The sequence below is a fragment of the Paraburkholderia sp. RL18-101-BIB-B genome (assembly GCF_046026985.1).
Classification (GTDB): Bacteria; Pseudomonadota; Gammaproteobacteria; order Burkholderiales; family Burkholderiaceae; genus Paraburkholderia.
On record NZ_JARESV010000012.1, the window covers coordinates 57,058 to 170,762 of the forward strand.

At 63.9% G+C, this 113,705-nt stretch carries 104 protein-coding genes (2 of these 104 only partly in view); 52 read left to right on the forward strand and 52 right to left on the reverse strand.

What is annotated here, in order from left to right; all coding sequences use genetic code 11:
* Window positions 1–1,267, reverse strand: the 5' portion of a protein-coding gene (locus P0D73_RS19105; RefSeq protein WP_408231388.1) for an acetolactate synthase 3 catalytic subunit. 497 nt of this gene lie to the left of the window's left edge; the window shows 1,267 of its 1,764 coding nt (coding positions 1–1,267); it begins with the start codon at window positions 1,265–1,267; its stop codon lies off the left edge, out of view.
* A 351-nt stretch (window positions 1,268–1,618) separates the two neighbouring features.
* On the opposite strand from P0D73_RS19105, the gene P0D73_RS19110 reads away from it, so the two are divergent.
* The 10 genes from P0D73_RS19110 (at window position 1,619) to P0D73_RS19155 (ending at window position 9,383) form a co-directional block, all read left to right on the forward strand.
* On the forward strand, window positions 1,619–2,182 hold the full coding sequence (locus P0D73_RS19110; protein WP_012432361.1) for an RNA polymerase sigma factor: 564 nt from the start codon (window positions 1,619–1,621) through the stop codon (window positions 2,180–2,182).
* A complete protein-coding gene (locus P0D73_RS19115; protein WP_132375269.1) occupies window positions 2,179–2,607 on the forward strand; it encodes a DUF3619 family protein in 429 nt (142 codons plus the stop codon). Before P0D73_RS19110 ends, P0D73_RS19115 begins: the two co-directional genes overlap by 4 nt.
* Window positions 2,608–2,623: 16 nt before the next feature.
* A complete protein-coding gene (locus P0D73_RS19120; RefSeq protein WP_408287193.1) occupies window positions 2,624–3,382 on the forward strand; it encodes a DUF3106 domain-containing protein in 759 nt (252 codons plus the stop codon).
* 13 nt (window positions 3,383–3,395) lie between these two features.
* Entirely contained in the window at window positions 3,396–3,917 is a 522-nt protein-coding gene (locus P0D73_RS19125; protein ID WP_408432502.1) for an RDD family protein, read from the forward strand.
* Between the two features lie 363 nt (window positions 3,918–4,280).
* Window positions 4,281–5,222, forward strand: a complete 942-nt coding sequence (locus tag P0D73_RS19130; RefSeq protein ID WP_408178037.1) for a UDP-2,3-diacylglucosamine diphosphatase — start codon at window positions 4,281–4,283, stop codon at window positions 5,220–5,222.
* Window positions 5,223–5,252: 30 nt separating this feature from the next.
* Window positions 5,253–6,284, forward strand: coding sequence for a glycosyltransferase family 4 protein (locus P0D73_RS19135; RefSeq protein WP_106306728.1), 1,032 nt, complete (start codon window positions 5,253–5,255; stop codon window positions 6,282–6,284).
* A gap of 20 nt (window positions 6,285–6,304) precedes the next feature.
* Complete coding sequence (locus P0D73_RS19140) at window positions 6,305–6,955, forward strand: diacylglycerol kinase (RefSeq protein ID WP_408432504.1); 651 nt, start codon at window positions 6,305–6,307, stop codon at window positions 6,953–6,955.
* 344 nt (window positions 6,956–7,299) lie between these two features.
* On the forward strand, window positions 7,300–8,025 hold the full coding sequence (locus tag P0D73_RS19145; RefSeq protein ID WP_132375276.1) for a TetR/AcrR family transcriptional regulator: 726 nt from the start codon (window positions 7,300–7,302) through the stop codon (window positions 8,023–8,025).
* Between the two features lie 2 nt (window positions 8,026–8,027).
* Window positions 8,028–8,612, forward strand: coding sequence for an LOG family protein (locus P0D73_RS19150; RefSeq protein WP_408178035.1), 585 nt, complete (start codon window positions 8,028–8,030; stop codon window positions 8,610–8,612).
* Window positions 8,613–8,636: 24 nt separating this feature from the next.
* On the forward strand, window positions 8,637–9,383 hold the full coding sequence (locus P0D73_RS19155; RefSeq protein ID WP_408432506.1) for an SDR family oxidoreductase: 747 nt from the start codon (window positions 8,637–8,639) through the stop codon (window positions 9,381–9,383).
* A 63-nt stretch (window positions 9,384–9,446) separates the two neighbouring features.
* Here P0D73_RS19155 and P0D73_RS19160 read toward each other — a convergent pair whose 3' ends face one another.
* The 15 genes from P0D73_RS19160 to P0D73_RS19230 all read right to left on the reverse strand — a co-directional run bounded on the left by P0D73_RS19160 (window position 9,447) and on the right by P0D73_RS19230 (window position 25,416).
* Window positions 9,447–10,088, reverse strand: a complete 642-nt coding sequence (locus P0D73_RS19160) for a DUF924 family protein (protein WP_408287207.1) — start codon at window positions 10,086–10,088, stop codon at window positions 9,447–9,449.
* On the reverse strand, window positions 10,081–10,494 hold the full coding sequence (locus P0D73_RS19165) for a group II truncated hemoglobin (RefSeq protein WP_310812467.1): 414 nt from the start codon (window positions 10,492–10,494) through the stop codon (window positions 10,081–10,083). The genes P0D73_RS19160 and P0D73_RS19165 overlap by 8 nt, the downstream gene beginning before the upstream one ends.
* 26 nt (window positions 10,495–10,520) lie before the next feature.
* Window positions 10,521–13,106, reverse strand: a complete 2,586-nt coding sequence (locus P0D73_RS19170; RefSeq protein WP_408178032.1) for an ABC transporter permease — start codon at window positions 13,104–13,106, stop codon at window positions 10,521–10,523.
* On the reverse strand, window positions 13,103–13,714 hold the full coding sequence (locus P0D73_RS19175; RefSeq protein ID WP_007175644.1) for a DUF4126 domain-containing protein: 612 nt from the start codon (window positions 13,712–13,714) through the stop codon (window positions 13,103–13,105). The genes P0D73_RS19170 and P0D73_RS19175 overlap by 4 nt, the downstream gene beginning before the upstream one ends.
* Before the next feature lie 256 nt (window positions 13,715–13,970).
* Window positions 13,971–14,291 (reverse strand): quaternary ammonium compound efflux SMR transporter SugE, encoded by a 321-nt coding sequence (gene sugE / locus P0D73_RS19180; protein ID WP_132375282.1) that lies wholly within the window; start codon window positions 14,289–14,291, stop codon window positions 13,971–13,973.
* A gap of 153 nt (window positions 14,292–14,444) precedes the next feature.
* Entirely contained in the window at window positions 14,445–15,143 is a 699-nt protein-coding gene (kdpE, locus tag P0D73_RS19185) for a two-component system response regulator KdpE (protein WP_132375283.1), read from the reverse strand.
* Window positions 15,136–17,970, reverse strand: a complete 2,835-nt coding sequence (locus P0D73_RS19190) for a DUF4118 domain-containing protein (RefSeq protein WP_408432509.1) — start codon at window positions 17,968–17,970, stop codon at window positions 15,136–15,138. Before P0D73_RS19190 ends, kdpE begins: the two co-directional genes overlap by 8 nt.
* Before the next feature lie 183 nt (window positions 17,971–18,153).
* Window positions 18,154–18,732 (reverse strand): potassium-transporting ATPase subunit KdpC, encoded by a 579-nt coding sequence (gene kdpC / locus P0D73_RS19195; RefSeq protein WP_132375285.1) that lies wholly within the window; start codon window positions 18,730–18,732, stop codon window positions 18,154–18,156.
* A 27-nt stretch (window positions 18,733–18,759) separates the two neighbouring features.
* Window positions 18,760–20,844 (reverse strand): potassium-transporting ATPase subunit KdpB, encoded by a 2,085-nt coding sequence (kdpB, locus tag P0D73_RS19200; RefSeq protein ID WP_132375286.1) that lies wholly within the window; start codon window positions 20,842–20,844, stop codon window positions 18,760–18,762.
* A 56-nt stretch (window positions 20,845–20,900) separates the two neighbouring features.
* Window positions 20,901–22,706, reverse strand: a complete 1,806-nt coding sequence (gene kdpA / locus P0D73_RS19205; protein ID WP_408432511.1) for a potassium-transporting ATPase subunit KdpA — start codon at window positions 22,704–22,706, stop codon at window positions 20,901–20,903.
* Window positions 22,703–22,795, reverse strand: coding sequence for a K(+)-transporting ATPase subunit F (kdpF, locus tag P0D73_RS19210; protein ID WP_011487462.1), 93 nt, complete (start codon window positions 22,793–22,795; stop codon window positions 22,703–22,705). The genes kdpA and kdpF overlap by 4 nt, the downstream gene beginning before the upstream one ends.
* Window positions 22,792–22,905: a potassium ABC transporter ATPase gene (locus tag P0D73_RS19215; protein ID WP_132375289.1), complete on the reverse strand. Its 114-nt coding sequence runs from the start codon at window positions 22,903–22,905 to the stop codon at window positions 22,792–22,794. Before P0D73_RS19215 ends, kdpF begins: the two co-directional genes overlap by 4 nt.
* Window positions 22,906–23,159: 254 nt before the next feature.
* Window positions 23,160–24,134, reverse strand: a complete 975-nt coding sequence (locus tag P0D73_RS19220; protein ID WP_408432604.1) for a quinone oxidoreductase family protein — start codon at window positions 24,132–24,134, stop codon at window positions 23,160–23,162.
* A 49-nt stretch (window positions 24,135–24,183) separates the two neighbouring features.
* Window positions 24,184–24,573: a methylglyoxal synthase gene (locus P0D73_RS19225; protein WP_408432513.1), complete on the reverse strand. Its 390-nt coding sequence runs from the start codon at window positions 24,571–24,573 to the stop codon at window positions 24,184–24,186.
* Between the two features lie 63 nt (window positions 24,574–24,636).
* On the reverse strand, window positions 24,637–25,416 hold the full coding sequence (locus tag P0D73_RS19230; protein WP_408432515.1) for an SDR family oxidoreductase: 780 nt from the start codon (window positions 25,414–25,416) through the stop codon (window positions 24,637–24,639).
* Between the two features lie 289 nt (window positions 25,417–25,705).
* Here P0D73_RS19230 and upp point away from each other — a divergent pair, with 289 nt between their 5' ends.
* The 12 genes from upp (at window position 25,706) to P0D73_RS19290 (ending at window position 36,969) form a co-directional block, all read left to right on the forward strand.
* Entirely contained in the window at window positions 25,706–26,356 is a 651-nt protein-coding gene (gene upp / locus P0D73_RS19235; RefSeq protein ID WP_011487457.1) for a uracil phosphoribosyltransferase, read from the forward strand.
* 464 nt (window positions 26,357–26,820) lie between these two features.
* Complete coding sequence (locus P0D73_RS19240; RefSeq protein ID WP_408178029.1) at window positions 26,821–27,549, forward strand: YebC/PmpR family DNA-binding transcriptional regulator; 729 nt, start codon at window positions 26,821–26,823, stop codon at window positions 27,547–27,549.
* Between the two features lie 236 nt (window positions 27,550–27,785).
* On the forward strand, window positions 27,786–29,084 hold the full coding sequence (purD, locus tag P0D73_RS19245; RefSeq protein WP_408432517.1) for a phosphoribosylamine--glycine ligase: 1,299 nt from the start codon (window positions 27,786–27,788) through the stop codon (window positions 29,082–29,084).
* A gap of 262 nt (window positions 29,085–29,346) precedes the next feature.
* On the forward strand, window positions 29,347–30,270 hold the full coding sequence (gene hemF / locus P0D73_RS19250) for an oxygen-dependent coproporphyrinogen oxidase (RefSeq protein ID WP_408432519.1): 924 nt from the start codon (window positions 29,347–29,349) through the stop codon (window positions 30,268–30,270).
* 16 nt (window positions 30,271–30,286) lie between these two features.
* Window positions 30,287–31,036, forward strand: a complete 750-nt coding sequence (locus P0D73_RS19255; RefSeq protein ID WP_408432606.1) for a nicotinate-nucleotide adenylyltransferase — start codon at window positions 30,287–30,289, stop codon at window positions 31,034–31,036.
* Window positions 31,037–31,040: 4 nt separating this feature from the next.
* Window positions 31,041–31,499 carry a ribosome silencing factor gene (gene rsfS, locus P0D73_RS19260; protein ID WP_132375298.1) on the forward strand — a complete coding sequence of 153 codons (459 nt, stop codon included), beginning with the start codon at window positions 31,041–31,043 and terminating at the stop codon, window positions 31,497–31,499.
* A gap of 46 nt (window positions 31,500–31,545) precedes the next feature.
* Window positions 31,546–32,016 carry a 23S rRNA (pseudouridine(1915)-N(3))-methyltransferase RlmH gene (gene rlmH / locus P0D73_RS19265; protein WP_091795971.1) on the forward strand — a complete coding sequence of 157 codons (471 nt, stop codon included), beginning with the start codon at window positions 31,546–31,548 and terminating at the stop codon, window positions 32,014–32,016.
* Between the two features lie 212 nt (window positions 32,017–32,228).
* Entirely contained in the window at window positions 32,229–32,858 is a 630-nt protein-coding gene (locus P0D73_RS19270) for a Maf family protein (protein WP_132375300.1), read from the forward strand.
* Between the two features lie 9 nt (window positions 32,859–32,867).
* Window positions 32,868–34,337, forward strand: a complete 1,470-nt coding sequence (gene rng / locus P0D73_RS19275; RefSeq protein ID WP_012432329.1) for a ribonuclease G — start codon at window positions 32,868–32,870, stop codon at window positions 34,335–34,337.
* Window positions 34,338–34,747: 410 nt separating this feature from the next.
* Window positions 34,748–35,122, forward strand: a complete 375-nt coding sequence (locus P0D73_RS19280) for a hypothetical protein (protein ID WP_408432521.1) — start codon at window positions 34,748–34,750, stop codon at window positions 35,120–35,122.
* A gap of 232 nt (window positions 35,123–35,354) precedes the next feature.
* Entirely contained in the window at window positions 35,355–35,780 is a 426-nt protein-coding gene (locus P0D73_RS19285; RefSeq protein ID WP_408178002.1) for a ribbon-helix-helix domain-containing protein, read from the forward strand.
* A gap of 88 nt (window positions 35,781–35,868) precedes the next feature.
* The gene (locus P0D73_RS19290) at window positions 35,869–36,969 is read left to right on the forward strand and encodes an extracellular catalytic domain type 1 short-chain-length polyhydroxyalkanoate depolymerase (protein WP_408432523.1); all 1,101 of its coding nucleotides are present in this window, start codon (window positions 35,869–35,871) and stop codon (window positions 36,967–36,969) included.
* A gap of 162 nt (window positions 36,970–37,131) precedes the next feature.
* Here P0D73_RS19290 and P0D73_RS19295 read toward each other — a convergent pair whose 3' ends face one another.
* Window positions 37,132–37,941 carry a mechanosensitive ion channel family protein gene (locus P0D73_RS19295; protein ID WP_408432525.1) on the reverse strand — a complete coding sequence of 270 codons (810 nt, stop codon included), beginning with the start codon at window positions 37,939–37,941 and terminating at the stop codon, window positions 37,132–37,134.
* A gap of 187 nt (window positions 37,942–38,128) precedes the next feature.
* Between P0D73_RS19295 and P0D73_RS19300 the strand changes: the two genes are divergently transcribed.
* On the forward strand, window positions 38,129–38,344 hold the full coding sequence (locus P0D73_RS19300; RefSeq protein ID WP_408432527.1) for a hypervirulence associated TUDOR domain-containing protein: 216 nt from the start codon (window positions 38,129–38,131) through the stop codon (window positions 38,342–38,344).
* Between the two features lie 57 nt (window positions 38,345–38,401).
* On the opposite strand, the gene P0D73_RS19305 is transcribed toward P0D73_RS19300, so the two are convergent.
* From P0D73_RS19305 to P0D73_RS19320, 4 genes are all read right to left on the reverse strand, one after another.
* Entirely contained in the window at window positions 38,402–40,111 is a 1,710-nt protein-coding gene (locus P0D73_RS19305; RefSeq protein WP_408432529.1) for a putative bifunctional diguanylate cyclase/phosphodiesterase, read from the reverse strand.
* Between the two features lie 379 nt (window positions 40,112–40,490).
* Entirely contained in the window at window positions 40,491–41,270 is a 780-nt protein-coding gene (locus P0D73_RS19310) for a Rieske 2Fe-2S domain-containing protein (protein WP_408432531.1), read from the reverse strand.
* A 122-nt stretch (window positions 41,271–41,392) separates the two neighbouring features.
* Window positions 41,393–41,893, reverse strand: coding sequence for a free L-methionine (R)-S-oxide reductase MsrC (gene msrC, locus P0D73_RS19315; protein ID WP_132375312.1), 501 nt, complete (start codon window positions 41,891–41,893; stop codon window positions 41,393–41,395).
* Between the two features lie 192 nt (window positions 41,894–42,085).
* The gene (locus tag P0D73_RS19320; protein ID WP_408177998.1) at window positions 42,086–42,511 is read right to left on the reverse strand and encodes a TOBE domain-containing protein; all 426 of its coding nucleotides are present in this window, start codon (window positions 42,509–42,511) and stop codon (window positions 42,086–42,088) included.
* A gap of 264 nt (window positions 42,512–42,775) precedes the next feature.
* Between P0D73_RS19320 and P0D73_RS19325 the strand changes: the two genes are divergently transcribed.
* The 4 genes from P0D73_RS19325 to P0D73_RS19340 all read left to right on the forward strand — a co-directional run bounded on the left by P0D73_RS19325 (window position 42,776) and on the right by P0D73_RS19340 (window position 46,875).
* Window positions 42,776–44,392, forward strand: a complete 1,617-nt coding sequence (locus P0D73_RS19325; RefSeq protein WP_408432533.1) for an SH3 domain-containing protein — start codon at window positions 42,776–42,778, stop codon at window positions 44,390–44,392.
* 153 nt (window positions 44,393–44,545) lie between these two features.
* Complete coding sequence (locus P0D73_RS19330; protein WP_132375317.1) at window positions 44,546–45,010, forward strand: VOC family protein; 465 nt, start codon at window positions 44,546–44,548, stop codon at window positions 45,008–45,010.
* Window positions 45,011–45,046: 36 nt separating this feature from the next.
* Window positions 45,047–45,520, forward strand: coding sequence for a VOC family protein (locus P0D73_RS19335; RefSeq protein WP_408177996.1), 474 nt, complete (start codon window positions 45,047–45,049; stop codon window positions 45,518–45,520).
* 146 nt (window positions 45,521–45,666) lie between these two features.
* Entirely contained in the window at window positions 45,667–46,875 is a 1,209-nt protein-coding gene (locus P0D73_RS19340) for an MFS transporter (RefSeq protein ID WP_408432535.1), read from the forward strand.
* A 90-nt stretch (window positions 46,876–46,965) separates the two neighbouring features.
* Here P0D73_RS19340 and P0D73_RS19345 read toward each other — a convergent pair whose 3' ends face one another.
* Entirely contained in the window at window positions 46,966–47,769 is an 804-nt protein-coding gene (locus tag P0D73_RS19345; RefSeq protein ID WP_408432537.1) for a transglutaminase-like domain-containing protein, read from the reverse strand.
* A gap of 143 nt (window positions 47,770–47,912) precedes the next feature.
* Window positions 47,913–48,836, reverse strand: coding sequence for a transglutaminase family protein (locus P0D73_RS19350; RefSeq protein WP_408432539.1), 924 nt, complete (start codon window positions 48,834–48,836; stop codon window positions 47,913–47,915).
* A 484-nt stretch (window positions 48,837–49,320) separates the two neighbouring features.
* Between P0D73_RS19350 and P0D73_RS19355 the strand changes: the two genes are divergently transcribed.
* The 3 genes from P0D73_RS19355 to P0D73_RS19365 are packed head-to-tail and all read left to right on the forward strand — an operon-like array spanning window position 49,321 to window position 50,490.
* Window positions 49,321–49,764, forward strand: coding sequence for a DUF2778 domain-containing protein (locus P0D73_RS19355; RefSeq protein ID WP_132375324.1), 444 nt, complete (start codon window positions 49,321–49,323; stop codon window positions 49,762–49,764).
* Window positions 49,761–50,033: a hypothetical protein gene (locus P0D73_RS19360; protein WP_132375326.1), complete on the forward strand. Its 273-nt coding sequence runs from the start codon at window positions 49,761–49,763 to the stop codon at window positions 50,031–50,033. The genes P0D73_RS19355 and P0D73_RS19360 overlap by 4 nt, the downstream gene beginning before the upstream one ends.
* Window positions 50,023–50,490, forward strand: coding sequence for an Hcp family type VI secretion system effector (locus tag P0D73_RS19365; RefSeq protein ID WP_408432542.1), 468 nt, complete (start codon window positions 50,023–50,025; stop codon window positions 50,488–50,490). The genes P0D73_RS19360 and P0D73_RS19365 overlap by 11 nt, the downstream gene beginning before the upstream one ends.
* 366 nt (window positions 50,491–50,856) lie before the next feature.
* Here P0D73_RS19365 and P0D73_RS19370 read toward each other — a convergent pair whose 3' ends face one another.
* Entirely contained in the window at window positions 50,857–52,266 is a 1,410-nt protein-coding gene (locus tag P0D73_RS19370; RefSeq protein WP_132375329.1) for an HdeD family acid-resistance protein, read from the reverse strand.
* Between the two features lie 242 nt (window positions 52,267–52,508).
* Complete coding sequence (locus tag P0D73_RS19375) at window positions 52,509–53,435, reverse strand: recombination-associated protein RdgC (protein WP_132375331.1); 927 nt, start codon at window positions 53,433–53,435, stop codon at window positions 52,509–52,511.
* Window positions 53,436–53,652: 217 nt separating this feature from the next.
* On the opposite strand from P0D73_RS19375, the gene P0D73_RS19380 reads away from it, so the two are divergent.
* Entirely contained in the window at window positions 53,653–54,201 is a 549-nt protein-coding gene (locus tag P0D73_RS19380; protein ID WP_408432544.1) for an ester cyclase, read from the forward strand.
* Window positions 54,202–54,286: 85 nt separating this feature from the next.
* Window positions 54,287–54,607, forward strand: coding sequence for a hypothetical protein (locus P0D73_RS19385; RefSeq protein WP_132375335.1), 321 nt, complete (start codon window positions 54,287–54,289; stop codon window positions 54,605–54,607).
* A gap of 26 nt (window positions 54,608–54,633) precedes the next feature.
* Here the strand turns inward: P0D73_RS19385 and P0D73_RS19390 are convergent, their stop codons facing one another.
* The 5 genes from P0D73_RS19390 to msbA form a co-directional block, all read right to left on the reverse strand.
* Window positions 54,634–55,893, reverse strand: a complete 1,260-nt coding sequence (locus P0D73_RS19390) for a glycosyltransferase (RefSeq protein WP_408432546.1) — start codon at window positions 55,891–55,893, stop codon at window positions 54,634–54,636.
* Window positions 55,894–55,898: 5 nt separating this feature from the next.
* On the reverse strand, window positions 55,899–57,242 hold the full coding sequence (locus P0D73_RS19395) for an O-antigen ligase family protein (RefSeq protein WP_408432548.1): 1,344 nt from the start codon (window positions 57,240–57,242) through the stop codon (window positions 55,899–55,901).
* Entirely contained in the window at window positions 57,242–58,369 is a 1,128-nt protein-coding gene (locus P0D73_RS19400) for a glycosyltransferase family 9 protein (protein WP_408178070.1), read from the reverse strand. Before P0D73_RS19400 ends, P0D73_RS19395 begins: the two co-directional genes overlap by 1 nt.
* A 346-nt stretch (window positions 58,370–58,715) precedes the next feature.
* Entirely contained in the window at window positions 58,716–59,792 is a 1,077-nt protein-coding gene (locus P0D73_RS19405) for a glycosyltransferase family 4 protein (protein WP_408432550.1), read from the reverse strand.
* Between the two features lie 111 nt (window positions 59,793–59,903).
* A complete protein-coding gene (gene msbA, locus P0D73_RS19410; protein ID WP_132375345.1) occupies window positions 59,904–61,697 on the reverse strand; it encodes a lipid A export permease/ATP-binding protein MsbA in 1,794 nt (597 codons plus the stop codon).
* Between the two features lie 200 nt (window positions 61,698–61,897).
* Between msbA and P0D73_RS19415 the strand changes: the two genes are divergently transcribed.
* Window positions 61,898–62,659 carry a glycosyltransferase family 2 protein gene (locus P0D73_RS19415; protein WP_408432552.1) on the forward strand — a complete coding sequence of 254 codons (762 nt, stop codon included), beginning with the start codon at window positions 61,898–61,900 and terminating at the stop codon, window positions 62,657–62,659.
* Window positions 62,660–62,832: 173 nt separating this feature from the next.
* On the opposite strand, the gene dnaE is transcribed toward P0D73_RS19415, so the two are convergent.
* Entirely contained in the window at window positions 62,833–66,414 is a 3,582-nt protein-coding gene (gene dnaE, locus P0D73_RS19420; RefSeq protein ID WP_408432554.1) for a DNA polymerase III subunit alpha, read from the reverse strand.
* Between the two features lie 332 nt (window positions 66,415–66,746).
* Here dnaE and P0D73_RS19425 point away from each other — a divergent pair, with 332 nt between their 5' ends.
* Together P0D73_RS19425 and gluQRS are read left to right on the forward strand one after the other, a co-directional pair.
* A complete protein-coding gene (locus P0D73_RS19425) occupies window positions 66,747–67,610 on the forward strand; it encodes a sulfurtransferase (protein ID WP_408432556.1) in 864 nt (287 codons plus the stop codon).
* A gap of 31 nt (window positions 67,611–67,641) precedes the next feature.
* Window positions 67,642–68,532, forward strand: a complete 891-nt coding sequence (gluQRS, locus tag P0D73_RS19430) for a tRNA glutamyl-Q(34) synthetase GluQRS (protein WP_408432558.1) — start codon at window positions 67,642–67,644, stop codon at window positions 68,530–68,532.
* A gap of 180 nt (window positions 68,533–68,712) precedes the next feature.
* Here gluQRS and P0D73_RS19435 read toward each other — a convergent pair whose 3' ends face one another.
* The 6 genes from P0D73_RS19435 to purT form a co-directional block, all read right to left on the reverse strand.
* Window positions 68,713–70,182, reverse strand: a complete 1,470-nt coding sequence (locus tag P0D73_RS19435) for a DEAD/DEAH box helicase (protein WP_408432560.1) — start codon at window positions 70,180–70,182, stop codon at window positions 68,713–68,715.
* A 445-nt stretch (window positions 70,183–70,627) separates the two neighbouring features.
* Window positions 70,628–72,064, reverse strand: a complete 1,437-nt coding sequence (locus P0D73_RS19440) for an aldehyde dehydrogenase family protein (protein WP_132375357.1) — start codon at window positions 72,062–72,064, stop codon at window positions 70,628–70,630.
* 32 nt (window positions 72,065–72,096) lie between these two features.
* Window positions 72,097–73,749: an acetolactate synthase large subunit gene (locus P0D73_RS19445; RefSeq protein ID WP_408315344.1), complete on the reverse strand. Its 1,653-nt coding sequence runs from the start codon at window positions 73,747–73,749 to the stop codon at window positions 72,097–72,099.
* Between the two features lie 258 nt (window positions 73,750–74,007).
* The gene (locus tag P0D73_RS19450) at window positions 74,008–74,376 is read right to left on the reverse strand and encodes an MliC family protein (protein WP_132375359.1); all 369 of its coding nucleotides are present in this window, start codon (window positions 74,374–74,376) and stop codon (window positions 74,008–74,010) included.
* A gap of 93 nt (window positions 74,377–74,469) precedes the next feature.
* A complete protein-coding gene (locus P0D73_RS19455; RefSeq protein ID WP_408432608.1) occupies window positions 74,470–74,682 on the reverse strand; it encodes a DUF6726 family protein in 213 nt (70 codons plus the stop codon).
* A gap of 130 nt (window positions 74,683–74,812) precedes the next feature.
* Complete coding sequence (gene purT, locus P0D73_RS19460) at window positions 74,813–76,027, reverse strand: formate-dependent phosphoribosylglycinamide formyltransferase (protein ID WP_408432562.1); 1,215 nt, start codon at window positions 76,025–76,027, stop codon at window positions 74,813–74,815.
* Window positions 76,028–76,279: 252 nt separating this feature from the next.
* Between purT and P0D73_RS19465 the strand changes: the two genes are divergently transcribed.
* Both P0D73_RS19465 and P0D73_RS19470 read left to right on the forward strand, forming a co-directional pair.
* Complete coding sequence (locus P0D73_RS19465; protein ID WP_132375365.1) at window positions 76,280–76,819, forward strand: META domain-containing protein; 540 nt, start codon at window positions 76,280–76,282, stop codon at window positions 76,817–76,819.
* A 263-nt stretch (window positions 76,820–77,082) separates the two neighbouring features.
* The gene (locus tag P0D73_RS19470; RefSeq protein WP_408432564.1) at window positions 77,083–81,387 is read left to right on the forward strand and encodes a DNA translocase FtsK; all 4,305 of its coding nucleotides are present in this window, start codon (window positions 77,083–77,085) and stop codon (window positions 81,385–81,387) included.
* 118 nt (window positions 81,388–81,505) lie between these two features.
* Here the strand turns inward: P0D73_RS19470 and P0D73_RS19475 are convergent, their stop codons facing one another.
* Window positions 81,506–82,801, reverse strand: coding sequence for a lactonase family protein (locus P0D73_RS19475; protein WP_408432566.1), 1,296 nt, complete (start codon window positions 82,799–82,801; stop codon window positions 81,506–81,508).
* 231 nt (window positions 82,802–83,032) lie between these two features.
* Here P0D73_RS19475 and P0D73_RS19480 point away from each other — a divergent pair, with 231 nt between their 5' ends.
* Window positions 83,033–83,185: a DUF3096 domain-containing protein gene (locus P0D73_RS19480; RefSeq protein WP_007175701.1), complete on the forward strand. Its 153-nt coding sequence runs from the start codon at window positions 83,033–83,035 to the stop codon at window positions 83,183–83,185.
* A gap of 243 nt (window positions 83,186–83,428) precedes the next feature.
* Here P0D73_RS19480 and P0D73_RS19485 read toward each other — a convergent pair whose 3' ends face one another.
* On the reverse strand, window positions 83,429–83,674 hold the full coding sequence (locus P0D73_RS19485) for a hypothetical protein (protein WP_132375371.1): 246 nt from the start codon (window positions 83,672–83,674) through the stop codon (window positions 83,429–83,431).
* Between the two features lie 241 nt (window positions 83,675–83,915).
* Here P0D73_RS19485 and P0D73_RS19490 point away from each other — a divergent pair, with 241 nt between their 5' ends.
* Together P0D73_RS19490 and P0D73_RS19495 are read left to right on the forward strand one after the other, a co-directional pair.
* A complete protein-coding gene (locus tag P0D73_RS19490; RefSeq protein WP_408432568.1) occupies window positions 83,916–85,796 on the forward strand; it encodes a glycoside hydrolase family 15 protein in 1,881 nt (626 codons plus the stop codon).
* A 180-nt stretch (window positions 85,797–85,976) separates the two neighbouring features.
* Window positions 85,977–87,254, forward strand: a complete 1,278-nt coding sequence (locus tag P0D73_RS19495; protein ID WP_408432570.1) for a polyhydroxyalkanoate depolymerase — start codon at window positions 85,977–85,979, stop codon at window positions 87,252–87,254.
* 94 nt (window positions 87,255–87,348) lie between these two features.
* On the opposite strand, the gene P0D73_RS19500 is transcribed toward P0D73_RS19495, so the two are convergent.
* Window positions 87,349–87,981, reverse strand: a complete 633-nt coding sequence (locus P0D73_RS19500; protein ID WP_012432273.1) for a TetR/AcrR family transcriptional regulator — start codon at window positions 87,979–87,981, stop codon at window positions 87,349–87,351.
* 231 nt (window positions 87,982–88,212) lie between these two features.
* On the opposite strand from P0D73_RS19500, the gene rsxB reads away from it, so the two are divergent.
* The 3 genes from rsxB to P0D73_RS19515 all read left to right on the forward strand — a co-directional run bounded on the left by rsxB (window position 88,213) and on the right by P0D73_RS19515 (window position 90,289).
* Entirely contained in the window at window positions 88,213–89,046 is an 834-nt protein-coding gene (gene rsxB / locus P0D73_RS19505) for an electron transport complex subunit RsxB (protein ID WP_408432572.1), read from the forward strand.
* A gap of 19 nt (window positions 89,047–89,065) precedes the next feature.
* Window positions 89,066–89,710 (forward strand): endonuclease III, encoded by a 645-nt coding sequence (gene nth / locus P0D73_RS19510; protein WP_408432574.1) that lies wholly within the window; start codon window positions 89,066–89,068, stop codon window positions 89,708–89,710.
* Window positions 89,711–89,854: 144 nt separating this feature from the next.
* Window positions 89,855–90,289, forward strand: coding sequence for a DUF1841 family protein (locus P0D73_RS19515; RefSeq protein ID WP_408432576.1), 435 nt, complete (start codon window positions 89,855–89,857; stop codon window positions 90,287–90,289).
* A gap of 105 nt (window positions 90,290–90,394) precedes the next feature.
* Here the strand turns inward: P0D73_RS19515 and P0D73_RS19520 are convergent, their stop codons facing one another.
* The gene (locus P0D73_RS19520; protein WP_132375377.1) at window positions 90,395–90,778 is read right to left on the reverse strand and encodes a c-type cytochrome; all 384 of its coding nucleotides are present in this window, start codon (window positions 90,776–90,778) and stop codon (window positions 90,395–90,397) included.
* A 56-nt stretch (window positions 90,779–90,834) separates the two neighbouring features.
* Entirely contained in the window at window positions 90,835–91,203 is a 369-nt protein-coding gene (locus tag P0D73_RS19525; RefSeq protein WP_132375378.1) for a c-type cytochrome, read from the reverse strand.
* 459 nt (window positions 91,204–91,662) lie between these two features.
* Here P0D73_RS19525 and P0D73_RS19530 point away from each other — a divergent pair, with 459 nt between their 5' ends.
* From P0D73_RS19530 to P0D73_RS19550, 5 genes are all read left to right on the forward strand, one after another.
* Window positions 91,663–92,505, forward strand: a complete 843-nt coding sequence (locus P0D73_RS19530; protein ID WP_132375379.1) for an AAA family ATPase — start codon at window positions 91,663–91,665, stop codon at window positions 92,503–92,505.
* A gap of 101 nt (window positions 92,506–92,606) precedes the next feature.
* Window positions 92,607–93,782 carry a vWA domain-containing protein gene (locus P0D73_RS19535; RefSeq protein ID WP_132375380.1) on the forward strand — a complete coding sequence of 392 codons (1,176 nt, stop codon included), beginning with the start codon at window positions 92,607–92,609 and terminating at the stop codon, window positions 93,780–93,782.
* A gap of 40 nt (window positions 93,783–93,822) precedes the next feature.
* Window positions 93,823–95,043: a benzoate/H(+) symporter BenE family transporter gene (locus P0D73_RS19540; protein WP_408432578.1), complete on the forward strand. Its 1,221-nt coding sequence runs from the start codon at window positions 93,823–93,825 to the stop codon at window positions 95,041–95,043.
* Window positions 95,044–95,331: 288 nt separating this feature from the next.
* Window positions 95,332–96,285 carry a transaldolase gene (gene tal / locus P0D73_RS19545; protein ID WP_408432580.1) on the forward strand — a complete coding sequence of 318 codons (954 nt, stop codon included), beginning with the start codon at window positions 95,332–95,334 and terminating at the stop codon, window positions 96,283–96,285.
* Window positions 96,286–96,766: 481 nt separating this feature from the next.
* A complete protein-coding gene (locus P0D73_RS19550) occupies window positions 96,767–97,180 on the forward strand; it encodes a VOC family protein (protein ID WP_132375383.1) in 414 nt (137 codons plus the stop codon).
* 22 nt (window positions 97,181–97,202) lie between these two features.
* Here P0D73_RS19550 and P0D73_RS19555 read toward each other — a convergent pair whose 3' ends face one another.
* The 6 genes from P0D73_RS19555 to P0D73_RS19580 all read right to left on the reverse strand — a co-directional run bounded on the left by P0D73_RS19555 (window position 97,203) and on the right by P0D73_RS19580 (window position 102,784).
* On the reverse strand, window positions 97,203–98,327 hold the full coding sequence (locus P0D73_RS19555) for an FUSC family protein (RefSeq protein WP_408315353.1): 1,125 nt from the start codon (window positions 98,325–98,327) through the stop codon (window positions 97,203–97,205).
* Window positions 98,328–98,491: 164 nt separating this feature from the next.
* Complete coding sequence (gene mctP, locus P0D73_RS19560; RefSeq protein WP_132375385.1) at window positions 98,492–100,042, reverse strand: monocarboxylate uptake permease MctP; 1,551 nt, start codon at window positions 100,040–100,042, stop codon at window positions 98,492–98,494.
* Window positions 100,042–100,281, reverse strand: a complete 240-nt coding sequence (locus P0D73_RS19565) for a DUF3311 domain-containing protein (RefSeq protein WP_132375386.1) — start codon at window positions 100,279–100,281, stop codon at window positions 100,042–100,044. Before P0D73_RS19565 ends, mctP begins: the two co-directional genes overlap by 1 nt.
* A gap of 408 nt (window positions 100,282–100,689) precedes the next feature.
* Entirely contained in the window at window positions 100,690–101,631 is a 942-nt protein-coding gene (locus P0D73_RS19570; protein ID WP_408177968.1) for a class I SAM-dependent methyltransferase, read from the reverse strand.
* The gene (locus P0D73_RS19575; RefSeq protein WP_132375388.1) at window positions 101,628–102,101 is read right to left on the reverse strand and encodes a DNA-deoxyinosine glycosylase; all 474 of its coding nucleotides are present in this window, start codon (window positions 102,099–102,101) and stop codon (window positions 101,628–101,630) included. The genes P0D73_RS19570 and P0D73_RS19575 overlap by 4 nt, the downstream gene beginning before the upstream one ends.
* Entirely contained in the window at window positions 102,101–102,784 is a 684-nt protein-coding gene (locus P0D73_RS19580; RefSeq protein WP_408432582.1) for a chorismate--pyruvate lyase family protein, read from the reverse strand. The genes P0D73_RS19575 and P0D73_RS19580 overlap by 1 nt, the downstream gene beginning before the upstream one ends.
* A gap of 240 nt (window positions 102,785–103,024) precedes the next feature.
* Here P0D73_RS19580 and P0D73_RS19585 point away from each other — a divergent pair, with 240 nt between their 5' ends.
* Entirely contained in the window at window positions 103,025–103,531 is a 507-nt protein-coding gene (locus P0D73_RS19585; protein ID WP_408432584.1) for an OmpA family protein, read from the forward strand.
* A gap of 63 nt (window positions 103,532–103,594) precedes the next feature.
* On the opposite strand, the gene P0D73_RS19590 is transcribed toward P0D73_RS19585, so the two are convergent.
* Together P0D73_RS19590 and P0D73_RS19595 are read right to left on the reverse strand one after the other, a co-directional pair.
* A complete protein-coding gene (locus P0D73_RS19590; RefSeq protein ID WP_408432586.1) occupies window positions 103,595–105,418 on the reverse strand; it encodes a tetratricopeptide repeat protein in 1,824 nt (607 codons plus the stop codon).
* Between the two features lie 44 nt (window positions 105,419–105,462).
* Window positions 105,463–107,271: a tetratricopeptide repeat protein gene (locus tag P0D73_RS19595; RefSeq protein WP_408432588.1), complete on the reverse strand. Its 1,809-nt coding sequence runs from the start codon at window positions 107,269–107,271 to the stop codon at window positions 105,463–105,465.
* Between the two features lie 261 nt (window positions 107,272–107,532).
* Here P0D73_RS19595 and P0D73_RS19600 point away from each other — a divergent pair, with 261 nt between their 5' ends.
* Window positions 107,533–107,814 carry a hypothetical protein gene (locus tag P0D73_RS19600; protein ID WP_408177963.1) on the forward strand — a complete coding sequence of 94 codons (282 nt, stop codon included), beginning with the start codon at window positions 107,533–107,535 and terminating at the stop codon, window positions 107,812–107,814.
* Window positions 107,815–107,959: 145 nt separating this feature from the next.
* Here P0D73_RS19600 and htpG read toward each other — a convergent pair whose 3' ends face one another.
* Both htpG and P0D73_RS19610 read right to left on the reverse strand, forming a co-directional pair.
* Entirely contained in the window at window positions 107,960–109,858 is a 1,899-nt protein-coding gene (gene htpG, locus P0D73_RS19605) for a molecular chaperone HtpG (protein ID WP_132375394.1), read from the reverse strand.
* A gap of 180 nt (window positions 109,859–110,038) precedes the next feature.
* Window positions 110,039–111,493 (reverse strand): aminotransferase-like domain-containing protein, encoded by a 1,455-nt coding sequence (locus P0D73_RS19610; protein WP_132375395.1) that lies wholly within the window; start codon window positions 111,491–111,493, stop codon window positions 110,039–110,041.
* A 262-nt stretch (window positions 111,494–111,755) separates the two neighbouring features.
* On the opposite strand from P0D73_RS19610, the gene P0D73_RS19615 reads away from it, so the two are divergent.
* On the forward strand, window positions 111,756–112,457 hold the full coding sequence (locus tag P0D73_RS19615; protein ID WP_408432590.1) for a VOC family protein: 702 nt from the start codon (window positions 111,756–111,758) through the stop codon (window positions 112,455–112,457).
* A 72-nt stretch (window positions 112,458–112,529) separates the two neighbouring features.
* Window positions 112,530–113,705 carry the 5' portion of an aminotransferase-like domain-containing protein gene (locus P0D73_RS19620; protein ID WP_132375397.1) on the forward strand. Its footprint extends 21 nt past the window's final position, so the window shows 1,176 of its 1,197 coding nt (coding positions 1–1,176); its start codon is at window positions 112,530–112,532; its stop codon lies off the right edge, out of view.

A 113,705-nucleotide genomic window follows, 5' to 3' on the forward strand; every position in this document is an offset into this window, starting at 1 on the left:
GATAGAACTGCGCCGCCCACATCTGGTGCTGGCCGACGTCGGAACACACGAAGGCATTGCCGTCGGTCAGTTCCCACGCCTTTTCCACCACGTACTGCGGCTTGATGATCTCGCTCTTGCGGTCGAACTTGAGGCAGTCTTTCGCGCGCCAGGCTTCGATGTCCTTCCACCAGTCGGCGAGCGCCGCGGTGTCCGGGCCATGTTCGGCCGTTTGCAGCTGCTCGATCAACTCCTTCAGCACTTCCTTCACGTCGCCGACGATCGGAATGTCGACCTTGACGCGCTTGGAGATGGAGGAAGGATCGATGTCGATATGGATGATCTTGCGCGGACGCGACGAGAAGTGCGCCGGGTCGCCGATCACACGGTCGTCGAAACGCGCGCCGATCGCGATCAGCACGTCGCAGTGCTGCATCGCCATGTTGGCTTCGTACGTGCCGTGCATGCCGAGCATGCCGAGGAATTTCTTGTCGCTCGCGCGGTAGCCGCCCAGACCCATCAACGTGTTGGTGACGGGATAGCCGAGCAGATCGGCGAACTGGTTCAGTTCACGCGAGGCGTCCGCGAGAATGATGCCGCCGCCGGTATAGATGTACGGACGCTTGGCCGACAACAGCAACGCCACGGCCTTGCGGATCTGGCCGGAGTGGCCCTTCGTGACCGGGTTGTACGAGCGCAGCGAAACAGTCTTGAGCGGTTCGTACTGGCAAGGCGCTTTCGACACGTCTTTCGGAATGTCGATCAGCACCGGGCCAGGACGGCCGGTACGGGCGATATAGAAGGCTTTCTTGACGGTGGCGGCGAGGTCGCGCACGTCCTTCACGAGGAAGTTGTGCTTCACGCAAGGACGCGTGATGCCGACCGTGTCGCACTCCTGGAACGCATCCTGGCCGATCGCGGCAGTCGGCACCTGGCCGCTGATCACCACCATCGGGATCGAATCCATGTAGGCGGTGGCGATGCCGGTCACCGCATTGGTGACGCCGGGGCCGGAGGTCACGAGGCACACACCGACCTTGCCGGTGGAACGCGAGTAAGCGTCGGCGGCGTGGACAGCGGCCTGCTCGTGGCGCACGAGGATATGCTGGAACTTGTCCTGCTTGTACAGCTCGTCGTAAATGTAGAGTACCGAGCCGCCGGGATAGCCCCACACAAACTCGACGTCTTCGTCGGCCAGTGCCTTCATGAGCACGGTGGCGCCGATAGAGTCAGCTTCGGGATGGGGAGTCGTATCCGACGTGGAGAATTCCGCGCTGGGCATATTCATTAATTCACCTTTCGAAATTTCGGCAAAAATTTGATCGGGTGCTCTCTGCCGGGCTTGTGGCTCGGGTTCAAGCGGCGCGTCCAGTTGACAGGTGAGCTTCTTGGGCCACACCTCAATTGAGACAAGTCACTTATGTTGCGAACCAGCGACGATATCTGCAGACGCCCGCGCGGTCAAGCAAATATTGCCTTGGCGCCTTCCGCCGAATCTCGAAAATGACCGAAAGCCTGTTATAGAGATGCAAGGTGAATCACGTTTCGCCCCAGCGGCGCAAAAGTTTGTTAGCATCCGCGAGTTTTACGACATTTTTCGACCGATTACGCGCACGCTCGCTGCGCCGACCCCCAACGGATGGCATCAGACAAGGAACTCGCCGATTTTCTGGCGGGCGTCGAAAGGCGCGCATTCAAGCAGACGGTCTACGCCGTGCGGGACGACGACGCCTCGCTGGATATCGTGCAGGACGCGATGATCAAGCTCGCCGAAAAATACGGCGACCGTCCGGCCGCCGAACTTCCGCTGCTGTTTCAGCGTATTCTGCAGAATGCGATGCACGACTATTTCCGTCGTGCGAAAGTGCGCAATACTTGGGTGAGTCTTTTTTCGTCGCTTGGCAACGCCGACGACGAGGATTTCGACCCCCTCGAAACCTTCGAGGCCCAGCAAGGCTCGGCGGGTTCCGAGAGCAACGAACAGAAACTCGAACGCGAACAGGTTCTGCAGTTAATCGACGACGAGATCCAAAAGTTACCGGCACGTCAACGGGAGGCGTTTCTCATGCGTTATTGGGAAGATATGGATGTCGCCGAGACTGCCGCCGCAATGGGCTGCTCCGAAGGCAGTGTGAAAACGCACTGCTCGCGGGCCACCCACACGCTGGCGCAAGCGCTCAAGGCCAAAGGAATCACGCTATGAGCTCCCTCGAAACTAAAGAACTCGAGTTCGCCCGCCAGGTGCGCCGCGCGCTCGACGAAAACGCCGCCAGCATTGCGCCCGCCACCGTCGATCGACTCGCCGCGGCGCGCCGTGCCGCGCTCGCCCGCAAGAAGCCCGAAACCGTGAGCGCGCCGGTGTTCGTGCCGGCCCTCGCCGGCGCGGGCATGGCCTCCGGCATGCCGCCGGTCGAACTGCCGCAGCGCCGCCGTTCGCCGCTGCGCCGCTTTGCGCTCGCGTGGCCGCTCGCCGCGCTGGTCGTCAGCCTCGTGGGCATTGCCTACTGGGAAGACCAGCAACGCACCGCCGAACTCGCCGATATCGATGCCGCCATGCTAAGCGACGACCTGCCGCTCAATGCCTATCTCGACCACGGTTTCAACGCGTACCTTTCACGCGCCCACTGAGCGGGAGATTCTTCGGGTGAGTTACAAGCGCGGCCTGGCCGTTGTCTTCGGATGCACGATCGCGGCCCTGGTGTCGTTTGCCGCGACTTATCCGCGCTTTTATCCGAGCCCGTCGCCCGTCAGCGCGCCTGTCGCGGGCGCCAACGCGACCGCCAAGGCGCCCGCGCCGACGCTCGCCGTCGAATTGCCCAGCCTGCCCGGCAGCAACAGTCCGATGGCATGGTCGCGCCTGACGTCGGCCGAGCATATCGCGCTCGCGCCGTTTGAAGCCCAATGGGATTCCTTCAGCGACGAACGTAAACGCAAATGGCTGAAGATCGCGTCACGTTACCCGAAGATGTCGGCCGATGCGCAAAAACGCCTGCATGAGCGCATGACTGAATGGACCCGTATGACGCCCGATCAGCGGCGCGTCGCGCGTGAAAATTACCAGGTGTCGAAGGAATTGCCGCGCGAAACCCGTCAGAACGCGTGGAAGGCGTATCAGCAGCTGCCCGAAGAACAGAAGGAACGGCTCGCCGCCAGCGAGCGTAAGCGGCGCCCCAGCGTGGTCAGCGCGCCGCCCTCGGGCCGCAGCGAAATCAAGGGGCTCGATCGCCTGGTCAATGCGCGTGAGCATGGCGCAAGCGGCGCTGCAGCGGCGAGCGCGGCAGCCGCGGCGTCGTTGCCGAGCCCGGTCGCCGCGCCGCCGATTCCCGCCGCCGGCAGTTTCGTGCCCGCTACGCCGCTGCCGGTTTCGCCGGCTGAAGCGCCGTCGATCTTCAACGGCTCCTGAGCCTAGCCGCGCCGTGTCCCAACCGCTCGAGTCCTCAGCATTGACCGCCGATACCAACGGCAACGCACCCACCGTCCGGCGGCGCCTCGCGGCGCTGCTCTATGAAGCGGTGATCCTGTTCGGCGTGGTGTTCATCGCCGGCTACCTGTTCAGCACGCTGACGCAGCAACGCAATGGTCTGACTCATCACAACCTGCTGGCAACCTGGATCGGCCTCGTGGTCGGCGTGTATTTCGTCTGGTTCTGGACCCACAGCGGCCAGACCCTGCCGATGAAAACCTGGCGTCTGCGCGTGGTCGCCGCAGACGGCAAGCCGCTCTCCACCGGCCGCGCGGTCGCCCGCTACGTGCTCGCGTGGCTATGGTTCCTGCCGCCGCTCGCGCTGCATCCGCTGCTCGGACTCAAGCTGCCGCAGACGCTGCTGATCGCCGGCATCTGGTTCGTGCTGTGGGCGGCCACCGGCCGCTTCGATCCGCAGCGTCAGTTCCTGCACGACCGCCTCGCGGGCACACGGATCGTCAGCGTCTCGCGCTGATCCGCCTCGAGCTACCCGGTCGATATTTCGCTTATCTGTTGGGCCGCTATTTCCCGGCGCGCCATGCCGAGCGCGACCGTGCCGGCCGGACAATTATTTCGCTCTCCTGTCGGGTCGTTGCCACACTACGCGAGCCACGCCAGTCGCCGCCGAGCTGACCAGTCCATGACTTCGCGCGCCCGTCGAGCCCACCGCGACGCCGCGCGAGCCGTGCCCATCACGGCCGTCTATATTCTGATCCTCCGCCCGTCACCTTCACCGCCCCACCTCCCCGCCGCGCAGTAATAAGAACTTCTCATGACTGTCACGGCACAGTCACGCACACTTGGCCCAATACGGGCACCGCAACTCGACGCGTGAGCCATGGACCCCAAAACGTCCGCGACTTCCCTGTTCCGCCAGACCGGCCCGAGCGTCGACCCTGTCGCGTTCCGCCCGGAACCCAACCATAGTCACGGCTTGCCGCTGCCCGTGCCGCCACTGCCGCTCGACGCCAACGCCAGTCATCACGACGACGATCACGCCGAGCCGCACCGTTACCGCACCATCTGGCTGTCCGACATCCATCTCGGTTCGAGCGGCTGCCAGGCGCCCTATCTGCTCGATTTTCTGCGCCACAACGAGTCGGAGTATCTGTACCTCGTGGGCGACATCATCGACGGCTGGCAGTTGAAGAAAGGTTGGTACTGGCCGCAGGCCCACAACGACGTCGTGCAGAAGGTGCTGCGCAAGGCGCGCAAAGGCACGCAAGTGATCTACGTGCCCGGCAATCACGACGAAGCCGCACGCCAGTTCTGCGACCTCGCGTTCGGCGACATCCACGTGCGCGGCGAGGCGTTTCACACCACGCTCGCCGGCAAGCGTCTGTGGATCGTGCACGGCGATCTGTTCGACGGTGTGATCCAGCACGCCAAGTGGCTCGCCTATCTCGGCGACACGCTCTACACCATGATCCTGATCCTGAACCGCTGGTTCAACCGGATCCGCAGCCGGCTCGGTTTTCCGTACTGGTCGCTGTCGCAGTACCTGAAGCATCAGGTGAAGAACGCGGTGAATTTCATCTCCTCGTTCGAACGCGTGATGACCGACGAAGCACGCCGCCGCGGCTGCGACGGCGTGGTCTGCGGGCACATCCACAAAGCCGAGATACGCGATATCGACGGCGTCCTGTATTGCAACGACGGCGACTGGGTGGAAAGCCTGTCGGCACTCGTCGAAACCTATGAAGGCGAACTGAAGGTGATCTACTGGACCGTGATGCGCTCCCCGGAAGTGGGCGTGCAAAAGGCCCGGGCGACCGCGTAGTCCCTCTTAACTTCTATTGGGCCAAAACCGATGAAGATCATGATCGTCACCGACGCATGGGAACCGCAGGTCAACGGCGTCGTGCGCACGCTGAAAAACACCACGCGCGAACTCAGCGCGCTCGGCCATCACGTCGATCTGCTGACGCCGCTCGAATTCAAAACGATCCCTTGCCCGACTTATCCTGAGATCCGCCTCTCGCTGCTGCCGCGCCGCAAGCTGCGCGAGCGTATCGATGCCTTCTCGCCCGACGCGTTGCACATCGCCACCGAAGGTCCGCTCGGCATGGCCGCGCGCGCCTACGCAATCCAGCACAAGCTGCCGTTCACCACCGCTTATCACACGCGTTTTCCGGAGTACGTGCAGGCGCGCTTCGGCATTCCGCTCGCCGCGACCTACAAGTTCCTGCACTGGTTTCACAAGCCGTCGCTGGCTGTGATGGCGCCCACGCCGGTCGTCAAGAGCGACCTCGAAAAATTCGGCTTCACCAACGTCGTGCTGTGGACGCGCGGCGTCGACCTGGACATCTTTCACCAGATGGACTCGAAGGTGCTCAACAGCGCACGGCCGATCTTTCTGTACGTGGGACGTGTGGCAGTCGAGAAGAACGTCGAGGCGTTTCTGAAGCTCGATCTGCCGGGTTCGAAGTGGGTTGCCGGTGAAGGTCCGGCGCTCGCCGAACTGAAGTCGCGCTATCCGCAAGCGAATTACCTGGGCGTGCTGACGCAGGCCGAGCTGGCGAAGGTCTATGCGGCGGCGGACGTCTTCGTGTTCCCGAGCCGCACCGATACGTTCGGGCTCGTGCTGCTCGAAGCGCTCGCATGCGGCACGCCGGTCGCGGCGTATCCCGTCACCGGTCCGATCGACGTCCTCGGCGACGGCGGCGCGGGTGCGATGCACGAAGACCTGCGTGAAGCCTGCCTCGAAGCGCTGAAGATCGATCGCAACCACGCGCGCGCGTGGGCCGAACGCTTTTCATGGGCGGCGGCCTCCGAGCAATTCGCCGCGCATCTGAAGCCGCTGCCGCGCGCTTCATATCGCGAGGAAAGCGCCGCCGCGTGACGCGGCGTGCCGAGTTGTCCATGCGAACCAGACCATCCACCGTGGGGCGCGCGCCGAACGGCGCGCTGCGTGCCGTCGATGCCGAGAACGACAACGCGAGCATCGAACCCTTCGACGACGTGAGCGAGCCAGGCACGCCGAATCATGCAGATCACGCGCATGGTTTGAACGGCATGAACGGAGCGAGTGCCGCGAACGGCACGCGACAGAACGGCACGCAATCCGACACGCAGAACGAACCGCTCAGTCCCGACGATCCACTCGCGCCGCTGCCTTTCAATCCCTACAAAGGCAATCGCGGCCTCACGCGCGCCTGGCACGCGATGAAAAATTCGCTCGCCGGGTTTCGCGTGGCGATTCGCGAGGAAAGCGCCTTTCGCCAGGAGCTCACGCTCGCCGCGATCCTGATTCCCTGCGGCGTGCTGGTGCCGGTCGAGCCGGTGTCGCGCGTATTGCTGCTCGGTTCCGTGCTGCTGGTGCTGATCGTCGAGTTGCTGAATTCGAGCGTGGAAGCGGCCATCGACCGGATTTCGCTCGAACGCCATGAACTCTCGCGCCGCGCGAAGGATCTCGGCAGCGCGGCCGTGATGGTCGCGCTCGGCATGTGCCTGATGACGTGGCTGCTGATCGTCGGGCCACTGGTCGTGCATTGGGTCAAGGCATGGCTGTGACGCCTGCCGTCACCGCGTTTTAACGCGCTCGCGCCGCCGCCGAACGGCGCGCGAAACCGCCTTGAGCAATGAAAATCCTGACTATCCGCTTGGTATAAGAACGCTCGGTTTATAATCGTCCGACAGTCTCACAGGAAAACGCTGGGCCGCCCCAAGTTTTCCGCTCCGCAGGAAGTCCCCGTTCCGAAGGAAGTCCCCTTTGGGGCTTGGGGAATTGCCCTCGCGGAGGCCTGTCGAACTGCGACAGGTTGGGGGCGCTCATATACCAACCGCGTCCGGGTGGATCACGCAAAGAGCGGCACGCCGCCGTGTGCCCCAGCCCGGCGTAACCAGGGCCGGACGACATGGAAGCCAAACCTCCCCGCCGCACGCGCGAACGGATTCTCGAACTGTCGTTGAAGCTGTTCAACGAAATCGGCGAGCCGAACGTCACGACGACGACGATCGCCGAGGAAATGGAAATCAGTCCAGGCAACCTGTACTACCACTTCCGCAACAAAGACGACATCATCAACAGCATCTTCAGCCAGTTCGAGCAGGAGATCGAAAAGCGTCTGCGTTTTCCCGACGACCATCGCGCGACCATCGACGAAATGTGGTCGTATCTGCAGTACATGGTCGATTTCACGTGGCGCTATCGTTTCCTGTATCGTGACCTGAACGATCTGCTGGCGCGCAATCGCACGCTCGAAACGCATTTCAAGCAGATCATCAGCCACAAGGTGCGGTTTGCGAGCCAGTTCTGCGAACAGCTCGTCGCCGACGGCGAAATGGTCGTCACGCCGGAAGAGCTGCACGTGATCGCCACCAACGTCGGCGTGATCGGCACGTACTGGCTCTCGTACCAGTTCGTGATGAACCCGCGCAAATACAACGAGCAGGAAGCGATGCGCGCGGAGCTGCATCAGGTGAGCGTGCAGATCGTGTCGCTGATGGCGCCTTATCTGCGCGGCCGCTCGCGGCAGATTTTCGACGACCTCGTGTCGGGCAAGCTGCCCAAGCGCGAGTTTTACGACTACCTGCCGCCCAAGGAAGGCGCCGCGCCCCGCAACGAACCGAAGGACGTTTGAGCATGAAGTCGGTGTGTGTGTATTGCGGCTCCTCCAACGGAGCCAAACCGTTGTATGCGGAAGCGGCGCGCGCCTTTGGCCGCGCGCTGGTGCAAGCCGATCTCGCACTGGTGTACGGCGGCGGCAAGGTCGGTCTGATGGGTGTGATCGCCGACACGGTGATGGCCGAAGGCGGCCGCGCGATCGGCGTGATTCCCGAGCTGCTGGTCAACAAGGAAGTCGGCCATAACGGCCTGACTGAACTGCATGTCGTGCCCGATATGCATCATCGCAAGAAGATGATGGCCGACCTGTCCGACGCGTTCGTCGCGATGCCTGGCGGCGCGGGCACGCTCGAAGAGCTGTTCGAGGTCTACACGTGGGCGCAACTCGGCTACCACCAGAAAGCGGTGGCGCTGCTGAATATCGACGGCTTCTACGATCCGTTGATCAATCTGCTTCAGCACACGGTCGACGAAGGCTTCATGCGCCAGACCTATTTCGACATCCTGCAGATCGACGCCGATCCCGCCGGGTTGATCGGCAAGCTGCAACGCTACCAGCCGCCCGTCAGCGACAAGTGGGCGATCAAGCGCGACGCGGTCTGAGTTTCCCCTAACGTTGAGGTTGCGATGACGAAAGCTGTTCTGATCACCGGTGGCAGCCGCGGCATTGGCCGCGCGACCGCGCGTTTGCTGGGTGCGCGCGGCTGGTCGGTCGGCGTGAATTACGCGCAAAATCTCGCCGCGGCACAGGACACCGCCGCCGAAGTCGAACGCGCCGGTGGCCGAGCGGTGACGATTGCGGGCGATGTTGCGAATGAAGCCGACGTGCTGGCGATGTTCGACGCGCTTCAACAGAAATTCGGCCGGCTCGATGCGCTCGTCAATAACGCCGGGATCGTCGCGCCGTCGAGCCAACTCGCCGACATGGACCTCGTGCGCCTGAAGCGCATGTTCGACGTGAACGTGCTGGGCGCGTATCTGTGCGCGCGCGAAGCCGCGCGGCGCATGTCGACCGATCGCGGCGGCGCGGGCGGCGTGATCGTCAACGTGTCGTCGGCGGCGTCGCGTCTTGGTTCGCCGAACGAATATGTCGACTACGCCGGCTCGAAAGGCGCCGTCGATACGATGACGCTCGGCCTCGCCAAGGAACTCGGCCCGCGAGGCGTGCGCGTGAACGCGGTGCGCCCTGGCTTGATCGACACCGAGATCCACGCGAGCGGCGGCAAGCCCGAGCGCGCCGCGCAACTCGGCGCGACCACACCGCTCGGCCGCCCCGGCACGGCCGACGAAGTGGCGGAAACGATCGTCTGGTTGTTGAGCGACGCTGCTTCGTATGTGACGGGTGCGCTGCTCGATGTATCCGGCGGGCGCTAGGTCTCGCTTTCCTGCTCGCTACGCGCCGCGTGCGCGTCAGCCGAGCGGCGAGTGCCTGTGGGCCTAGAACGATGAACCGGGTGTGCGCAGGAAGGCGCTTTCTTCCGCCGTCGATGGACGCCCGAGCGGCGCATTGCGATGCGGAAAGCGTCCGAAACGCTCGATGATTTCCGCGTGCCGCACCGCGGACCGGTAATACGACTTGCCGCCCCGCTCCGCGTTCAACTGCTTGAACAGACGCAGCGACTCGCGCTGACTTGCGAGCGTCTCGTCGTGCTCGAACGGCAGATAGGCGAACGCGCGATGATGCACCGTAGGCAGCCGGCGGTCGGCCCCACTGGCGATCATCTGCTGCGCGGTGAGCAAGGCTTTCTGGTCGGCGGCGAACGCGCGCGCCGTGTTACGGTGACAATTGCGCGAGAACTGATCCAGCACGACGACGAGCGCCAGCGCGCCGAGCGGTGTTTGCGTCCAGTTGTCGAGCGCGGACTCGCGGGCCGCATCGATCAGGGTACCGAAGCGTTCCCGCAGCATCGTGTCGAAAGCGGCATTGCGTGAAAACCAGATTTTGCGCTCCGTGCCGAACTCCGGCGCGCCCGGTACGCCGAACCAGCAGTCTAGGACTTCGCGTGCTTCCTGAGGCATGTCGGCGTAATCCGCAGTTGCCGCGCCGGGTGTCGAGCCCAACCCCAACCCGTTAGCCATTCCGGTTGCGCATCCAGTCAGCCGTTTCGAAGAACGAGCCGAGCAGGCGCTCCCTCAGCGGCTCGGCAAGACCGACGTCTTCCATCGCCCACGCCATGCACCTGAGCCACTGATCGCGCTCGCTGGAGGCGATCGCGAACGGCAAATGCCGCGCGCGCAAACGCGGATGACCGAAGCGGCTGATGTAGTGATCGGGGCCGCCCATCCAGCCGCACAAAAACCAGAAGAACTTGTCGCGTGAACCGTCGAGCGATTCCGGATGCAACGCGCGGATTCCGGCGAAATCCGCTTCGAGATCCATCAGGTCGTAAAAGCGGTCGACCAGTTCACGCACACGCGCTTCGCCGCCCACCAGTTCGAAGGCCGTCGGCTGCGCCGCGGACACTTCGTCGTTCAAATCACTCATACCTGCTCACTAACCGATAAGAAAAATCACGCGTCCCGCAGCGATTGCAACGCCGGCCGCGCCAGCACATGCCGCAAGCTCAGCCAGCCGCCCACGCCGGCACACGCGATGCCGGCGGCAATGCCTGCCGGCAACAACCAGGGATTGAAACTCAGATAGAACTCGAAGACGCGCGTCGCCAGCACGTAGCCGATGGCCTGCGCACCGGCCGCCGCCATCAGACCCGCCAGCGCGCCCACCGCGACGAACTCGGCGATCTGCACCGCCCGCACCTGTCGATGCGACGCGCCCAGCGCGCGCAGCAGCGCGGATTCCCGCATACGCTCATCGCGCGTGCCGGCAAGAGCCGCGTACAGCACGAGCACGCCCGCCGCGAGCGTGAACGCGAACAGGAACTGCACCGCGCCGATCACCTGCTGCAAGACGCGCTGCACCTGCGCGAGAATCGGCCCGGTGTCGATGGCGGTGAGGTTCGGATAAGTGGAGATCAGGCCGTCGATGGTCGACTGTTTCTCCTGCGGCAAATGGAAGCTCGTGATGAACGTCGCCGGGAAATCCTGCAAAGCCGCGGGCGGCATCAGCACGAAAAAGTTGACCTTGAACGAACCCCAGTCGAGCTTGCGCACACTCGTGACCGGCGCGTCGATTTGCAAGCCGGTCACGTCGAAACGCAGCATGTCGCCGGGTTTCACGTTGATCAGCTTGGCGAGCCCCTGCTCGATCGAAATCTGCGGCGTTTTCTTGTCGCCGTACCAGGTGCCGGCGGCGAGACGGTTGTCGTCGGGTAGCTCGGTCGTGTACGACAGATTGAATTCGCGATCCACGAGACGCTTGGCGTCGTCGCCCTTGAACGCGTCCGGATTGACCGGCTTACCGTTGATCGCGGTCAGCCGTCCGCGCACCATCGGCGCGAGCACCGTACCGGGCACGCCATGCGTGCTCAGATATTGCGTGACGGCGTCGCGCTGGTCGGGCTGAATGTCGATGATGAATTCGTTCGGCGCATCGGGCGGCGTCGATTTACGCCAGCCGGCCACGAGGTCGTTGCGCGTCATCGCGATCAGCAACAGACACATCAGGCCGATGCCGAGCGCGGTGATCTGCAATGCGCTCGCGCTGCTGCGCCGTTCGAGCGACGCCAGCGCATAACGCCAGCCGATGCTCGCATTCACGCGCTCGCTGCGCACGACGCGCGCCGCGCCCCATAGCGCGAGCCGCGCGATGCACGCGAACACCAGCATCCCGCCCGCGAAGCCGCCCGCGACGATCCCGCCGAGCTTCAACTCGCCCGCCGCGATGATCAGCAGCGCGGCGAACAGCGCGATGCCTAGCGCGTAGGCCGCCCACGCCGTGCGTCCCGCTTCGCCCCATTCGCGGCGCAGCACGCGCACCGGCGGCACGCGCGTGAGCGGCAACAGCGGCGGCAACGCGAAGCCCAGGAGCAGCACGAGACCGGCCGCGATGCCTTCGAGTGCCGGCCATACCGTCGGATACGGCAGCACCACGTCGATCAGACTGCCGAGCCACGTGAGCAGCGCGAGATGCCCGAGGTAACCGAGCGCCACGCCCAGCGCGCCGCCAATCAAACCGAGTCCGACGAATTCAAGCGTGAAGAGCGCACGCAGCGTCGACTGACTGACGCCGAGGCAACGCATCGCCGCGCAGCCGTCCAGATGCCGGCGCATATACCGATGCGCGGCCATTGCAATCGCCACGGCCGCCAGCAAGGCGGTGAGCAGCGAGACGAGCGTGAGGAAGTGACTCGCGCGGTCGAGCGTCTGGCGCACTTGCGGCTGCCCATCCTGCAGCGATTCGAGCGCGACGCCGCGCATCTTGCCGCCGTCCACCCGCTCATGCGCGAACTGCGCGAAACGCGCCACCGATTCGTCCGGGCCCGCAACCAGCAAGCGGTACGTCACACGGCTGCCGTAGGTGACGAGGCCGGTCGACGGCACGTCGTCGGCACGCAGCATCAGGCGCGGCGAGAAGTTGACGAACGAGAAACCGCGGTCGAGTTCGCGCGTGATCACCGCGCCGATCGTGAAGTTGCGACCGCCGACTTTCACCGCGTCGCCGACACGCACCTTCAACGCGTCGAGCAGCGCCTGATCGACCCACACGACGCCCGGCGGCGGAATCGATTGCGCCGGGTGGTCCGCCGCGCCCGGCGCCGACGCGATGCGCAACGCGCCGCGCAGCGGGTAACCGGGCGACACGGCTTTGATCGCGGCAAGCCGCGAGACCGGCTGTGCGCCGGTCGAATTGATCATGCTGGGAAAGATCGCCGTGCTGGCGGTATTCAGACCGAGCGCTTTGGCTTGCCCGGCGAATTGCGGATCGACCGGATGATCGGCCCGCACGATGAAGTCGGCGGCAATCATGCGCCGCGCGTCGCGTTCGAGCCCCTGGTGCAGACGGTCAGCCAGAAAGCCGACACTCGACAAAGCCGCCACGGCCAGCACCAGCGCCAGCAGCAGCATCGTCAGCTCGCCCGCGCGCCAGTCGCGCGCCGTCATGCGAATGGACTGGCGCACCAGATCCATGCCACCGAACCGGCGCGTCGTCGTCGGTAAAGCCCTGCGCGCCGTAGAACCCCGTACCGTATCGCTCAATCGTGCCTGCTCCTGGCAAAGCGCGACACCATGTGCGTCGCCATGCCGCGAAAACCGCCCTGCACCCCACGCCAGAGCCGCGGCAATGCCCAGCCGGCCAGCATCAGGAAGCCCACCATCAACACCAGAAAGACGAGCGGCACGAACAGCGCGAGCAGCATGCCGCCGAACACGAGTCCGTCTTCAGCGGTCGAGGTCACCACATTCGACACCGGTTCCGGCGACAGATTGATCAACGCGCGCGTGCCCGCTTTAGCAAGGTGCGCCGTGCCCGCCAGCGTGCCGCCCGCGAGCGCGGCCACGGTCAACAGCGCCGGATCGGCATGGCCGAGCGCGCCGGCTGCCAGCACGGCGCCCGCCGGAATGCGGATGAAGGTATGGACCGCGTCCCACAGCGAATCGAACGCGGGGATCTTGTCGGCGAGGAATTCGGTGACGGTCAGCACGCCCGCCACACCGATGACCCACGGCGAGGACAACGCGGACAGCGTATCGGGAAGATGGACGAGGCCGAGACGGGCGAATACGCCGGCCAGCAGGACCGTCAGATAGAGGCGCAGACCGCTGCCCCATGAGAGGCCCGCAGCGAGCGAAAGTGATTCAAGCATGGCCGCCTCCGGGCGCGCTGTGCGTGCCGGGCGCTTCGACGGGCCACGAAAGGGGAGCCGCACTGAAGTCGTCAGACCCGCGCCAAGCCGGCCGCGCCAAATGGGCCGCGGACAATTTCAGGTTGGATTCGATCTCATTATAGCCACGTTAATTCGCAGAACGCAGAGCGGAGAATAAATGGCGAGACTGATTGGGCGCCGGCCGGACATCGGCGGACTCGGCGAATGGGCCCGGCAGCGGCATGCAATGCGGGGCTCAATGCCCGGAAGATAGCTTCAATCCGATCAGTCCGACCACGATCAGCGCCGCGCTGGCGACCCGCGCGACGGTCAAGGCCTCGCCCATCATCACGATCCCGAAGATGAACGCGCCGACCGCGCCGATCCCGGTCCACACCGCGTACGCCGTGCCGAGCGGCAATTGGCGCATGGCCATGGCGAGCAGCACAAAGCTGCCAAGCGCAGTCACCACCGTGAACACGGACGGCCAGAGCCGGGTAAAACCTTCGGAGGTTTTGAGACCGGCCGCCCACGCGACTTCGAGCAAACCGGCAATCAACAGAAGAATCCAGGACATGAGACAGCTCCATGATCAGATGGGGCCGTCCCCGTTTGTGAAACCGCAAGGTCGTCCTTACGAACTGTAATTATACCAAAGCCGTTCAGGCGCCGCCGGCAGCGGGCCGCCGCAAGCAAGCGCACCGCGCCGTCGCAAATTAGCCACACGGCCTCAAACCGCGCCCACCAGCCGGTATCCGACACCCGTTTCCGTAATGATGTGCTCCGGCTGCGCCGGGTCGCGCTCCAGCTTGCCGCGCAGATGCGCCATATAGATGCGCAGGTAGTGATGGCTCTCGACATGCGACGGCCCCCACACGTCGCGCAGCAACTGGCGGTGCGTCAGCACGCGACCGGCATGGCGCACCAGCGTGGCGAGCAGCCGGTATTCGATCGGCGTCAAATGAACGACAGCGCCGTCGCGGCTCACCTGCCGCAGGGCCAGATCCACTGTCACCGTGCCGAAGCGCACCTGTGGCGATTCGTTGGCGCCGCCTTGATTGCGCCGCCGCATATGCGCGCGGATCCGCGCCAGCAGTTCGGACACGCCGAACGGCTTGGTGAGGTAGTCGTCCGCGCCGGCATCGAGCGCGGCGACTTTTTCGCTTTCCTGGGTGCGCGCCGACAACACGATCACCGGCAGCTCGCTCCAGCCGCGCAGTTCGCGAATGACGTCGAGTCCGTCGGTGTCGGGCAGGCCGAGATCGACGATCACCAGATCGGGCTTGCGCGTCGCGGCCTCGACGAGACCCTGCTTGCCGGTTTCGGCATCGTGCACGACGATGCCCTCGCCTTCCAGCGCCGTTCGCACAAAGCGGCGAATCTGCTTTTCGTCTTCGATCAGGACGACGGTGATGCTGGGGTCACTCATGGCTAGGCTTGGAAAGCGGGTTAAGAGTTGAATCGCTGCCGGTATCGACGTGAATCAAGGAGTCGGCGCCCTCGTCTTCCATGGAATCCGGTGCGTCGGGCGGCGTCTCCACCGGCAGCGTGAACCAGAAGCGCGCGCCTTCGACACGGCCGTCCGCCGACACGCGATTGAGCGCGCCGATTGTACCGCCGTGCGCTTCCACGATCGCGCGGCAGATTGCGAGCCCCAGGCCGATGCCCGGTTTGGCCGACTCCTTCTCGCCGCGCGTGAATTTCTCGAACACGCGCGCTTCCATGCCCGCGGGCAGGCCCGGGCCGCTATCGTCGACGCTCACGCGCACGAACGACTTGCCGTCCGCGTCGAGACGCTGCGCGCCGATCGTCAGCGGCGTGGCCGGCGCCGTGTATTTGGCGGCGTTTTCGAACAGGTTGGAGAAGAGGCGCTCCATCAGCACGGCGTCGAGGTGCAAGAGCGGCAGATCAGCGGGCAGTTTCACCTGCACCGGATGATTCGCCAGCACGCGTTTGCACGCGCGCAGCGCGGCGCCCACCGTTTCTTCGAGCAGCGTCCATTGCTGGTTCAGTTGCAGACTGCCCGCCTGCAAACGCGCCATGTCGAGCAGATTCGTGACGATGCCGGTCATGCGCAGCGCTTCCTCGTGAATCGCTTCGACCAGCTCGCTGTTGGGCTGCGCCTCGGGCGCTTGGGCCAGCATCGACGAGAAGCCGACGATGGTCGTCAACGGCGTGCGCAGATCGTGCGAGATCGCCGACAACAGCGAGTTGCGCAGACGCTCCGACTCCATGTTGACGAGCGCATCGCGCGCGATGTCGACGTAATGCACCCGTTCCAGCGCAAGCGCGATCTGCGCGGCGAACGCGTCGAGCATGCGCTGCTGCTCGGGCACGTCGAGCTCGCCCTCGTCGCGCATCACCACCGCGAGCACGCCGCGCGTGCGCATCGGCGCCTTGAGCGGCAGGTAGAGCGCGGCGGCGGCCGGCAGCGTATCGGTGCCGTGGCCGGCCGGCTTCTGTTGATCGTAGACCCATTGACCGACGTCGCTATCGAGCATCTCGCCTTCGAGCGTGATCGCCGCGTCGGGATCCTCGATCTTCTGCTTCACCTGATCGACGCTGTCCGGCAACAGAATCGCGACGCGCGCACCGAACACCTCGCTCACATGACGGCTGCCGATGCCGACGATCTGCTCCGTGGTCAGCGCCGCGGCCAGTTCGCGCGCCATGGCGTACATCGCGCCGGTGCGCTGCTCGCGGCGCCGCGCCACGCTCGCCTCGCGGCGCAGGCTCGAAGTCAGATGGCTGATCACCAACGAGGTCAGCAGCATGCCCAGGAAGGTCAACAGATACTGCGTGTCGGAGACCGACAGCGACATGCGCGGCGGCACGAAGAAGAAATCGAACGCGGCCACGCTCATGAACGACAGCACCACGCCGGGTCCGCGTCCCAGCCTCACCGCGGCGAAGATCACGCCGAGCAGGTACAGCATGACGAGATTGGTCAAATCGATATGATCGATCAACTGGCTCGACAGCAGCGTGATGGCCGCGCAGATCAACAGCGCGAAGCCGTAGGCGCGCGGCGGCGAGCGGCGTTCGCGCGCCGCGCTCAGCGCCTCGCGCCATGCGTTCGCGGTGGTGTTCAACAGATGGCGATGCTCGCCGCCGTCGCGGTCGGACGAGGCGCGAATCAGCGTGAGATCGAGATCGGCCGTTTTCTCGGCGATACGCTCGCCGAGCGGCCGGCGCAGCCAGCGGTTCACGCCCGTGCGCGCCGACGCGCCGGCCACCAGCTTCGACACGTTGCGCGCCTGCGCGTAGCCGATCAACGCGACGGCCGCGTCGGCGGCCGCCAGCGTGGCGGTTTCGGCGCCGAGTTCGGCGGCGAGTTTCAACGCGTTCAGCGTGCGTTCGCGGCGCGCATCCGGCAAACGCTGCAGCGCCGGCGTCTCGACATAGACTGCAATCCAGTCGGCCTTCAGGCTGGCGGCGAGACGCGCCGCCGCGCGCACCAGCATCGGTGCTTCCGGGCCGGGGCCGACGCACACCAGCAAGCGCTCGCGCGCCTGCCAGATACGTTGGATCGAACGGTCGGCGCGATATTCACGCATCTGCGCATCGACGCGATCCGCGGTGCGGCGCAGCGCCAGCTCGCGCAGCGCGATCAGATTGCCTTTGCGAAAGAAGTTGCGCACCGCGCGCTCGGCCTGCTGCGGCATATACACCTTGCCGTCGCGCATCCGGTCGAGCAGTTCCTCGGCGGGCAAGTCGACCAGCGTGACTTCGTCGGCGCGATCGAACACGCGATCCGGCACCGTCTCCCAGACGCGAATGCCGGTGATCTGGCCGACCACGTCGTTCAGGCTTTCGAGGTGCTGGACGTTGACCGTCGTATAGACATCGATGCCCGCGTCGAGCAGTTCATACACGTCCTGCCAGCGCTTCAGATGCCGCGCGCCCTGCACGTTCGAGTGCGCGAGTTCGTCGACGAGAATCAGTTGCGGCTTGCGGGCGAGCGCGGCATCGAGATCGAACTCGCCGAGCTTGCGGCCGCGATATTCGATATGCGCGAGCGGCAGCACGTCGAGACCGTCGAGCAATGCCGCGGTTTCAGTGCGGCCATGCGTTTCGGCGATGCCGACCACCACGTCCGCACCTTCATCGTGACGCCGGCGCGCGGCCTGCAACATCGCATAGGTTTTGCCGACGCCCGCCGACGCGCCGAAAAAAATCTTCAGCCTGCCTCGCTGACGTTTTTCTTCGTCGCGTTGCAGCTTGTCGAGCAACTCATCGGGATCGGGGCGGTTCATGCTCAATGGTTTTCATCGTTGGGCGAGCGGCGGTGTATGCATGGTGGCACGGCGGCGGCCCGGCCGCAAATAGCGGCCACCGTACACCGCGGTCACCGTACATGGCGTTGCGCCGTCAAAAGGCAAAGGCGGAGTCGCGCGGACGCCGCCTTTGCGAAGCGAAGCGCTGCCGCGTTTCGTCAATCAACCGTGCTTCATCTCGTCCAGCGCCAGATTCAGTTCCAGCACGTTCACACGCGGCTCACCCAGAATGCCGAACTGACGGCCGCTCGTATAGCGATCCACCAGCGCCTGCACGTCGTTCGCAGCGAGCTTGCGTGCCTTGGCGACGCGCTCGATCTGATAAGCCGCAGCCGCCGGGCTGATCTCGGGATCGAGACCGCTGCCCGACGACGTCACCAGATCGACCGGCACCGGCTTCGACATATCCGTGCCGGCTGCCTTCAGCGCGTCGATACGGCCTTTGATTTCGTCGAGCAGCGCCGGGTTGGTCGGGCCGAGATTCGAACCGCTCGAACCCTGCGCGTTATACGGCATCGGGCTGGTGGCCGACAGGCGGCCCCAGAAGTATTGCGGCGCATCGAACTGCTGGCCGATCAGCTTCGAACCGACCACCTTGCCGTCCTGCTCGAGGATGCTGCCGTTGGCCTGATCGTTGAAGGCCGCCTGACCGACGGCAGTCATCACCGCGGGATAGGCAAGTCCGGTGACGGCGGTGAGCACCGCGAAGATCACGATCAACGGACGGAACAGATTTTTCATGATGAATAATTCCTCTTGAACTAGCGCTTAGACCCAACCGAACGCGGCCAGCACCATATCGATCAGCTTGATGCCGATGAACGGCACGATGATCCCGCCCAAACCATAGATCAGCAGATTGCGGCGCAGCAGGATCGCCGCGCCCAGCGCGCGATAGCGCACGCCCTTGAGCGCCAGCGGAATCAGCAGCACGATGATCAGCGCGTTGAAAATCACCGCCGACATGATGGCCGAGGCCGGCGTGGCCAGGTGCATCACGTTCAGCGCATTCAGCGCCGGATAGGTCGTGGCGAATGCAGCCGGAATGATCGCGAAGTATTTGGCGACGTCGTTGGCAATCGAGAACGTGGTGAGCGAACCGCGCGTCATCAGCATCTGCTTGCCGATCTCGACGATCTCGATCAGCTTGGTCGGATTCGAATCGAGGTCGACCATGTTGCCGGCTTCCTTCGCGGCCTGCGTGCCGGTGTTCATCGCCACCGCGACGTCGGCCTGCGCGAGCGCCGGGGCGTCGTTGGTGCCGTCGCCGGTCATCGCGACGAGGCGCCCTTCGGCCTGGTGCGCGCGGATCGTGGCGAGCTTCGCTTCCGGCGTGGCTTCGGCGAGGAAATCGTCGACGCCGGCCTCCGCGGCAATCGCCGCCGCGGTCAGACGGTTGTCGCCCGTCACCATGATGGTCTTGATACCCATCTTGCGCAGTTCGGCGAAACGTTCCTTGATGCCGCCCTTCACCACGTCCTTCAACTCGATCACGCCGAGCACGCGCGCGCCCTGCTCGCCTTTCTCGGCCACCACCAGCGGCGTGCTGCCGCGCCGTGCGACTTCGGCCACGGCGTTGCTGACTTCGTTGGGGAAACGGCCGCCGTTGGCTTCGACGTAGTTCTTGACCGCATCGGCCGCGCCCTTGCGGATTTCACGGCCCGGCAGATCCACGCCGCTCATGCGCGTTTGCGCGGTGAACGCGAGGAACGTGGCATGCAACGAGGCCATATCGCGTTGGCGGATGTTGAAGCGCTGCTTCGCCAGTACGACGATGCTGCGGCCTTCCGGCGTTTCGTCGGCGAGCGACGACAGTTGCGCGGCATCCGCGAGCGCTTCTTCCGTCACACCCGGCGCCGGCACGAATTGCGAAGCCTGGCGATTGCCGAGCGTGATGGTGCCGGTCTTGTCGAGCAACAGCACGTCGACGTCGCCGGCCGCTTCGACCGCGCGGCCCGATGTGGCGATCACGTTCGCCTGCATCATGCGGCTCATGCCGGCCACGCCGATCGCAGACAACAAACCACCGATGGTGGTCGGAATCAGACACACCAGCAGCGCGACCAACGCGGTGATCGCCACCACGTGGCCGGCCTTCGCGGCTTCGACCGAAAACATCGAGAACGGCAGCAGCGTGGCGGTGGCCAGCAGCATCACGATCGTCAAGGCGACCAGCAGAATCGTCAGCGCGATTTCATTCGGCGTTTTCTGACGCTTCGCGCCTTCCACCATCGCGATCATGCGGTCGAGGAACGCTTCGCCCGGATTCGCCGTGACGCGCACCACGATCCAGTCCGACAGCACGCGCGTGCCGCCCGTCACCGACGAAAAGTCGCCGCCCGACTCGCGGATCACCGGCGCGGATTCGCCCGTGATCGCCGATTCGTCGACCGACGCGACGCCGTCGATCACTTCGCCGTCGGCCGGGATCACGTCGCCGGTTTCGACCAGCACGACGTCGCCCTTGCGCAGATCGGAAGCCGTCAGAATGCGGATCGGCGACTTCGGATGCGGCTCGTTGAGCTTCTTGGCCATCACGTCTTTCTTCGCGCTGCGCAGCGACGCCGCCTGGGCCTTCGAACGGCCTTCGGCAAGCGCTTCCGCGAAGTTGGCGAACAGCACCGTGAACCACAGCCACAAGGTGACCGCGAGAATGAAGCCCGCGGGCGCCTCGGCCTGGCCGCCGAGCGCGGCGATCCAGAGAATGGTCGTGAGAATGCTACCCACGTACACGCAGAACATCACCGGATTGCGGAACTGCGTGCGTGGCGTGAGCTTCTTGAAGGAGTCCACGATCGCCGGGCGCACTAGCGCCGGGTCGAACATGGACCGGGTTGCATTATGTTCAGTCATTGAATCCTCGAATTTCCCGTTTGCGCCTGTTCAGTCGTTGGATCGCAAGGGTCGCCTCAATGCGCGCCCATCATGATCAGATGTTCGACACCAGGACCGAGCGCGAGCGCAGGCACATAAGTCAGCGCGCCGACCAGCAGCACCGTGCCGAGCAACAGCACGACGAACAGCGGGCCGTGCGTGGGCAGCGTGCCGCCCGTAACGCCGATGCGCTTTTTCGCGGCCAGCGAGCCGGCAATCGCGAGCACCGGAATGATCGTGCCGAAGCGGCCGAACCACATCGCGATCGCCGTGAGCCAGTTGTAGAACGGCGTGCTCACCGTGAGACCCGCGAACGCGCTGCCGTTGTTATTGGCCGCCGAACTGAACGCGTAGAGGATTTCGGAGAAACCGTGCGCGCCGGGGTTGAGAATGCCGGCCTTGCCGGCGTCGCTCAATACCGCGATCGACGCGCCGACCAGCACCAGCAGCGGCGTAAGCAGGACGACGATCGACACCATCTTCATCTCGTACGCTTCGATCTTCTTGCCGACGTATTCCGGCGTGCGGCCGATCATCAGGCCCGCCACGAACACGGCCAGCATCGCGAACACGAGCATCCCGTACATACCGGAACCCACGCCGCCGAAGATCACTTCGCCGAGTTGCATCAGCAGCATCGGATAGAGGCCGCCGATCGGCGTCAACGAGTCATGCGTGTTGGCAACCGCGCCGCACGAAGCCGCGGTGGTCGCAACCGTAAAGATGCCCGACTGCGCGATGCCGAAGCGCGTTTCCTTGCCTTCCGCATTGCCACCCGACTGCAGCGCATTGGCCGACTGGTCGACATGCAATGCGGTGATGGCCGGATTGCCGCCCTGCTCCGAGCTGATCTCGCCGAACACGCAGACCGCAAACGCGATCGTCATGGTGGCGAGCACGGCCACGCCCTGCTTGCGGTCGGCGATCATGCGGCCGAACACCAGCGCCAGCGCCGCGGGGATGATCAGGATCGAGAAGATCTGCAGGAAGTTCGAGAACGGCGTCGGGTTTTCATACGGATGCGCCGAGTTGCCGTTAAAGAAGCCGCCACCATTGGTGCCGAGCATCTTGATCGCTTCCTGAGAAGCAACCGGGCCCATCGCGAGGGTTTGCGTCTTCACGGGCGTATCGACCGTGACCGGATTGCCCTTCGCGTCCTTCACCGGATTGCCTTGCGCGTCGAGCTTCGGCGCGGCATAGGTCGTGGTCTGCAGCGTCGGCACGTCCTGATACGACTTGAAGTTCTGGATCACGCCCTGGCTCATCAGCAACGCTGCGAGGATCGCCGACATGGGCAGCAACACGTAGAGCGTGACGCGGGTCAAGTCGACCCAGAAGTTGCCGATGGTTTGCGCGGTATGGCGCGCGAAGCCGCGAATCAGCGCGATCACCACCACGATGCCGGTGGCGGCCGAGAAGAAGTTCTGGACGGTGAAGCCGAGCATCTGCGTCAGATAGCCGACGGTTTGTTCAGGCGTGTAATCCTGCCAGTTCGTGTTGGTCACGAAACTGACCGCCGTGTTGAACGCGCCGTCGACCGTCATCGGGCCGAACTGCTGCGGGTTGCCCGGCAGCCAGCCTTGCACGCGCAGCAATACGTAAAGAAACAGCGCGCCGAGCACGTTGAACGCGATCGTGGCGATGGCATAGTGCTTCCAGCTCATTTCCGTCGACGAATCGACGCCCGCGATGCGATACAGGAAACGTTCGACGGGACCGCCGAAGCGGACCACGCGCGAGCTGCCGTCCATCACGGCGCTCAGATAGCGGGACATCGGCACCGCGGCTGCCAGCAGCACGACGATGAAGAGGCCCGCTTGCAGGACATTGTTCGAGTTCATTCAATGTCCTCCGCGCGCAACAGCGCATAGACCAGGTACACAAACAGCAACGCGGTCGCCGCGCCGGACAACCAGAGAATCCAGTTCATGAGCGCGCTCCCTGCCCACGGCGAAACTGCATCAACTTCTCGCAGCCGATAATCAACGCGAAGGTCAGCGCGGAAAACAGCACCAGCCCCCCGACATACAGCACATCCATTTTTGTTCTCCATTACACGGACTTTGGATAGCCGCAACGTTATGCCGATCCGTGTAAAGGGCTGGTCAAAGATGGGGTGGCGTATATAAAAATCGCGTAAACGGACAAGGCCGCTCCATCCTGCGATGGAACAGCCTTGTGCCTGCTGGGCGTGGTTTTGCGGCATGCCGCGCCGGTTCGGCTCCGGCCGTGGCGTGAGCTCGAATGAGCGCGGTTTTTATACGGCGGATGCCGTCGCGCTCATGTCATGGGTGTTACGGCAGCAGCACCGTCGAGCCCGTCGTGCGGCGCCCTTCGAGATCCGCGTGCGCGCGGCCGACATCCGCCAGCGCATAACGCTGATTGATGCTCGTCTTGACCTTGCCCGACACCAGCACGTCGAACAGTTCGGTGGACATCGCCTCGTAGTCGATGCGTTTGGCTATATAAGTGAAGAGGGTCGGGCGCGTGAAGAACAGCGAACCGCGTCCGGCGAATTCCGACGAATCGATCGGCGGCAACGGCCCCGACGCATTGCCGAAGCTCACGAACATGCCGAGCGGCGCGAGGCAATCGAGCGAGGCCGTAAACGTGTCTTTACCGATCGAGTCGTACACCACCGGCACGCCCGCGCCGTTGGTAATCTCACGCACGCGCTTGGTGAAGTTCTCGCGCGTGTAGACGATCGCGTAATCGCAGCCGTGCGCCTTGGCGATCTCCGCTTTTTCATCCGAGCCGACCGTGCCGATCACCGTCACGCCGAGCGCCTTCGCCCACTGGCACACCAGCAGACCCACGCCGCCCGCCGCGGCCTGAATCAGGATCGTGTCGCCGGCTTTCACGGGATACGTGCGGCGCAGCAGATATTGCGCGGTCAGGCCTTGCAGCATCACCGAGGCGGCCTGTTCGTCGCTCAGGGCGTCGGGCACCTTCACGACCTGCGCGGCCGGCAGCACGCGCTCCTGCGCGTACGCGCCGGGCGGGCGCCCCACATAGGCGATGCGATCGCCCACCTTGAGACCGGTCACGCCCGAGCCGAGCGCCGTCACTTCGCCTGCCGCCTCCATGCCGAGACCGCCCGGCAACGGCAACGGATACAGACCCTTGCGGAAGTACACGTCGATATAGTTCAGCCCGACCGCCGTCTGCCTGACGCGGATCTCGCCCGCGCCCGGCTCACCGACTTCGACGTCGACCCACTTCATCACTTCGGGGCCGCCGGTTTTATCGAATCGGATTGCTTTGACCATCATGTCTCCTTGAGGTTGGGTGTCGCTTGATCGGGTCGAGAGTGTGAGCTCAAATCTGTTGCGTGAGGCGCAAGGTCAGCGAGTCGAGCACCATGCGCGCCGTCGAAATGTTGGTCGCGCACGGTATGTTGTGCACGTCGCACGCGCGGACTAGCGCGTTGATGTCCGGCTCGTGCGGCTGCGGCGTCATCGGGTCGCGCAGAAAGATCACCATGTCCACGCGACCTTCCGCGAGTTGCGCGCCGATCTGCAGGTCGCCGCCATGCGGGCCGGACAACATGCGTTCGACCGCGAGGCCGTACGCGTCGGCGATGCGCCCGCCGGTCGTGCCGGTCGCCACGATGTCGCAACGCCGCAGCGTGTCGACGTATTCGCCGGCCAGTTTGACGATGTCGTCCTTTTTATGATCGTGCGCGATCAGCGCGATACGGGTGGTCATGACGTAAGACTCCTGGAACCGTTGTGATTGTCGTTGTTGTAGCGATGCTTGAATGCGGGCCGTTCAGAACGTGCCAGGATAGGCGCCGCCGTCGATCAGCAAGTTCTGCCCGGTGATGTAGCCGGCATGCACGCTGCACAGGAAGGCGCAGGCGGCGCCGAATTCCTCGCGCGTGCCGAAGCGGCCGGCGGGAATCGTCTTCGTGCGCTGCTTGCGCGCTTCGTCGACGGATATGTTTCCCGCCTTGGCTTGCGCCTCGAAGGTGACGCCGATGCGGTCGGTGTCGAACAGCCCCGGCAGCATGTTGTTGATAGTCACGCCGGTGGACGCGACCTTGCGCGCGAGTCCCGCGACAAAGCCGGTCAGCCCCGAGCGCGCGCCGTTGGACAACGCGAGCACGTCGATCGGCGCCTTCACTGCCGAACTCGTGATGTTGACGATGCGCCCATAACCGTTCGCGCTCATCGAGTCGATGGTCGCGCGAATCAGCTCGATCGGCGTGAGCATGTTGCTTTCGAGCGCGCGGATCCAGTCGTCATGCGTGAAGTTGCGGAAATCGCCCGGCGGCGGACCGCCTGCGTTGTTGACCAGAATGTCCGGCCGCGGACAGGCGGCGAGCGCCGCGGCGCGGCCTTCCGGCGTGGTGATGTCGCAGGCCACCGTCTTCACTTCCACACCGCTTTGCCTGCGAATCTCCGCCGCGGTCGCCTCCAGCGTCTCGGCGGTACGCGCGACGATCGTCAGGTTGACGCCTTCGGCGGCAAGCGCTTCCGCGCAGCCGCGCCCCAAACCCTTGCTGGCCGCGCAGACCAGCGCGGTGCGTCCTGCGATTCCCATGTCCATCAGTGTTCTCCTCGTGAAAGTGTGCCTCGTGAGAAAACGCCGGGCCGCCGCACGTTCTCTCCGTCCGGACGTCTGGCGCGAAGCGGCAGCTCTGAATGCCCTCTCGCGGCAAAGTTTCCCCGATTCTAGAAGAATCGGTGCCGGACTGCGCCGGGCCGCTGCAATCTCCGGTATCTTCGGGCGGCACTCTTTCGGTAAACTTGCGCCGTGGCGCGTCCGCCAGCCAGCCGGTTCACCGGCCGTGCGGCGCGCCGAACCGATCCCTCTTGCCGCCCCGTGCGCACCCGCCATGACCCAGGACAGCCGTTTTCCCAATCTCTTCATCCTCGATCACCCGCTGATCCAGCACAAGCTGTCGCATATGCGCGACCGGGATACCTCGACTCGCACGTTCCGCGAACTGCTGCGCGAAATCACGTTGCTGATGGGCTACGAAATCACCCGCAATCTGCCCATGACCACGCGCCGCCTGACCACGCCGCTCGTCGAGATCGACGCGCCGGTGATCGCCGGCAAGAAGCTGGCGATCGTGCCGGTGCTGCGGGCCGGCATCGGCATGTCGGACGGCCTGCTGGAGCTGGTGCCGTCGGCGCGGGTGGGCCACATCGGCGTGTATCGCGCCGAGGACCATCGGCCGGTCGAATATCTGGTGCGCCTGCCCGACCTCGAAGATCGCGTGTTCATTCTGTGCGATCCGATGGTCGCGACCGGCTACTCCGCCGTGCACGCGGTCGACGTGCTCAAGCGCCGCAACGTGGCCGGCGAGAACATCCTGTTCCTGGCGCTGGTCGCCGCGCCCGAAGGCGTGCAGGTGTTTCAGGACGCCCATCCGGACGTCAAGCTGTATGTCGCCTCGCTCGATTCGCATCTGAACGAGCACGCGTACATCGTGCCGGGTCTCGGCGACGCCGGCGACCGCCTGTTCGGCACGAAAAATTGAAAGCGGCCTGAAAACTGCGTGACGGCGAGCATCAGACGCCGCTGTTGCGCACTTTTCGCAGCGTTTGCCACTATCTCGCCCTCTGCCGCACCCCTGCGGCGTGATAAAATTCGAATCCGCTCAAAGAGCGGCTCAACTCGCACCACCGCCTGGCGCACCGCGCCTTTCGCGGGGCCTGGCAGGCCGGCGCGGCCTTTGCCGCGTGCCAGCCGCACCGCCCCGTCCCAATCGCGCTGCCAACCCGCGGGCCCGCTAGCCGGGCCCGGCTGGGCGTGATCAGGCTTGAAACGCCTGGTTGCGGAGGGCTAGTCACAGGCGGTAGCCACGAACGGTTGAGCCGGACAGTCAGGCAGCGGACGGTTTGACATCGAGGCGCAAAACACGCAAACACGCGCAAGCGCCCGGCATCGCAACGACAATTGCACAATGCGTGCGCCCCACTGGCGCGCGCGATGGAGAAAGGTATGGCGGGTCATTCGAAATGGGCCAACATCAAGCATAAGAAAGCAGCGGCCGACGCCAAGCGCGGCAAGGTCTGGACGCGGCTCATCAAGGAAATCCAGGTCGCGGCTCGCATGGGCGGCGGCGACATCGACTCGAACCCGCGCCTGCGGCTCGCCGTCGAAAAGGCGTACGACGCCAACATGCCGAAAGATAACGTCAACCGCGCGATCCAGCGTGGCGTGGGCGGTGTTGACGGCGCAAGCTACGAAGAAATCCGCTACGAAGGCTACGGCATCGGCGGCGCGGCGGTGATCGTGGACACCATGACTGACAACCGCACGCGTACGGTGGCGGAAGTGCGTCACGCGTTCTCGAAGAACGGCGGCAACATGGGCACGGACGGCTCTGTGTCGTTCATGTTCGATCACGTCGGCCAGTTCCTGTTCGCGCCCGGCACGCCGGAAGACAAGCTGATGGAAGCCGCGCTCGAAGCCGGCGCCGACGACGTCGTCACGAACGAAGACGGCAGTATCGAAGTGCTGTGCCCGCCGAACGATTTCCCGAAGGTGAAGTCCGCGCTGGAAGCAGCGGGCTTCAAGGCCGAGCTGGCCGAGGTGACGATGAAACCTCAGACGGAAGTCGAGTTCACCGGCGACGACGCGGTGAAAATGCAGAAGCTGCTCGACGCGCTGGAGAATCTGGACGACGTGCAGGAAGTCTATACAAACGCCGCGATCGCCGACGAATGAGCGCGCCCCGGCAGCGCGTGGCGCGCGGGCTCGTGTCGAGCCGTGCCACCCTCTGCCGGTTGACCCTCGCGTCGTTTCTGAGCGGACGTGCGTGTGGTTTTGCACTGCGCTTCCACCCGGGTTCGCACTATGCCCTGCGCCACCACCGGCTGCGGGCCCAATGCGAACCTCGTTGTTATTCCACGGCTGAGCGTGCTGCGTCAGCCGTTTATGGTTTTTAAGTCTCGGGGATTCACATGAAGTTACTCGTCGTCGGTTCCGGCGGTCGCGAACATGCACTCGCATGGAAGCTCGCGCAATCGCCGCGGGTTCAGCTCGTCTACGTGGCTCCTGGCAACGGCGGCACCGCCCAGGACGAGCGTCTGCGCAACGTCGACATCACCGAGCCGGCTGCGCTCGCCGATTTCGTCGAAAGAGAACAGATCGCCTTCACGCTGGTCGGGCCGGAAGCGCCGCTGGCGGCCGGCATCGTCAATCTGTTCCGCTCGCGCGGTCTGCAGATTTTCGGGCCGACCAAAGAAGCCGCTCAGCTCGAAAGCTCGAAGGACTTCGCCAAGGCGTTCATGAAGCGCCACGCGATCCCGACGGCCGAATACGAAACCTTCGCCGACGTCGCCGCCGCGCACGCGTATCTCGACGCCAAGGGCGCGCCGATCGTCATCAAGGCCGACGGCCTCGCCGCGGGCAAGGGCGTGGTGGTCGCGCAAACGCTGGAAGAAGCCCACGCCGCGGTCGACATGATGCTGTCCGACAACAAGCTCGGCGATGCCGGCGCGCGTGTCGTGATCGAGGAATTCCTCGCCGGCGAGGAAGCGAGCTTCATCGTGATGGTCGACGGCAAGCATGTGCTGCCGCTCGCGTCGAGCCAGGATCACAAGCGCCTGCTCGACAGCGACCAGGGGCCGAACACGGGCGGCATGGGCGCCTATTCGCCCGCGCCGATCGTCACGCCGCAACTGCATGCCCGCGTGATGCGCGAAATCATCCTGCCGACGGTGCGCGGCATGGAGAAGGAAGGCATCCGCTACACCGGCTTCCTGTACGCTGGTCTGATGATCGACGCGCAAGGCAACCCGAAAACGCTCGAATTCAACTGCCGCATGGGCGACCCGGAAACGCAGCCGATCATGGCGCGTCTGAAGGGCGACTATTCGAAGGTGGTCGAGCAGGCCATCGCCGGCACGCTCGATACGGTGGAACTGGAGTGGGATCGCCGCACCGCGCTCGGTGTCGTGCTCGCCGCGTACAACTATCCGGACACGCCGCGCAAGGGCGACCGCATCAACGACATTCCGGCTGAAACCGCGGATTCGGTCACGTTCCACGCCGGCACCACGTTGGCGGACGGCAAGCTGACCACCTCGGGCGGCCGCGTGCTGTGCGTGGTCGGTCTGGCGGATTCGGTGCGCAGCGCGCAGTCGGTCGCGTACGAAACGATCAACCAGATCTCGTTCGACGGCATGCAGTATCGTCGCGACATCGGCTACCGTGCGTTGAACCGCAAGCACGACGCCAAGACCGAAGGCAAGCACTAAGCCATGACCCCACTCGCCCGCGTGCGGCGCCGACGGCGCTACACTGCGGGTTTTCGGCCGGTTTGACCGCGGTCACCGCGCCCACCGCATCATATGGGCCGATGCAGGCCCGACGTGGCCTGACCAGGGCGGCAGTATCCCGCCCGGCGCGAAAAACTGAATGGCCGCGCCTTCGCAGGTTCCACCCTGACGCGGGCCCGGCCGCCGCCCTTCACGAAGAACCCGCGGCACGACGAGCGTGCCGCCCTCAGCATCTGCATTCATGACCGATTCGAGCTACGACGCACAGGCCGTGCGCAGCTGGCTGCAAGGCCTGCAAACGCATATCGCGGAAACGCTCGGCGCGTTCGACGGCACGCCGTTCGCAACCGACGCATGGCAGCGCGTCCCCGGCGAGAAGCTGCGCGGCGGCGGCTGCACGCGGATTCTGGAAGGCGGCAATTTCTTCGAGCGGGCCGGCATCGGTTTCTCGGATGTCGCGGGCGACGCCTTGCCGGGTTCGGCGAGCGCGGCGCGGCCGCAACTGGCCGGGCGGGGTTTCGAAGCGATGGGCGTGTCGCTCGTGCTGCACCCGCACAATCCGCACTGTCCGACCGTGCATATGAACGTGCGTCTGCTGATCGCGACCAAGGCCGACGAAGAGCCGGTGTTCTGGTTCGGCGGCGGCATGGACCTCACGCCGTACTACGGCTACGAGGAAGACGCGCAGCATTTCCATCGCACCTGCCGCGACGCGCTGCTGCCTTATGGCGAGGACCTGTACCCGAGTTTCAAGCGCTGGTGCGACGAATATTTCTTCCTCAAGCACCGCAACGAAGCGCGTGGCATCGGCGGGATTTTCTTCGACGATTTCTCGGCGCCGGGCTTCGACCAATCGTTCGCGATGCTCAAGAGTGTCGGCGACGCGTTCCTCAAAGCGTACCTGCCGATCATCGAAAAGCGCCGCAACATTCCGTACGGTCAAGCCGAGCGCGATTTCCAGGCTTACCGGCGCGGGCGCTACGTCGAGTTCAATCTGGTCTTCGACCGTGGCACACTGTTTGGGCTGCAGAGCGGCGGACGCACCGAATCGATCCTGATGTCGATGCCGCCTGTGGTGAACTGGCGCTACAACTGGCAGCCCGAGCCGGGCACGCCGGAAGCGCGTCTTTATAGCGATTTTCTCGTGCCGCGCGAGTGGCTGTGACGGGCCGCGCCCGCGCATCACTCGAATCGTCACGACAAAGGATCTTCACCTGAAGCCGAACGCTCATCCTGTTGCCCTGCCTCGCCGGATCGGACTGCTCGGCGGCACTTTCGATCCGATCCACGACGGCCACCTCGCGCTCGCGCGGCGTTTCGCGCATGTGCTGAAACTGACCGAACTCGTGCTGCTGCCGGCCGGCCAGCCCTGGCAAAAATCTGACGTTTCGCCGGCCGTGCATCGCCTTGCCATGACGCGCGCGGCGGCGAGCGAACTGGTGCTGCCGGGCGCGACCGTGCGTGTCGCGACTGACGAAATCGATCACGAAGGCCCGACTTACACGCTCGACACGCTGCAACGCTGGCGTGAACGCGAAGGTGAGGACGCATCGATTGCGCTCCTGATCGGCGCGGATCAACTGGTGCATCTCGACACATGGCGCGACTGGCGGCGCCTGTTCGAGTTCGCCCATATCTGCGCGGCCACCCGGCCCGGTTTCGACCTCGCGTCGATTCCGCCGACGGTCGCTCAAGAAATCGACGCGCGCCGTGCCCGCGCCGACGTTCTGCAAGCCACGCCCTGCGGCCACTTGCTGATCGATACGACGCTTGCGTTCAACGTTTCGGCCACCGACATTCGCGCGCATCTGCGCGAGCAGGTGAACCGGCGGCTTGCCCTCGCGGGCGGCGAACAGCAAGACCAGGCGGCGAGCCATGTCCCCACCGCGGTGTGGGACTATATTCTTCAACATCATCTGTACCACCGGTAACCTCATGGATATTCGCAAACTGCAACGCGTGATCGTCGACGCTCTCGAAGACGTCAAGGCGCAAGACATCAAGGTGTTCAACACCAGCCACCTGACCGCGCTGTTCGATCGCGTGATCGTCGCGAGCGGCACCTCGAACCGGCAAACCAAGGCGCTCGCTTCGAGCGTGCGCGAGAGCGTCAAGGAAGCCGGCGGCGACATCATCAGCACAGAGGGCGAGGACATCGGCGAATGGGTGCTGGTGGATTGCGGCGACGCCATCGTGCACATCCTGCAGCCGGCCCTGCGCCAGTACTACAACCTCGAAGAAATCTGGGGCGACAAGCCGGTGCGCATCAAGCTGTCCACGCCGGACCCGTTCGGTGGCGCGCGCTCGAGTGAGCCCGATGAAGACGAGGACGAAGACGAAGCAGCGCCGGCCGTGAAGAAGCCCGCGCGCAAGACGGCCGTACGCCGCAAGTAAGCGGGCTTTGGCCGGCTTACGGTAATCGTCCGCGATTCTCTTCGTCATGAAACTGCATATCCTCGCCGTCGGCCACAAGATGCCGGACTGGATCGCCACAGGCTTCGACGAATACGCGAAGCGCATGCCGCCCGAGCTGCGCATCGAACTGCGCGAAATCAAACCCGAGCAGCGTTCGTCGGGACGGCCGGCGGAAAGCGTGATGGCCGCCGAGCGGCTGAAAATCGAAGCCGCGTTGCCGAAGAACGCGCGCATTGTCGCGCTCGACGAACGCGGCAAGGACTGGACCACCATGCAGCTCGCCGGCGCCCTGCCCGGCTGGCAGCAGGACGGCCGCGACGTGGCGTTCCTGATCGGCGGTGCCGACGGGCTCGATCCCGATCTGAAAGCGCGCGCCGATATGCTGCTGCGCGTCTCCAGCCTGACTTTGCCGCACGCGATGGTCCGCGTGCTGCTTGCCGAACAGCTTTACCGCGCGTGGACCATCACGCAAAATCACCCCTATCATCGCGTGTGAGCGAACGAGGCGGCGTGTGTAGCACGCGGCTTTGTCGCGTGTTGCCGCGCGCGCTTTCCGGGCGCTTTCCGCCGCATCGCCTGCGCTGAGTGAATCGCATGTCGACGCACGTGTTTTTGTGCGCGCGGCGATAGCGTTCACGACACGCTGATCGACGCTCGACCGGCACGCTCGCCGAACCCTCATACAATCCGCTTCATCGAGACCTGTTCATGTCCACGTCCGCCGCTTCGCTGCATCCGTTCGTCTACCTCGCTTCGCAGAGTCCGCGCCGCCAGGAGCTGTTGCAACAGCTCGGCGTGCGTTTCGAACTGCTGCTGCCGCGTCCCGATGAAGACGCGGAAGCGCTCGAAGCCGAGCTGCCCGGCGAGCGCGCGCACGACTATGTGCAGCGCGTATGCGTCGCCAAGGCGCATGCGGCACGCGCGCGCCTCGTGGCCGGCGGCCATGCGGCGCGGCCGATTCTGGTTGCGGATACAACCGTCACGATCGACGACGCGATTCTCGGCAAGCCCGTCGATGCCGACGACGCCGTCGCGATGCTCAAGCGCCTCGCCGGCCGCGACCACGAAGTGCTGACGGCCGTGGCCGTGGTCGATGCCGAGGGTATGTTGCTGCCGGCCGCGCTATCCGTGTCGAAGGTGCGTTTTGCTGCACTGCACGCAGACGCGATTCGCCGCTATGCGGCGAGCGGCGAGCCGCTCGGCAAGGCGGGCGCGTATGGTGTGCAGGGGCGCGCCGCGGAGTTTATCGAGCATATCGACGGGTCCTATTCAGGTATCATGGGTTTGCCGCTTTTTGAATGTGCTGCCCTCCTGCGTGCAGCGCGCATCGACTTCTAAAATAACACCATGAATGAAGAAATCCTGATCAATGTCACGCCGCAGGAAACGCGCGTCGCGCTGGTCCAACAAGGCGCCGTCCAGGAACTTCACGTCGAGCGAACTCTGTCGCGTGGCCGCGTCGGCAACGTCTATCTCGGCAAGGTCGTACGCGTGTTGCCGGGCATGCAATCCGCCTTCATCGACATCGGTCTCGAACGCGCCGCATTCCTTCACGTCGCCGACATCTGGCATCCGCGCATTGCCGGCGAACCGCAGCATCAGACGCCGCATCAACCGATCGAGAAAATCGTCTTCGAAGGGCAGACGCTGATGGTGCAGGTCGTGAAGGATCCGATCGGCACCAAGGGCGCGCGCCTGTCCACGCAAGTGAGCATTGCCGGGCGCACGCTCGTGTATCTGCCGCAGGAGCCGCATATCGGCATCTCGCAGAAGATCGAGAGCGAAGCCGAACGTGAAGCCGTGCGTGCGCGTCTGACCGCCGTGCTGCCCGCCGACGAGAAAGGCGGCTACATCGTGCGCACCATCGCGGAAGATGCGACCAGCGAAGAGCTGGCCGGCGACGTCGCGTATCTGCGCAAGACGTGGGCGACGATTCTGTCTCAAGGGCAGCGCATGCCGCCGACGAGCCTGCTGTACCAGGATCTGAATCTCGCGCAACGCGTGCTGCGCGATTTCGTCAACGACGAATCGTCGCGCATTCAGGTGGACTCGCGCGAGACGTATCAGATGCTGGCGGATTTCGCGGCCGAGTTCACGCCGGCAGTGTCGTCGAAGCTGCACCACTACACCGGCGAGCGGCCGCTCTTCGATCTATACAACATCGAGGCGGAAATTCAGCGCGCGTTGTCGCGCCGGGTGGATCTGAAGTCGGGCGGTTATCTCGTGATCGACCAGACTGAAGCGATGACGACCATCGACGTGAACACCGGCGGCTATGTCGGCGCGCGCAACTTCGACGATACGATCTTCAAGACCAACCTCGAAGCCGCGCACACCATTGCGCGGCAATTACGTCTGCGCAATCTGGGTGGCGTGATCATCATCGACTTCATCGATATGGAGAATGTCGAGCATCGTGATCAGGTGCTGGGCGAATTGAAGAAGGCATTGTCGCGCGATCGCACGCGTGTGACGGTGAATGGGTTCTCGCAGCTCGGGCTTGTCGAGATGACGCGCAAGCGCACGCGTGAATCTCTCGCGCATGTGTTGTGTGAGCCTTGTCCGGTTTGCCAAGGGAAGGGGCAGGTCAAGACGCCGCGTACGGTGTGTTACGACGTGCTGCGCGAGATTCTGCGTGAGTCGCGCCAGTTCAATCCGCGCGAGTTCCGCGTGGTGGCGTCGCAGCAGGTGATCGATCTGTTTCTCGAGGAAGAGTCGCAGCATCTGGCGATGCTGATTGATTTTATTGGGAAGCCGGTGTCGCTGCAGGTGGAGTCGAATTTGAGTCAGGAGCAGTACGATATTGTGCTGATGTAGGTTGGTTGACGTCGCGCAATGGTCGGCTTTTTATTGATGTCGCCCAAGGTATCGTGCGCGGCTGGCGGTTCCATTGGTTTGTGCTAGGCGAAACGACATAAAGCAGTTTTTCGAGACGCGGTTACCGATTAGGATGGCTTTCCCGATATGACGGAAACGAGAGAACGGCCACTAATCGGGACTCGAAAGTTGCCCGGCAATAACAAACATGTCGACTACTGATTACGAAAAAATCCCGTATTACAGAATCAACAAGATTCTATGGAGCCGGTGTGATGCTGAGAACGGGTGCCTTCCCGTCCCAGATCTGATTATCTCGATGAACAAAGCTCCGCCGGGCTTATCGATTCCGCCCGCACCCGAGCCTTACCAGCAGCGACGGACGCAATGAGCGGGCCAAACTGATTGCAATGACTTCGGTCAAACGAACCATTGTCGGTGTCTGCGTTGCGGCGGCATTCGTTTCGGCTTGGAGCTATTGGGACGGCGCGAGACTACGTTCGATCGTTAAGCCGACAGACTGCGACGATGCGCAATCGGCCGATGGCCGCTATACGGCACGCGTCTGCTACCTTGGATCGCATATTGTCTTGCGGCTCTATGAGCAGCCAAGCCAGCAACTTCTGGCTAAGAGAACATATAGAAGCTACACCAACGACGCTGCCAGGCTTTATTGGGAACGCGATGCACTGCGTTACGAGGGTGGAGACGAGAGCGGTGCCGACTTTGGAACGATTCGTCTGCCGCCATCGCTATACGACCGGCTGCTAGCCAAACTGCCCTAGCCGACGTCCCGCGCCAGCCATCCCGTCGCGGGGTCCGCAAAGCTCACCGGGAGTAATCCGGTGACCGAACCCAACCCAGCATTGAAGCGATAGGCCTCGCCACCGAGCCTAGCGCCCACACCCACTCCCGAACGAACCCCCAATTTCCTCATTGACCGAACCCCACCGAGAGGCGTATAACCATCCCACTGGATGTTAATTGGATGGTAACGAGATGCCTCCCGGAGTGCAAATGCCCAAACTCAACCTCATCAACACCTCGCGCCCCAAAGGCGGCGAGACCGAAAAAATCACCATCAACCTGGGCCCGATCGACCTCGGCCAGATCGATCTATTGGTCGAAGAAGGCTTTTACTCGAACCGCACCGACCTGATCCGCACCGCGATCCGCAACCAGCTCGCGGTGCACGCCCAGGTCGTCACGGAAACGGTGACCCGGCGTGCCATGGTGCTCGGCCTGCAGCACTTCTCGCGACAGGATCTCGAAGCCGCTCAGGCCGCGCACGAACAACTCGACATTCACGTGCTCGGCCTCGCCAGCATCGCAGCCGATGTGCCGCCCGAACTCGCGGCGGCCACGATTGCATCGGTGGTGGTGCTCGGTGCCTTTCATGCGTCGCCCGCGGTCAAGGCGGCGCTCGCCGGCCGCATCAGCTAGGCGCGACGCTCGACTCATTACCGTGGCTGAACGGGCGACCCATCAGTCGACTCTCAACCACGCCCCACACAGGTCAATACAAACCATCATGAAAATGAACGAAGACTTCCTGAAATCGATGAAAGACGCCTTCGAGCTATTGCGCACGAAGGGTCCCAAAGAAGCCACGGCGGCGGTTCAGCGCGCGCTCTCGGGCCACAACGCGAACAATGTCCACGTGGACCCGGTGCAAACACCGCACACGCCTTCGAATGCCAGCGAATGGGCGCAAGCGTGGACGCAGCCACAAACGCCAGCGAGCCCCGCTCCGCACGCCCCTGCCGCGCCGACTTTCGACGCCGACACACCGGGCACCTTCAGCACGCACACGTTCAGCAACGCAGCCGGACAACGCCAGTACAAGCTCTACGTGCCCGCTGTCTACAAGACCGAACCATTGCCGCTGATCGTGATGCTGCACGGCTGCACGCAGAACGCCGACGATTTCGCCGCCGGCACGCGCATGAACGAAATGGCCGAGCGTCACGGCTTCATCGTCGCGTATCCGAATCAGGCGCAAGCGGCCAATCATTCGAAGTGCTGGAACTGGTTCAAACCTGCCGATCAGCTACGCGATCAAGGCGAACCGTCCTTGATCGCCGGCATTACGCGCGAGGTGATGGCGCGCTATCGTGTCGATCCGGCGCGCGTGTATGTGGCGGGTCTGTCGGCGGGCGGTGCGATGGCGGACGTCATGCTGAAAACGTCGCCCGATCTTTACGCGGCAGCGGGTGTGCACTCGGGCCTCCCCTATGGATGCGCAAAAGGCCTGCCCTCGGCGCTCGCCGCGATGAAAGGCGGCAAGGCGCCACGCAATCGCACACATGCCGCGCCGCAACGTCCGCTGATCGTGTTTCATGGCGAAGCTGACACGACAGTCCATCCGTCGAACGCGGCGCAGATCGTTGCGCCCTTCGACGCCGGCACCACCACCGTCAGCACGCAATCCGGCGCTGCAGGCGGTCGGCGCACCTATACACAGCAACGGCACGTGGCCGCCAACGGCGTCGAAGCGGAGTCCTGGTCCATTCACGGCGCGGGTCACGCGTGGTCCGGCGGCAGTCAGCACGGTTCGTACACGGACCCGTCCGGTCCCGACGCCGCCGCGGAAATGGTGCGATTCTTCCTCGCCCATCCGCGCCTGCACTGAGTCGGCACATCGGCGTCGAACCAGGCAAAGTTTGGTTGAATATGAATGACCGGACTCCGGGTTATAGAGCCGCTTGGGCGAGACTCGGTTTGCACGAGGCGTCTCGTGCGCTATACCAGCGCAGACGAACGATACAGGCCCCGGTAAATGCCGCGCGACGGCCTACGCCGCGACCGGGCAGCCCGCCTGTTCAAGCGCGGCCTGCGCGTGCTCGTGCAGGTCCCCGCTGGCGAGCGACGCGTCCGGTGTGCGCACCCACGCCGCAATGCGCAGCGTCGCGCCGCCATCGTCAGGATAGTCCGCTACCGTGACGATCGGTGCGAGCGTGGCGCCGCTCAGCACGCGCGGTTCGTCGGCGACCAGCTTCTTCAATTCGCCGATCGCGGCGTCGACGTCCTTGCGCTGCGCGAGGCCCACTTCGACCTCGATGCGCTGCGTGCCGCCGCTGCTGTAGTTGATCACCGGATTGCTCCAGATCTGGCTATTCGGCACGAACACGGCGTTGCCGTCGCCGCGCTCAATGCGCGTGGTGAAGAGTCCCACTTCGCGCACGATGCCGGCCGCCGCGCCGCTGCCTTCGATCACGTCGCCGACGCGAAACGGCCGCAACATCAACAGCATCATGCCGGCCGCGATATTCTGCAGCGTGCCTTGCAACGCGAGTCCGATCGCGAGGCCGGCGGCGCCGAGCACCGCCAGCACGCTCGCGGTCGCGATGCCGACTTCGCTGAGCGCCGCGATGAACACGAGCACTCGCACGGCCCAGGTGCTCATCGCCGCTAGCATCGGCGCGAGCGTCGGATCCGCGTGCGTGCGCGCGAGCGCGCGGGCGAACATCGCGCCGACGCGATTCGAGAGCCACCAGCCAATCAAGAGGATCAGCACGGCCAGCACGATATGAAGGGCGTCGTGCGTCAGCGTGACGAGCAACGACGGCTGGAAGTGAAAGAGTCGCGTGAGGAGATCGTTCATCTTGAGTCTTCGTTCCGTTAAGGTATAGGAGTCTTGACGCAACGGAGCAGGATACGTTCCCGCCCTTTACATTTCATGCACAGAGGCACGCTGCTTGCTTGAACATGCGAACAGGGGCAGTGCATTCATGCAAAGCCTTACAGCAAGGGAGTTTACGCTGTCGTTAGGACAGGCAAAGGAGCACCTCATGTCCCAACATTTGAAGACTGGAGACCGTGTCAGTTGGAACACGCCGCAAGGCGTCACGCACGGCAAGATCGTGCGTGTCATTTCTACCCATACGACTATGGACGGCAGAACCGTCGATGCGTCGACATCCGATCCACATTACGAAGTACAAAGCGAGAAGAGCGGCAAGCATGCCGTTCATCGTGGCGATGCATTGCATCCGGTCAAGAATTGATAGGGATGGCTAAGCATGCGTGTGAGCATGCATCCATGCCGCCGGCAAACCTACGCGTCAAAGAGCGCCCAACGGCCTCAGCAAATTACGCAGTGCCGCGACGGTGATCGGACGCGAAAACCAGAAGCCTTGCGCTTCGTCGCAGCCGAGCGCTTCCAGTTGCGCGGCCTGCTCGGCCGTTTCGACGCCTTCAGCCGTCACGCGCAGTTTGAGCGCATGCGCCATCGCGATGATGGCGCCCACCAGCGCTGCGCATTGCGGATCGGTGCTCATGCCCATCACAAACGAGCGGTCGATTTTCAGGCGATTCAGCGGAAAGCGCGTCAGATACGCAAGGCTCGAATAGCCGGTGCCGAAGTCGTCCACCGCGACTTCCACGCCCAGATCGCGCAACGCAAAAAGTGTCTGCACAGCCTGTTCGGTGTCGCCGAGCAAAACGCCCTCGGTGATTTCCACCTCGAGGTATGAAGGGTCGAGCGCGGCATCTTCCAACGCCTCGCGAATCGTCTCGAACAGATTCTGTCGCTGGAACTGTTGCGGTGACACGTTCACCGCGAAGCGCGGCAACGTGCCGGTCAGCCTCAATAATTTGCCTGCATCGCGGCACGTGGTCCGAATCACCCATTCGCCGATCTGCTCGATCAACCCCGCCTCCTCCGCGACCGGCACGAATTCGACGGGACTGATCAAGCCACGCTGCGGATGGTTCCAGCGCAGCAGCGTCTCCACTTGCGCGATGCGGCCATTGGAGAGCGTCACCTGCGGTTGATACACGAGATGCAATTGCTGACGCTCGATCGCATCGCGCAGCATGGTTTGCAGCTCGAAGCGGCGCGCCGCCTGACCTTCCAGCGCGGTGGAAAACCGCCGCACCGCATTGCCGTTCACCGCCGAAGCCGCCGACAACGCCACGCCCGCGCGACGCATCAGCGTAGGCGCATCGCCGCCGTCGGCCGGATAAGCCACGATGCCGATGCTCGCGGTAATGTTCAAGGCAGTGCCGGCGTAGTCGATCGGCTCGGCGATGCGGCCCAGTGCTTCGGCGGCGAACGCATCGGCGGCCGCGCCGGTTTCGTTGACCAGCAAGGCGAACTGCGTGCCGCCGATCGAGGCGATCGTGCCGTCGTTCGGAAAGAGACCGCGCAAGCGTTCACCGACGATCTGCAGCACGAGTTCGGCCGCATGCAAGCCGAGCGCATCACGCAGTTTGCGCAGATGATCGAGCTCGGCGATCAGCACGGTAAAACCGCTGCCGCTACGCTGGCAACGCGCGATCGTCAGTTCCAGGCGCTCAGTAAATAGCGTTTGGTTGGGCAGACGGGTCACGCCGTCGTGATGCGCGACGTACCAGAGACGCGCTTCAGATTGCGCGTAACGCGTCATGTCGATGGCGATGCCCACGTAGCGCGCAGGCCTGCTGGCGGGACCACCCGGATGCGCGGGCTCGGCGATGAGCGGCGCCAACGCCAGCACCACGCGAACCGGCGTGCCATTGCGCCGCAAAAAACTCCATTCGGCTTCATAGCGCGAAGTCACCGTGGCAAGCGGCGACAACTCGGCGCGACGCTTGGCGAGTTCGGCGGGATCGAGCAATGATTCGAAAGTCCGCCGGCCAATCAGTTCTTCCGCTGCAAATCCAGTCAGCTTTTCGAAAGCGGCGTTGACGGCGTCGAACGTGCCGTCCGCGGTGCAGATGAACATGCCGTAAGGCGCCGAGGCAAGCGCGGCATCGCGCGTACGCATGTCGGCGTAGAGGGGGACTTGCATCGCGCCGGCCTTTTGTTTTTTCCTGAATAGTGAAAGCGATCGGACGTATTCTTGCGCGCGGGCGCAAATAGCGAAACCCCGAGATCCGGTCCGATGTTTCGGGCAACCGTGCGTATGATAACGGGCTTTCGTGCCCTCGCCGAATTCGCGAGCCCCCCATTCATCGCGCCAATCGTTTCCCTTGGTGTAATCCCCAATCCTCCCGACCGGCTCGCTCGCGCTTGCGTGCGTCATACGAGGCTCGCTATTGCCAGGATATTCGATCCTTCATGAGCGTCGCCAAATATCTGGCTTCCTAAACAAACTTTTCCAGCCTACGCCGTACTATCCTTGTCGGCAAAAAAAGCAGCAAGCGAGAGAGCTTGCGGCGCGAATGCAATCAACGGATACCTTCGAGGTGACCGGCCCCTTTCAGACACCGAGCGATCACAAAGTGAGGTCGGTCAGACGGAAGATTGTTATGGGTTAGTTCACGCCTCCCACGGCCATACTGCGGCACCACCGGGTTGTGCCGGTCGGCGAAACTGTCGTGGTGAATCCACGCAAAATGCGCGACGTCGATGAAGCCTTCGGTCTGCCGTCCCGCCGATGCGTTGATGTCGATCGAAGGCGGCAGGATCTGCTGGAAGTCGGGATCGTTCCAGTGCGGAAATGCGGGCAAGGCTTCCGTGCCGCCACCCAGCGACACCCACACGAGTCCGTACGCTTCCTGCGTCGCATAAGTGACGAGATGCAGGCGCTCGGGAATCGGGCCGTCCGTTTGCGATGGAATGTGCTTGCACTTGCCTTCGCTGTTATAGGCAAGGCCGTGGTACGGGCACACGATGTTGCCGTTATCGACCCATCCCTGGCTGAGCGGCGCGCCGCGATGCGGACAGATATCGCGCGCGCTCACCAGCTGGCCGTTCGAGCGGAACACCACGAGCGGTTCGTCGAGCAGCGTCACGCTGATGGGTTTGTCGGTGACTTCGGCAGCGAACGCCACCGGATGCCAGTAGCGGCTGAGAATCTCCCAGTCGTGGCTATCGAACGTGCAATTGCGGGGTAACGCGGGGGAACGTTGAAATGTCAGCGGACTGGTGGTGGCCGAAGCGTTGGCAAAAGCAGTGGCGGAACCCATGCGTGTCTCCAGAACCTGGTGGGGGTTCGTCGCGCTCATGAGCTGTCTCCAGCGCGTTGGAGAGAACGATAGCGGGATGAGGTCCGCCGACCCATCCCCTGAAATGCATTGACTCTATGTACGGAAAAGCATAGCGCGCCGCCGCACCGCGACCGCGCTTTTTACGCGGCGCGCGGCAACGCCGCTTCGATGAACACCGCGCACAGCGCTTCCATGCCCTTCGCGTCTTCTTCGTCAAAGCGCGCGACAATCGGGCTGTCCACATCCCACACGCCGATCAGCGTGCCGTCCGGCGCGACGAGCGGCACGACGACTTCCGATTGCGACGCCGAATCGCAGGCGATATGGCCGGGAAACTCGTGCACGTCGCGCACCACTTGCGTCTGCCGAGTTTGCGCGGCCGTGCCGCAGACGCCCTTGCCGAGCGCGATGCGCACACACGCGGGCTTGCCCTGAAACGGTCCGACGACCAGTTCGCGGCCGTCGTGGAAATAGAAGCCAGCCCAGTTCAGATCACTAAGGGAATGAAACACGAAGGCGGAAAAATTCGCAGCGTTGGCGATCCAGTCGGTTTCGTCGGCGAGCAGCGAGCGCGCCTGGGCGACCAGTTCTTCGTAGTGCGCGGCTTTGGGCAGATGCGAGGCGGAGGAGACTTCGAACATGACGGCGTCCGTGATGAAAGCGGAAAGAGGAACAGCGAGTCGTGCAGTTTAAAGCAAGCCGCGGTTTCCTTCACGGCGCGCGTCGGCGCCGCGGCGCAAGGTGCACGAAGCAAAGCCCTCTTTCCTTGCGGTTCCGTCAGACCCGTCGGCGTCCACGCGGACATGAAGCCAACGGGCAAAACCACACGACGATTACTGATCGACGCCGATAATCACGCTCGATGCCTTGAAAATCGCCGTCGCCGCTTTGCCGTTTGCGAGGCCGAGGCGATCGACGCTCTCATTGGTGATGATCGCCGCAATCTGCGCGCCGCCGGCGCTGATCAACACTTCGGAATTCACCGCGCCCTTCGTGACCGCCGACACCGTACCGGCGATGCAATTGCGCGCCGACACCTGGTCCTTCGTGATGTCGACCATCAGGATCACCGACGACGCCTTGACCAGCGCAAAGGCTTTCTTGCCCACCGCGAGGCCGAGCGACGTCGCGCTGCCGTGGGTGATGATCGACACGATCTCGAGACCTTCCTGGGTGCGCAGCGTGACTTCGTCGTTTACGGCGCCATGTTTGAGCTCGGTGACTTCGCCGGCGAATTGATTGCGTGCGCTGGTTTGCATGTTGTTCTCCTTGGTTGGGCGACCTCGAGCGAGCGTTCTTTCGAGGCCATCCGTTGGGATTAAGCAGTGAGCGTAGTGGAACGCTCGCCGGTTGCGGCAGCCTGCGCGTGAAGCGCGATATCGCGCAGCCGCTATGGACGACGCGAACCCCAATGAAACCACATAAGCGTTGTGTTTGGGAGTGCAAACGCGGCGCCGGTACGACATGCTGCACAATGCGCCGACACCGTATCATCGTGCCCTGGACCTTCTTCGCCGAACCTCATGCCCGTTGCCGTTCAATCCCGCCTCGCCGCCTGGCCGAACGCCTGCCGCGCCGCCGCGTTGTGTGCCGCGCTCGCGGCGATCACTGCCTGCAGCAATCCGTCGCCGACGCACGACGCGCACGCGCCGGTCGACACCGTCACGCTCTTCCCCATCGCACATTACGATCAGGACGTCGATCACTGGCTCGAACCGGACAGCCCCGGCTACGACCAGCCGTTCCTGAGTCCCGCGGACCAGCAGGCGCACTTCAAGGCCCTGTACGCGCGCTACTTCGGCACTTGCACCGCGGCGCCCTCGCCGTGGAATGTCAACTTCGTGACAATGCTGGTGTATCGCCAGCAAGGCGCGGACATTGCGGCACTGCAGCAGCGGCGCATCGGCAAGTTCGACAATACCGGCAAGAGCGGCGCGGACATCGGTTACGGCGAAAATTTCCGACCGCACGACAAGGCATGGATCGACGCCATCGCGCAAAACATGAACGTCGCGCAGTTCACGCAGATCGCCGTTTATCAGCCGCAGCGCCGCGCAATCGCGACCGGCAACCTGATGGTGCGCGAGTTGCCGACCACCGACCCATCGTTCTACGACCATCATCTGGCCGGCGAAGGCTATCCGTTCGACAACCTGCAGATCTCGGCCGCGCGGCCCGGCACGCCGCTGTACGTGCTCGGCAGCAGCCTCGACGGCGCGTGGCATTACGTGCAGACGCCCGACGTGCAGGGCTGGGTGCGCAGCGACGGTGTCGGCATGGCCGACGACCGCTTCGTCGATACATGGCGCGCCGCGGCGGGCAAATCGCTCGGTGCGGTGATCGTGGCGTCGGCGCCGGTGCGCGACAGCCGCGGCGTGTTCCGCTTCGACGCGCCGGCCGGCACGCTGCTGCCGATCGTCCCTGCCAGCGCCGCGCGGCCGGCGCAAGCAAAACCCGTGGCGAGCGACCCCGGCAACACCGGCAACACAGCCGAGCCGGCCGTTGCGCGTCAAGTGCTCGTCCCGGCGCGCGACGCCGACGGCCAGGCGCTGATCCGCACCGCCGCCCTGAACGACGCGCAAATCGCGCCGATGCCGCTCGCCGCGACGCCGCGCCATCTGGCGATGCTGATGAAAACGCTGATCGGACGCCCCTACGGCTGGGGCAATAGCGGCCTCTACAACGATTGCTCGTCGGAACTGCAAAGCATCTTCGCCGCGTTCGGCGTCTGGCTGCCGCGCCATTCGTCCACGCAGATGAACGCCGGCCGCATGATCGACCTGTCGTCGTCCACGCCCGCCCAGCGGCTCGACTATCTGGCGCAGCACGGCGAGCCGTTGCGCACGCTGGTCTACATCGGCGGCCATGTGATGCTGTATATCGGCAACACTACCCGCAACGGCAGCGCGGTGCCGGTCGTCTATCAGGACGTATGGGGCTTGCGGCCCGCCGACGATAGCCGGCGCGCGGTCATCGGCGGCTCGGTGATTCTGCCGCTGTTCGAACACATTCCCGAAGACGCCACGCTGCAATCGCTCGCGGCGACGCCGACTTTCCAGATCAGCATCCTCGGCGCACCACGTGGCGGCACCCCGGCGCCGTCCGCCGCGCCGCCGGACGAGGACAATCCGGCTGGTTGAAACAGGCGCCCGGGCGCGCGCCGTACGCCCGGACCAAAAATATTTTTTCCGGAGTGTCGATTCAACGGTCATGTACTCGTCGTAACGTTGAAGACCTGACTCGACGAGTCGGTCTTTCACCTCACGAACCTGTTACTTCAAGGAGTCGCCGTCATGTCCAGCAACGCTGTCAAACCGATCCCGGACGGGATGCACTCGCTCACCCCGTATCTGATCTGCGCCAACGCCGCGGACGCCATCGCGTTCTACACCAAGGCCTTCAACGCCGTCGAGCAGGTCCGCCTGCCCGGCCCCGGCGGCAAGGTCATGCACGCCACGCTGAAGATCGGCGATTCCATGCTGATGCTGACCGACGAATGGCCCGAGCACCAGTCGTTCGGCCCGAATTCGCTGAAAGGCACGCCGGTCACGATTCACTACTATGTGGAAGATGTCGACGCCAGCTTCAAGCAGGCCGTCGACGCCGGCGCGACCGTTGTGATGCCCGTCACCGACATGTTCTGGGGCGACCGCTACGGTCAGGTGAAAGACCCGTTTGGCCATAGCTGGTCGTTGGCCACGCACAAGCGCGACCTGAGCCCGGAAGAAATCCAGAAAGCCATGGACTGCATGAAGTAAGGCGCGGTCCGTCCGGTGAGAAGGAGGAGAAACGTCATGCAAAAGATTGCGCCGTGCCTGTGGTTCGACGGCAATGCGGAAGATGCGGCCCGCTTCTACACGTCCGTGTTTTCCGATTCCCGCATCGCCACCACGATGCATTACACGGACGCCGGACCCGGGCCGAAGGGCGGCGTGCTGGCGATCACGTTCGAGATCGAAGGCCAGGAGTTCATGGCGCTGAACGGCGGCCCACAGTTCCCCTTCACGCCGGCCATTTCGCTGTTCGTGCACTGCAAGTCGCAGGAGGAAATCGACCGTTACTGGACGAAACTTCTGGACGGCGGCAAGGAGTGGCAATGCGGCTGGCTTCAGGACCGGTTCGGCGTCTCGTGGCAGATCGCGCCGGACGTGCTCGGCGACATGCTGCGCGACCCGGACGAGGCTAAGGCGAGCCGCGTGATGAAGGCCATGATGAATATGGTCAAGCTGGAAATCGCGCCGCTCGAAGCGGCTTATCGCGGCGATTGAAGTGCAACTCTGAACGCGCGCTGCCGTCGGCGCGCGGCCTGCTTGCCGTTGCATTGAGAATTCACGGCGCGGCAAGCAGGCCAGGGCCGCGAGCGCGCTATCTTTGATAGGATCGGTCTCGACCCATAATCGGCGGGACATGAACGGTGCGCGTCAATCATCAGGCTTTCTTCTGCTCGCTGTTTGTCGCGCGTCTCGCCGATCAGGTCCTGCTGTTTCTCGTGCCGCTCGTCGTCTTCCAGACCACGCACCAGGTCTCGTGGTCGGGGCTCGCGTTCTTTATCGAAACGCTGCCCCGCTATCTGGTGTTTCCCTTCTTCGGCGCCTTGTGCGACCGCATCTCGCCGCTCAGATTGATGCGCGTGAGCCAGACCGTGCGGGCGCTTGCCTGTTTCGGCGGCGTAATCGCTTACGCGCTATTTGGCGGCATCGGCTGGTTGATCGCACTCTCGGCTGTGTGCGGCGTGTTGACGAGCCAAGGTCTCGTCGCGCGTGAAGTCATGCTGCCGCAAATCTTCAGCACGCAGCAGTTTCAGCGCGTGCTCGCCTACTCGCAATTGGCCGACCAGTTGGGGTTCGTGCTCGGTCCGATGCTCGCCGCGCTGCTACTTGGCCTGTGGCGTTGGGAATGGGTTGTCGGTGTAACCGGCGTGCTGTTTCTCCTCGCCGATGGCGCGCTGCTGCTGTGGCAACGCGCGAGCGGTTTTCGCGCCGCCGAGCCGCCGGCCTTGGCTCCGGCTCACTGGACGCTGCCGCTGCGCATCGCGCTGCGTCATGTGCTGGTGCTGCCTGGCCTGAAGAAAGTCGTGCTGCTCGCTGCCGCCGAAAATCTGGTGATCGGCGTGACACTCGCCACGTCCGCCGCCATGGTGACCGGCCTTCACGCGCAATCGAATCACTACTATGCCGGACTGCAAACCGCCGGCGCCGTGGCCACGGTGCTGATTCTGTTGACGATCGCACGCGCCGCATGGCCGGCGCGCACCCTGGGCCTGGTCGCCTTCGTCTCGATCTGCGCGGGCGGCGTGATCGCCGGTGCGAGCGCGGCGCCTTGGGGCTATGCGCTCGGCTTCCTGCTGATCGTCGGCTTCGACAAAATGTTCAACGTCTACATCCGCAGCGCGCGGCAGCAAATCATTCCGCCGCAGGACTACGGCAAGACGACCGGCGTGGTGATCCTTCTCAACAACATGACACAGCCGCTCGCCGGCCTGCTGGTCAGCGTGTTCTCGACGCGCACGCAAACCGGCCCGCTGATCGTGATCCTGTCGCTAACGATGGGCGGCATCGGCGCGGTGGTGTCGATCGGCGCGGCGCTGGTGCGAAGGAAGCGCGCGCTGGCGCTCGGGGAATGACGCTGCGCCGGCATGCCTGAATGCCCTTGCTAATATCGAGCAAGGGTTGCGCAGCGCTCGGGCAGCTTTAGGTCTTTATCCGCAACGCAGCTAGACAGCCTCGCACACCACCGCGAACTTTAGCAACTGCGTCGGCCCGAACGCATTGCTGAGCGCCACGTCGGCCGCGTCGCGCCCGCGCGCCATCAGCACGCGCCCCGTGCGCGGCGCGTTGTTGCGCGGGTCGAACGTCTGCCAGCATCCGCCGATATACGCCTCGTACCACGCGGCGAAATCCATCGCCGCGTACGGCGGCGGCAAGCCGACATCGCTGATATAGCCTGTGCAATATCGCGCCGGAATATTCATGGCCCGGCATAGCGCCACCGCCAGATGCGCGAAGTCCCGGCACACGCCTTTGCGTTCTTGCCAGGCCTGCCATGCGGTCTTGGTCGGACGCGCAAAGTCGTAACCGAACACGATGTGGTTGTGCACGTAATTGCAGATCGCATCCACGCGCCCACGGCCGAGCGGCAGCTTGCCGAAGGTCTGCCACGCGAATTCGGAGAGCAGATCGGTTTCGCAATAGCGGCTGCCGAGCAGAAACACCAGCGTATCGTCAGGCAGCATTTCCACCGGATGCTGTTCGGTGTAGGGCGGGCGCATCTCCGGCTCAGACGACACCTCCAGCACCGCGCTCGTCGAAAAGGCAATTTTTCCCGGCGGCGCCACCAGCCGGCTGCACAGATTGCCGAACGAATCGCGATACTGGCTGATCGGCACCGGTGGATCGACCACAAGCAAATCGGGATTCAGCACCTCTTTCGCATGCGAATAGTGGGTGTTCAACATCAGCATCATCGGCGTCGGTTGCACGCACTCATAGACCAGCTCGTAGCCAACGCGCAATTTCATCGCAACGCCCTCTTCCAGTTGAAACGTTCAGTTGACGCGCACGGCGAGCCGCCCGAAACGGCACTCCCCGCATATGCGTTTTAATTCGACACGCCGCGATCTTCGGCGCGCGTTCATTCGTTCTTATCCGCCTTGCTTCGCCGTCATTCGCCTTCGGTCACGCTCACGTCCACCTGCAAGCCGCGAAACGAATGCGGCGCGCCGTGCCACGTGCCCCACAACGGCAGCGCCTGATAGGCGTTCCACGCCACCGCCACGCGAATCAGATGGCGGTTGCCGACGATGCTGTTGGTCGGATCGAAATCGACCCAGCCGGCGCCCGGCAAATAGATCTGCAACCATGCGTGCGTCGCGCCGCCGCCTTGGGTGGCGTCATGCTCGGGCACGAATATATAGCCGCTCACGAAGCGCGCCGCGAGGCCGAGCGAACGCACCGCGTCCATCATGAGCACGGCAAAATCGCGGCAACTGCCGCTGCGGCTGCGCAAGGTGTCGCCGGGACGGTTCACGCCTTTTTCCGTGCGGCGCACATAGAAAAACGAGCTCTTGATTTCGAGCGTCATGGCGCGCAGGAGCGCCATCGTGCCGCTGCCCGTGCCGCCGCTTTTGCCGTTTTTGCCGCCTTCGCCGCTCTTTGCAGCGACACCCGATGTCGGCACGAAACGGCGCGCCCACTCGTCCACGTCGCTGTCCGGATACTGGCGGCTGCGCGCGTTCACGAGATCGGAAGCCTCCTCGTTGGTGTACGCGAACGGCCAGTTCACCGCGTACGGTTCGAGCGCGTAGTCGGGCATGGGCGCTTCGAAGTGCTCGAGCGTCACTTCGCTGTCGAAGCGCAATTCGCTCGCTTTGTCCGCGAAACTCGCGACCGCCACCGAGTTGTCGAACACGTCGTGCAGCCAATGCAGCCGCGACGGCGCGGGCGTGATCACCAGCTTGTTCGTGACGAGCCGCAAATCGTGGCTCGCGCGTGGCCTGAACATCATGCGATGTTCGCCGAAACGCACGGGTTCCGAGTAGCGGTAGACACTGACGTGGCGCACCGTGAAGCGCTGCGGCTCATTCATCCGACCGCCCGATGGATACCGCCGGGTTCATCCTGTCCATCGCGTTCACGCTTCTAAAAAGCCGCGGCCGCCGCAGGCGAAAAGCGCACGGCGCGGTTTTGATCCTAATGAGCCACGGCCGGCTTGCGGTGTGGTCGAGTGCTCTGCACGACAAACTGACGGGTTCAGCATACACCCGCCATATTGGTTGAAAGCACTCATTTGGCCGCGGCGTCGCGCGGGAGAAGTTATCAACAGAATCTGTTCGCAGATCTGTGGAGGATTTTCTCACTAGGCGCTGAAACTTTGGCCCTCAAGGCTTTGCGGTCGGTGCGCGGGGAAGGATGTCCTGTGCGGATCGCATAGCCCGCTTGCTCGCCCCCCGCACTCTCGGACTTGTCCGATTCCATACATCCCCGTTTTTTTGAATGATCCGGAGCAATCAGGCCGAACAACGGAGGGCAGATTGCCGGTTACATGTACATTCCGCCTCAATAGTAAGCCCATGTCCACGTTGCATTGCGACGGTGTTGGTGACTTTGCGGCTTTCTCGGGAGACGGCAACGGTAAGAATAATCCCGCCGCCGCGGCTATTCGTGATGTTGGCCCACTTCCGCCCGGTCATTACTACATCGTAGATCGCGGCTCGGGCGGCATCTTTTCACACATCAAGACATGGGCCTATGACATCTACAACCATACCGAACGCGGTAAATGGTTTGCACTATTCAAGGCGGATGGCGAAATTGACGACTGGACGTTCGTGGACGGCGTGAAGCGGGGTAACTTCCGACTTCATCCGCACGGCAGACAAAATCTCAGCGAAGGCTGCATCACACTGGCCGATCCGGTTGCGTTCTACAGACTGAGAGATCGCCTTCTTCACACGACACTCATAGCTCTGCCGGGTGGGAAGGGTTTCGCATATGGCACGGTCGACGTCCAATGAATATCAAAAAATTTGCAATCCGGTGCGGTGCGGTGGCAAGCGTGGCCATATTGGTCAACATACCTATTGGCATGTTTCTGTTTTCGAGTTTCATGGATCGTGCAGTGTTTTACACGACCTCTGCACTTCATATTTATGGTGATGAAGCGATTGGCGACTTCCTTGTCGGCGCCGCGTTCTTTCTCTCTTTATTTGTAGCACTGCTTCTTGTGTTGATTGTGACTCGCACTGTTGAGTGGCGTAAGCGGAGACCATCAAATGTCAAATGACGTTTTTATCAAAATCGATGGCATCGCGGGGGAATCACAGGACGCGGCGCACCCTGACGAGATCCAGATTGCGAACTGGATCTGGAAAATGTCCCAGCAAGCATCCGCGATGTCGGGATCTGGCGGAGGCGCGGGCAAGGCAACGGTTGAAGACCTTGTGTTCTTTCATGATGTAGACCGGGCGAGCCCTAATCTGATGACGTACTGTTTGACCGGCAAACATATCCCCACGGTCGTCCTGAGCATGCGCAAAGCGGGCGGCGTGCCGTTTGACTTCCTGCGAATCACCATGAGCGATGTTGTCATCACCGGTGTCGAAATGTCCGCGAGCTATGAACAAGTTCGTCTGTCGTTTGCCAAGGTGAAGCAGGAATACATGGTGCAGAATGCCCAAGGCGGAAGTCGCGGTGTCGTGACGGGTATGTTTGACATCAAGCAGAATGCGGCTAGACGTTAGTCAGTGACATGCCGAGACCGGCCAGAGGTCTATTCCTGAGACCCGCAATGAAGACAATGACAGCTACTTCTGGCGCGACGCCGCTCATGTCGTCCAAGAAGCCAACCGGAGCATCTAAGGTTTGCTGAAACCCGTCACCCCCGTCGAATAACAAGTGCCCCGAATCGAACCCCGCGTGCCACCCAGTAGCTTGCTAAGTTAAAACTTAACCGAGTCTGTGAGACCGCTTCACCGCGGCAAAAAAGTTATCAACAGATTCTGTTCGCAAATCTGTGCATAACTATCCGGCAAAAACCGCAAGCTGTTGATGCGATTGCCATTTTTACCGTGACGCCGAAGTTGGGCAGCGCTCGCGCCGAGCGCGCGTCATTCGCGCACCGTGCCACGCGCCGCGTCGTCGGCAACGTGCGCGTGACGGGCTTCTTCGCGCCATTGCTGACGCGAGCGAACCATTCGGCGCACCGCGAGCCGCGCCATCTTGACCCAACCCGAAGGCCGCGGGTCGGCCAGCATGCTGAGAGCGCGCGCGTAGTCGAGCGTGAGGCCGGGTGTCCACGCCATCGTCGCGGCTCGCTTGCGCACTTGCGCGGCGACCCACAGTTCGGGTGTCGAGATCACGCGCAGAAACGGCTGCCAGCCGCCGAGGTCGCCCCACACACGCGACGAGGCGCCCTCGATCGCCGCCTCCAGGGCGCGCGAGACACTGCTCGAACAGTTGCGATGCGTGAGGTTGTACGTCGTGTCCTGTCGATACGTGTCCCAGAAGCGGCGCAAGCGCACCGGATCGTAGTTGCGGATGCGCACCTGAACCGTCGACGGACACCACGCTTTCGATTCGGTCGGGTAATCGGGCTGGAATAGCCCCGGCACGTCGTTCTCGCGCGTGGCGCGCAGAAGCCGCGCGAAGTCGTCGGGCGAACGATCGATCTCGACACCGGGATACAGGCTGATATAGACGCCCTCGGGCGATTCGAGCGCGGCATGGCCGGTCGATATCACGCCGTTGCGATCCACCGCCGCGATATAGCGATCCACGATCAATTGCCGACGTGCTTCGCCCTTGGCCGAACCGACCGGCGTCCACACGTGCACGGTCAAAGCGGCTTCGTCGGCGGCGGGCGGGCCGTCCCATTCATGAGCAATCAGACGGCTCGCGGCGAGCGCGCTCGCCGCGGCGATGCCGGCATCCGCCGCGGAATTACTCGCGACCACCGCGGGGTTCGTCGCGAGCCGCCGCACCCGCGCGCTCAGCAGGATCATGTTCCATCCGCCAAAGATCAGGCCGAGTCCGACACAGTACGGCACCGTGCCGACGTAGTGAGTCGGATAGGGTTGATAGAAGAAGATTGCCAGCGCGATTTCGACGGCGCCGCCGATCATCGCGAGCCGCCAAGTGCGAAAGCGGACCACTTTGGCCGAGACGATCTGCAGGAGGCCATCCGCGAGAAAGAGCGTGCCGAAGATCATCGACAGAATGAAGTTGCCGTGCTGGTGACCGACCAGAATCAGCGCGGCCGCGGTGGTGAACCCGATGCCCTTCACATAGCGCAGCGTGCGTTGCCCGCCCATGCCGGTCCAGGCAACGGCCAGCGTGGCGAGGCCTTCGAGCAACAGCAACGAGACGAACGGGGTGATGGGAAAATAGAGCGCGCCATCGAGCGCGTCGCTGAACACGAAGACGCCGAGCAGCACACTGATGCAACCGACGATCCGCAACGATCGCCAGCGCGTGCGCAAATAATCGACGCCCAACAGAATCATGACCAGACGAACCATTGCGAGTCCTCCGTGACTGATGCCTTCTGCTGATCGCCATCTTAACCATTTTCGCGGCGTGGGCGCGCAGCGGGTCTACGTGAACCACGAAGCGAAAGCGCACATTCGCCGTGCCTCGCTCAAGCGTCTTTGTGCCGCTCATGCCGATGCGCTTTCGCGCTCGATCGATCAGGCATGAAAAAGGCCGGCGCGAACAGACTTCAACGCGCCGGCCTGCAACGAACCAGAAAACCAGAAGCTGCTTACGCCGCCCTGGCTTGCGGCATCGCTTCGCCGCCCTGCTCGCCGCCCAATGCGTCGAGCAGATCGCTTAGCATGCGGTCGAGTTCGGCGGTCATCAACGTGACGTCGGAGTCGAAGCGTTCGTCGTCGTTTTGCGCGGTGGGATCGCTCGCTTCCTTCAGCACGTCGAGCGGCGCGATGCGCTTGATCGTCAGCGACGGTGTCAGCACGAACGACACGCGATCGTTCCACGTCATCGCGAGCCGCATGCATTGCTTGCCGGCTTCGATATGACGGCGCATATCTTCGGCATCCAAAGTATGTCCCACATAGCGCACGGTCGCGTTGCCTTCCGTGGGCGAGCGCAACTCGGTGTCCTGGTCGAGCGTGAAGCCGGCGGGACCAACGCCTGAGAGCAGCCATTCGGTCATGGCGGCGACCGGCGAGTGCGTGACGCGCACCGTGCCGAGCGGCAATTGATCGATCGACTTGACCAGCAGGCCGCGCACTTCATCGGCGACCGCTTGCGAAGCGGCGTCGATCACGAGCCAGCCGTTCTTGCAATCGATCCACACGCGCGTGTCGCGGCGAATGCTGAAGGCGCGCGGCAACAGTTCGTCGGTGACCTGTTCCTTGAGTTCGCGCATCTGCTTGCGGCCGGGTTTGAAGCCTTGCTGATCCTCGAGTTCTAACGCGCGTTCCTTGGTCACTTGCGTGACGACCGACGCCGGCAGCAGTTTCTTTTCGGCGCGAAACACCAGCAACATCTGGCCATTGAGCGAGTACACCAGCGAGTCGTTATCGCGCGGCGATGCCCAGCCATGGCTTTGCATCTCGACGCTGTTGCCGGGCGCGAACGCGTGCGGCGCGAGCCACTTCTGCATCTGTTCTGGGGTGACGGACCACGGAGCGGGAAGACGGTGAAGCTGAAGGTTTTTGAACCACATGGGCAGAGTCGTGTACGGGCAAAGCGCACCATTCTATCTGACGATAGACGTCGCGCGGTCGGCCCGACGGACTCTGTTACTTCGTTCGAGCACTCAGCACCGAACGGGTGATTTTCAAATATGGATAGAAAATCCTTTAAGCGACAGACCGATTATCAAACCCGGCCTTACGCTGGAGAATGCGCTTCATCCACTTCAACGCTCTCTGGAACGCGCCATGTCCACCTCTTCCCTGTTCCGAGTCGCCCGTCATCTGCTGCTCGCCGCGAGCCTCGCCGGCGCCTTGAGCGCCCACGCCGCAAGCGACGCGGACCTGCCCGTGCCACACCACGTCGCGGTTGCGTCGAACTCGGCGCAAAGCGCTGAAGTCGTGCGGACCGCGCGCCGCTACGCCGCCTTCTGGAACACCGGCGACGAAGCCTACGCGAAGCTCGCGCTGTCGCCCGTCTTTGTCGACCGCACCTTGCCGGATGGACGCCCGCAAGGCCCTGAAGGTCCGCTGCAAGCGTCGAAGGGTTTTCGCGCGGCGGTGCCCGACCTGCACGCGGAAATCGACGACCTCGTGGTGGCCGGCGACCGCGCCTCGGTTCACCTGCATTTCCGTGGTCACTTCACCGGGCAGTTCCAGAACCTCAAAGGCAGCGGCCAGACCGTCGACTTCCAGGCCTTCGACCTGTATCGCGTGAAGGACGGCCGCATCGTCGAAAACTGGCATCTCGAAGACAATCTGACGCTGCTCAAACAGCTCGGCGCAATCAAGCAGTAATGGTTTAGCCGGATCCGTTTTGAACGCGCTTTACGTTGAAATCACCTAGACTTTTTGACAAGCACGTGATTAGACGGAGGCGGCCATGGCCGATGAAACCGCACCCTGGCAAATGGTGGAATACGAGGGTTTCGAGATTCACGTAGCGCCGTTTCTGAAAAACCCGCCCAAGGAAGGGCACACGCCGACCGCGGCGAATAAACGCTACACGTATATCGGCTACGTTTGCCATCCGGGCGCGGATCCGGCCATTCCCGGCCACGCGGTGCCATTTCACCCCGACGGCGAAGAGAGCTTCGCCGGCGAAGACGAAGCCCTCTATGAAGGCATACACGTGGGACGCAGCATCGTGGAAGGCACGCATCCAGACCTGACGGTGTTGCCGCTGGTGACCGGCGGCGTGTGAATCTCTGGCTTGCGCTGATTTGCGCTTCAGTGAGCTGTTTGCACGCCCGACGGCGAGTCGTGCTTCGCCAGCAGGCGCAACGCCAACTCCAGCATCCGCTGATTGGCGCGTGGGGGCGTGAACGTCTCGACCTTTTGCAGCGCGGCTTGCGCGAGACTCCGGCGCAGCTCGGTGTCCGTCAGCAGGCGCTCGATGGCAAGCGCCATCGCGTCCACGTCGCCGACCGGCACCAGCAGGCCGGCCTTGCCACCTTCCAGCATATCTCGCGGACCGGTCGGGCAATCCGCCGACAGCACCGGCGTGCCGAGCGCCATCGCCTCGCCGAGCACCACGGCGCAACCCTCGTAGCGGCTGCTCAAGACGAGCATTTCTGCCTGCCGGATATAGGGCAGCGGATTGGCACAGAAGCCAAGAAACTGCACCGATGCACCGATCCCCAGTGCGTCGGCGAGTTGCTCGAGCTCGCGCCGGTCCCGCCCCTCGCCGATCAGGACGAGCGCCGCCTCGCAGCGGCCGCGCTCGCGTAGCTGGGCGTAGGCTCGCAGCAAGGTCTTGTGGTCCTTCTGACCTTCGTCCAGACGCGCCACGGAAACGATGAATGATTCAGCCGGACGCTTGATCTCCGCGCGCGCTGCGTGCCGCAGCGCGTCGACGTCGATCACATTCGGCAATTCGACAATGTCCATGTCCTGGCCGGCCGTCGAAAAGAGTTCGCGCGCCTCGGCCAGCATGGCAGGGATCAGCACGGTGATCGCCGAGTAACGCGCATAGTGCCTCACACGCCGGGCGATGTACCGCTCGCTCTTGCCGCCGAGCCGAGCCGCGAGGCTGAAATGGTTCACACCGAACCAGGGCACATTGCAACTGCCCGCCATATGACGCAGCGAAAAATCGAAATCGCAGACCAGATCGTGCTGCTTCGCGAGGCGCCGCATACGCAGCGCCGCCAGCGGCCGGATCATGCCGTAGGTCAACAGCTTGTGCAACAACTTCTCGCCGGCCCCCAGCTTGCGCCCGCGCGCCGCCTGATGCAGCGCGTACATCCACTTCGACGAGGCGAGCACGTGGACGGGCACGTCATCGGGAATCGACTGCGCGCGCCAGAACGCCAGGTCGTCGGTCGGGTACGCCACCGACAGGCTCGGCGCAAACAGCCGCCGGTCGAGCGCCTTCAACCACGATAGCAACGCGGTCTCGGTGCCGCCTTTGCCGAAATCGTTGATATGAAACAGGATGCGCAGCGGGGTGCGGTCAGCTTCAATAGAGTGAGGGTTCACGTTCGTCATCAAGGTTATTCGCCCAACTCTGCTGTCGGCGCTTCGCGCCGCTGTTCACTGCGTGCCACCGTGGATTGCCCACGTGCAGTCTCGGTCGACGTTCCGCCTGGCGCGCGAGCCTGCTCCGCGCAGCCCAGCAGCAGGCCCGCGAAAGCCCAGAACGCGAGCATGGTGGTCTGCCACATGAAATCGTCCGTCGTATTTTTCGCGATCATGCCGGCCACTAGCGCAATGCCCGCGGCGCACAGCCAGGGCTTGACCCGCCGCAGCCGCCAGAAACGCGCGACGAGGCACAGCAACAGCACGGTCTGCAGCACCACACCAATGAATCCCGTCTGCAGCCACGTGTTGATGAACAGGTTGTGCGCATGCGTCAGCGCTTGCGGTTCGACCGCCAGCAAACTGGCCGGCATTTCGCTGCGATAGACGATACCCGGCAGCGGCTTGCCGAAGCCCACGCCGACCCACGCATGACGCTCGGCCTCGCCGACATAAAACGCCCACAGCTTCGGACGCGTGTCGGCCGATACCGTGTCGCCGATCGCGGACAGCGAGCCTGGCACATAGACCTGATGACCCTCGATCGCCAGATCGTGTAACTGCGTGGCAGGGGGCAGGGCCGCAGTGCGCAAGCGGGAACTGAGTTCGAGCGTGCCGACGCCGGCCGCGCCCACCACGGCAATGACCAGCAACGCCAGCGGCAGGCGACGCCGGTACAGCGGGAACAGCGCGACCAGCAACGTCGCGGCGGCCGCCGGCCAGAAGAACCGGTTGAGCGTTGCCAGTCCGATGAACAGGCACAGCACGATGCCGCTCGCGCCGATCACGCGCCATCGCGGCCGCAGCAAGAAGCCCGCGAAGAGCGCCATCGCAAATACCGCGAGCGTGCTGGTGTGGCCGACGCGGTTATAGAAATGCATTGGGAAGGTATTGGCGGTGGGCGGCTGCAGATGCCCCCAATTGAGCGCGCTGATCAAGGCGACCGCCACGCAGGCGATCCAGTTGACGGCCACCACGGGCTCGGGCCGCCGCAGTTGGGTGCCGAATAGCCAGAAGCCCCAGAACGACACCAGCGGATAGAGCACTTCGTCGCACCACGCGTGCAGACTGATCATCGGATACATGGACCACGAAACCGAGGCGAGGCTCCAGGCAGCCCAGCCCGCGATAGGCAGCGCCAGCGGCCAGTGCCATAGCGAGGGCCGGTCCGGCGACCAGGCCGCCGCCACCACGCCGAGCGCCATCAGGGCGAGCGCATTGAAGACGATCGCCGTCATGTGGCCGAACATCACCACAAACAGAATGACCGGGCAGGCAACCCAGAACACGCGCTCCACTCGCGCAGCCGTGTGAGTCATTACACTTTCACCAGAACATTTTGCAATGCGTTGTATACCGACTCGACCGACAGCCGGCCCATACAGTCGGCATGGTCACCGCGCCACGCGACGCAGGTCGTCTCGTTGCGATCACAGCGGCGCACCCATGCTACCTCGCGGCGGAAAATAAAAGGCTGATCGCGGCACGGCATATCGGCGATCGTAATCGGCACGAAGGGCACCTCGCGCCAATAGCGGCCCGCGCCGTGAATCAGCGCGTTGCCTGGCCCGAACAGCGCGAGGGTCGGCACCCCAATCAGACGCCCCAGATGCGCGACGCCGGTATCGGGACAAACCACGGCTTGCGCGCCGGCAAACAGATGCCATAACTCGCCGAGCCCGAGCCGCGCCGCCAGATTCGGATGATGCGGGTCCGGGTCGATCGCGCGAATCAGTTCCGCTTCGCCCGGACCGCCGGTCCATACCGGCAGATAGCCGAGCGCTTCCACGCGTTGCGCAAGCTCGCGCCAGCGCGCGTTCGGCCAGCGTTTGACGCTGGTGCTCGCGCCCGGGTGCAGCACGACGTAAGGCTTCGTCAGCAGCGACGGTTCGGGCAGCGCCGCGTGTTGCGGCGCGCTCCAGTCGCTCGGCCGGTAGGCGCGCGGCGGCGGTCCGTCGATCAGTTCCGCGGCGAGGTCGGCCCAGGCCGCCGCCGTGTCGGGATATGGCACGCCGCGGTTGAGTGGCCAGTTCTTCCAGGCCGGCCGATCGCCCGCATGTCCGACGATCCAGCGGCAGCCCGCGCCCAACGCAAGCCAGCTATGACGATTGTCGCCGAGCACCATGCCGAGGTCGTAGGGTCCGGAAAGCAAAACGTCGCGCACCGACTTCACATCACGCGGATCGAACGGTAAGGCTGTGACGTCGAAAGGCCGCCCGGCATACAGCGGAACGATCGCCTTCGGACAGGCGAGAACGATTTGCGCTTGCGGATGTTGCGCGCGCAACTTGGCGAGCAGCGGCGTGAGCAGCAGTGTGTCGCCCAGCAATAGATGATGCGCAATCAGGATACGGCGCGGGTGCCGTGGCTCGCGGCGCAATGGCTTGATCAGCAGTCGCGGGATGGCCCGCGCAAAAATACGAAGACGCCCGGCAAGCCGACTCATAGGCTCATCGGCGCGTGGGTTCCCGCCGCGATCTTGCTGTACGCCGATACCCGGCGCGAGGTCGCGTTCGCCATGCACAATCTCCAGCGGTATTCTTCCCGAAGGCCTCCAGTGCAGCGGCGACGGCCCCGTCGCGGCGGGCTGGCGCGGCTCGGGACGCGCCGCCTTTTTGCCCGCCGCCTGTCCAGGCCGGCATGGAAAGCTCGATGAAATAAGTGGGTGTTCGGCTCGAGTTGAGTTCGAGCGTTGATAGCTTGAAATTATAACATGCGCCCCTGCCGCGGAACGACGCAAAACCGCGCCAGGCGGCCCGCCCGCCCCTTCTGTGACAGGGGCGTGGCGGTCTCTAACGCGCGGCGTCGATCTGCCGAGCCAGCGTCAACAGCGCGCTCACGTGAGCGGTCACGCTTGCGTCATAAAGCACCGCGTCGCGGGCGAGTTCCGGCGGCGCGCGACGCGTGCCGTCGCGATGCACGCGCACTGCCCGTTCGAGAGTGGCGCGCAGGTCGGCCAGGTCGTTCGGCGCGAACACGAATTTCGCATGCGGGGCGATCGCATCGCAGCAGCCAATGCTCGACGGGAAAATGACCGGCGTGCCGCACATCACCGATTCGATACCGACCAGCCCAAACGGCTCATACGTGGATGCGAGGATCGTGAAGTCCGCAGCCTGGTAACACTCCGCGAGTTCTTTCACATAGCCGATATAGCGCAGCCGCTCGGATGTGCGCGCGGGCGGCCGCCCGGCCACGGCCACCACCACGGGCAGCGACGTGTCGCGCAATGCGGCTTCGATGAGCGGCAGCCCCTTGCGCTCGTGGCTGCTCGACGGGAACAGTAGGACGATCTCGTTGTCGGCGAAACCATATTTGTGACGCAAGGTGGAGCGCGTCGCGGCATCGGTCGGCGCGAAGCGCGTGCCGTCCACGGGCGGATACAGCACACGGATCTTCGCCTCGTCGACACCGTACAGTTCGCGCAGTTCGTCGTGCATCAACTGCGAATGCGCCACGACGACTCTCGCGCATTCGTACTGGCGGCGCTCGAGCGCAATCTGCCAGCGGTCCGAACGCTTCTGCGCGCGCCCCGTCGCCCGCAAGAACCCGAGGTGCGTGCCGCCGCAGATCGCCACCTCGGACGAGTCGACGCGGTTGCAGCCAATAAGCACATCGACGTGCGCTGCGCGCCGCGCCGCGCGCAAGCGCCACGAAAACCAGCGGTCGCGCAGCTTGCCCGGCAGGAACGAGACGTTGATGCGATGCGGCTCGACCAACTTGCATTCCGGCAGCGACGCGTCGAACCGACGCGCGAAGAAAGCCGGCTCCACGCCGAGCGCGGCGAGGCCGCGCACCAGATCCATGGCGTAGCGCTCGAGACCGCCGCTGTGCCGCAAGGCGTTACTGGAGAGTCCAAGTTTCTTCATTCAGACAGCGCGCGCCTGCGCCTCGTCAAATGTTAAGGGGGTCGGTCACGCGCGGTCCGGCTAGCGGACCGCGTGAAGGGAGAGCCGAATGGCGGATTGACGTGTCGTGCTTCAGGCCGCGGTCTGCTGGAACTGGATGCGGTGCAGATGCGCATACAGTCCGTCTTGCGCCAGCAGTTCGCGATGGCTGCCGCTCTCGACGATCCGCCCCGCTTCCATCACCAGGATGCGGTTGGCGCGCTCGATGGTCGACAGACGGTGCGCGATGACGAGTGTCGTGCGGCCCTTCATCAAAGTTTCCAGCGCGGCCTGCACGTGGCGCTCGGACTCGGAATCCAGCGCCGAGGTCGCCTCGTCGAGAATCAGGATCGGCGCATCCTTGTAGATTGCGCGCGCAATTGCCAGACGCTGCCGCTGGCCGCCCGAGAGCATCAGGCCGTTGTCGCCGACCAGCGTATCGATGCCTTTCGGCATTGCCTCGACGGTGTCCCACAAGTTGGCCGCGCGCAGCGCCGCCTTGACCTTGTCGGGATCGGCGGCCTGGCCGTACGCGACGTTATTCGCGACCGTGTCGTTGAACAGCACCACGTCCTGGCTCACCATCGCGATCTGACTACGCAACGCGTGCAGGTCGTACTCGGGGATCGCCACGCCGTCGACCAGGATCTGGCCGCCGGTCGGATCGAAAAAGCGCGGCAGCAGATTCACCAGCGTGGTCTTGCCGCTGCCCGACGGACCCGCGAGTGCGACCATTTCGCCCGGCGCCACTCTGAACGACACCTGGTCGAGCGTGTGGCGGTTGTGCGTGGCGTTGGTGCTGTAGTTGAACGAGACGCCCCGGAATTCCACTTCACCGCGCGCGCGCTCGAGCGGCTTGCCGCCGCCTTCCGGTTCGGACGGCTCGTCGATCAAACCGAAGATCAGCTCGCACGCCGTCATGCCGCGTTGCAGCGGCTGGTTCACGTCCATCAGATGCTTGAGCGGCGAGATGATCAACAGCATCGACGTGACGAAGGCGACGAAGCCGCCGACCGTGGTCTGATCCGACGACGACTGCACCACGGCGATCGTAATCACGACGGCGAGCGCGATCGACGCGAGGAACTGCGTCAACGGCTGCGCAAGGCCGCCGGACACGGTCATGCGCATGGCATAGCCGCGCAGACGCTTGCTCATCGCCTCGAAGCGGTCCATCTCATACTGCTCACCGTTGTGCACCTTGACGACCTTGTAGCCGCCCACCGATTCTTCGACGATGTACGACAGTTCATTGGTCAGCAGTTGATGTTCGCGGTTCAAACGACGCAACCGGCGGTTGATCTTGCCGACCAGCCAGCCGATCGCCGGCAGCAGCACCGCGACGATCAGCGTCAGACGCCAGTTCAGATAGAACAGATAGCCGAGCAGGAAGACCACGGTGAGCGAATCGCGCACCAGCGTGACCAGCACACTCAGCAGCACGTTGAGAATCTGGTTCACCTCGAAGACGATCGCGTTGATCACCGTACTCGCGGTTTCGCGCTGGAAGAACGCGACGCTCGTGTGAATCATGCGGCTGAACATCTTCAGGCGCAGATCGAGCAGGATCTTGTTCGTCACGTAGGCAAGCAGATACCCGGACGCGTATTGCGACACGCTGCGCACCAGTGCGAGGCCGATCACCGCGGCCGGCACGAACCACTTGGTCTTGTCGTTGGCATGCGCGCCGAAGCCCTTGTCCAGCAGGGGCTTGAGCAAGGCGGGGATCGCCGCGTCGGTCGCGGCGCTGACGGCCATTGCGACGATTGCGCCGAGGAGAACCCACATCAACGGCTTGATATACGGCCATAGCCGTTTAAAGACGACGGCGGCCGATGACGCCTCACCTGAACCGATGGGTTTGCTTAACGTTGGCTTCGCGCTCAAGGAATCCTCTGAGAATGCGGAACGGCAACCGCACGGCGGACGGAATGCCGGCCGGGCGGAATATCAAAAAAGAGCATTGTAAACGGTTGGGGGTGGGCGTCGGCGGATAGAGGCTGGCTGTGTATACTCCTCGTGCCACTCGCCTGGCGCCACCCGCTTGCGCGATTCGTTCCGTCATTCCGCCCTCACGCTACTCAGGTATGCAAGAAACCACCCTTGGCGTCGCCATCATCACCAAAAACGCGGCGGCGCGGCTGGCTGAATGCCTGCAATCCGTGGCCTTCGCCGATCAGATCGTCGTGATCGACGGCGGCAGCACCGACGGCACCGCCGAGATCGCCCACGCGCACGGCGCCCGCGTGATCGAAGAGACCGACTGGCCGGGCTTCGGCCCGCAAAAGAATCGCGCGGTCGACGCGCTCAGCACCAGCTGGATTCTTTCAATCGACGCCGACGAGATCGTGTCGCCGGAACTGGCGGCGGCGATTCGCGCGGCGCTTACCACCCCTACTGCAGACGTCTACGCGGTAGACCGGTTGTCGAGTTTTTGCGGCCACTGGATTCATCACAGCGGCTGGTATCCCGACTGGATTCCGCGCCTCTTCAAACGCGGCGCGGCGCGTTTCTCCGATGACCTGGTGCACGAGCGGCTGGTGTTCGATACACCGGCCCAGCGCCTCACCGGAAAGTTGATGCACTACTCCTACGAGGACTTCGAAGGCGTGTTGCGCAAGCTCGATGCGTATTCGACAGCGGGCGCCGAGCAACGTCATGCGGCGGGTCAGCGCGGCAGCTTCGGCAAGGCGCTCGGGCGCGGTGCATGGGCGTTCGTGCGGACTTACTTGCTGCGCCGTGGTTTTTTGGACGGCCGCGCCGGTTTCATGATCGCGGTGTTCAATGCGGAGACGGTGTATTACCGGTTTTTGAAGCTGGCGCGTTGGGGGGAGAAGGTGCGGCGGTAGGCGTCGGCACGTGCGTCGCGAAACGCCAGCAGCCTTGCCGCGACGCCGGGCGCCCGCGCCAGTGATCCCCGCCTGATAACGGGCATGCGCAACGTCATTCGCTCCGCAATGCTTCGACGCGCACAGTGCGCCATCAGCTCTGCCCGCGCCGGTGGCGCGGGCGCCACCACCGATCAATAGACGATCTCGATCGAGCTTCCCGCGAACTCGCCTCGCAAGGCTGCGAGCAGTTCGTCGGTCGGCTTCACACGCCATGCGTCGCCCAGACGCATTTCACCTTCCGCATTCTGGCTGCGATAGACCACCTGCACGGCAAGCCCATTCGGAATCTGTACCGCCTGACGCTGGCCACCCCCGCCATAGCCGCCACCATTACGGCCACCGCCGTTCCCACCACCGTTTCCGCCACGCGATGAAGCCGCCGGCGCCGCTGCCGCTTGCGGCTCGTCTTTGCCGGCGCTATGCGCCTCAAGCACGCGACGCAACGCCAGCGCGTCCGCATTGCCGTTCATCTGCACCTTCACCGCCTCCGCGTAACGGCAGCGCGCGCGGCCGAGATCCATGACGGTGTCGACGGTGAAGCGGATGCCGCCCGTGAACGCGTCGTTACGCGCCTGGCCCTGCACGACCAGCAGTTCGTCTTCCTTGAACAGCTGCTTGTGCGCTTCGAACGTCTCGTTGAACACCGTGACTTCGCATTGGCCGGTGCCGTCGTCGAGGAGCGCGATCAGCATCTTGCCGCGCTGAGTCATCTGCGTGCGCAGCGACGCGATCACACCCGCGACCAGCTTGTCGCGCCCTTCTTTCAGTTCGCCGATCTTCTGGCGCACGAAGCGGCGCACTTCGTCTTTGTATGCGTCGAACAGATGGCCCGACAGGTAGAAGCCGAGCGCGGCCTTCTCTTCCTGCAGCTTTTTCTTTTCCGGCCACTCCGGCTCGTCGACCAGTTCGTGACCTTGCGACGGCGCGTCACCCATGTCGAACAAACCCGCCTGCAGCGCATTGGCGCTCGCCTGTTCGGCGGCTTCCATGGCGAGCGAGACGGACGCGATCAGTTGCGCGCGATTCGCATGCAAGGTGTCGAACGCGCCGGCGCGGATCAAGGCTTCGACCGTACGGCGATTGACGATGCGGCGGTCGACCCGGTTGCAGAAATCGAAGATGTCGATGAACGGACCTTCTTCACGCGCGCGCAGGATTTCCTCGATCGCGTTCTGGCCGCTGCCTTTGATTGCACCGAGTCCGTAACGGATCGTTCTAGAGCGCTTGCCATCAGGCTCGCCCACCGGCTCGAAGCGGTACGCGGACAGATTGACGTCCGGCGGCAGCACCGCCATCTTGTTCGTGAGACAGTCTTCGAACAGGATCTTGACCTTGTCCGTGTCGTCCATGGCGAGCGACATATTCGCCGCCATGAATTCCGCCGGATGGTGCGCCTTCAGCCACGCGGTGTAGTACGCGAGCAGCGCATACGCGGCCGCGTGCGACTTGTTGAAGCCGTAGCCCGCGAACTTCTCCATCAAGTCGAAGATTTCGTCTGCTTTCTCGCCGGTCAGCCCGTTTTTCGAGGCGCCCTGGCGGAACAGCTCGCGGTGCTCGGCCATTTCCTCGGCCTTCTTCTTACCCATCGCGCGACGCAGCAAGTCGGCGCCGCCCAGCGAGTAGCCGCCGATGATCTGCGCCATCTGCATCACCTGCTCCTGGTAGACCATGATGCCGTAGGTCTCTTTCAGAACAGGTTCGACACGCGGATCCGGATACTCCACCACTTCGCGGCCATGCTTACGCGCGCAGAAGCTCGGGATCAGGTCCATTGGGCCCGGACGGTACAGCGCGACCAGCGCGATGATGTCCTCGAAGCGGTCGGGTTGCGCGTCTTTCAGCATGCCTTGCATGCCGCGGCTTTCCAGCTGGAACACGGCGACCGTATTCGCTTTCTTCAGGATCGAGAACGACGCCGGGTCGTCGAGCGGCACCTGCGCGAGCGACCAGTCCTGCTTGGACGGATCGAGGCGGCGGATATAGCGCTCGGCCCAGTCGAGAATCGTCAGCGTGGTCAGACCCAGGAAGTCGAACTTCACGAGGCCGACGGCTTCGACGTCGTCCTTGTCGTACTGGCTCACGACGCCGCTTTCATCGCCCTGCGTGTACAGCGGGCAGAAATCGGTCAGCTTGCCGGGCGCGATCAGCACGCCGCCCGCGTGCATGCCGACGTTACGCGTCAGGCCTTCCACGCGCTGCGCGAGTTCGAGCAGCTGATGCACTTCGTCTTCGTTGTCGAAACGCTCCTGCAGGAGCGGCTCTTCTTTCATCGCGTCGGCGATGGTGACGTGCTTGCCCGGCTTGAACGGAATCAGCTTGGCGATGCCGTCCGTGAACATGTAGCCGAGATCGAGCACCCGGCCGATGTCGCGCACCGCCGCCTTCGCCGCCATCGTGCCGAACGTGGCGATCTGCGACACCGCGTCCGCGCCGTACTTTTCCTTCACGTACTGGATCACGCGATCGCGGCCGTGCTGGCAGAAGTCGATATCGAAGTCGGGCATGGACACCCGCTCCGGATTCAGGAAACGTTCGAACAGCAGGTTGTAGCGCAGCGGATCGAGGTCGGTCACGCCGAGCGCGTACGCGACCAGCGAGCCTGCGCCCGAGCCCCGGCCCGGTCCGACCGGCACGCCGTTGTTCTTCGCCCAGTTGATGAAGTCCGCCACGATCAGGAAGTAGCCGGGAAAGCCCATCTTGATGATCGTGCCGCACTCGAATTCGAGGCGCTCATAATACGTCGCGCGTTGCGCGGCGCGCTCGGCTTCATCCGGATACAACTGTTCGAGACGCTTTTCGAGGCCCTCTTTCGACAGATGCACGAGGTAGTCGTCGAGCGACATGCCGTCGGGCGTCGGGAACAGCGGCAGCTTGGGCTTGCCGAGTTCGAGCGTGAGGTTGCAACGCTTGGCGATTTCCACCGAATTGGCAAGCGCCGACGGAATGTCCGCGAACAGCGCCGCCATCTCTTCCTGCGTGCGGAAGTACTGCTCGGACGTAAAGCGCTTCGAGCGGCGCGGATTCGCCAGAATGTCGCCTTCAGAAATGCACACGCGCGCTTCGTGCGCGGTGAAGTCGTCCGGCGTCATGAACTGCATGGGATGCGTGGCGACCACCGGCAATTTCAGCGACGCCGCGAGCGCGACCGCCTGCTGCACGTACTGCTCGCCGCCCGGCAGACCACAGCGCTGCAACTCGATATAGAAACCGCCCGGGAACACCTTCGCCCAATGCAACGCGTTGCGTTTGGCCGCTTCTTCATTACCCGCCGCGAGCGCGAGGCCGATGTCGCCCTGCTGCGCGCCGGACAATGCAAGTAGTCCAGCGCCCAGGCCGGATTCGAGCCAGCCGGCCTCGATCTCCGCGCGACCGCGATACTGATTCGTGAGCGACGCCTTGCTGAGCAGTTCGCACAGGTTCAGATAGCCGAGCCGGTCTTTCACCAGCAGCAGCAAACGGGAAGGCTTGTCGCGGTCGTCTGGATTGGTGATCCAGACGTCGCAGCCGGCAATGGGTTTGACCCCTTTGCCGCGGGCTTCCTTGTAGAAACGGACGAGGCCGAATGCGTTGCCGAGATCGGTGAGGGCGAGCGCGCCCTGGCCGTCTTTGGCCGCGGCCTTGACGATGTCGTCGAGACGCACGATGCCATCGGCAATCGAGAATTCGGAGTGAACGCGGAGATGAACGAAGCGGGGATCTGACATGGGCGACATTGTAACTCCACCCTTCCGGAGTTTTCAGGCCAAAACCACGCGCTAGCCGATCGGCTTAGGACGCGAGCGCGCGAGCCGCGTGTGCAGGCGTTCCTGAGGTGGCGGACCATGCGAACGGCCGCTCGGGCGAAGCGAATCCGCAGCAAGTTCACGAACGGTTTGCGCTACCGCAACCCATTGGCCATTCGGCCGAGTCGGGGAAAGCGCCGGGTTGAGAGATAATACGGGTTTCGCCCTATTCGACGTGGCCGCGCCGCATGGCGTTTGAAGGCGGGCAGCCCAACGCGCCCCGTTTTCCGCAAGGCCCGGCCACTTCTTACCGCTGGACGCTCATGAGTATCGTCAATCTCTCTTCGTACCATTTCGCGACTATCGAAGACACCGCTGCCTGGCGCCCGTTCGTCGCAGAACGCTGCAACGCGCTTGGCCTGAAGGGCACCGTTCTGCTCGCGCCGGAAGGCATCAACCTGTTCGTCGCCGGCACGCGCGAAGCCACGGACGCGTTTATCGACTACATCCGTCACGACGCCCTGTTCGACGGCAAGTTCGTGAATCTGCAGTTCAAGGAAAGCCTGTCGGACAAGCAGCCGTTCACCCGCATGCTGGTCAAGCTCAAGCGCGAGATCATCACGATGAAAAAGCCGGCCATCCGGCCGGAGCTCGGCCGCGCGCCGTTCGTCGACGCGCCCACGCTGAAACACTGGCTGGACCGCGGTCACGACGATCAGGGCCGTCCGGTCGTGATGCTCGACACGCGCAACGCGTTCGAAGTCGACGTCGGCACGTTCGACAACGCGCTCGACTACCGCATTACGAAATTCAGCGAGTTTCCCGAAGTGATCGAGCAAAATCGCGCCGACCTGGAAGGCAAGACGGTCGTGTCGTTCTGCACGGGCGGGATTCGCTGCGAAAAGGCCGCGATCCACATGAAGGAAGTCGGCATCGAGAACGTGTACCAGCTCGAAGGCGGCATTCTGAAGTATTTCGAGGAAGTGGGCGGCGCGCATTATCACGGCGACTGCTTCGTGTTCGACTACCGCACCGCGCTCAATCCGCAACTCGAGCCCAGCAAGACCACGCAATGCTTCGGTTGCCGCGCGGTGGTCCCGCAGGAAGCGCAAGAATCGCCGTTGTACGTGGCGGGCAAGACGTGTCCGGAATGCCATCCGGACAGCAAGGCGGCGCGCGCCGCGTGATGGTGGCGGCGCAGAACGCCACCACTCGACCATGACCTATCGCGGACGTTTCGCGCCCTCGCCCACCGGGCCGTTGCATTTCGGCTCGCTGGTGAGCGCGCTCGCGAGTTGGCTGGACGCACGCGCGCATCGGGGCGCATGGCTCGTTCGCATTGAAGACATCGACGGCCCGCGCACCGTGCCGGGCGCCGCCGAAGACATCCTCGCCACCCTCGAACGCTTCGGCATGCATGCCGACGAACCGCCCGTCTGGCAAAGCACGCGGACGGCGCGCTACCAGCAAGCGCTGGAGCAATTGAAGGCCGCCGGCATGATCTATCCGTGTGGCTGCACGCGCAAGGAAATCGCCGACTCGCTGGTCAACGCGCACGCGCGCAATACGACCCTCGCCTATCCCGGCACCTGTCGCGACGGCCTGCACGGCAAACCGGCGCGCGCATGGCGCCTGCGCGTGCCCGACGGCGACAGCGCGGTCATCACGTTCGAGGATCGCTGGCAGGGAAAGCAGACGCAGAATCTCGCCACCGAGGTCGGCGATTTCGTGCTGAAACGCGCGGACGACCAATGGGCTTATCAACTGGCGGTGGTCGTGGACGATGCGGACGCGGGCATCACGCACATCGTGCGCGGCGCGGATTTGATGGATTCAACGGCGCGGCAGATCTATTTGCAGCGTTGCCTCGGCGTGCCGACGCCGGAGTATTTGCATGTGCCCGTTGTCACGAACGAACAGGGCGAAAAACTCAGCAAGCAGAACGGCGCCACGGCACTGGATATCGACAAGCCGCTTGAAGCGCTATGCGCAGCGGCACAGCATCTTGGGCTCGACTTGGAAAGCGCTGCGGCCCATACGACGCTTGACGGCTTTTATGCCGCCGCCACGGTGGCATGGGCAAAGCGGGTGGGCTTACCAGCAGCGTGAACGCGGTTCACGCCTAACAATGATCTCGCCGTGCGCGGCTGGCTGCGGCAACCAGCGCGCTGCGGGGTGAGCTTTCGAAGCGCCCTAAATTTTGCCGCGCCGCCGGCGGCCCCACTACCGGCGCAAGCCCAGCCCGCGCCCCAGGCGAACCGCACCCGAGCCACTCCAGCGAACCAAAAATCAGGAAGAAGACGACGACTTCCTCGGCATCCCAAATCCGCCCAGCAGAGCTGCCAAAGGCTGCTTGGAAGCCGTCTTTTGCGGCGCAGCGGAAGCAGCGGCCTCCTCGATTTTACGAACCGAAGAAGGCGACGGCTCATAAGGCTTCAGGAAGAAATCATCCACGGGCTGAGCGCGATGATGATGCGGCCGGTCGAACGTACCCGACGACGCACCCGTGCGCCGGCGGCTGCCGCGGTCCTCACGGCCGTCGCTGCTGCGTTCACGACGCGGCGCGCGTTCTTCATGGTGGTGCCGCACCGGCGCTTCCACCGTCAGGCGTTGCACGTCCAGAGGACGCTTGATCAGCTTCTCGATATCGGCAAGCTGCTTGCGCTCGTTCGGGCTGCACAGCGACAACGCATCGCCCGAAGCACCCGCGCGGCCGGTACGGCCGATCCGGTGCACGTAGTCTTCCGCGTTGAACGGCAGATCGAAGTTGATCACCGCCGGCAGTTCGGCGATATCCAGGCCGCGCGCGGCGACATCCGTCGCCACCAGCGCTTCGATCTCGCCGCGCTTGAACGCGTCGAGTGCCTGCATCCGCTCATTCTGCGTGCGGTCGCCGTGAATCGCGGTCGCGACCACTCCGTCGCGCTCGAGGCTGCGCGCCAGACGGCTCGCGCCGATCTTGCTGTTGCAGAACACGATCACCTGCTTGAGGCCGCGTTCGCGAATCAGTTGCACGACCGCGCCGGTCTTGTCGCCCTCGGCCACTTCGTACACGACCTGCGTCACGTTGGTCGCGGTGGAGTTGCTGCGCGCGACTTCGATGGTTTGCGGGTTGCGCAGATACGTGGCGGCAAGCTTCTTGATTTCGCCTGAGAACGTGGCCGAAAACAGCAGCGTCTGACGTTCTTTCGGCAGCAGGTTCAGGATGCGCTGCAGATCCGGCAGGAAGCCCATGTCGAGCATCCGGTCGGCTTCGTCGAGCACGAGAATCTGCACCTGGCCGAGATTGGCCGTTTTCTGTTGCACGTGATCGAGCAGACGGCCCGGCGTGGCGATCAGAATCTCGACGCCGCGGCGCAGTTGCTCGGATTGCGGATTCATATCCACGCCGCCGAACACCACGGCGCTGCGCAGCGCCGTGTGCTTCGCATACGCCTGCACGTTCGCGGCGACCTGGTCGGCCAGTTCGCGAGTCGGCGTAAGGATCAGCGCGCGCACCGGATGGCGGGCGGGCGAAGCGCTCGTGCTCGCCTGCGGCAACAGACGCTGGATGATCGGCAGCGAGAAGCTCGCGGTCTTGCCGGTGCCGGTTTGCGCGGCGCCCATCATGTCACGGCCGGCCAGCACGACAGGGATCGCCTGCTCCTGGATCGGCGTAGGGATGGTGTAGCCCGACTCTTTGACGGCTTTCAGAATGTCGGGCGCGAGGCCGAATTGATCAAAAGTCGCAGTGCTGGGCGTGACGGCTGTGTCGGACATGGTGGCTTTCGCTAAAAATGCGCTTGGCGCGTACGCGCGGCAGCGGTCGGAACCGCAGAGGGCATTGTGATGAAGGCGGAGCCACGGCGTTCCGCACGGGACCCGTCAATATTGCGGGAAAAAATGCGGCCGGCTCCGGCCGGCGGAAACACCCGCCGGAAAGGCCGGTATTGTAGCACTTCAGCAAAAACACTCATGGCGCATGCGCCGGCTTTCTGCTTACGGCGGAGAAAGCCGGGTGCCGGCAGACTGCGCACCCGCCGGCGAATCGCGGCAAAGCACCGGCGCGCCTCGCTCGCAGCGTAGTTGGTGGAGACGACAGTTGCGTGACAGCGAGCTGGTTCGGCGGCGCGGCGATCGGCGCGCGATGCCGCGTCCGGCCGTGCGGGCGGCCCCGATGCCCCTCAGCCGCCACGCCGCCACGCCGCCACGCCGCCACATCGTCTCACCACGTCTCGCGCATCACCATCAACCGGATCTCGGTCATGTCCTCGATCGCGTAGCGCACGCCTTCACGCCCCAGCCCGGAATCCTTCACGCCGCCATACGGCATGTTGTCGACCCGGAACGACGGCACGTCGTTGATCACCACGCCGCCGACGTCGAGTTCATCCCACGCGCGATGCGCGTGCGCGAGCGAATCCGTGAACACGCCGGCTTGCAGGCCGAAGTCGCTGTCGTTGACGGTCGCGAGCGCGGCGCCGAAATCGTCGAAGCGCTCCAGAATCGCCACCGGCCCGAAGGCTTCCTTGCGATACAGATCCGTGTCGCGTTTCACGCCTTCGAGCAACGTGGCCTCGAACATCGCGCCGTCTACCTTGCCGCCAGCGACGATTTTCGCGCCGGCTTGCACCGCGCTTTCCATCCAGCCGGCGAGGCGCTTGGACTCCGATTCGGAGATCATCGGCCCGACAAAGGTCTTTTCGTCTTTCGGATCGCCCATCACCAGCGACTTCGTCTTGGCGATCAGCTTCTCGCGCAGCGCATCATAAACCTTCGCGTGGACCAGAATCCGCTGCACACCGATGCAGCTCTGCCCCGACTGATAGAACGCGCCGAACGCCAGCCGATCGACCACGTAGTCGAGCTTCTCACCCTGATCGCCGTCGACGATCGCGGCCGCGTTGCCGCCCAACTCCAGAATCACCTTCTTCTTGCCGGCTTTCTTTTTCAGCTCCCAACCTACCGCGGGCGAGCCGGTGAAGGACAGCAATTTGAAGCGCTCGTCGGTGGTAAATAGATCGGCGCCGTCGCGATGCGCGGGAAGAATCGAGAATGCGCCCTTCGGCAAATCGGTTTCCGCCAGAATCTCGCCCATGATGAGCGCGCCGACCGGCGTGCGGCTCGCCGGCTTCAAGACGAACGGCACGCCCGCCGCGATGGCCGGCGCGACCTTGTGCGCGGTCAGGTTCAGCGGAAAGTTGAACGGCGAAATAAACGAACACGGTCCGATCGGCACACGCTTCACATAGCCGTGATAGCCCTTGGCGCGTGGCGAAATTTCCAGATTGACGATCTCGCCGTCGATTCGCACCGACTCCTCCGCGGCCACCTTGAACGTGTCGATCAGGCGCGTGACCTCGCCTTTCGAGTCGTTGATCGGCTTGCCGGCTTCGATGCACAGCGCGAGCGCCAGTTCGTCGTAGCGCTCGCGAAAGCGCTTCACGCAATGTTCGAGCACCGCCTGACGCTTGAACGGGGGAAAGACGCGCATGGCGGGCATGGCATCGACGGCATGGCCGATCGCTTTGTCGATCGCGGTGGCGTCGGCCATCGCGACGCGGGTGGCGACTTCGCCGCTGAATTTATCGGTGACTTCGAGATCGGTGTTGGCGGCCACCGCAACGTTCGCCAGGTAGTACGGGTAAGTCTTTTGCAACATGACGCGTCTCCTTGATCCAATGCGTGACAAGTTCACAATTGCGCCGAAAGCCGCTTGATCTCGCGATTCAGCACGCGCTCGTTATCCGAGTAGTCGATCGGCAGATCGATCACATGCACGCCGGGCGTCGCGAAACATTCGCGCAGCAAGGGCGCGAATTCCGCAGCCGATTCGATGCGGTGTCCCTTCGCCCCGTAGCTCTCTGCATACGCCACGAAATCTGGGTTGCTCAGCGTCATGCCGTAGTCCGGGAAGTTCATGTTTTCCTGCTTCCAGCGGATCATGCCGAACGCGTCGTCGCGCACGATCAGGATCACCAGATCCAGCTTCAGACGCACCGCCGTTTCCAGTTCCTGCGAATTCATCATGAAGCCGCCGTCGCCGCACACGGCCATGACTTTGCGGTCCGGGTGCACGATCTTGGTGGCGATCGCGGACGGCAGGCCCGCGCCCATCGACGCCAGCGCATTGTCGAGCAGCAGCGAATTCGGTTCGTGCGCGCGGTAGTAGCGGGCGAACCAGATCTTGTACATGCCGTTGTCCAGACACACGATGCCGTCCACCGGCGTGGTCTCATACACATCGTTGACGACGCGCACCGGATACATAGGAAAGCGGTCGTCGTGCTGGCCTTTGGCCAGATGCGCCTCGAAGTGCTCCTTGATCTCCTTGAAGCGCGTGAAGTCCCAATGCTTCTGGCGCTCCTTGAGACTTTCCTTGAGTTGCCACACGGCGTTGGCGATGTCGCCAACCACTTCGATCTGCGGGAAGTACACCGTATCCACTTCCGCGCCGAGGAAGTTGACGTGAATCACCGTTTTCTCGCCGGCGTCGCCGCTGCGCATGAAAAACGGCGGCTTCTCGATCACGTCGTGGCCGACGTTGATGATGCAGTCGGCGTGGTCGATCGCGCGGTGCACGAAGTCGCCGTCGGAGAGCGTCGCATTGCCGAGCCACATGGGATGCGATTCGTCGATCACGCCTTTGCCCATCTGCGTCGTGAAGAACGGAATGCCGATCTGGTCGACGAACTCGCGCAGCATCTTGGTGGTGGTCTTGCGGTTGCCGCCCGCGCCGATCATCAAGAGCGGATGCTTCGCGCTGGTGATCGCCTCGACCGCGCGCGCCACGGCTTTTTCCTCGGCCACGGGACGGCGGCTGAAGCTTTTCGGAATCGGCTTGCCATCGCCCTCTTCATGCGCGACATCTTCGGGCAATTCGAGGTGCGTGGCGCCGGGCCGTTCTTCTTCGGCCTGACGGACCGCCTCGCGCACCGCAGCCGGAATATTGGCAACCGATACGATCTGCCGCGTGTATTTGGTGAGCGGCTCCATCATGCGCACCACGTCGACGATCTGGAAATGCCCCTGCTTGCTCGACTTGATCGGCTTTTGCCCGGTGACCATCAGCATCGGCATGCCGCCGAGCTGCGCATACGCCGCGGCGGTCACGAAGTTGGTCGCGCCCGGCCCGAGAGTGGCCAGACACACACCGGTGCGGCCGGTGAGACGGCCATATGTGGCGGCCATGAAACCGGCCGCCTGTTCGTGGCGCGTGAGAATCAGACGGATTTTCGAGCGGCGCAGCGATTCGAGCAGATCGAGATTTTCTTCACCGGGAATGCCGAACACGTACTCGACACCTTCGGCTTCCAGCGATTTGACGAACAGGTCCGATGCTTTCATTGAGGGTCTCGCTTGATGATACGGACGCGGGCCGTGACTCCATCGCTGGAGCCCGGAAACGGACGATCGAAAACGACCCCGGCCACGCCGACAGTGCCTGGGATGGCACGGATGGCATGACGCGGTGGCACGGCGGCAAATGCCATGCGGGACAGCTTACTACTCGAATGGAAACGGCGTGCGCCGGCGGACAATGCGGCGAAGCGGAAGGCGGTGAGACAAGCGGCGGCATGGGAAGGGAAAGCCGCCGCATCGCGCTCAGCGATTGATGGTGATGCAGTCGGAGAGCATGGGTGGCGCGTTTTCGCCGGCCATTGCGTCATACAGGTCGGCGCGCGGCCCCTTGGTCCACCATGTGTAGCTGCCGGCCTGATACTTCGCGCCCGACGCCGACAGCGTATTGACGAACAGCAGTTGCTTGCCCTTCACCGGCACGAGGGCGAAGCTTTGCCCGTTCGCCGTGTTCCAGTAAGTGACATGCAGAATCTTGCCGGTCGCGCAGGTGTATTTGTGCGTCTGACGGTTTTTGGCCTGAATCTCCGAGAACTGCAACGGCGCGGCCCACGCATGGCCGTACAGCGCCGCGAGACCCGCCGCCGTGGTGACTGTAACAAGCCATTTCTTCATGAGATGCCTCGATCGTTGCGGCAAATCGAACACGGGCGGCGCGCCGCACGTTGCGCCTCTGGAACTGCGGCTGAAACGCGGACGACGGGCCGGTTATGGGTCGATCACGTCGGCGCATGCGTCGGTGGGCGCGGCGGCCACATGCCCGACCACCGGCACGATCTTCAACCCTGCCGACGCGATCCGGCACGGCGCAGCCGCGAGGCCGCAGCCCGTCAACCCGGCGCACAGCGCGAGCACCACGCCGAGTGCGCCGAGACGGCCGGTCCAACCGCGCCGCGTGTTGTTGCGCAATTCCAGCGCCATACGTACCTCGACTCCGATGGGCTCGACGAGCCCAATCATTCAGATTGCGCGCGGCGATGGGTGCCGGGCACGCGGGTCGGGCGAGTCACGGCGAATCGCTTCAGCAGTTCGCCGTGCACCACGCCGTCGCTTACTTCGCCGACACCGGCCGCACCGCTGCCGCGGCCTGCTTCGCGCGCGAACGTGCTTCGTCGGTGTTCTCGCCGGTGGCGAGGGCCACGCCCATGCGGCGCTTGACGAAACTCTCCGGCTTGCCGAACAGACGCAGGTCCGCGTTCGGCACCGCCAACGCCGCGGCGACGCCTTCGAATGCAATGCCGGTCTCGTCGAGCCCGCCGTAAATCACCGCCGACGCGCCCGGCGCCCGCAGCGACGTATCCACCGGCAAACCGAGGATCGCGCGCGCGTGCAGTTCGAATTCCGAAAAGCGCTGCGAGCACAGCGTGACGAGCCCCGTATCGTGCGGACGCGGACTCACTTCCGAAAACCATACGTCATCGCCGCGCACGAAAAGTTCCACGCCGAAGAGACCCCGGCCGCCGAGCGCGGCCGTCACCTTGTGCGCGACTTCGCGCGAACGTTCGAGCGCGAGCGGGCTCATGGGCTGCGGCTGCCACGATTCGACGTAGTCGCCCGCCACCTGCACGTGGCCGATCGGGTCGCAGAAATAGGTGCTGACTTCGCCGCTCGCCGGGTCGATGGCGCGCACGGTCAATTGCGTGATTTCGTATTCGAAGTCGATAAACCCTTCGACGATCACGCGGCCATGATTCACCCGGCCGCCGGCCATCGCGTATTGCCATGCGGGTTCGACGTCCTCGTCGCTTCTGAGCACCGACTGCCCCTTGCCCGACGACGACATGACCGGCTTCACCACGCACGGATAGCCGACTTTGGCGATGCCCGCGCGCAGTTCGTCGAGCGAATCGGCGAACGCGTACGGCGAGGTCGGCAAGCCGAGTTCCTCAGCGGCGAGACGGCGGATGCCTTCGCGGTTCATGGTGAGCTGCGTGGCGCGCGCGGTCGGGATCACTTCGGCGAGACCGTCGCTTTCAATGGCGGCGAGCGCGTCGGTCGCGATCGCTTCGATCTCGGGGACGATCAGATGCGGCCGCTCCTGTTCGACCAGCGCGCGCAACGCCGCGCGGTCGGTCATGTCGATCACGTGCGCGCGGTGCGCCACCTGGTGGCCCGGCGCATTCGGATAACGGTCGACGGCGATCACTTCGACACCCAGCCGCTGCAGCGCGATGATCACTTCCTTGCCGAGCTCGCCGGCGCCGAGCAGCATGACACGTGTGGCGGATTCAGAAAGGGGCGTGCCGATCCGTTGGCCGATCTGCATGAGGTCTCCAGATAAAAGTCGGATGAGGGTGGGATTGAGTAGAACACGATGTTAACATGCGGGCCCCTCGCCGCGCCTTGCTCGCGGCGGCCGCATCCTGATCTGCGCGTGAAGGGCAACGGCGGAGCACGACGGCGGCGCGCAAGGGCGCCGCGGCGCACCGAATAAGCGCTCCGCCCGCCAATGCTCTCGCGTGCGGCAAGCTTAGTGCGTTACCCTTACGCCTTCGCCAGTTTGAAGAGGAACGACGCCATGCTCCAAAGCTCCTCCGCGCGACGTGTTGCGCGCTTCACCCCGTATCTGCGCACCGCCCTCGCCGCGTTGAGCGTCGCCGCGCTGTTGAGCGCCTGTGCGATCCCGAAACATCCCGACTCGGAAGCCGCCGCGCCCGATCCATTCAATCCCGCCGCCGCGCAACTGCTCGACGACACCAGCTGGGTGCTGAGCGCCTGGAAACAGGCCGACGGCACGGCACGCGCGATTCCGGCCGCGGACCAGGACGCGCCGATCACGCTCACGCTCTCCACCTCGACCGGCCAGCGCCATGCCAGCGGCTTTTCCGGCTGCAACCGCTACATGGGCTCGTACGCGCTGAAAGACGGCAAGCTGAGCTTCGGCACGCTGGGCGGCACGCGCATGGCGTGCATGACGCCCGGCGGACAGATCGAAGGCGCGTATCTCAATGCGCTGACGCACATCGACCGCACCGGCGTGCAGATGCGCGCGCCACAACAAATGCAACTGGTGCTCGACAACGGCGACACGCTGACCTTCGACCGCAGCACGAAATGAACGAGTCGCGGCTCGTCCGGTCGATGCTCGAGGTCGCTGATGAGCGAACCGGACCGCGGAGCGGAGCGCCTCGATCGGGACGGGCCACATGACGGATGAAGGCTGTCCCGACAGCCGTTGTTTTTCACCGACGGCAGGCCGCGCGCCGGTCTGCTTTCCAATTGACGCAAGCATACTTGCGTCTGCCTTCGAAGCATCGGGCTTCGCCGGTTTAAACTCGACGGATTGCGTTTTTGCGCGTCCGTCATTCGTTGATGTCTAGTATGCACACGGTAGTTTTCGGCTGGTTCGGCGGGTCAGCCGTCTGGTTCATTCCTCTTTTGTGGCGTCTCGTGAAGTCTGCACTGCCGGGCGGCGCGGGTCTGCGCGGCCCCGGCACGATCCGGCTGTGGCTCGGCTTCGTCTGTGTGCTGGTGGCAAGCTGCACACTCGAGGCGTCGCTGATCGGCGTGGCCGGCGTGAATGGCTTCGGCCATGCGCTGGCTGCGGGATTCGGCCATCTGCTCGGGCATATCGGCACGCCCCTGGCGGCGCTCGCGCTGCTTTTCATCAGCCTGCCGTGGCTGATCGACTTCCGCTGGCGCGACTTCGCCGCCTGGGCCGACGGCGCGTTCGGCCTCGGCCTGTCGCGCGGCCTCGCCAAACGCGACGAGGAAGCGCGCCGTCATCGCAGCGTCGATGATGGTTTGCCGTCGCATGTTTCGCCGGCCACCAATACGATGGCGCCTAAAACCAATGGCCGTTATGCGCGCCCGACGGTCTGGCGTCCGCCGGCGCGTGGACGCGACGCGGCTGCGGCCGGCGCCGCGGCAAGCGCGGCGGGTAAGGATGCGGCGGCGCGTGGCGCTGCGGCGAGCTGGCGTGCTGGCGCGGCCACGCCGCGCCGTCAGGCAATACAGGCTGAGCCGGTGCTGCGCACGGGGGCCGCGACGACACCGCCGCGACAAGTGCCGATGCAGACGCAACCACTTAAAGCGGACAAGGCGGCATGGATGCCGGCGGAGCCGGTCGCGCCGGCTGGGTGGTTGCGCGAGTCTGGGCCGCGCGCGGCTGCGCCGGGTGCTAGTTCGGGTGCGTCCGGTGCGGCGGCTCGCGATGGCGCGTCGCAGATTGGACGTCGGTCGGCTGGTGAACAGCGGCCGGCGGGATCTTTGGGGGGCGGCGCGGGTTTGGCTGCGGGTGCTGCCTTTGCTCCGGCTGCGGCGGGTGCGGCAGCTAAAGTGGCTCAAGGGGCTCAAGTGGCGGCGCACACGACAGCGACGACACGTGTCGTGTCCGGCGGCGCAGGCTCCCATGCGACCGCGGGTTCCGCAGGAAATGCGCCGACCGGTGCGGGTCGTCCTGCGACGACGACTCAAGGCGCGGCGGCCCCGGCGGCTCCAGTCAGTCGCGCGCCGGCGCCCCGGCAAGGTTTTTCGCCTGCCCCGCATTCCAACGATGTCACGCCGACGCCGGCCACGCGCCGTCCGCCGCCGAGCTACACGCGGCCGATGCCGGCGACGCAGAAAGTTACGCCACCCGCCAGCGTCCAGGAGACGCTACGCAGCATCGCAGAAAACGCCGCTCGCTGGACCGACATTGCGGGCGTCAGCCTCGCGCGCAGCACCGGCACGGAAAACGCAAAGGTTACGAGCGCGCCGAACGCCGCGCCGTCGTTCGAGGCTGAGCGGTCGAGTGTGGATGTGCCGCGAGCGGATGCGGTTGAACCGGCTTTGCCGCCGGATGAGAACGTGCCTTCGCTGGGTGTTACCGGCAATGCTAATGCTGCGGCTGATCGCGCGATAGAAACGCCGACCGATGCGCCGCGCATGGAAGCCGCGTTCGAAGTGCCGCCCGAAGTCAGCCACGAGCCCGTCGTGCAGTGGCCGATCGAGCCGCCGATTATTCAAGCTCCGTTGACGGCGGCGCCGGTGGTCGCACCTGCACCTGCACCTGCACCTGCACCTGCGTCGCAGTATGTGCCGCCAGTCGCTACGCCGACGCCGTTCCAGGTTTTTGCCGCACAGTTGCAAGCAAGCGAAGCGACCGAGAATGAATCGCCGTGCGAAGACGATTCGATGGCATCGACAACTCACACCGACATTCACGCGAGCCCGAGCGTTGAAACCGCGCAGACGCTCAGCAAGTCTGCGGACCATTCGGAAGTCGCCACACCGAAAGTCACCGGGCAGACGACTGCGCCGGCAATCACCGAACATTCGAAAGAAGCCGCACCGTTTGTCGAACCGCAACCCGCCGCGCCTGCACCGGTTGCTAAAGTCGTGATCGATAAAACGCTCGCGCCTTGGGAAACCGAACTCGATGCGGTCCTAGCGCAACACGCGGCTTCGTCATCGAGTGCGCCGGCTGTCGGCAGCGTCGTTGTGTCGAGCGGGGCAGTGCCGACGCGTGACGCCACGCCATCGCCGAGTATCGCGCGCCAAAGCGAATTCGCCACGCCGGTCGAAACGGAAACGGTGGACTCCCCTGCCCTCTCGGACGCACTTGAAGCATCGGACTCGTCGGTCACCACGCACGCTGCAAACATAACCGCCGCAGTAACGCCGCAAAACTTCACGCCGCGCTCTTCGGAGTCGTCGGCCACCGCGCACGCGGCGAACATAACCACGGCAGCGGCGCCGCAAAGCATCACACCGCATGCTTCGGGCTCGCCGACCACCGCACACGCGGCGAACATAACCACGGCAGCGGCGCCGCAAAGCATCGCACCGCATGCTTCGGACTCGTCCGCCCCCGCGCAAGCTACAAACATAACCACCGCAGCACCGCCGCAACCCATCGCGCCGCAAGCATCGAACGTAGTCCGCTTTCCGGGCTTTGTGGTTCAGGCCACGCCCATGGCATCCGACGTCATCGCCGACGCACCCTTCGCCGTCGAAGACCGTACCAACGAGACCGCCATCCCTCCGCTAGCACCGCCAGCGCCGGCAACATCGGCACCGCTCGCCGCACCGTACGCAACCGCGGTCCCATCCACGGAGCCCACGGAAGCCACGGAGCCCACCGAACCCACCGCCCAACCACGCCCACCCCTGCGCGGCCACAGCCCCACCAACGGCTTCGAGTTCCACGCGCCCGCGGCATCGATGGTCGAACTGCCTACGCTCGACCTGCTCGCGCCCGCGGACATCGACGTCGAACCGGTCTCCGAAGAAAAGCTCATCGAAACCGGCCTGCTGATCGAACAACGTCTGCAGGAATTCAAGGTGCCGGTCACCGTCGTCGGTGCGTCGGCCGGCCCGGTCATCACACGCTTCGAAGTCGAGCCGGCGCTCGGCGTGCGCGGCAGTCAGATCGTCGGCTTGATGAAGGATCTGTCACGCGGCCTCGGCCTAACGTCCATCCGCGTGGTCGAGACGATTCCGGGCAAGACCTGCATGGGCCTCGAATTGCCGAACGCCAAGCGCCAGACCATCCGCCTGTCCGAGATCCTCGAAGCCAGCGTCTATCAGAACTCGCATTCGCAGTTGACGCTCGCCATGGGCAAGGACATTACCGGTCATCCGGTGGTCGCCGATCTGGCCAAGGCGCCGCACATGCTGGTCGCCGGCACGACCGGTTCGGGCAAGTCGGTGGCGATCAACGCGATGATCTGCTCGCTGCTCTACAAGGCGACGCCCGAAGAAGTCCGCCTCATCATGATCGACCCGAAGATGCTCGAGCTGTCGGTCTACGAAGGCATTCCGCATCTGCTCGCGCCGGTCGTCACCGACATGAAGCTCGCCGCCAACGCGCTGAACTGGTGCGTCGGCGAAATGGAAAAGCGCTATCGCCTGATGTCGGCGGTCGGGGTGCGCAACCTGGCCGGCTTCAACCAGAAAATCCGCGACACCGAAGCCAAGGGCAAGAAGCTCGGCAACCCGTTCTCGCTGACGCCGGAAGCGCCCGAACCGCTCGCGCCGCTGCCGCTGATCGTGGTCGTGATCGACGAACTCGCCGACCTGATGATGGTGGCGGGCAAGAAGATCGAAGAACTGATCGCGCGCCTCGCGCAGAAGGCGCGCGCCGCCGGCATCCATTTGATTCTGGCGACGCAGCGTCCTTCGGTGGACGTGATCACCGGCCTCATCAAGGCGAACATTCCGACGCGAGTGGCGTTCCAGGTGTCGTCGAAGATCGACTCGCGCACGATTCTCGATCAGATGGGCGCCGAGTCGCTGCTCGGCCAGGGCGACATGCTGTTCCTGCCGCCCGGCACGGGCTATCCGCAACGGGTGCACGGCGCGTTCGTCGCCGACGAGGAAGTGCACCGGATCGTCGAGTATCTGAAGCAGTTCGGCGAGCCGCAGTACGAGGAAGGCATTCTCGACGGCCCGGCCACCGACGGCGGCGCGGCGCAGGATCTGTTCGGCGAATCGCCGGATGCGGAAGCCGATCCGCTCTACGACGAAGCCGTCGCTTTCGTGGTGCGCACGCGGCGCGCGTCGATCTCGTCGGTGCAGCGGCAGTTGCGCATCGGTTATAACCGCGCGGCGCGTCTGGTCGAGCAGATGGAAACGGCGGGCCTCGTGTCGGCTATGGGCATCAACGGCAGCCGCGAAGTGCTCGCGCCTGGGCCGGCGGAATAAGCAACTATTGTTGGCCACCGCCAGTGCGAAACCACCCACCGCAAGAAAATGGGCCGCTTGAAAAAGCGGCCCATTTTTCATCCGGTGCGCGCCGTCACATCACGCGCTTCGCCCACACTTACGACGGCGAGACCAGCTTGAAATCCACCGGCGAGCCGAGTTCGAAACGCTTCGGATTCGCTTCGAGCATACCGCTCTGCTGATTGCGCTTGAACACGTACACGGTATCGCTGTTCTGATTGCCGACGATCAGCCAGTTGCCGGTCGGGTCGATTGCGAATTCACGCGGCGACTTGCCCATGCTGGATTGATGACCGATCTTCTTCAGGTGCCCGTTGGTAGGGTCGACCGAAAAGATCACGATGTCGTTCGCGTCGCCGCGATTGGTGGCATACAGAAAGCGCCCGTCCGGCGACAGATGAATGGCCGCCGCGCCCACCGCGCCCTTGAAGCCCGGCTCGGTCAGCGAAAGCGTTTGCACCTGCGTGAGCTTGCCGTCGTTGTAATTGAACGTGCTGACGGTAGCCGCCATTTCGCTCGTCAGATACGCATGTTTGCCGTCGGCGCCGAACACCAGATGGCGCGGACCCGAGCCGGCTTTCTCCTGGTTGTAGCGCCAGTCGGTCGGGCCGAACAGCCCGCGGCTGCCGTCAGGCGTGTAGCGATACGAGTACAGCTTGTCCGCGCCGAGATCCTGCGCGAACAGATAGTGGCCGTCCGGCGAGAACACGGTGGAGTGAACGTGCGAATTGTCCTGCCGGCCCTTCACCGGACCGCCGCCTTCGTGATGCACCGTGAGCACCGACGGGCCGACCTGACCGTCGGCCTGCAACGGGAACACCGCGAAGCTGCCGCCCGGATCGGCGGCCACCGAGTAGTTCGCGGTCAGCAAATACTTGCCGTCCGGCGACAGGCTCAGATAGCACGGATCATTGCCGTCCGAAGAGACCTTGTTGAGGAACGTCAACTGGCCGCTCGCGGCGTCGAAACGAAACGCGCTGATGCCGCCGCGCTGCGTGGCCGGGCCGTTGTCGCCGGGCATTTCGTTGACCGCGTAGACGAAGCGGCGATCGCGGCTCACCACGAGGTAGGACGGGTTGACCGTCTGCGCGACCGAGACGCGCGTCGCATCACCCGTCCTGGTGTCGAAGCGATAGACATACAAGCCTTCGCTCTTCGGGCCGGTATAGGTGCCGACCACCATGTCATAGACCCCGTCGGCGGGGGCCGGGCCGGAATCTTGCGCAAACGCCTGCGAAGCAACAATCGAGACCATGAGCACGAAACCTTTTATTATCGAACGGGCGGAGCGCAATGGAGCAGGGTGCGCCGCGCGCCATGAGGTGGAATCAGCAGCAGAAGGCAAGCGGGAATCTGCAACGGCAGGCATCGCGGCCCGGTGACGACGAAGCATATGACCTCCTCTACATCGGTTATTTGGTTGATTCGGTTGTCATGGTGTCTCTGGTCTGCCGCGCAATCGTTCGAGCGTTGTTCTTATCGAAAGAAGTATAAAAGCGTTGTGTCGGATCATGCAGCGAATCCGGTGACCGCTATCCGGTCAGGCGGCAATCGGCAGCATGAGTGGCAATTGTCCCGCCTGACGGGGCGTTTTTTCAATCGCGTCTCACACTACGGAGTCTTCATGAACGTCACACTCAGCCTGGGCCCGCTGGTTTCGTTGATCGCCGGTATTCTGATTCTCGTCATGCCGCGCCTGTTGAACTACATCGTCGCGCTCTATCTGATCATCATCGGCATCATTGGGATCTTCGGCGTGGGGTCGTCGCACTTCTGAGCGGCGGCGGCAATCGGCTACGCAAGCGCGGGACGCACGACCGGGCGCAGCGCCGGCCCGGCGGCGCCTCGCGTCGAGGCAGGACATAAGACGTGCGCAAGCGTCACGCGCCAATGGCCGTGAAGCTCGAGGCAAGCAATAAAACCGGATGGCACGGCGAAGCGGCGTAGGCTCGCCCGAAGCACGGTGAGTTTGCGGTCAGTGCGGTGCAGCAACCATCCGGCGTGCGCGAAGCGCCGTCAGTCAGCCGTTCGAAAGCTGGTCGAGACGCAAGCGTCCCTGCAGCGAGAGAGCGCCAACGGCATAATGGCCATCGCCTTCCTTATAGCGCCGGAAGCAGGCCCGTTCGACCAGAAAGGCGGCGGCGGTCAGCATGCCGTTGCGGCTTAGCCCTAGCCGGCCATAATCGAGCGGTAACATCGAATCGTCGGCAAGTTCGCTGGCGGCCGAGAGAATCGTGATGCAGTCGGATTTCGACGGGTTCAGCATAGCTTTGGTCCTCGGAAACGGCGTCTGTATGCGCCATGGGCGGGGCCGGTTCATAATCCGGAAAGCTCCGGGCGTCGGCATGAAATCTGATTGTAGGCATTGATTTGACAATTACCAACCCGCGTTTCGCTGCATTACATGATGAACCAAAGCGCATCGCGCAAGTCCGGTAACAACAACGACACCTCGATGACACCTTGCACGGCGCCTCCTCGCCGCGCGCCATACTGACTCGCTCCCCATGCCCGCACTCATCGAAGACTATGCGCTCATCGGCGACGGCCACACGGCCGCGCTCGTTTCCCGCGAAGGTTCCGTCGACTGGCTCTGCTGGCCGCGCTTCGATTCCGGCGCCTGCTTCGCCGCCCTGCTCGGCACGCCCGAGAACGGCCGCTGGCTGATCTCGCCGGTCTCGGACACGCCGCCGACCATCACCCGCCGTTATCGCGGCGAAACGCTGATCTTGGAAACCGACTTCGAGACGCCCGAGGGCGCCGTCACGCTGATCGATTTCATGCCGCCGGGTAACGGCTGGTCGGAAATGGTGCGGCTCGTCGTCGGCAAACGCGGCACGGTGCGCATGAAGATGGAACTGGTGCTGCGTTTCGACTACGGCTTCTCGGTTCCGTGGGTCGACCGCCTGAAGCACGACAGCGGCATCAAGGCGATCGTCGGACCGGACACCGCCGTGTTGCGCACGCCGGTCGAGTTGCGTGGCGAAGACATGAAGACGGTCGCCGAATTCACCGTCAGCGAAGGCGCACGGGTGCCGTTCTCGCTCGCTTACTCGCCCTCGCATCTGCGCATTCCGCCAGCGCGCGATCCGCACACCTCGCTGGCGCGCACCGAGAATCACTGGCTCGAATGGTCGGCGCGCGGCACGGTCGAAGGGCGCTGGGCCGAGCCGATCCGCCGTTCGCTGATCACGCTGAAGGCGCTCGCTTACGAACCGACCGGCGGCATCGTCGCCGCGCCCACGACCTCACTGCCGGAGCAGCTCGGCGGCATGCGCAACTGGGACTACCGCTACTGCTGGCTACGCGACGCCACGATCACACTGCTCGCGATGATGCGCGGCGGCTATTACGACGAAGCTCGCGCGTGGCGCACGTGGCTCGGCCGGGTGATGGCCGGTGCGCCGGACCAGTTGCAGATCATGTATGGCATCGCGGGCGAGCGGCGCTTGCCCGAATTCGAAATCGACTGGCTGCCGGGCTATCAGGACGCGAAACCTGTGCGGATCGGCAATAACGCGGTCGGCCAGCGCCAGCTCGACGTCTATGGCGAAGTGATGAATGCGTTGCATCTCGCGCGCGTCGGCGGCCTGCAGGCGGACGACACCGCGTGGAACGTGCAGTGCGCGTTGCTCAAGCACCTCGACACGATCTGGCAGGAACCCGACGAAGGCATCTGGGAAACGCGCGGCGGCCGCCAGCATTTCACCTTCTCGAAGGTGATGGCGTGGGTCGCCTACGACCGCGCCATCAAGTCGGCGGAAATGTTCAAGCTCGACGGCCCGCTCGACGAATGGCGCGCCACCCGCGCGCAAATCCACGCGGAAGTCTGCGAGAAGGCCTGGAATCCCGCGCTCAACGCGTTCTCGCAGTGCTACGGCACCGACCAGCTCGACGCGAGCGTGCTGCTGATGCCGCTGGTCGCGTTCCTGCCGCCGAACGATCCGCGCGTCAAAGGCACCGTGGCGGCGATCGAGCGGGACCTGATGCGCGACGGCTTCGTGATGCGCTATCGCACCACCGAATACGACGACGGCCTGCCGCCGGGGGAAGGCACGTTTCTCGCTTGCTCGTTCTGGATGGTGGACAACCTGGCGTTGCAAGGCCGCCTCGACGAAGCAATCGCGATGTACGAACGTCTGCTCGCGCTCTGCAACGATGTCGGTTTGCTCGCGGAAGAGTACGATCCGGCTGCGAAGCGCCTCGTGGGCAATTTCCCGCAGGCGTTTTCGCATGTGGCGCTCGTGCACACCGGCCTGAACCTGATGAAACACGAGCAGGCGATGGCGCAGGCGACCGGGCAACCGCCCCATGACGGCACCGGAGAACCAGAACTTGATGCTGCTGCAACCCCCGATAGCGGCGCGGCAACGTTGCCAGTAGCATGATTTAATGACGGTTTGCGTGATAGCCGCGCGCAAAATGCTGCATTGCACAAGTACGCTTTGTTCGATATGATCGACTAGACTGTTGGCCGAAAAACAATGTGCCCACAACCAAATTGGCCCGCCGCAACGCCACACGCGTGTTTGCGAAGCCCCATGCGAACCGCTTAGAACGGAGCACCCATGCTCTACCAACTGCACGAATTCCAGCGGGCGATGTTGAGCCCCCTTACCGCCTGGGCCCAGGCCGCGTCGAAATCCTTCGCGAATCCCGCCAGCCCTTTGGCCTACGTGCCCGGCGCCACGCGCCTCTCAGCCGGTTACGAACTGCTCTACCGGCTCGGTAAAGATTACGAAAAGCCCGAGTTCAATCTTCATCAGATTGTCAAAGACGGTCATAACATTCCGATCATTGAACAAACGATCATCGAGAAGCCGTTTTGCCGCCTGATGCGCTTCAAGCGTTTCGCCGACGACAGCGACGCCGTTACCCAATTGAAAGACGAACCGGTCGTGCTGGTATGCGCACCGTTGTCGGGACACCACGCCACGCTGCTGCGTGACACCGTGCGCACGTTGTTGCAAGACCACAAGGTTTACCTGACCGACTGGATCGACGCACGCATGGTGCCGCTCGAAGCCGGCGAGTTTCATCTGGACGACTACGTCGCCTACATTCAGGAATTCATCCGCCACATCGGCGCGAAGAATCTGCACGTGATCTCGGTGTGTCAGCCGACCGTGCCGGTGCTTGCCGCCATTTCGCTGCTGGCGAGCCGCGGCGAAGACACGCCGCGCACCATGACGATGATGGGTGGCCCGATCGACGCGCGCAAGAGCCCGACGTCGGTCAACTCGCTCGCCACGCAACACTCGTACGAGTGGTTCGACAACAACGTGATCTTCACGGTGCCGCCGAATTATCCGGGCGTGGGCCGTAAGGTTTACCCGGGCTTTTTGCAGCACACCGGTTTTGTCGCCATGAATCCGGAACGTCACGCGGCATCGCACTGGGATTTCTACCAGAGCCTGCTGCGCGGCGACGAAGACGACGCGGAAGCGCACCGCCGCTTCTACGACGAGTACAACGCCGTGCTCGACATGGACGCGGACTATTACCTCGACACGATCCGCGTGGTGTTCCAGGAATTCCGCCTCGCCGAAGGCACGTGGGACATTTCCGGCGAACGGGTGAAGCCGCAGGACATCACGAAAACGGCGCTCTTCACGATCGAAGGCGAACTGGACGACATCTCCGGCGACGGCCAGACCTTTGCCGCGCATGAGCTGTGCACGGGCATTCCGGAAGAGCACAAACGTCACTTCACCGCGGAGAAGTGCGGACACTACGGCATTTTCTCCGGACGTCGCTGGCGCACCATCATCTATCCGCAGTTGCGCGACTTCATCCTCGAGCACAACAAGGCGCCGAAGGTAGCGAAGGAAAAAGTCGAAGCCTGAGCGTCGCACGCGTAATCGACAAACAACGGCCTCTTCGGAGGCCGTTGTCGTTCATGAGGATCCCGAAGCCTCAGTGCGCCGCTTTTGACGCAGCCTACTTGCGCAACAGATACGCGAGCAGCAACTCGGTGTTCATCTGAATCACTTCACTGCGTTCGCTCGCGCTGCTGAAATCGCGGCCGAGTGTGGCTTCGAGCGTGAAGCGGTTCGACACGATGTAGTAGCCCATGCCCGAGAGCGTGACATAGAAGCGCAGCGGATCGACGTTGGTGCGGAACAGCCCCGCACGTTGACCGCGCTCGAGAATGCCGCCGAGCGTGGCGACGATCGGCGAGATCATTTCGCGGATGCGCGTCGACTTCTGCATATAGCGTGCTTCATGCAGATTCTCGTTATTGATGAGACGCAGCAACTCGGGATGATCGCGGTAGTAATCCCAAACAAAATGCGCGAGACGCGTGATCGCCTCGACCGGGGCGATGCCATTGAGCTCGAGCGTGCGCTCCGCTTCATTGAGCGCGCTGAACGCGTGCTCGAGTACGGCGGTAAAAAGCTGCTCCTTGCTACCGAAGTAGTAATAGAGCATGCGCTCATTCGTTTCCGCGCGGCGGGCGATCTGATCGACGCGCGCGCCGAATAGCCCACCATTTGCAAACTCTTCGGCCGCCGCAAGCAGAATGCGGCGCCGTGTGCCTTCAGGATCTCTTTTGATTTTCGGCTGATTCATGGTGGCATCGTCTTCGTGAGCCGCGTTATCCGGATCGCGCCGCCGGCCTCTCCTCGGGCCTTGCACCGACAGCACTGAACGGGCTGGTTGGGGGAATACCCTTCTGCGGTCTTTCGAAAAAAGCGCTTCGATTATGGCACATGGATTGCGGATGGCAATTGGGGAAATCGGCGATAATGTGCTATTTAGTTCAAGCTGTGCGGCCGCAAGCCAAAGCCCCACGTCGTGACCGTGACAGATACCAAAACACTCGCAGACCGAATCGAAGATCTGCTCCCCCAGACGCAATGCACCAAGTGCGGTTACCCCGCATGCCGTCCCTATGCCGAAGCCGTTGCAGGCGGTGAGGCCAACTACAATCAATGCCCGCCAGGCGGCGTCGAAGGCATCGCACGGCTTGCCGCTTTGCTCGGCAAGCCGGTGATTCCGCTCAATTCCGCCAACGGCGTCGAACGGCCGCGTCCGTTGGCGGTTATCGACGAACAAGTTTGCATCGGCTGCACATTGTGCATGCAGGCCTGTCCGGTCGATGCAATAGTTGGCGCACCGAAACAGATGCATACGGTGATCGCCGAACTCTGCACCGGTTGCGATTTGTGTGTGCCGCCCTGCCCCGTCGACTGCATTGCCTTGCCGCCGGTCACCGGCGAAGCGACCGGTTGGGACGCGTGGAGCCAGGCGCAGGCCGACGCCGCGCGCGAGCGCCATGACCGGCGCGAAGCGCGTCTCGCCCGCGAGCGCGAGGCTGCCGAAGCACGTGCTGCAGCGCGGCGGGCCGGCAGCGCTGCCGCTGCTCAGGTTACCGAAACAACGCAAGCCAACGCTGCGGCGCCATCGGCCGCGCCCGCCGCGGACGACGCCGAAGCAAAGAAACGCGCGATCATCCAGGCCGCGCTCGACCGTGCTCGCAAGAAGAAAGAGGAACTGGCCGCCAAAGGCCAGGGCCCGCTGAACACCGAACGTGTGAGCGCGGACGTGCAGGCGCAGATCGATGCCGCCGAAGCACGCCGCCGCCGTCTCGGCCTCGCCGCGGACAACCCCGATACACCGTCCGATAAGCACTAACCGCACCGTCACGCCCAGCATGAACGCGAACAAACGCCGCGCCATCTACGAGACGTTTCAGAGTCTCACGCCTCATCCGACAACCGAACTCGAGTACACCACTCCGTTCGAACTGCTGATCGCCGTGCTGCTGTCGGCGCAGGCCACCGACGTGTCGGTCAACAAGGCCATGCGCAAGATGTTTCCGGTCGCGAACACGCCGCAGAAAGTTTTCGATCTCGGCGAAGAAGGCGTGACCGGCTACATCAAGACCATCGGCCTCTATCGCACCAAGGCGAAGAACGTCATTGCGACCTGCCGCATTCTGCTCGACCAGTACGGCGGCGAAGTGCCCGAGGATCGCGACGCGCTCGAAAGCCTGCCGGGTGTCGGCCGGAAAACGGCCAATGTGATTCTAAACACCGCGTTCGGTCATCCGACCATCGCGGTCGACACGCACATCTTCAGGGTTGCGAATCGAACCGGTCTCGCGCCCGGCAAGGACGTTCGCGCGGTCGAAGCGGCGCTGGAGAAATTCACGCCCGCCGAGTTCAAGCAGGACGCGCACCACTGGTTGATCCTGCACGGCCGTTATGTATGCAAGGCGCGCCGGCCTGAATGCTGGCATTGCGTGATCGAGCCGCTGTGCGAGTTCCGGCCGAAAACCCCGCCGCCGGATCTGTAGGGAACCGACACCTCATTCAACGCCAAAGCGCCGCCAGCAGCCCGCGCCGCCCCGGCGTAAAATGACGCCCTGCCTCGTCCGCTTCACAGGCTGACGCTTTACAGGCTCACGTCACACGCCCCCACTCAACGCACCGGTCTCACGATGTTCAATCCCAGCCGCGACGAAGTCCGTCTCTTCTTCACCGACACCTGGCGCAAGCAGCGCAAAGGCGAGATTCTGACGCCGCTGGAGGCGATCGCCGCCGACTGGATCGTCGAGCATCCCGAATACCACTCCGACCTGACCGACGGCGACGCCGCCCAGGCACAGGACTACTCGCCCGAACGCGGCCAGACCAACCCGTTCCTGCATCTATCGATGCATCTGGCGATCACCGAACAGCTGTCGATCGACCAGCCGCCCGGCATTCGCGCGGCGCACGAACGCCTTGCCGCACGCCTCGGCTCGACCCACGAGGCGCAGCACGCCATCATGGACTGCCTTGGCGAAACCATCTGGGAAGCGCAGCGCACCGGCACGCCGCCCGACACGGACGCATACCTGCAGCGCATCCAGCGGCGCGCCACGCGCGACTGAAGCTGGCACATCCGCCAGTCGGAACCAAGCGCCCAAAAGCACGACACCCCGCCGAAGCGGGGTGTCGTTCAATCCAAAAGCAGCGCGAAGACTTATGCGGCGCGCTTACTTCTTCTGCACCAGATCGCCGTTCAGCGATTCGACGTAAGCGGCAATGTCTTTCATGTCGCTTTGCGACAGGCTTTGCACCTGCGCCTGCATGATCGGGTTGTTGCGACCGAGGTGCGGGTTGCCGTTGCCCATCTGGTATTGGCGCAGCGCCCAGTAGACGTAATCGGAATGCTGACCCGCGAGCTTCGGATACTCCGGGCTCACCGGCTTGTTCAGGTTCACGCCGTGGCAAGCCGCGCAGTTGTGGCTGTCGGACAGCACCTTGCCGTTGCCGGCGTCGGCGGCGTGCGCGACGTTCGCTGCAACCAGACCGATCACTGCCGCCGACGCGCATGCAGCCTTGAACACCGTGTGGAGTGCCTGTTGGGGCTTATTCATGAATTCTCCTATCCCGCGAATTTATTTGCCGAGTGACTGGATGGACGAGCCGCAGGTCACTTGTCGGGATTGCTCTTCGAAGAGGAATTTTGCGCTGCGTAGTAGGCTGCGATGTCGGCGATGTCCTGATCCGACAGCGACGCGGTGATGGCGCGCATTGTTTCGAAATGGCGGTCGCCCTTCTTGTAGCCATGCAGGGCGTTCTCGAGGTACGCCTGGTTCTGCCCGCCGAGCATCGGCACGCGGTAGACCTCAGGGTAAGCCGTGCGGTATTCAGGGATGCCGTGGCAGCCAATACACATCGCGACCTTGCCTTGGCCCGCCTTCGCGTTGCCGACGACATCCGCTGCCTGCGCACCGGCCGTATAGCCCGCGAGCACCGACAGCGCTGCGATCACGACGTGTTTGCCAACGAATTTATTCATAGCATGTAACCTGGCTTGAGGGGAAACGGGCGACCAAAAAGGCAACGGCCCGCGCCGTTATTCTTATAGGGAGCCACGCAGGCCAAAAAAATCGGGCTAATTGTACCGCGACGCCGCGCCGAACGTCCACCGCGCGGGGCCGCGGCGCATCCGGCCACCGCAAAGCCACGGCTAGCGCCGGTTTGCTCCGCCGCGCCCGATCCGCAAGGCATGGCGGCCACCGCCGCATGCCGGCCGCTCGCGCCGGTTCGACACGCATCCGACACCGCATTCAGCCCGCTCTCGCCCGGCGCGCCCGCCCACCAGGCCCGCCGGGCGAACGTTCGGGCCGCTCGCCGGCGCCGCGTGCGCACTGGCTTCGCGCTACGGCACCGCGGGTGACACCTTACGCGAGGCGGTTTCAGGCCAACAGGCCTTCTGACTTATACTGGGTTTTTTCCCGAAAAAGAGCATCTCGCCATGCGTTTCGAAGGCTCATCGCAGTACGTCGCCACCGACGACCTCAAGCTCGCGGTCAACGCCGCGATGACGCTCAAGCGCCCGTTGCTGATCAAGGGCGAACCCGGCACGGGCAAAACCATGCTCGCCGAAGAGGTCGCCGCCGCGCTCGGCATGCCGCTTTTGCAGTGGCACATCAAGTCCACCACCAAGGCGCAGCAGGGTCTGTACGAGTACGACGCGGTGTCGCGCCTGCGCGATTCGCAACTCGGCGACGAACGCGTCAAGGACATCGGCAACTACATCGTCAAGGGCGTGCTGTGGCAGGCGTTCGAGTCGGAGGAGCAAACGGTGCTGCTGATCGACGAGATCGACAAGGCCGACATCGAATTCCCCAACGACCTGCTGCGCGAACTCGACCGCATGGAGTTCTACGTGTACGAGACGCACGAGCTGATCCGCGCGAAACAGCGCCCGCTCGTGATCATCACGTCGAACAACGAGAAGGAGCTGCCCGACGCGTTCCTGCGCCGCTGCTTCTTCCATTACATCAAGTTCCCCGATCCGGTCACCATGCAGCAGATCGTCGAGGTGCACTATCCGGGCATCAAGAAGGAACTGCTCGCGGCCGCCATGCAGAGCTTTTTCGAACTGCGCAACGTCGCCGGATTGAAGAAAAAGCCGTCCACCTCGGAACTGCTCGACTGGCTCAAGCTGCTGCTCGCCGAAGACATTCCTCCGGAAGCGCTGCGCTCGTCCGACCAGAAGCAGATCATTCCGCCGCTGCACGGCGCGCTGCTGAAGAACGAGCAGGACGTGAATCTGTTCGAGCGGCTGATCTTCATGAACCGCAACAACCGTTGAACCACCGTTGATTGAGCGCCGGATGGTCGCCGACCGGCCGCCAAGCCGCCATTGAAGCGCGCGGCGCCCCGACCACCCGCCGCCGCCGCAGAGGACCCAGCATGCTGATCGACTTCTTCTACTCGCTGCGCGCCGCCAAACTGCCGGTGTCGGTGAAGGAATACCTGACGCTGCTCGAGGCGCTCAAAGCCAACGTGATCGCGCCGTCGCTCGACGAGTTCTACTATCTCGCGCGCATCACGCTGGTCAAGGACGAGCAGTACTTCGACAAGTTCGACCAGGCGTTCGGCGCGTATTTCAAAGGCGTCGCGCAAGCCTCGGAGCTCGCCTTCGACGTCCCGCTCGACTGGTTGAAGAAGAAGCTGCAACGCGATCTGTCGCCGGAAGAAAAAGCGCAGATCGAGGCGATGGGCGGCCTCGACAAGCTCATGGAGCGCCTGAAGGAACTATTCGACGAACAGAAGGAGCGCCACGAAGGCGGCAACAAGTGGATCGGCACGGGCGGCACGTCGCCGTTCGGCAATGGCGGCTACAACCCGGAAGGCGTGCGCATCGGCGGCGACGCGGCGGGCAACCGCACCGCCGTCAAGGTCTGGGAAGCGCGCGCCTATCGCGATTACGACGACCAGGTCGAAATCGGCACGCGCAACATCAAGATCGCGCTGCGCCGCCTGCGCCGTTTCGCCCGCGAGGGCGCCGCCGAAGAGCTCGATCTGCCCGACACGATCCGCAGCACCGCCGCGAACGCCGGCTGGCTCGACCTGAAGATGGTGCCCGAGCGGCACAACAAGGTGAAAGTGCTGATGCTGCTTGACGTGGGCGGCTCGATGGACGATCACATCAAGCGCACCGAAGAGCTGTTCTCCGCCGCCAAAGCCGAGTTCAAGCACCTGGAGTTCTACTATTTCCACAACTGCGTGTACGACTTCCTGTGGAAGAACAACCGCCGCCGTCACGCCGAGCGCATGCCGACGTGGGATGTGCTGCACAAATTCACGTCCGACTACAAACTGATCTTCGTCGGCGACGCGACGATGAGCCCGTACGAAGTGCTGCAGCCGGGCGGCTCGGTGGAGTACAACAACGCCGAAGCCGGCGCGGTATGGCTGCGCCGGCTCGCCGATCATTTCCCGCACCACGCGTGGCTCAATCCCGAACCGGAAGGCTTGTGGGCGTACCGGCAGTCGGTCAGCGCGATCCGCGAGGTGCTCGGCCACCGCATGTACCCGCTCACGCTCGCCGGCCTCGAGACCGCCATGCGCACGCTGAGCAAATAGTCCGCTCGAGTTTTACCTTCAACGACAAGAAAGCATCTGCATGAGTCCGTCTTCCACGCCCGATTTGTCCCCTGCCGTTACACCGCCCGGGCGCCTCAACCCCTTCGCCGACACTTCGCTGTCCGCCATTGTCGCCGGTTTCGTCGCGATGATGACGGGCTACACCAGTTCGCTCGTGCTGATGTTCCAGGCGGGCCAGGCCGCGCATCTGAGCGACGCGCAGATTTCGTCGTGGATCTGGGCCTTGTCGATCGGCATGGCCGTCTGCACGATCGGCCTTTCGCTGCGGTTTCGCGCGCCGATCGTGATCGCCTGGTCGACGCCCGGCGCGGCGCTGCTGGTGTCGTCGCTGCCGCACGTGGCTTATGGAGAGGCGATCGGCGCGTTTATCGTCTGCGCGCTGCTGCTCACGCTGGTCGGCCTGACCGGCTGGTTTGATACGCTGATGAAGAGGATTCCGGCGGGCATCGCCTCGGCCTTGCTGGCAGGCATCCTGTTCGAGATCGGCATCGAGATTTTCCGCGCCGCGCAGTTCCAGACCGCGCTCGTGCTGACCATGTTCTTCACCTACCTGGTCGTCAAACGGCTCGCTCCGCGCTATGCGATCGTCACGACGCTGATCGTCGGCACGGCGGCCGCCGGCGGGCTCGGACTGCTCGACTTCAGCCGCTTCCACGTCGCGCTGGCGCATCCGGTGTTCACGATGCCGGTGTTTTCGGTGGCGGCCAGCGTCAGCATCGGGATCCCGCTCTTCGTCGTCGCGATGGCGTCGCAGAACGTGCCGGGCATCGCCGTGCTGCGCGCGGACGGCTACACCACACCCTCGGCGCCGCTGATTTCGACCACCGGCATCGCCTCGCTGCTGCTCGCGCCGTTCGGCTCGCACGGCATCAATCTTGCGGCAATCACCGCGGCGATCTGCACCGGCCCCGAAGCGCACGAAAACCGCAACAAGCGCTATATGGCGGCGGTTTGGTGCGGCATGTTCTACCTGATCGCCGGGGTTTTCGGCGCGACCATCGCCGCGCTGTTCGCGGCCTTGCCGAAGGCGCTGGTGGTCTCCGTCGCGGCGCTGGCGCTGTTGGGCTCGATCATGAGCGGCCTCGCCAACGCCATGCAGGACCTGAAGCAGCGCGAGGCGGCGCTGGTCACGTTCATGGTGACCGCGTCCGGGCTGACTTTGTTGTCCATCGGCTCGGCTTTCTGGGGGCTGGTGGCGGGCGTGCTGACGCAAGTGGTGTTGAACGCGCGGCGCGGCTGATCAGTCTGCAAAAAGCGCTCGGCGGAATCGGTCAGCGCCGGATCGGTCGGCGGAAAATGCCGCCTGAAATCCGCGTGAACGGATCGCCGTGGGCAACTGTCAATACCGCATCAGCCGATCCGCCATAGAATAGAAGCATCCGGCAGCGCTTTCCGTCAAAATTCCCCGGCAAGATGGCGGGCAGCGTTGCAGCGTGACCCGCGGCCGCCGGATCTGGTTAGCGTTTCAGGCCGGTGGCAACCTCATTTCTCCTGAACCACGGCGCGCACGCGCCCTGAAGGCTCGAACATGACAACCGCACTCGATCAACTCAAGCAATACACCACCGTCGTGGCCGATACCGGCGACTTCCAGCAGCTTGCCCAGTACAAGCCGCAGGACGCGACCACCAATCCGTCGCTGATTCTGAAAGCGGTGCAGAAAGACGACTACAAGCCGCTGCTCGAAAAGACCGTGAAGGCGCACGCGTCGAAGCCGGTCGGCGCCGTCATCGACCAGTTGCTGATCGCCTTCGGCACCGAAATTCTCAAGATCATTCCGGGCCGCGTGTCGACGGAAGTCGATGCGCGCCTCTCGTTCGACACGCAAGCCTCGATCGCCAAGGGCCGCGAACTGATCTCGCTGTACAAGGAGCACGGCATTGGCCGCGAACGCGTGCTGATCAAGCTGGCTTCCACTTGGGAAGGCGTCCGCGCGGCGGAAGTGCTGCAGAAGGAAGGCATCCACTGCAACATGACGCTGCTGTTCTCGCTCGCCCAGGCGGCCGCCTGCGCCGAAGCGGGCGCGCAACTGATCTCGCCGTTCGTCGGCCGGATTTACGACTGGTACAAAAAGAATGCCGGCAGCGCGTGGGACGAAGCGAAAGACGGCGGCGCCAACGACCCGGGCGTCAAATCGGTGCGCCGCATTTACGCGTACTACAAGAAGTTCGGCTACAAGACCGAGGTGATGGGCGCGAGCTTCCGCACGCCGGGTCAGGTTCTGGAACTGGCCGGCTGCGATCTGCTGACCATCAGCCCGGATTTGCTGCAAAAGCTGCAGGACAGCACCGATAAGGTGGAGCGCAAGCTGTCGCCGGATATCGCCAAAGGTGCGGATATCGAACGCGTGCCGGTCGACGAAGCGTCGTTCCGTTTCCTCGTCAATGACGAAGCCATGGCAACTGAAAAGCTCGCCGAAGGGATTCGCGCCTTCGCTGCGGACGCGGTCAAGCTGGAAAAGCTGATCGAAGCGTTGCGTTAAGCTTTGCTCGCGCCGCTTGGCTGGCGCGCAAAACACACGGCCTTGGACTTCACGGTTCCGGGCCGTGTGCCGTTTACCGACCTTCGGCGGTTGTGGTTGCGTTTGACCCGCGTCATGGACCGCCGCGCCTACGACATATAGTCACAAGTAACGCCTGACGGGCGACTAGAATCTTCTGCAAGGGCGATTCACGGTGGTCTATTAGCGTTGCCCCTGTGCGGGGCGGCACCTACTTTCTTTGCCGCGGCAAAGAAAGTAGGCAAAGAAAGCCGCTTTACACCGCCAACCCTTAAGCGGGCTCCCCGCGTAGCCACGGTAGTGGTGCATCTGGAATCGGTGCCCTCGCGCATTGTGCGCTCGTGACAAGGCACTCATTCTTCCGGCGGCGCTGCGCGCGCCGTCGCGGTACTTCTTCAACCCTAGGACTCTTGCGTTGCTTGTTGCGGGGATATCGCGCTGCTCACCCTTTCCGGAGACGATCATGCTGGTTCAACCTTACGTATTTTTTAACGGGCGCTGCGAAGAAGCGCTCGACTATTACTGCGCGAAACTCGGCGCTCAGGTGACCTTCAAGATGCGCTACAAGGAGGCGCCGCCCGATCCGCAAAACCAGCCGCGGCCGGGTCTCGAAGAAAAGATCATGCACGCTAACGTGCGGATGGGTTCGACCGACTGGATGGCATCCGACGGACATTGCGATCCCTCGGCTACGATGAACGGCTTCAGCCTGTCACTCACCGCCGACGACGCCGCCTCCGCCGAAAAGTACTTCAATGCGCTCGCCGACGGCGGCCAGGTGACGCTGCCGTTTCAGCCGACTTTCTGGAGCAAGGGCTTCGGGATGGTGGTCGATCGCTTCGGTCTCATGTGGATGGTGACGGTGCCGGAGGGCTGAGCGTTGAGGGTCGCAGCCGCACCTAAGCCTTCAGCAAAGTCCTTGAATGCCGTTCGATGTTCCAGTTCGGCTCGGTTTCCAGCAACAACTCGCGCAGCCGGTCCACTTGTTCGGCAAGCCGCTGTCCGAGCCAATACGGCCCCTGAAATTCGGTCGGCAGCTTGAGCGCCGCGTCGCCGTGCCTCTGCGCGAGCGGCGATGCGGCCGGAATGCCGAAGTGTGTCGCCCGGCCAAAGCGCAGGCCGCGCGCCATCGCCAGCAGAATCGAGCGCACGGTGCGCACCTCCACGCCGCATTGCTCGGCGTACGCGGCGCGCGCCGTGGCGTCGGCGTGCATCAGCGGACCCGTGGCGAGCAGCTCCAGCGAACTGAGCACCGAGCGGTGCAGCCGCTGAATCTCTTCGAGCTTCGACTGCGGCACGTCGATTTCCTTCGCCACCGAAGGCATCAGCGAGCGCAATTGCACGAGCCGCTTGTTGATCGCCAGAAAGCGCTTGACCTGCTCTTCCTCGCTGATCGTCTCGCCTTCCAGCAGCCGCGTGTAGACGCGCGCGCATTCGCGCAGATTCGTCGCGAGCCCGTAGCGCCACGAATAGGTGGCATGCAGCGGCAGCGCGAACGAAAACGCCAGCGCGATCACAATGCCGATCAGCACGTTCAGCGTGCGCCACAGGCCGACGTCGATCAGGTTGTCGCCGTGACCCGCGACGATGCACATGGTGATCGCCGTCAACAGCCCGATATAGCCTGACGAGCCGATCGCGAACCACGCGCAGATGCCCGCGACGATCGACATCAGCACATAGGTGAGCGGCGCCGACCCGGTGAGGTTCTGCAACACGATCAGCGAAAGCCCGATCGACGCCCCGAGCAACGTGCCCGCCGCCCGTTCGGCTGCCTTCTTGCGGATATTGCCGTGATGCTGCAAGCCGCCGATCACCACCAGCAAAGTGACCGACGACCAGATGCCGTGCGGAATGTCGATCCCGGTGGTCGCCAGAATCGAAACCAGCATGGCCAGCCCGACGCGCAGACTGTGCAGCACCTTGGCGTGGCGATAACGGTAGTAAGGCGACGTAACCGCGCGAACCATCCGGCTAAGGGCCGAGCGGCGTGGAATCACGGTGTGGGAATCGGCAGAAGCCATGGCGGCGCGCTCGATGCGGTGGAGGACGGTTCCGCTATCCTGCCCTGGAGTGCCTCATTAGGACAAACGTCGGCAAGACAAACGCCCGCACACTTTCGTGTGCGGGCGTTGCGGTTTTCAGTTTGTCGAACCCCGTGAAGCGGCACGACATCAAGCAGGCGTGATCAGCTTTCGACCACGTCCAGATAGTCTTCCGGACGGGTGCGGTCTTCGGCGCGCTGCATGCCGGCCGCGCGCACCAGCAGGCTCACCACCACCGCCACCACCAGGTTTACGATCAGCGACCACACCGCGGCATAGCCCGGAATCGCCATGCCGAACAGGTGGATCGTGAAGATCGAGCCGGCCAGCTTCAGCGAAATCGCCATCCACGTGCCGGTTGCGATGCCGACCGCCCAGCCGATCAGCAGGCCCCGGTAGTCGAGCACGCGCGTGTACAGACCCAGCACGATCGCCGGCAACGTCTGGATGATCCAGATACCGCCGAGCAGCTGCAACTGGATCGCGTACGTGAGCGGCAGGCCGAGAATGAACGCCACCGCGCCGACCTTGACGATCAGCGAGACCAGCTTTGCGACATTGGTCTCCTGTTCATGCGTCATGTTGCGGTTGACGAACTCCTTGTGGATGTTGCGCGTGTACAGGTTCGCGGCCGCGATCGACATGATCGCCGCCGGCACCAGCGCGCCGATGCCGATCGCTGCGAACGCCACACCGACGAACCACGACGGGAAGTAATGCAGGAACAGCGCCGGCACCGCGAAGTTCGGGCCGAATGCCTTGAAGTACGGCGCAAACTCCGGCATGTCCTTCACACCCGAGGCAAGCGCCATGTAGCCGAGCAGCGCGAGCAGGCCGAGCACCAGCGAATAAGCCGGCAGCATCGCCATATTGCGGCGGATCGTGTTACCCGACTTCGACGACAGCACCGCCGTGATCGAGTGCGGGTACAGGAACAGCGCGAGCGCCGAACCCACCGCGAGCGTCGCGTACGCGCTGTAGCCGTTCAGGCTCGAGACGTCCGGCGCTTTGAGCAGCAGCTTGGCCGGCGGCACCACGCTGAAGATGTGGCCGAAGCCGCCCAGTTGCGGCGGAATCACGATGATCGCGGCGAAGATCGTGATGTAGATCAGCACGTCCTTGACCACCGCGATCATGGCCGGCGCGCGCAGACCCGAGGTGTACGTGTAGGCCGCCAGGATCGCGAACGCGATGATCAGCGGCAGATCGCCGACGAAGCCCTTGGTGTCGAAACCGAGCGCGCCGATCACCACTTCGATACCGACCAGTTGCAGCGCGATGTACGGCATGGTCGCGACGATGCCGGTCACGGCGATCGCCAGAGCGAGCATACGGCTGCCATAGCGCGCCGAAACGAAGTCCGCCGATGTGACGTAGCCCTGACGTTTGGCGATGCTCCACAGTTTCGGGAACACCACGAACGCGAACGGATAGATCAGGATCGTGTACGGCAACGCGAAGAAACCGGTTGCGCCCGCACCGAACACCAGCGCCGGCACGGCGATGAAGGTGTACGCGGTGTACAGGTCGCCGCCCAGCAGGAACCACGTGACGATGGTGCCGAAGCGCCGCCCGCCGAGGCCCCACTCTTCCAGATGCGCGAGATCGCCGCGCCGCCAGTGAGCCGCGATAAAGCCGAGAATCGTGACGCCGATGAAAAACAGAACGAAGACGAAAGTTGCAATGGCGTTCATTATCGTGCGCCCCCCTGCGGACGGCCGCTGGAGCGCGTCTTGGTCTTGAAGTACACGAGCGCCGTGATGACTGCGCTGATCAGCACCCACAGGAGCTGATACCAGTAGAAGAACGGAAAGTCGAACAGCACCGGTTCGACCTTGTTATATGACGGCACCCAGATCATCGCGATCCAGGGCAACAGCAGCAACCAGAGCCAGTGCTTACTGGCCTTGTTCGCGTCGGCGTCGTGAGCCATGACGTCTCCTCTTCCCTATTATTGAAATGTCGGCCCGTGTTTGACGGGAGGTGGATCCCATAGCGGATGGCCACGGGCGCCCCGAAAGCTTCGAAAGAGTATAGGAGCGGCGAACGCGCGGTCAAGCAGGGACGACCCCAGCACGAGCGTGCTTTCACGGGCCAGTGGGACGCTGTTTCGACGGGCGTATTTGAAGCGCTGCAGCGGGGCGCGTAAGGCCGCGTGGCTTGGGTCTGACAGGCCGGCCCGCTTCGCGAGGAAGAGGACCGGCTGTTCAATGCGCGATGGATGACGGCGGCGAGCGTCGCGTGGGCGCAACGGCGAGCGGCACACCGACGGCGGTGTTCAGTCCATGCACTGCTTTGGATCGGACCGGCTTGCGCGGCCCGACCGCCTAGGTCGTCGCAATCATACCGAGAACGAGACGCCGGTCTGTCCGGTCGATTCCTGCAGACCCTTGATCCACTTGCGCGCTGGCAGACCGAGTTCCGCTTCGATCAACTTGGCGCGCGCTTGCAGCGCCGTGAACGGCACCTCGAGCGCCGGACCCGAAAACGCGATCGCGATGCGGTTGCCGTCGTGCACTTCCGGCAGCGCGACCACGCGGCCGTCGAAGGCTTCGTTCAAACGCTTCATATTGCGCACGAAGCTCGGGTGATCGCCGAACAGGTTCACCGTCACCACGCCCGCGTCGGTCAGGCACGCGCGCACCGCGCGATAGAAGCCGACGCTGTCGAGCACCGGACCGCGCGCCGTCGCGTCATAGACGTCGATCTGCAGCGCGCCGATCGTGCCGTGGTTGGCGCGGTCGTTGACGAAGTCCCATGCGTCGGTTTCGTGCACCGTCAGACGGGCGTCGTCGTGCGGCAATTCGAACATCGTGCGCGCGGCCACCACGACCGCCGGGTTCACTTCCACCGCCTCGACCTTCGCGCGTTTCAGGAAACGGTGCGCGAACTTGGTCAACGCCGCGGCGCCCAGACCGAGCTGGACGATGCGCTTGGGCGTTTCGATGAAGAGCAGCCAGGCCATCATCTGCTGCGCGTATTCGAGTTCGATGTGATCCGGCTTGCGCAGACGCATTGCGCCCTGCACCCACTCCGTGCCGAAATGCAGAAAGCGCACGCCGCCCTCTTCCGAGAACGTCACCGGCGCGAAACGCGGCTTACGCGGCGCTTCGATTTGCGGCGCATCGTGCAGATCGTCGTCGTGCGAGACGCGCTGTTTGTTGCGCGCGGCGTTCTGCTTTTTCTGCGTTTTTTGCGTTTTTTGTTTACCGCCGGCGACGTCAGCGTCGCGGTTGCGGAAGGCACGCGCTTCAGCCGAAGCGCGCTTGATCAATTTCGTCATGTAAGGATGTCGCGCCAAAGACGCAATTTTTGGTCGAACGAGAGCATAGCATTCGCCGGACTCGACGAAGGCAATACCAGGGTGACGTAGCCCGCCGCACCGATCACCGGCGCGAAACGGCCCGCCGTCTTGCCGTTGAAGCAGACTTTCGCGAGCTTCGGCGCGTGGGCGCGCAACGACGCGAAATCATTGGGGCTGGCATTGCGGATCGCCGCGTCGAGACTGCCTTCGCGCGTACAGGCGGCAAGCACGTCCCACACGCCGATGCCGTGCGCGAGCACGCGGCGCAGACGCTCTTCGTAGCTGAGTTCGGCGAGCGGTTCGTCGAGCACGGTGCCGATGAGGCGCCAGAACTGGTTGCGTGGATGCGCGTAGTACTGCGTCGCGGCAAGCGACGCCTCGCCGGGAAAGCTGCCGAGAATCAGCGTATGCGTGTCCGCGGCGACGACGGGAGGAAAGCCGCGCAGCATCAGCGGCTCCGTTCGTCGGATGCACGCGTTGCGGGATGCGCGCGCGATGCGGTGTGCTCGAGCGGGCGGCCGTGTTCGCGAACCCGCGGATGCGCCAGCCACTCATCCGACTTGCTCGCGCCGGACAGAGTCGCCAGATGCGTCCATAACGCCGGCAACATGCATTCGGTGACCATCAGCGGCGCGCCGTGGCGCTCGAACACCGAGCGGCGCGCGACCAGCGCATGCGGCGGCGGCCCGTCGACGTCATGTGCCGCGAGGTGATAGAGCGGGTGCCGCGCGGTCAACCTGCGGCTCACCAGCGACGAACGCGCCACACTGCTATCGCTATACAGGAGTTCCGCCAGCGGTCGCGTTCGCAAGCGCCGCATGGCCTGCCACACGCCCGCGCTCGCGGCGAGCGGCGCGATGCTATGCGCGGCGACAAACGGCACGCCGTCGACGCACAGCACGACTTCCCGAACCCAGACCGGCGCACGCGGCGCAAGGCCGAGCGCGGCGCTCTCGTCGGCCCACGGCAGCGCGACGCCTTCGCGCGTCACGCGTACCGCGACCGCGCCGAGCGCACGCAGATGCGCGGTCAGTGAACCACCACGGGTCAGCCAGTCTTTCTGGGCGGCGCTCAAGCCGGGTAAGGGCGCGACGCGCCAGTGGGCGTCGGCGGCATCGAAACGGATAGACATGGTGTCGGATTATAACGGCGCGGCTGTCGGACCATTCGCCAGCGCGCAGGCCTTTCCCTTCAGCAGATTCCATCGACTACGACGGCGGTCGTGCAGCACTTCTACGGCCGCGTCGATTTCAGATAGTTCCGATTCTCCGCGGCTCGCGTCGCGCGATAAAACCTCCGTGCTTTGCAAAGCCGGCCGCCGACGATCGAATGGCGCGCCATGTGAACGAATAATCAAGGAGAAAACACCAAGATGAAGCACATCCTGAGCACCACCGCATGCGCGATCTCTGTCCTGCTGATGGCAGGTTGCGCGGCGCAACTGAACCGCGATACCGAGACATCGTTGAACAAGGCCGTTGGTATCGAGGTGGCGCCGGTTGCCGGCGGTGTCGCGGTCAAGCTGCCCGACACCGCCCTGTTCGATTTCAACAAATCCAACGTGCGCAGCGACGCCGCCGCGGTCATCGATCGCTCGGCCGTGCTGCTCAAGCGCAGCAAGAAACCGATTGTCGTGGAAGGCTACACCGACAACGTCGGCACGCTCGAATATAACCAGCAACTGTCCGAAGCGCGCGCGACCGCGGTGGGCTACGCGCTGGTGGCGCGCGGCATCCCGACGAGCCGCATTCGCACGAAGGGCAATGCGTACAACGATCCGGTGGCGAGCAACGATACGCCCGAAGGCCGCGCGCTGAATCGTCGCACCGAGATCGTCGTGCGTGGCGAGACGATGGATACGTTGATGGGAAAGAAGTAGACGGCCACCAGTTCCAGGCCAGCTCTAAATAAAAACCCGGGCGCGTGTGAGCCCGCCCGGTTTTCAATCAGCGACAAAATCGCGCAATGCTCGTGCGACCTCGTCGAGCACCGTATCCCAACGCCCCAACTCGCGCTGCCTGAACAGACGCGCCGACGGATACCACGGACTATCGTCGCGCTCCGTCATCCAGCGCCAGTCGGTGAACGTGGGCACCAGCACCCAGACCGGCGTGCCGCATGCGCCGGCCAGATGGGCAACCGCCGTGTCCACCGTAATCACCAGATCGAGCGACTGCAGGATCGCCAGCGTGTCGGCGAACGTGCCGATCTCCGGCCCGAGCCTGTGCATGCCGATATCCGCGTGCCACGCCACCGCCTCGTTCTGTGCCTCGCCCTTTTGCAGCGCGAACCATTGCAGGCCAGTCTGCTGCAAAACCGGCAGCCATTCGCGTAACGGAATCGAACGATAGCGATCGAGCCCGTACGCCGGATTGCCGGCCCAGACAATGCCGACGCGTTTTCCGAGCGGACCGCGCGCATCGGCCGCACAGATTGCATCGAGGTGGTTCTGCCAACGTTGCACTTGCGCCGGCTCCGCTCGCAGATAGGACGTCGCGAGCGGCAGCATCGGCAGGTCCAGCTTCATATGCTCCGGCATTCTGAGCATGCGGCACCAGTAGTCGTACGGTCCGGGCGGCGCCGTGGTCCACGCGGCATGCACGCCGGCCGCTCCGCGCGCTACTTCGCTCAGCGGAGCCTCGACCCAGACGTCGACCTGCGCGCCGCGCCGATGCAACCACTCGGCCATGCGCAAGAACTGCAGTTGATCGCCCAGCCCCTGCTCGCCGACGAGCAGAAAGCGCCGGCCCGTCACCCGCTCGCCTTGCCACTCCGGATATGGCGGGCGAACCAGATCGTGATTTTCCGGCAGCGCCTCATGCCAGCGGTATTGCATCCAGCCGTTTTCGTAGTCGCCCGCGCGCAGTTGTGCCGCGGCGAGGTTGAACTGCATCGACGGATGATCGGGCATCAGCCGCGCGGCTTCGACGGCATGCGCATACATGGCCGGAAAGTCGCCCAGCATATTGAACGCAAATGACGCGTTGTAATGCAGCCAGCCGTTGTGCGGATCGACGCCGAGGCCTTCGATGGCGACGCTGATTGCATCCCTGAAACGCTCCACGCCGTTCAATGCGAAGGCCACCTGTTGCAGCGCGGATGCGTCGCCGCCGAAGCGAGCGCGCAGCTCGACGAGCACGCCGTCGATCCCCGCACCGCGCTGCGCTCTCGACAACGCCGCAATCAGTTCGAGCGCGTCCGTCAGGTGCGTCGAGTCGAGCGTCCACGCATGCAGCCAGTAGTCCGCGGCGTCCTGATAACGTTCGAGCTCCGTACTGATCTGTGCGAGCGCGCGAACGGCATGATGCAATGCCGGCTCGAGTTCGAGCGCCTCGAGGTAGTGTCCGCGCGCTTCGACGAGACGCTTCGCAAGCTTCAGGCAATCGCCGAGATTCCGATGCAGGCTCGCAGTGCCGCCATCCAGGTCCATCGCGCGATGGTAAAACGCTTCGGCGGCCGTCAGCTCGCCGCCCAGCGCGGCGATCAAGCCGCGATGCTCCCAGATATCCGCGCGCTCAGGCGCGACGCTCAATGCCTGATCGAGATACTCGCGCGAAAGTTCGGGCCGCTCGACGCGAAATGAGGCGAGGCCGAGACGATGGAGCGCGTGCACGTTGCGCGGTTGTTCGGCGAGAACGCGCTCGTAGCCGGCAATCGCTTCGCGATGGCGCCCCGCGGCGAAGCAGGCATCGGCACGCGCGGTGATCGCGCCGACATCGTTGGAGGCGCTGGTATGGAGTGGGAATTCGGGTTCGTGCATCGACATCGATCAGTTGCGTGAGTTGCTCAACGTGGGGTGGCTTGCGCCGCTCAAGCTGTCCGGTCCGGCGCCATCATCGTCTTCAGACGCGTGGCCACGCGCTCGACCACCGGCGCCCACTGGGCAGGCTGCGGCTGTCGGAACAGTTCGACCGAGTCATACCAGGGCTGCGTCTCCTCGTTGCCCCACGACCAATGCGAAACGTGATCGAGCATTGCGAACACGCGATGCCCTAACGCGCCGCCGAGATGCAACGGTGCGCTGTCGATAGTCACGAGTGCGTCTAGTGCGGCGAGATGCGCCGCCACATCGGCGAAGCCGTCTTCGTAATCGCCGGTCAGATCGCACAGACGAAAACCCTGCGCGGCCAGCGCCGTCACATCGGCGTGGCGTCCAGGCGTGAGCGGGTGGAATACGACATCCGGCAGCCTCAGCAGCGGCGCCAGTGCCGCAAGCGGAATCGATCGCTTGGCGTCGCGCCGATGCGTCGGGCTGCCCGACCACACGAGACCGATGTGCCACATCGCATCGGGCGCGTGCGCGCTGATCCGTTCGCGCCACGCCGCGACCTTCGACGCATCGGCCTGCAGATAAGGCGCGCCGCGGATCTGCTCCGGTTCCAGACCGAGCACGAGTGGCAGGCTCATGAGCGGCAAAGCGTAATCCGGTGAGCCGAGCGGACCTTCTTCGATCGACACGCAGTCCGCGTAGGAACGCGCAAACAGCGGTTGCAACGCGCGACGCACGGCGAGCGCCAGCCGTCCGCCTTCGTCACGCACACGTGCCGCCAGATACGGAACCAAGCGGACCATCTGGATGTCGTCGCCGCTGCCCTGCTCGCTGTGCACGATCAGGGTCTTGCCGCTGAGCGCTTCGCCATGCCAGCGCGGACACAAACGCATCATCACGCTGACGATGTTGTTCTGCTGGCGGTCTTCGCGCGCAAGACGCGCCTCGAAACGCGGCCACGCGCTCGACCAATCGCCGCGCCGTAGTTCCAGGTCCGCGAGATCGACCGCTGCCTGCACCGCCGACGGATCGATCGCGAGCGCCGCACGCAGTGCCGCCTCGCTGTCCTCGTAGCGCGCCTGCTCGTTCAGATACATGCCGATGGCCGCCAGCACGTCCGCGTTGCCGGGCGCGACGGCGTCCACGGCGCGCATCGTGGCCTCCGCCGCTGGCGCGTCGTTGCACTGCCATTGCGCGTGACTGAGTTGCCACGCCATCTCCGCATCGGCGGGATTGCGCGCAAGCCTTTCGCGGCAGATACGCTCGACCATCGGCCAATCGCGCACTTCGCGTAACGCCAGCACGAGTTGCAGCGGCACCGCCGGATCGACCGAGGGGTCGAGCGCGTACGCCCGCAACAACGCGGCGCGACGCTCGTCCCGCGCGCTCGTGCTAGGCAGCGCCGCCAACGCGATCGACAACCACCACGGCGCGCGCGCGTCCTGCGGCGCTCGACGCTCATAGGCACGCAAGATCCGCGCGGCCGCCGACTGCGCGCCGCACGTCTCGATCAACCACACGACCCAGTCGATCGTTGCCTCGACCGGCTGCACGGCCACCGCGCGCTCGCTGTTGCGCTGCGCGGCGCTGGCGGAGCCGAGCGCGTCGGCGAACAGCGCGACCCGCGCATGGCGCGCTCCGTTCGCGCACGCTTGCGCCTGCGACGCGCTGTGATACGCCTCTTCGAAACGCCCCGCGCTCGCGCACAAGTCGGCGTGCAACTGCGGCGTTGCGCCGGCCACGGCGAATTCGACCGCGCGACGCGCGGCGGCATCGAAACCTTGCTCGCGCAGGATCGACCACAGGAGATGAACGGAATCGAGAGGTACTGCCAGGGCGGAATCGGACATGGGAGTTCAGAGCGTTGTTGTTGTCATGCGCGAAGGCGTAATCACAAAAATAAGACCCGGTGATTTCAATGCCTATAGATTGGAAATAATCCTTCAAGCCTCCGAATAAAAATCGCGCGAGCATAAGACAAAACCACGTTTTCACATCTCATAAATCAATCTCAATTTAATGACGTTGATTCTATTTAGTTAGTTAACCATAATTAATTTCAGTCGACTGCGAGTAACGCCCGTTAGTCGATCAGTTTGATCAACTACAGCATGGAGCAACGTTTGAATACTGAAAAATTGAAGGAAACGTCCGACCGCATCGCTCATCTGGCTGCGGTCGTTCTACGGCGCGCGGGTGTCGCGCAACTGGAAAAAGAACTGGCGGGCTCAGCGCTGGCGCAACACCACACTTCGAAACAGACCAGCAAGGCCATCGGCAGTCTCGCGGCGAAAGTGCTGGCCGATCACACTTCGTGTCACGAGGCAAAAGAGTTGGCCGGTTGCGTGCTCTCGCAAGTGCGCCATCTGGATGAATCGGTGCCCGCGCGTTAAGCACTCGTCCTGAGGCGGCTGAAGCGGAGTCAACTGCGCTTCGCTCCATCACGCTACACCAGGCAAAAAAAATGCGCTGCCGAAGCAGCGCATCTTTCAACTCCAGGCGTCAGTAAGACGCCGCGTAATCAAACTCGACCCACGCTCAATTCGCGCGCGCCAGCAGCAGCGCATTGGTGCGCTTCACGAAGCTCGCCGGATCGTCCAGCGCGCCGCCTTCGGCGAGCAATGCCTGATCGAACAGCAGATGGCACCAGTCGTCGAAGTTCGCGCTGTCCGCATGCAAGCCCTTCACCAGCGCGTGCTCCGGATTCACTTCGAGAATCGGATGGAACGACGGCGCTTGCTGGCCCGCGGCCTTGAGCATGCGTTGCAGATAGCCGCTCATTTCGCCGTCGTCGGCAACGAGGCAAGACGGCGAATCGGTCAGGCGGAACGTGAGACGCACGTCCTTGGCCTTGTCCTTCAGCGCCTCCTTCATTTTCTCGACGAGCGGCTTGAACTCTTCGCCGACCTTTTCCTGCGCCTGCTTTTCCTCGTCGTTCAGCGCGCCCAGATCGAGGTCGCCGCGCGCCACGCTTTGCAGCGGCTTGCCTTCGAATTCGTTCAGGAACGACAGGATCCACTCATCCACGCGGTCGGTCAGCAGAAGCACTTCCACGCCCTTCTTGCGGAACACTTCGAGGTGCGGGCTGTGGGTCGCGGCCTGCCAGGTGTCGGCGGTCACGTAGTAGATCTTGGTCTGCTCGGGCTTCATACGCGCGACGTAGTCGGCAAGCGACACGGTCTGCTCCGGCGTGTCCGTATGCGTCGACGCAAAGCGCACGAGCTTCGCGATCCGCTCGCGATTGGCAAAGTCTTCGCCGATGCCTTCCTTCAGCACCTGGCCGAATTCCTTCCAGAAACCGGCGTACTTTTCCTTGTCCGCCTCGTTATCCGAGTTGGCCAGTTCTTCGAGCATCGACAGCGAACGCTTGGTCACGCCTTCGCGGATCGCCTTCACGTCGCGGCTTTCCTGCAAGATTTCGCGCGACACGTTCAGCGGCAAATCCGCCGAATCGACCACGCCCTTCACGAAGCGCAGATACGCCGGAAGCAGTTGCTCGGCGTCGTCCATGATGAACACGCGCTTCACGTACAGCTTCAGGCCGCCGCGATAGTCGCGGTTGAACATGTCGAACGGCGCGTGGGTCGGCACGTACAGCAATTGCGTGTACTCGCTGCGGCCTTCCACGCGATTATGCGTCCACGTGAGCGGATCCTGATGGTCGTGCGAGAGATGCTGATAGAACTGCTTGTACTGTTCGTCGGTGATGTCGTTCTTCGCGCGGGTCCACAGCGCACTGGCCTGATTGACGGTCTCGTCCTCGTCCTTGGTGACCATCTCGCTCTTTTCCGCGTCCCACTCTTCCTTCTGCATCAGGATCGGCAGCGCGACGTGGTCGGAGTACTTCTGGATGATCGATTTCAGACGATGCGACGACAGCAGGTCGTCTTCATCCGCACGCAGATGCAGCGTGATGGTCGTGCCGCGCGCGGCGCGCTCGATCTGCTCGACGGCGAAGTCGCCCTCGCCCGCGCTTTCCCAGCGCACGCCTTCCGAGGCCGGCAAACCGGCGCGGCGCGTTTCGACCGTGATCTTGTCCGCGACGATAAAGCCCGAATAGAAGCCCACGCCGAACTGGCCGATCAGCGCCGCGTCTTTCTGCTGGTCGCCGGAGAGCTTGCCGAAGAATTCCTTGGTGCCCGAGCGCGCAATCGTGCCGAGGTTGGCGATCGCTTCGTCGCGACTCATGCCGATGCCGTTGTCGTCGAGCGTGATGGTGCGCGCGGCCTTGTCGTACGACACGCGAATCCGCAGGTTCGGATCGTTTTCGTACAACGCGCTGTTTTCGATCGCTTCGAAGCGCAGCTTGTCGGCCGCGTCGGACGCGTTCGAAATCAGCTCGCGCAGGAAAATTTCCTTGTTGCTGTACAGCGAATGGATCATCAGGTGCAGAAGCTGTTTCACTTCTGCCTGAAAGCTCATGGTTTCTTGTGCCATGGTCGGACTTCCTCTCTGTTGCGAATGGGGGTTCAAGTCGGGCGCGGCGCCGTTCGTTGCGGCCTGCCGGCTTGCCGCCGGCGGAACGCCGGTGGGCCGCCGCCGCTGGGCCGAAGCGCCGGCCGCCGGATGCGCCGGCCGCCGGATTGTCCGCGTAATTGGGGGCAAGCCGGCGCGGTTTCAAGAGGCGCGGCGCGCCACGCTGTCGAGATAACGGCACAAAAAGGTTGCCAGCTCCGGATCGCCGCAGTTGGAAATATTGAAGCGCATCCAGGTGGTCGACGACTGCTGCGGGGAAAACAGGCTGCCGGGCGTCAGCAGAAAACCGGCTTCGTGGCCGGCGGCCGCCAGCGCGTCGGCGTCGACGCCCGTGTCGGCCCACAGGAACATGCCGGCCATGGGCGTCAGGAACAGCTTCAGGCCGGTCTTCTCCAGCATCCGCACGGATTTCTCGCGCACGCCGTCGAGCCGCACGCGCAGCCGTTCGACATGCCGCCGGTAGTGGCCTTCGGTCAGGATCTTGTACAGCACACGCTCGTTCAGTTCCGGGCTCGTCATGCCGACCAGCATCTTCTGGTCGCTGACCGCCGTGGCCACTTCAGGCGCGCAGGCAACGAAACCGACCCGCAGATTCGGCGCGAGCGTCTTCGAAAAACTGCCGAGGTAGATCACGCGCTTCAACTGGTCGAGGCTCGCCAGGCGCGTGCCCGGATAGCTCGGCGGACATAGATCGCCATAAATATCATCCTCGACGACGATGAAATCGTACGCTTCGGCAAGACGCAGAATGCGGAACGCCTGGGCCGCCGTGAGTGACGTGCCGGTCGGGTTCTGCAGCACCGAATTGATCACCAGCATTTTCGGCCGCCACGTCTGCACGAGCGACTCGAGCGCGTCGAGATCCGGGCCGTCCGGCGTGTACGGCATGCCGACCAGCCGCGCGCCCTGCGACGCGAAACGCCCGAACATCTGAAACCACGCCGGATCGCCGACGATCACGGCATCGCCCGGCTTGACGTAGATGCGCGAGATCAGGTCGATGGCCTGCGTGATGCCGGACACCATCACGATCTGATCCGGCGATGCGCCGATCTCCAGTTCCTCGAGCCGCGTCTGCAATTGCTGGCGCAGCGGCAAGAAACCCAGCGGCGTGCCGATGCCGAGCATCTGCGCGCCGCTTTGCCGGCCGAGCGTGCGCAGCGCATTGGTGATCAGGTCGCCGTCGAGCCAGCGCGCCGGCAGATAACCCAGGCCGGGACTGCGTTCTGGCCGCGCGCCGGTGTGCAGCATGTTGCGCAGCAGCCAGACCACGTCGATCGTGGCAGGCGCCGGCGCCGCCTCTGTGAGCGGATGAATCTCGGTGCTGGCCGACGCGCCCAGCCGCTCGCGCACATAGAACCCGGAGCCGCGCCGCGACTCCAGAAAACCCTGCGCCACCAGCCGTTCGTACGCCTCGACCACGGTGAAGCGCGACACGCCCTTGTCGAGCGCGAGCTTGCGGATCGACGGCATGCGCATGCCGGGGCGGAACACGCGCTCCTCGATGCGGCGGCGCGCCCACTGGACGAGCTGCTCGACCAGCGTCAGCGAGGCCGTGTCGTGCGGGGCGGGAATCTGGGCGAGCGGGACAGACATGACGGGCTCCAACTGTACCGAACAGTATCGAATGGATTGTACCGTTACTGTGCCGGTCGGCGTCGTTACATTTGAGAGCAGTAAGGATGGAATGTGCCACGGCAAGCCTCACCACGCCCACGCGCTCTCCGGCAAAACCCTGCCGAACACCCATCCGCATGGCCCGCCGATCCGGCAAACGGTTATGCTTACGGCCCCGGCAGCGTTGCCGCGACACCCGGCACGCTCCGGTCTACCGCAGAAACCGTTTCCCCGATCCGTCATGACTGCTCATCCGCTCCGCCTCGATCACCTCGTGATTTCCGCCCGCACCCTCGACGAGGGCACACAGTACGTCGCCGATACGCTCGGCGTCGCACCGGCCGGCGGCGGCGCGCATCCGCTGATGCGCACGCACAACCGCCTGCTGAACTTGTGGGGCGGCGTGTATCTGGAAGTGATCGCGGTCGATCCGCAGGCGGCGTCGTTGGCCACTGCGCCGGGCGACGGCAGCGCGCCACGCCCGCGCCTCTTTGCCCTCGACGACCCGGCAACGCACGCGCGGCTCGAAAACGGACCGTATCTGTCGCACTGGGTCGCCCGGGTCGAGCGGCCGAAACGTCTGCCGACGTGGCAGGCGCAGTATCCGCAGCGCATTCCACCTGTCGTGCCGATGACGCGCGGCGATTTCACGTGGGGCCTGACGGTGTCCGACGACGGCGCGTTCCCCGCCTGGCAAGGCATCGGCGACGGCGTGCTGCCCTCGTTGATCCAGTGGGATACGACGAACCATCCGTCCACGGCCTTGCCGGAAACGGAGATTTCGCTGAAAGCCTTGAAAGGCGCGCATCCGCAAGCCGATACGGTGGTGGCGCAACTGCGTTGGCTCGGCGCAGCCCATCTGATCGAGTTGCAGTCCACGGAAGGCGCCCCGGCGCTCACCGCCGAATTTGAAACACCCGACGGTCTACGGACCCTTAAATAAGCAGTGCGCGCGGGTCGCCGACTCGCGCGATAATTGAAGTTTTGACCGGTTCCAGTACCAGCAGAGGAGACCATGGACCAAAGCGACTTGAAAGCCCCCACGTGGCAATTGTCCGAACGCGCACGCAAGCTCACGAGCTCGGCGATTCGCGAGATTCTGAAGGTCACGGAGCGGCCCGAAGTCATTTCGTTCGCAGGCGGCCTGCCTTCGCCGGCGACCTTCCCGGCCGAACGCATGCGCGCGGCAGCGGACCGCATTCTGCGCGACGAACCCGCCGCGGCGCTGCAATACAGCGCGACCGAAGGCTTTCTGCCGCTGCGTGAATGGGTCGCGAAGCGCTATTCGGTGAACGGCGCGCAGATTCGTCCGACTCAGGTGCTGATCACGACCGGCTCGCAGCAGGCGCTCGACCTTCTCGGCAAGGTGCTGGTATGTCCAGACAGCCCGGTGCTGGTCGAAACGCCGACCTACCTCGGCGCGCTGCAATCGTTCTCCATGTACGAGCCGCGCTACGTGCAAGTGCCGACCGACGAACAGGGCCTCGTCCCCGAAGGGCTCACGCCCGAACTGACGGCCGGCGCGCGCCTCTTGTACGCGCAACCCAACTTCCAGAACCCGACGGGGCGCCGCCTGCCGGTCGAACGCCGTCGCGCGCTCGCCGAGTTCGCGAAGACCGCGCCGTTCCCGGTGATCGAAGACGATCCGTACGGCGCGCTCGACTACGCGGGCGAACCGCTGCCCACCATGCTGTCGATGGCGCCTGACCACATCGTCCATCTCGGCTCGTTCTCGAAGGTGCTGGCGCCGGGCCTGCGGGTCGGCTACATCATCGCGCCCGAAGAGTTGATCTTCAAACTCGTGCAAGCCAAGCAAGCCACGGATCTGCACACGCCGAGCTTCACGCAGCGCATCGTGTACGAAGTGATCAAGGACGGCTTCCTCGACACGCACGTACCGACAATCCGCGAACTGTATCGCAATCAATGCGCGGCCATGCTGGCCTCGCTCGAACGCTACATGCCGGAAGGCGTAAGCTGGAACCGCCCGGAAGGCGGCATGTTCGTGTGGGTGAATCTGCCCGCGCAGATCGACAGCATGAAGCTGCTTGAAGAAGCTGTCGCGCAGAACGTCGCGTTCGTGCCGGGCGGTCCGTTCTTCGCGAGCGAAGCGCAACACAACACGCTGCGCCTGTCGTTCGTGACGGTGCCGCCGGCCAAAATCGACGAAGGCGTGTCGCGTCTCGGCGCG

Excerpts from the sequence above, each read along its gene's own strand:
- P0D73_RS19110 (WP_012432361.1), top strand. The coding sequence starts at position 1,619 with ATGGCATCAGACAAGGAACTCGCCGATTTTCTGGCGGGCGTCGAAAGG.
- P0D73_RS19115 (WP_132375269.1), top strand. The coding sequence starts at position 2,179 with ATGAGCTCCCTCGAAACTAAAGAACTCGAGTTCGCCCGCCAGGTGCGC.
- P0D73_RS19130 (WP_408178037.1), top strand. The coding sequence starts at position 4,281 with ATGGACCCCAAAACGTCCGCGACTTCCCTGTTCCGCCAGACCGGCCCG.
- P0D73_RS19135 (WP_106306728.1), top strand. The coding sequence starts at position 5,253 with ATGAAGATCATGATCGTCACCGACGCATGGGAACCGCAGGTCAACGGC.
- P0D73_RS19140 (WP_408432504.1), top strand. The coding sequence starts at position 6,305 with ATGCGAACCAGACCATCCACCGTGGGGCGCGCGCCGAACGGCGCGCTG.
- P0D73_RS19145 (WP_132375276.1), top strand. The coding sequence starts at position 7,300 with ATGGAAGCCAAACCTCCCCGCCGCACGCGCGAACGGATTCTCGAACTG.
- P0D73_RS19150 (WP_408178035.1), top strand. The coding sequence starts at position 8,028 with ATGAAGTCGGTGTGTGTGTATTGCGGCTCCTCCAACGGAGCCAAACCG.
- P0D73_RS19155 (WP_408432506.1), top strand. The coding sequence starts at position 8,637 with ATGACGAAAGCTGTTCTGATCACCGGTGGCAGCCGCGGCATTGGCCGC.
- P0D73_RS19160 (WP_408287207.1), bottom strand. The coding sequence starts at position 10,088 with ATGGCTAACGGGTTGGGGTTGGGCTCGACACCCGGCGCGGCAACTGCG.
- P0D73_RS19165 (WP_310812467.1), bottom strand. The coding sequence starts at position 10,494 with ATGAGTGATTTGAACGACGAAGTGTCCGCGGCGCAGCCGACGGCCTTC.
- P0D73_RS19175 (WP_007175644.1), bottom strand. The coding sequence starts at position 13,714 with ATGCTTGAATCACTTTCGCTCGCTGCGGGCCTCTCATGGGGCAGCGGT.
- sugE (WP_132375282.1), bottom strand. The coding sequence starts at position 14,291 with ATGTCCTGGATTCTTCTGTTGATTGCCGGTTTGCTCGAAGTCGCGTGG.
- kdpE (WP_132375283.1), bottom strand. The coding sequence starts at position 15,143 with ATGAGTGACCCCAGCATCACCGTCGTCCTGATCGAAGACGAAAAGCAG.
- P0D73_RS19190 (WP_408432509.1), bottom strand. The coding sequence starts at position 17,970 with ATGAACCGCCCCGATCCCGATGAGTTGCTCGACAAGCTGCAACGCGAC.
- kdpC (WP_132375285.1), bottom strand. The coding sequence starts at position 18,732 with ATGAAAAATCTGTTCCGTCCGTTGATCGTGATCTTCGCGGTGCTCACC.
- kdpB (WP_132375286.1), bottom strand. The coding sequence starts at position 20,844 with ATGACTGAACATAATGCAACCCGGTCCATGTTCGACCCGGCGCTAGTG.
- kdpA (WP_408432511.1), bottom strand. The coding sequence starts at position 22,706 with ATGAACTCGAACAATGTCCTGCAAGCGGGCCTCTTCATCGTCGTGCTG.
- kdpF (WP_011487462.1), bottom strand. The coding sequence starts at position 22,795 with ATGAACTGGATTCTCTGGTTGTCCGGCGCGGCGACCGCGTTGCTGTTT.
- P0D73_RS19215 (WP_132375289.1), bottom strand. The coding sequence starts at position 22,905 with ATGGATGTGCTGTATGTCGGGGGGCTGGTGCTGTTTTCCGCGCTGACC.
- P0D73_RS19220 (WP_408432604.1), bottom strand. The coding sequence starts at position 24,134 with ATGGTCAAAGCAATCCGATTCGATAAAACCGGCGGCCCCGAAGTGATG.
- P0D73_RS19225 (WP_408432513.1), bottom strand. The coding sequence starts at position 24,573 with ATGACCACCCGTATCGCGCTGATCGCGCACGATCATAAAAAGGACGAC.
- P0D73_RS19230 (WP_408432515.1), bottom strand. The coding sequence starts at position 25,416 with ATGGACATGGGAATCGCAGGACGCACCGCGCTGGTCTGCGCGGCCAGC.
- upp (WP_011487457.1), top strand. The coding sequence starts at position 25,706 with ATGACCCAGGACAGCCGTTTTCCCAATCTCTTCATCCTCGATCACCCG.
- P0D73_RS19240 (WP_408178029.1), top strand. The coding sequence starts at position 26,821 with ATGGCGGGTCATTCGAAATGGGCCAACATCAAGCATAAGAAAGCAGCG.
- purD (WP_408432517.1), top strand. The coding sequence starts at position 27,786 with ATGAAGTTACTCGTCGTCGGTTCCGGCGGTCGCGAACATGCACTCGCA.
- hemF (WP_408432519.1), top strand. The coding sequence starts at position 29,347 with ATGACCGATTCGAGCTACGACGCACAGGCCGTGCGCAGCTGGCTGCAA.
- rsfS (WP_132375298.1), top strand. The coding sequence starts at position 31,041 with ATGGATATTCGCAAACTGCAACGCGTGATCGTCGACGCTCTCGAAGAC.
- rlmH (WP_091795971.1), top strand. The coding sequence starts at position 31,546 with ATGAAACTGCATATCCTCGCCGTCGGCCACAAGATGCCGGACTGGATC.
- P0D73_RS19270 (WP_132375300.1), top strand. The coding sequence starts at position 32,229 with ATGTCCACGTCCGCCGCTTCGCTGCATCCGTTCGTCTACCTCGCTTCG.
- rng (WP_012432329.1), top strand. The coding sequence starts at position 32,868 with ATGAATGAAGAAATCCTGATCAATGTCACGCCGCAGGAAACGCGCGTC.
- P0D73_RS19280 (WP_408432521.1), top strand. The coding sequence starts at position 34,748 with ATGACTTCGGTCAAACGAACCATTGTCGGTGTCTGCGTTGCGGCGGCA.
- P0D73_RS19285 (WP_408178002.1), top strand. The coding sequence starts at position 35,355 with ATGCCCAAACTCAACCTCATCAACACCTCGCGCCCCAAAGGCGGCGAG.
- P0D73_RS19290 (WP_408432523.1), top strand. The coding sequence starts at position 35,869 with ATGAAAATGAACGAAGACTTCCTGAAATCGATGAAAGACGCCTTCGAG.
- P0D73_RS19295 (WP_408432525.1), bottom strand. The coding sequence starts at position 37,941 with ATGAACGATCTCCTCACGCGACTCTTTCACTTCCAGCCGTCGTTGCTC.
- P0D73_RS19300 (WP_408432527.1), top strand. The coding sequence starts at position 38,129 with ATGTCCCAACATTTGAAGACTGGAGACCGTGTCAGTTGGAACACGCCG.
- P0D73_RS19305 (WP_408432529.1), bottom strand. The coding sequence starts at position 40,111 with ATGCAAGTCCCCCTCTACGCCGACATGCGTACGCGCGATGCCGCGCTT.
- P0D73_RS19310 (WP_408432531.1), bottom strand. The coding sequence starts at position 41,270 with ATGAGCGCGACGAACCCCCACCAGGTTCTGGAGACACGCATGGGTTCC.
- msrC (WP_132375312.1), bottom strand. The coding sequence starts at position 41,893 with ATGTTCGAAGTCTCCTCCGCCTCGCATCTGCCCAAAGCCGCGCACTAC.
- P0D73_RS19320 (WP_408177998.1), bottom strand. The coding sequence starts at position 42,511 with ATGCAAACCAGCGCACGCAATCAATTCGCCGGCGAAGTCACCGAGCTC.
- P0D73_RS19325 (WP_408432533.1), top strand. The coding sequence starts at position 42,776 with ATGCCCGTTGCCGTTCAATCCCGCCTCGCCGCCTGGCCGAACGCCTGC.
- P0D73_RS19330 (WP_132375317.1), top strand. The coding sequence starts at position 44,546 with ATGTCCAGCAACGCTGTCAAACCGATCCCGGACGGGATGCACTCGCTC.
- P0D73_RS19335 (WP_408177996.1), top strand. The coding sequence starts at position 45,047 with ATGCAAAAGATTGCGCCGTGCCTGTGGTTCGACGGCAATGCGGAAGAT.
- P0D73_RS19345 (WP_408432537.1), bottom strand. The coding sequence starts at position 47,769 with ATGAAATTGCGCGTTGGCTACGAGCTGGTCTATGAGTGCGTGCAACCG.
- P0D73_RS19350 (WP_408432539.1), bottom strand. The coding sequence starts at position 48,836 with ATGAATGAGCCGCAGCGCTTCACGGTGCGCCACGTCAGTGTCTACCGC.
- P0D73_RS19355 (WP_132375324.1), top strand. The coding sequence starts at position 49,321 with ATGTCCACGTTGCATTGCGACGGTGTTGGTGACTTTGCGGCTTTCTCG.
- P0D73_RS19360 (WP_132375326.1), top strand. The coding sequence starts at position 49,761 with ATGAATATCAAAAAATTTGCAATCCGGTGCGGTGCGGTGGCAAGCGTG.
- P0D73_RS19365 (WP_408432542.1), top strand. The coding sequence starts at position 50,023 with ATGTCAAATGACGTTTTTATCAAAATCGATGGCATCGCGGGGGAATCA.
- P0D73_RS19370 (WP_132375329.1), bottom strand. The coding sequence starts at position 52,266 with ATGGTTCGTCTGGTCATGATTCTGTTGGGCGTCGATTATTTGCGCACG.
- P0D73_RS19375 (WP_132375331.1), bottom strand. The coding sequence starts at position 53,435 with ATGTGGTTCAAAAACCTTCAGCTTCACCGTCTTCCCGCTCCGTGGTCC.
- P0D73_RS19380 (WP_408432544.1), top strand. The coding sequence starts at position 53,653 with ATGTCCACCTCTTCCCTGTTCCGAGTCGCCCGTCATCTGCTGCTCGCC.
- P0D73_RS19385 (WP_132375335.1), top strand. The coding sequence starts at position 54,287 with ATGGCCGATGAAACCGCACCCTGGCAAATGGTGGAATACGAGGGTTTC.
- P0D73_RS19390 (WP_408432546.1), bottom strand. The coding sequence starts at position 55,893 with ATGACGAACGTGAACCCTCACTCTATTGAAGCTGACCGCACCCCGCTG.
- P0D73_RS19395 (WP_408432548.1), bottom strand. The coding sequence starts at position 57,242 with ATGACTCACACGGCTGCGCGAGTGGAGCGCGTGTTCTGGGTTGCCTGC.
- P0D73_RS19400 (WP_408178070.1), bottom strand. The coding sequence starts at position 58,369 with ATGAGTCGGCTTGCCGGGCGTCTTCGTATTTTTGCGCGGGCCATCCCG.
- P0D73_RS19405 (WP_408432550.1), bottom strand. The coding sequence starts at position 59,792 with ATGAAGAAACTTGGACTCTCCAGTAACGCCTTGCGGCACAGCGGCGGT.
- P0D73_RS19415 (WP_408432552.1), top strand. The coding sequence starts at position 61,898 with ATGCAAGAAACCACCCTTGGCGTCGCCATCATCACCAAAAACGCGGCG.
- dnaE (WP_408432554.1), bottom strand. The coding sequence starts at position 66,414 with ATGTCGCCCATGTCAGATCCCCGCTTCGTTCATCTCCGCGTTCACTCC.
- P0D73_RS19425 (WP_408432556.1), top strand. The coding sequence starts at position 66,747 with ATGAGTATCGTCAATCTCTCTTCGTACCATTTCGCGACTATCGAAGAC.
- gluQRS (WP_408432558.1), top strand. The coding sequence starts at position 67,642 with ATGACCTATCGCGGACGTTTCGCGCCCTCGCCCACCGGGCCGTTGCAT.
- P0D73_RS19435 (WP_408432560.1), bottom strand. The coding sequence starts at position 70,182 with ATGTCCGACACAGCCGTCACGCCCAGCACTGCGACTTTTGATCAATTC.
- P0D73_RS19440 (WP_132375357.1), bottom strand. The coding sequence starts at position 72,064 with ATGTTGCAAAAGACTTACCCGTACTACCTGGCGAACGTTGCGGTGGCC.
- P0D73_RS19445 (WP_408315344.1), bottom strand. The coding sequence starts at position 73,749 with ATGAAAGCATCGGACCTGTTCGTCAAATCGCTGGAAGCCGAAGGTGTC.
- P0D73_RS19450 (WP_132375359.1), bottom strand. The coding sequence starts at position 74,376 with ATGAAGAAATGGCTTGTTACAGTCACCACGGCGGCGGGTCTCGCGGCG.
- P0D73_RS19455 (WP_408432608.1), bottom strand. The coding sequence starts at position 74,682 with ATGGCGCTGGAATTGCGCAACAACACGCGGCGCGGTTGGACCGGCCGT.
- purT (WP_408432562.1), bottom strand. The coding sequence starts at position 76,027 with ATGCAGATCGGCCAACGGATCGGCACGCCCCTTTCTGAATCCGCCACA.
- P0D73_RS19465 (WP_132375365.1), top strand. The coding sequence starts at position 76,280 with ATGCTCCAAAGCTCCTCCGCGCGACGTGTTGCGCGCTTCACCCCGTAT.
- P0D73_RS19470 (WP_408432564.1), top strand. The coding sequence starts at position 77,083 with ATGCACACGGTAGTTTTCGGCTGGTTCGGCGGGTCAGCCGTCTGGTTC.
- P0D73_RS19475 (WP_408432566.1), bottom strand. The coding sequence starts at position 82,801 with ATGCTTCGTCGTCACCGGGCCGCGATGCCTGCCGTTGCAGATTCCCGC.
- P0D73_RS19480 (WP_007175701.1), top strand. The coding sequence starts at position 83,033 with ATGAACGTCACACTCAGCCTGGGCCCGCTGGTTTCGTTGATCGCCGGT.
- P0D73_RS19485 (WP_132375371.1), bottom strand. The coding sequence starts at position 83,674 with ATGCTGAACCCGTCGAAATCCGACTGCATCACGATTCTCTCGGCCGCC.
- P0D73_RS19490 (WP_408432568.1), top strand. The coding sequence starts at position 83,916 with ATGCCCGCACTCATCGAAGACTATGCGCTCATCGGCGACGGCCACACG.
- P0D73_RS19495 (WP_408432570.1), top strand. The coding sequence starts at position 85,977 with ATGCTCTACCAACTGCACGAATTCCAGCGGGCGATGTTGAGCCCCCTT.
- P0D73_RS19500 (WP_012432273.1), bottom strand. The coding sequence starts at position 87,981 with ATGAATCAGCCGAAAATCAAAAGAGATCCTGAAGGCACACGGCGCCGC.
- nth (WP_408432574.1), top strand. The coding sequence starts at position 89,066 with ATGAACGCGAACAAACGCCGCGCCATCTACGAGACGTTTCAGAGTCTC.
- P0D73_RS19515 (WP_408432576.1), top strand. The coding sequence starts at position 89,855 with ATGTTCAATCCCAGCCGCGACGAAGTCCGTCTCTTCTTCACCGACACC.
- P0D73_RS19520 (WP_132375377.1), bottom strand. The coding sequence starts at position 90,778 with ATGAATAAGCCCCAACAGGCACTCCACACGGTGTTCAAGGCTGCATGC.
- P0D73_RS19525 (WP_132375378.1), bottom strand. The coding sequence starts at position 91,203 with ATGAATAAATTCGTTGGCAAACACGTCGTGATCGCAGCGCTGTCGGTG.
- P0D73_RS19530 (WP_132375379.1), top strand. The coding sequence starts at position 91,663 with ATGCGTTTCGAAGGCTCATCGCAGTACGTCGCCACCGACGACCTCAAG.
- P0D73_RS19535 (WP_132375380.1), top strand. The coding sequence starts at position 92,607 with ATGCTGATCGACTTCTTCTACTCGCTGCGCGCCGCCAAACTGCCGGTG.
- P0D73_RS19540 (WP_408432578.1), top strand. The coding sequence starts at position 93,823 with ATGAGTCCGTCTTCCACGCCCGATTTGTCCCCTGCCGTTACACCGCCC.
- tal (WP_408432580.1), top strand. The coding sequence starts at position 95,332 with ATGACAACCGCACTCGATCAACTCAAGCAATACACCACCGTCGTGGCC.
- P0D73_RS19550 (WP_132375383.1), top strand. The coding sequence starts at position 96,767 with ATGCTGGTTCAACCTTACGTATTTTTTAACGGGCGCTGCGAAGAAGCG.
- P0D73_RS19555 (WP_408315353.1), bottom strand. The coding sequence starts at position 98,327 with ATGGCTTCTGCCGATTCCCACACCGTGATTCCACGCCGCTCGGCCCTT.
- mctP (WP_132375385.1), bottom strand. The coding sequence starts at position 100,042 with ATGAACGCCATTGCAACTTTCGTCTTCGTTCTGTTTTTCATCGGCGTC.
- P0D73_RS19565 (WP_132375386.1), bottom strand. The coding sequence starts at position 100,281 with ATGGCTCACGACGCCGACGCGAACAAGGCCAGTAAGCACTGGCTCTGG.
- P0D73_RS19570 (WP_408177968.1), bottom strand. The coding sequence starts at position 101,631 with ATGACGAAATTGATCAAGCGCGCTTCGGCTGAAGCGCGTGCCTTCCGC.
- P0D73_RS19575 (WP_132375388.1), bottom strand. The coding sequence starts at position 102,101 with ATGCTGCGCGGCTTTCCTCCCGTCGTCGCCGCGGACACGCATACGCTG.
- P0D73_RS19580 (WP_408432582.1), bottom strand. The coding sequence starts at position 102,784 with ATGTCTATCCGTTTCGATGCCGCCGACGCCCACTGGCGCGTCGCGCCC.
- P0D73_RS19585 (WP_408432584.1), top strand. The coding sequence starts at position 103,025 with ATGAAGCACATCCTGAGCACCACCGCATGCGCGATCTCTGTCCTGCTG.
- P0D73_RS19590 (WP_408432586.1), bottom strand. The coding sequence starts at position 105,418 with ATGTCGATGCACGAACCCGAATTCCCACTCCATACCAGCGCCTCCAAC.
- P0D73_RS19595 (WP_408432588.1), bottom strand. The coding sequence starts at position 107,271 with ATGTCCGATTCCGCCCTGGCAGTACCTCTCGATTCCGTTCATCTCCTG.
- P0D73_RS19600 (WP_408177963.1), top strand. The coding sequence starts at position 107,533 with ATGGAGCAACGTTTGAATACTGAAAAATTGAAGGAAACGTCCGACCGC.
- htpG (WP_132375394.1), bottom strand. The coding sequence starts at position 109,858 with ATGGCACAAGAAACCATGAGCTTTCAGGCAGAAGTGAAACAGCTTCTG.
- P0D73_RS19610 (WP_132375395.1), bottom strand. The coding sequence starts at position 111,493 with ATGTCTGTCCCGCTCGCCCAGATTCCCGCCCCGCACGACACGGCCTCG.
- P0D73_RS19615 (WP_408432590.1), top strand. The coding sequence starts at position 111,756 with ATGACTGCTCATCCGCTCCGCCTCGATCACCTCGTGATTTCCGCCCGC.